The 113621-nt window shown below is 70.9% G+C and carries 113 protein-coding genes (2 of these 113 running past the window's edge); 51 read left to right on the top strand and 62 right to left on the bottom strand.

Going from position 1 to position 113621, the window contains the following annotated elements:
* A protein-coding gene (locus J2X60_RS00815; protein ID WP_309886197.1) for a hypothetical protein crosses the window boundary here: on the top strand, positions 1-135 show its 3' portion. The gene continues 306 nt to the left of window position 1, outside the view; the window shows 135 of its 441 coding nt (coding positions 307-441); its start codon lies off the left edge, out of view; the stop codon is at positions 133-135.
* Entirely contained in the window at positions 128-553 is a 426-nt protein-coding gene (locus tag J2X60_RS00820; protein WP_309886198.1) for a hypothetical protein, read from the top strand. The genes J2X60_RS00815 and J2X60_RS00820 overlap by 8 nt, the downstream gene beginning before the upstream one ends.
* Before the next feature lie 16 nt (positions 554-569).
* Here the strand turns inward: J2X60_RS00820 and J2X60_RS00825 are convergent, their stop codons facing one another.
* Both J2X60_RS00825 and J2X60_RS00830 read right to left on the bottom strand, forming a co-directional pair.
* Positions 570-830, bottom strand: coding sequence for a hypothetical protein (locus tag J2X60_RS00825; protein ID WP_092386063.1), 261 nt, complete (start codon positions 828-830; stop codon positions 570-572).
* Between the two features lie 63 nt (positions 831-893).
* The gene (locus J2X60_RS00830) at positions 894-2060 is read right to left on the bottom strand and encodes a hypothetical protein (protein ID WP_309886200.1); all 1167 of its coding nucleotides are present in this window, start codon (positions 2058-2060) and stop codon (positions 894-896) included.
* Positions 2061-2517: 457 nt separating this feature from the next.
* On the opposite strand from J2X60_RS00830, the gene J2X60_RS00835 reads away from it, so the two are divergent.
* The 3 genes from J2X60_RS00835 to J2X60_RS00845 are packed head-to-tail and all read left to right on the top strand — an operon-like array spanning position 2518 to position 4169.
* On the top strand, positions 2518-3423 hold the full coding sequence (locus tag J2X60_RS00835) for a hypothetical protein (protein ID WP_309886202.1): 906 nt from the start codon (positions 2518-2520) through the stop codon (positions 3421-3423).
* Between the two features lie 7 nt (positions 3424-3430).
* The gene (locus J2X60_RS00840; protein WP_309886204.1) at positions 3431-3967 is read left to right on the top strand and encodes a hypothetical protein; all 537 of its coding nucleotides are present in this window, start codon (positions 3431-3433) and stop codon (positions 3965-3967) included.
* A 10-nt stretch (positions 3968-3977) separates the two neighbouring features.
* Positions 3978-4169 carry a hypothetical protein gene (locus J2X60_RS00845; protein ID WP_309886206.1) on the top strand — a complete coding sequence of 64 codons (192 nt, stop codon included), beginning with the start codon at positions 3978-3980 and terminating at the stop codon, positions 4167-4169.
* Between the two features lie 494 nt (positions 4170-4663).
* Here the strand turns inward: J2X60_RS00845 and J2X60_RS00850 are convergent, their stop codons facing one another.
* The 5 genes from J2X60_RS00850 to J2X60_RS00870 all read right to left on the bottom strand — a co-directional run bounded on the left by J2X60_RS00850 (position 4664) and on the right by J2X60_RS00870 (position 10188).
* Entirely contained in the window at positions 4664-5758 is a 1095-nt protein-coding gene (locus J2X60_RS00850; protein WP_309886208.1) for an alkene reductase, read from the bottom strand.
* Positions 5759-5810: 52 nt separating this feature from the next.
* Entirely contained in the window at positions 5811-6023 is a 213-nt protein-coding gene (locus J2X60_RS00855; RefSeq protein ID WP_175473687.1) for a hypothetical protein, read from the bottom strand.
* 63 nt (positions 6024-6086) lie between these two features.
* Positions 6087-6530 carry a MarR family transcriptional regulator gene (locus J2X60_RS00860; RefSeq protein ID WP_309886210.1) on the bottom strand — a complete coding sequence of 148 codons (444 nt, stop codon included), beginning with the start codon at positions 6528-6530 and terminating at the stop codon, positions 6087-6089.
* A 309-nt stretch (positions 6531-6839) separates the two neighbouring features.
* Positions 6840-9476, bottom strand: a complete 2637-nt coding sequence (locus tag J2X60_RS00865) for an MMPL family transporter (protein WP_309886211.1) — start codon at positions 9474-9476, stop codon at positions 6840-6842.
* Positions 9477-9549: 73 nt separating this feature from the next.
* Positions 9550-10188 (bottom strand): TetR/AcrR family transcriptional regulator, encoded by a 639-nt coding sequence (locus J2X60_RS00870; RefSeq protein ID WP_139219791.1) that lies wholly within the window; start codon positions 10186-10188, stop codon positions 9550-9552.
* Between the two features lie 145 nt (positions 10189-10333).
* Here J2X60_RS00870 and J2X60_RS00875 point away from each other — a divergent pair, with 145 nt between their 5' ends.
* The 3 genes from J2X60_RS00875 (at position 10334) to J2X60_RS00885 (ending at position 13469) form a co-directional block, all read left to right on the top strand.
* Entirely contained in the window at positions 10334-11815 is a 1482-nt protein-coding gene (locus tag J2X60_RS00875) for a mannitol dehydrogenase family protein (protein ID WP_309886213.1), read from the top strand.
* Positions 11816-11909: 94 nt separating this feature from the next.
* On the top strand, positions 11910-12605 hold the full coding sequence (locus tag J2X60_RS00880) for a YafY family protein (RefSeq protein ID WP_309886215.1): 696 nt from the start codon (positions 11910-11912) through the stop codon (positions 12603-12605).
* A 54-nt stretch (positions 12606-12659) separates the two neighbouring features.
* Positions 12660-13469, top strand: coding sequence for a hypothetical protein (locus J2X60_RS00885; RefSeq protein WP_309886217.1), 810 nt, complete (start codon positions 12660-12662; stop codon positions 13467-13469).
* A 27-nt stretch (positions 13470-13496) separates the two neighbouring features.
* Here J2X60_RS00885 and J2X60_RS00890 read toward each other — a convergent pair whose 3' ends face one another.
* A complete protein-coding gene (locus tag J2X60_RS00890; RefSeq protein WP_309886219.1) occupies positions 13497-13997 on the bottom strand; it encodes a GNAT family N-acetyltransferase in 501 nt (166 codons plus the stop codon).
* A gap of 225 nt (positions 13998-14222) precedes the next feature.
* Here J2X60_RS00890 and J2X60_RS00895 point away from each other — a divergent pair, with 225 nt between their 5' ends.
* A complete protein-coding gene (locus tag J2X60_RS00895) occupies positions 14223-14591 on the top strand; it encodes a hypothetical protein (RefSeq protein ID WP_309886220.1) in 369 nt (122 codons plus the stop codon).
* Positions 14592-14706: 115 nt separating this feature from the next.
* The gene (locus J2X60_RS00900) at positions 14707-15609 is read left to right on the top strand and encodes an arginase family protein (RefSeq protein ID WP_309886221.1); all 903 of its coding nucleotides are present in this window, start codon (positions 14707-14709) and stop codon (positions 15607-15609) included.
* A gap of 199 nt (positions 15610-15808) precedes the next feature.
* On the opposite strand, the gene J2X60_RS00905 is transcribed toward J2X60_RS00900, so the two are convergent.
* Together J2X60_RS00905 and J2X60_RS00910 are read right to left on the bottom strand one after the other, a co-directional pair.
* Positions 15809-16378, bottom strand: coding sequence for a GNAT family protein (locus J2X60_RS00905; RefSeq protein WP_309886222.1), 570 nt, complete (start codon positions 16376-16378; stop codon positions 15809-15811).
* 49 nt (positions 16379-16427) lie between these two features.
* On the bottom strand, positions 16428-16997 hold the full coding sequence (locus tag J2X60_RS00910) for a HEAT repeat domain-containing protein (protein ID WP_309886223.1): 570 nt from the start codon (positions 16995-16997) through the stop codon (positions 16428-16430).
* 102 nt (positions 16998-17099) lie between these two features.
* Here J2X60_RS00910 and J2X60_RS00915 point away from each other — a divergent pair, with 102 nt between their 5' ends.
* Together J2X60_RS00915 and J2X60_RS00920 are read left to right on the top strand one after the other, a co-directional pair.
* Positions 17100-17519, top strand: a complete 420-nt coding sequence (locus J2X60_RS00915) for a helix-turn-helix domain-containing protein (RefSeq protein ID WP_309780470.1) — start codon at positions 17100-17102, stop codon at positions 17517-17519.
* Positions 17512-18381, top strand: a complete 870-nt coding sequence (locus tag J2X60_RS00920; protein WP_309886224.1) for an alpha/beta fold hydrolase — start codon at positions 17512-17514, stop codon at positions 18379-18381. The genes J2X60_RS00915 and J2X60_RS00920 overlap by 8 nt, the downstream gene beginning before the upstream one ends.
* Before the next feature lie 7 nt (positions 18382-18388).
* Here J2X60_RS00920 and J2X60_RS00925 read toward each other — a convergent pair whose 3' ends face one another.
* Positions 18389-19024 (bottom strand): TetR family transcriptional regulator, encoded by a 636-nt coding sequence (locus J2X60_RS00925; RefSeq protein WP_309780239.1) that lies wholly within the window; start codon positions 19022-19024, stop codon positions 18389-18391.
* Between the two features lie 98 nt (positions 19025-19122).
* On the opposite strand from J2X60_RS00925, the gene J2X60_RS00930 reads away from it, so the two are divergent.
* The 3 genes from J2X60_RS00930 (at position 19123) to J2X60_RS00940 (ending at position 22134) form a co-directional block, all read left to right on the top strand.
* Positions 19123-19938, top strand: coding sequence for an SDR family oxidoreductase (locus J2X60_RS00930; protein WP_309780238.1), 816 nt, complete (start codon positions 19123-19125; stop codon positions 19936-19938).
* 118 nt (positions 19939-20056) lie between these two features.
* The gene (locus J2X60_RS00935; protein WP_309780237.1) at positions 20057-20821 is read left to right on the top strand and encodes an SDR family oxidoreductase; all 765 of its coding nucleotides are present in this window, start codon (positions 20057-20059) and stop codon (positions 20819-20821) included.
* A 152-nt stretch (positions 20822-20973) separates the two neighbouring features.
* Complete coding sequence (locus tag J2X60_RS00940; protein ID WP_309886225.1) at positions 20974-22134, top strand: aldo/keto reductase; 1161 nt, start codon at positions 20974-20976, stop codon at positions 22132-22134.
* On the opposite strand, the gene J2X60_RS00945 is transcribed toward J2X60_RS00940, so the two are convergent.
* Positions 22118-22561: a barstar family protein gene (locus J2X60_RS00945; protein WP_309886226.1), complete on the bottom strand. Its 444-nt coding sequence runs from the start codon at positions 22559-22561 to the stop codon at positions 22118-22120. The genes J2X60_RS00940 and J2X60_RS00945 overlap by 17 nt on opposite strands.
* Positions 22562-23013: 452 nt before the next feature.
* Here J2X60_RS00945 and J2X60_RS00950 point away from each other — a divergent pair, with 452 nt between their 5' ends.
* Positions 23014-23385: a VOC family protein gene (locus J2X60_RS00950; RefSeq protein WP_309886227.1), complete on the top strand. Its 372-nt coding sequence runs from the start codon at positions 23014-23016 to the stop codon at positions 23383-23385.
* 42 nt (positions 23386-23427) lie between these two features.
* Here J2X60_RS00950 and J2X60_RS00955 read toward each other — a convergent pair whose 3' ends face one another.
* Both J2X60_RS00955 and J2X60_RS00960 read right to left on the bottom strand, forming a co-directional pair.
* Positions 23428-23979: a GNAT family protein gene (locus J2X60_RS00955; protein ID WP_309886228.1), complete on the bottom strand. Its 552-nt coding sequence runs from the start codon at positions 23977-23979 to the stop codon at positions 23428-23430.
* 54 nt (positions 23980-24033) lie between these two features.
* A complete protein-coding gene (locus tag J2X60_RS00960) occupies positions 24034-25026 on the bottom strand; it encodes an alpha/beta hydrolase (RefSeq protein ID WP_309886229.1) in 993 nt (330 codons plus the stop codon).
* A 113-nt stretch (positions 25027-25139) separates the two neighbouring features.
* Here J2X60_RS00960 and J2X60_RS00965 point away from each other — a divergent pair, with 113 nt between their 5' ends.
* The 7 genes from J2X60_RS00965 (at position 25140) to J2X60_RS00995 (ending at position 32485) form a co-directional block, all read left to right on the top strand.
* Positions 25140-26051, top strand: coding sequence for an ABC transporter ATP-binding protein (locus tag J2X60_RS00965; protein ID WP_309886230.1), 912 nt, complete (start codon positions 25140-25142; stop codon positions 26049-26051).
* Positions 26048-26911 (top strand): ABC transporter permease subunit, encoded by an 864-nt coding sequence (locus J2X60_RS00970; protein WP_309886231.1) that lies wholly within the window; start codon positions 26048-26050, stop codon positions 26909-26911. The genes J2X60_RS00965 and J2X60_RS00970 overlap by 4 nt, the downstream gene beginning before the upstream one ends.
* A gap of 2 nt (positions 26912-26913) precedes the next feature.
* Complete coding sequence (locus J2X60_RS00975; protein WP_309886474.1) at positions 26914-28173, top strand: histidine kinase; 1260 nt, start codon at positions 26914-26916, stop codon at positions 28171-28173.
* Entirely contained in the window at positions 28174-28821 is a 648-nt protein-coding gene (locus J2X60_RS00980) for a response regulator transcription factor (RefSeq protein WP_309886232.1), read from the top strand.
* Positions 28822-28957: 136 nt separating this feature from the next.
* Positions 28958-31009, top strand: a complete 2052-nt coding sequence (locus J2X60_RS00985) for a transglycosylase domain-containing protein (RefSeq protein WP_309886233.1) — start codon at positions 28958-28960, stop codon at positions 31007-31009.
* A gap of 49 nt (positions 31010-31058) precedes the next feature.
* A complete protein-coding gene (locus J2X60_RS00990; protein WP_309886234.1) occupies positions 31059-32060 on the top strand; it encodes a zinc-binding dehydrogenase in 1002 nt (333 codons plus the stop codon).
* Complete coding sequence (locus J2X60_RS00995) at positions 32057-32485, top strand: MarR family transcriptional regulator (RefSeq protein WP_309886235.1); 429 nt, start codon at positions 32057-32059, stop codon at positions 32483-32485. Before J2X60_RS00990 ends, J2X60_RS00995 begins: the two co-directional genes overlap by 4 nt.
* Positions 32486-32543: 58 nt before the next feature.
* On the opposite strand, the gene J2X60_RS01000 is transcribed toward J2X60_RS00995, so the two are convergent.
* The 4 genes from J2X60_RS01000 to J2X60_RS01015 form a co-directional block, all read right to left on the bottom strand.
* Positions 32544-33566, bottom strand: coding sequence for an ABC transporter substrate-binding protein (locus J2X60_RS01000; protein ID WP_309886236.1), 1023 nt, complete (start codon positions 33564-33566; stop codon positions 32544-32546).
* 11 nt (positions 33567-33577) lie between these two features.
* The gene (locus tag J2X60_RS01005; RefSeq protein ID WP_309780223.1) at positions 33578-34444 is read right to left on the bottom strand and encodes an ABC transporter ATP-binding protein; all 867 of its coding nucleotides are present in this window, start codon (positions 34442-34444) and stop codon (positions 33578-33580) included.
* A complete protein-coding gene (locus tag J2X60_RS01010; protein ID WP_309886237.1) occupies positions 34441-35475 on the bottom strand; it encodes an iron ABC transporter permease in 1035 nt (344 codons plus the stop codon). The genes J2X60_RS01005 and J2X60_RS01010 overlap by 4 nt, the downstream gene beginning before the upstream one ends.
* Before the next feature lie 92 nt (positions 35476-35567).
* Entirely contained in the window at positions 35568-36647 is a 1080-nt protein-coding gene (locus J2X60_RS01015; protein WP_229086028.1) for an iron ABC transporter permease, read from the bottom strand.
* Between the two features lie 28 nt (positions 36648-36675).
* Here J2X60_RS01015 and J2X60_RS01020 point away from each other — a divergent pair, with 28 nt between their 5' ends.
* Positions 36676-37515, top strand: coding sequence for a siderophore-interacting protein (locus tag J2X60_RS01020; protein ID WP_309886238.1), 840 nt, complete (start codon positions 36676-36678; stop codon positions 37513-37515).
* A gap of 172 nt (positions 37516-37687) precedes the next feature.
* Here the strand turns inward: J2X60_RS01020 and J2X60_RS01025 are convergent, their stop codons facing one another.
* From J2X60_RS01025 to J2X60_RS01035, 3 genes are read right to left on the bottom strand one after another with little or no spacing between them, the layout of a single operon-like run.
* Complete coding sequence (locus J2X60_RS01025; RefSeq protein WP_083295235.1) at positions 37688-38602, bottom strand: carbohydrate ABC transporter permease; 915 nt, start codon at positions 38600-38602, stop codon at positions 37688-37690.
* A 1-nt stretch (position 38603) separates the two neighbouring features.
* Positions 38604-39575, bottom strand: coding sequence for a carbohydrate ABC transporter permease (locus J2X60_RS01030; RefSeq protein WP_070418180.1), 972 nt, complete (start codon positions 39573-39575; stop codon positions 38604-38606).
* A 23-nt stretch (positions 39576-39598) separates the two neighbouring features.
* A complete protein-coding gene (locus J2X60_RS01035) occupies positions 39599-40966 on the bottom strand; it encodes an extracellular solute-binding protein (protein WP_309780219.1) in 1368 nt (455 codons plus the stop codon).
* A 226-nt stretch (positions 40967-41192) separates the two neighbouring features.
* Here J2X60_RS01035 and J2X60_RS01040 point away from each other — a divergent pair, with 226 nt between their 5' ends.
* Positions 41193-42695, top strand: a complete 1503-nt coding sequence (locus J2X60_RS01040; RefSeq protein ID WP_309886239.1) for an alpha-N-arabinofuranosidase — start codon at positions 41193-41195, stop codon at positions 42693-42695.
* Positions 42696-43051: 356 nt separating this feature from the next.
* Here J2X60_RS01040 and J2X60_RS01045 read toward each other — a convergent pair whose 3' ends face one another.
* A complete protein-coding gene (locus J2X60_RS01045) occupies positions 43052-43342 on the bottom strand; it encodes a hypothetical protein (RefSeq protein ID WP_309780217.1) in 291 nt (96 codons plus the stop codon).
* A 163-nt stretch (positions 43343-43505) separates the two neighbouring features.
* Positions 43506-44543, bottom strand: a complete 1038-nt coding sequence (locus tag J2X60_RS01050; RefSeq protein ID WP_071295569.1) for a LacI family DNA-binding transcriptional regulator — start codon at positions 44541-44543, stop codon at positions 43506-43508.
* 135 nt (positions 44544-44678) lie between these two features.
* Here J2X60_RS01050 and J2X60_RS01055 point away from each other — a divergent pair, with 135 nt between their 5' ends.
* From J2X60_RS01055 to J2X60_RS01075, 5 genes are all read left to right on the top strand, one after another.
* On the top strand, positions 44679-45614 hold the full coding sequence (locus J2X60_RS01055) for a carbohydrate ABC transporter permease (RefSeq protein ID WP_070418185.1): 936 nt from the start codon (positions 44679-44681) through the stop codon (positions 45612-45614).
* Positions 45611-46600: a carbohydrate ABC transporter permease gene (locus J2X60_RS01060; protein ID WP_261646502.1), complete on the top strand. Its 990-nt coding sequence runs from the start codon at positions 45611-45613 to the stop codon at positions 46598-46600. Before J2X60_RS01055 ends, J2X60_RS01060 begins: the two co-directional genes overlap by 4 nt.
* A 98-nt stretch (positions 46601-46698) precedes the next feature.
* The gene (locus tag J2X60_RS01065) at positions 46699-48033 is read left to right on the top strand and encodes a sugar ABC transporter substrate-binding protein (RefSeq protein ID WP_309886241.1); all 1335 of its coding nucleotides are present in this window, start codon (positions 46699-46701) and stop codon (positions 48031-48033) included.
* A gap of 71 nt (positions 48034-48104) precedes the next feature.
* Positions 48105-49958, top strand: coding sequence for a beta-galactosidase (locus J2X60_RS01070; protein WP_309886242.1), 1854 nt, complete (start codon positions 48105-48107; stop codon positions 49956-49958).
* Between the two features lie 44 nt (positions 49959-50002).
* Positions 50003-50155, top strand: a complete 153-nt coding sequence (locus tag J2X60_RS01075; RefSeq protein WP_309886243.1) for a hypothetical protein — start codon at positions 50003-50005, stop codon at positions 50153-50155.
* Positions 50156-50167: 12 nt separating this feature from the next.
* Here the strand turns inward: J2X60_RS01075 and J2X60_RS01080 are convergent, their stop codons facing one another.
* Both J2X60_RS01080 and J2X60_RS01085 read right to left on the bottom strand, forming a co-directional pair.
* Positions 50168-50620 (bottom strand): hypothetical protein, encoded by a 453-nt coding sequence (locus J2X60_RS01080; RefSeq protein WP_309886244.1) that lies wholly within the window; start codon positions 50618-50620, stop codon positions 50168-50170.
* Positions 50617-50952 (bottom strand): biopolymer transporter Tol, encoded by a 336-nt coding sequence (locus J2X60_RS01085; RefSeq protein WP_309886245.1) that lies wholly within the window; start codon positions 50950-50952, stop codon positions 50617-50619. The genes J2X60_RS01080 and J2X60_RS01085 overlap by 4 nt, the downstream gene beginning before the upstream one ends.
* A 39-nt stretch (positions 50953-50991) precedes the next feature.
* Here J2X60_RS01085 and J2X60_RS01090 point away from each other — a divergent pair, with 39 nt between their 5' ends.
* On the top strand, positions 50992-52065 hold the full coding sequence (locus J2X60_RS01090) for a spore photoproduct lyase family protein (RefSeq protein ID WP_309886246.1): 1074 nt from the start codon (positions 50992-50994) through the stop codon (positions 52063-52065).
* A gap of 51 nt (positions 52066-52116) precedes the next feature.
* On the opposite strand, the gene J2X60_RS01095 is transcribed toward J2X60_RS01090, so the two are convergent.
* The 3 genes from J2X60_RS01095 to J2X60_RS01105 form a co-directional block, all read right to left on the bottom strand.
* Positions 52117-52293, bottom strand: a complete 177-nt coding sequence (locus tag J2X60_RS01095; RefSeq protein WP_229086017.1) for a CsbD family protein — start codon at positions 52291-52293, stop codon at positions 52117-52119.
* Positions 52294-52424: 131 nt separating this feature from the next.
* The gene (locus J2X60_RS01100; RefSeq protein WP_309886247.1) at positions 52425-53525 is read right to left on the bottom strand and encodes an SDR family oxidoreductase; all 1101 of its coding nucleotides are present in this window, start codon (positions 53523-53525) and stop codon (positions 52425-52427) included.
* Positions 53526-53562: 37 nt separating this feature from the next.
* A complete protein-coding gene (locus J2X60_RS01105) occupies positions 53563-53961 on the bottom strand; it encodes a DUF3253 domain-containing protein (protein ID WP_309886248.1) in 399 nt (132 codons plus the stop codon).
* A gap of 81 nt (positions 53962-54042) precedes the next feature.
* On the opposite strand from J2X60_RS01105, the gene J2X60_RS01110 reads away from it, so the two are divergent.
* Positions 54043-55383, top strand: a complete 1341-nt coding sequence (locus J2X60_RS01110) for an alpha-amylase family glycosyl hydrolase (RefSeq protein ID WP_309886249.1) — start codon at positions 54043-54045, stop codon at positions 55381-55383.
* A gap of 91 nt (positions 55384-55474) precedes the next feature.
* Here J2X60_RS01110 and mmsB read toward each other — a convergent pair whose 3' ends face one another.
* The 3 genes from mmsB to chvE form a co-directional block, all read right to left on the bottom strand.
* Positions 55475-56656, bottom strand: a complete 1182-nt coding sequence (gene mmsB / locus J2X60_RS01115; RefSeq protein ID WP_071295576.1) for a multiple monosaccharide ABC transporter permease — start codon at positions 56654-56656, stop codon at positions 55475-55477.
* Positions 56643-58196, bottom strand: a complete 1554-nt coding sequence (mmsA, locus tag J2X60_RS01120) for a multiple monosaccharide ABC transporter ATP-binding protein (protein WP_070418195.1) — start codon at positions 58194-58196, stop codon at positions 56643-56645. Before mmsA ends, mmsB begins: the two co-directional genes overlap by 14 nt.
* A 106-nt stretch (positions 58197-58302) precedes the next feature.
* A complete protein-coding gene (gene chvE / locus J2X60_RS01125; RefSeq protein ID WP_261646494.1) occupies positions 58303-59433 on the bottom strand; it encodes a multiple monosaccharide ABC transporter substrate-binding protein in 1131 nt (376 codons plus the stop codon).
* A gap of 179 nt (positions 59434-59612) precedes the next feature.
* Between chvE and J2X60_RS01130 the strand changes: the two genes are divergently transcribed.
* Complete coding sequence (locus tag J2X60_RS01130) at positions 59613-60662, top strand: substrate-binding domain-containing protein (protein ID WP_070418196.1); 1050 nt, start codon at positions 59613-59615, stop codon at positions 60660-60662.
* Positions 60663-60871: 209 nt separating this feature from the next.
* On the opposite strand, the gene J2X60_RS01135 is transcribed toward J2X60_RS01130, so the two are convergent.
* The 4 genes from J2X60_RS01135 to J2X60_RS01150 are packed head-to-tail and all read right to left on the bottom strand — an operon-like array spanning position 60872 to position 66127.
* Positions 60872-61825 (bottom strand): carbohydrate ABC transporter permease, encoded by a 954-nt coding sequence (locus J2X60_RS01135; RefSeq protein ID WP_071295577.1) that lies wholly within the window; start codon positions 61823-61825, stop codon positions 60872-60874.
* A 3-nt stretch (positions 61826-61828) separates the two neighbouring features.
* A complete protein-coding gene (locus J2X60_RS01140; RefSeq protein WP_309886250.1) occupies positions 61829-62779 on the bottom strand; it encodes a sugar ABC transporter permease in 951 nt (316 codons plus the stop codon).
* Between the two features lie 59 nt (positions 62780-62838).
* Positions 62839-64146 carry a sugar ABC transporter substrate-binding protein gene (locus J2X60_RS01145; RefSeq protein WP_309886251.1) on the bottom strand — a complete coding sequence of 436 codons (1308 nt, stop codon included), beginning with the start codon at positions 64144-64146 and terminating at the stop codon, positions 62839-62841.
* Positions 64147-64150: 4 nt separating this feature from the next.
* The gene (locus tag J2X60_RS01150; RefSeq protein ID WP_309886252.1) at positions 64151-66127 is read right to left on the bottom strand and encodes a beta-L-arabinofuranosidase domain-containing protein; all 1977 of its coding nucleotides are present in this window, start codon (positions 66125-66127) and stop codon (positions 64151-64153) included.
* Positions 66128-66292: 165 nt separating this feature from the next.
* Between J2X60_RS01150 and J2X60_RS01155 the strand changes: the two genes are divergently transcribed.
* The 6 genes from J2X60_RS01155 (at position 66293) to J2X60_RS01180 (ending at position 73855) form a co-directional block, all read left to right on the top strand.
* Positions 66293-67348 (top strand): LacI family DNA-binding transcriptional regulator, encoded by a 1056-nt coding sequence (locus tag J2X60_RS01155; RefSeq protein ID WP_309886253.1) that lies wholly within the window; start codon positions 66293-66295, stop codon positions 67346-67348.
* A 342-nt stretch (positions 67349-67690) separates the two neighbouring features.
* Positions 67691-69436 (top strand): FGGY-family carbohydrate kinase, encoded by a 1746-nt coding sequence (locus tag J2X60_RS01160; RefSeq protein ID WP_309886254.1) that lies wholly within the window; start codon positions 67691-67693, stop codon positions 69434-69436.
* The gene (locus J2X60_RS01165) at positions 69433-70131 is read left to right on the top strand and encodes an L-ribulose-5-phosphate 4-epimerase (RefSeq protein WP_309780199.1); all 699 of its coding nucleotides are present in this window, start codon (positions 69433-69435) and stop codon (positions 70129-70131) included. The genes J2X60_RS01160 and J2X60_RS01165 overlap by 4 nt, the downstream gene beginning before the upstream one ends.
* Positions 70128-71669 (top strand): L-arabinose isomerase, encoded by a 1542-nt coding sequence (gene araA / locus J2X60_RS01170; RefSeq protein WP_309886255.1) that lies wholly within the window; start codon positions 70128-70130, stop codon positions 71667-71669. Before J2X60_RS01165 ends, araA begins: the two co-directional genes overlap by 4 nt.
* A gap of 10 nt (positions 71670-71679) precedes the next feature.
* Positions 71680-72939: a D-arabinono-1,4-lactone oxidase gene (locus J2X60_RS01175; protein ID WP_309886256.1), complete on the top strand. Its 1260-nt coding sequence runs from the start codon at positions 71680-71682 to the stop codon at positions 72937-72939.
* A gap of 97 nt (positions 72940-73036) precedes the next feature.
* Entirely contained in the window at positions 73037-73855 is an 819-nt protein-coding gene (locus J2X60_RS01180; protein ID WP_309886257.1) for a hypothetical protein, read from the top strand.
* A gap of 14 nt (positions 73856-73869) precedes the next feature.
* Here the strand turns inward: J2X60_RS01180 and J2X60_RS01185 are convergent, their stop codons facing one another.
* Positions 73870-74823, bottom strand: a complete 954-nt coding sequence (locus tag J2X60_RS01185) for a DUF5937 family protein (protein ID WP_309886258.1) — start codon at positions 74821-74823, stop codon at positions 73870-73872.
* A gap of 56 nt (positions 74824-74879) precedes the next feature.
* Between J2X60_RS01185 and J2X60_RS01190 the strand changes: the two genes are divergently transcribed.
* Entirely contained in the window at positions 74880-76220 is a 1341-nt protein-coding gene (locus tag J2X60_RS01190) for an MFS transporter (RefSeq protein WP_309886259.1), read from the top strand.
* Here the strand turns inward: J2X60_RS01190 and J2X60_RS01195 are convergent.
* The 3 genes from J2X60_RS01195 to J2X60_RS01205 all read right to left on the bottom strand — a co-directional run bounded on the left by J2X60_RS01195 (position 76185) and on the right by J2X60_RS01205 (position 81135).
* Positions 76185-77687, bottom strand: a complete 1503-nt coding sequence (locus tag J2X60_RS01195) for a glyceraldehyde-3-phosphate dehydrogenase (protein WP_309886260.1) — start codon at positions 77685-77687, stop codon at positions 76185-76187. The two genes, J2X60_RS01190 and J2X60_RS01195, sit on opposite strands and share 36 nt — an antisense overlap.
* Positions 77684-79594, bottom strand: coding sequence for a phosphoenolpyruvate carboxykinase (GTP) (locus J2X60_RS01200; RefSeq protein ID WP_309780193.1), 1911 nt, complete (start codon positions 79592-79594; stop codon positions 77684-77686). Before J2X60_RS01200 ends, J2X60_RS01195 begins: the two co-directional genes overlap by 4 nt.
* 98 nt (positions 79595-79692) lie before the next feature.
* A complete protein-coding gene (locus J2X60_RS01205) occupies positions 79693-81135 on the bottom strand; it encodes a cation:dicarboxylate symporter family transporter (protein WP_309886261.1) in 1443 nt (480 codons plus the stop codon).
* 188 nt (positions 81136-81323) lie between these two features.
* Here J2X60_RS01205 and J2X60_RS01210 point away from each other — a divergent pair, with 188 nt between their 5' ends.
* The 6 genes from J2X60_RS01210 (at position 81324) to J2X60_RS01235 (ending at position 89221) form a co-directional block, all read left to right on the top strand.
* Positions 81324-82982 carry an ATP-binding protein gene (locus J2X60_RS01210; RefSeq protein WP_309886262.1) on the top strand — a complete coding sequence of 553 codons (1659 nt, stop codon included), beginning with the start codon at positions 81324-81326 and terminating at the stop codon, positions 82980-82982.
* The gene (locus tag J2X60_RS01215) at positions 82979-83659 is read left to right on the top strand and encodes a response regulator (protein WP_309780189.1); all 681 of its coding nucleotides are present in this window, start codon (positions 82979-82981) and stop codon (positions 83657-83659) included. Before J2X60_RS01210 ends, J2X60_RS01215 begins: the two co-directional genes overlap by 4 nt.
* Positions 83660-83872: 213 nt before the next feature.
* Positions 83873-85540 (top strand): ABC transporter substrate-binding protein, encoded by a 1668-nt coding sequence (locus J2X60_RS01220; RefSeq protein WP_309886263.1) that lies wholly within the window; start codon positions 83873-83875, stop codon positions 85538-85540.
* Positions 85537-87291 carry an ABC transporter ATP-binding protein gene (locus J2X60_RS01225; protein WP_309886264.1) on the top strand — a complete coding sequence of 585 codons (1755 nt, stop codon included), beginning with the start codon at positions 85537-85539 and terminating at the stop codon, positions 87289-87291. Before J2X60_RS01220 ends, J2X60_RS01225 begins: the two co-directional genes overlap by 4 nt.
* Entirely contained in the window at positions 87288-88226 is a 939-nt protein-coding gene (locus tag J2X60_RS01230) for an ABC transporter permease (RefSeq protein WP_309886265.1), read from the top strand. Before J2X60_RS01225 ends, J2X60_RS01230 begins: the two co-directional genes overlap by 4 nt.
* Positions 88223-89221: an ABC transporter permease gene (locus J2X60_RS01235; RefSeq protein ID WP_071295586.1), complete on the top strand. Its 999-nt coding sequence runs from the start codon at positions 88223-88225 to the stop codon at positions 89219-89221. The genes J2X60_RS01230 and J2X60_RS01235 overlap by 4 nt, the downstream gene beginning before the upstream one ends.
* On the opposite strand, the gene J2X60_RS01240 is transcribed toward J2X60_RS01235, so the two are convergent.
* The 10 genes from J2X60_RS01240 to J2X60_RS01285 form a co-directional block, all read right to left on the bottom strand.
* Positions 89218-89754 carry a hypothetical protein gene (locus J2X60_RS01240; protein WP_309780183.1) on the bottom strand — a complete coding sequence of 179 codons (537 nt, stop codon included), beginning with the start codon at positions 89752-89754 and terminating at the stop codon, positions 89218-89220. The genes J2X60_RS01235 and J2X60_RS01240 overlap by 4 nt on opposite strands.
* The gene (locus tag J2X60_RS01245; RefSeq protein WP_309886266.1) at positions 89751-91079 is read right to left on the bottom strand and encodes a DUF58 domain-containing protein; all 1329 of its coding nucleotides are present in this window, start codon (positions 91077-91079) and stop codon (positions 89751-89753) included. The genes J2X60_RS01240 and J2X60_RS01245 overlap by 4 nt, the downstream gene beginning before the upstream one ends.
* Positions 91076-92107 (bottom strand): MoxR family ATPase, encoded by a 1032-nt coding sequence (locus J2X60_RS01250; protein ID WP_309780180.1) that lies wholly within the window; start codon positions 92105-92107, stop codon positions 91076-91078. Before J2X60_RS01250 ends, J2X60_RS01245 begins: the two co-directional genes overlap by 4 nt.
* Positions 92104-92640: a hypothetical protein gene (locus J2X60_RS01255; RefSeq protein ID WP_309780179.1), complete on the bottom strand. Its 537-nt coding sequence runs from the start codon at positions 92638-92640 to the stop codon at positions 92104-92106. Before J2X60_RS01255 ends, J2X60_RS01250 begins: the two co-directional genes overlap by 4 nt.
* Positions 92637-93425: a DUF4129 domain-containing protein gene (locus tag J2X60_RS01260; protein ID WP_309886267.1), complete on the bottom strand. Its 789-nt coding sequence runs from the start codon at positions 93423-93425 to the stop codon at positions 92637-92639. Before J2X60_RS01260 ends, J2X60_RS01255 begins: the two co-directional genes overlap by 4 nt.
* Before the next feature lie 29 nt (positions 93426-93454).
* On the bottom strand, positions 93455-93703 hold the full coding sequence (locus J2X60_RS01265; protein WP_309886268.1) for a hypothetical protein: 249 nt from the start codon (positions 93701-93703) through the stop codon (positions 93455-93457).
* A gap of 99 nt (positions 93704-93802) precedes the next feature.
* The gene (locus tag J2X60_RS01270) at positions 93803-94762 is read right to left on the bottom strand and encodes a prenyltransferase/squalene oxidase repeat-containing protein (protein WP_309886269.1); all 960 of its coding nucleotides are present in this window, start codon (positions 94760-94762) and stop codon (positions 93803-93805) included.
* Between the two features lie 201 nt (positions 94763-94963).
* Positions 94964-95419, bottom strand: coding sequence for a DUF2087 domain-containing protein (locus J2X60_RS01275; protein ID WP_309886270.1), 456 nt, complete (start codon positions 95417-95419; stop codon positions 94964-94966).
* On the bottom strand, positions 95419-96738 hold the full coding sequence (locus tag J2X60_RS01280) for a GNAT family N-acetyltransferase (protein WP_309780174.1): 1320 nt from the start codon (positions 96736-96738) through the stop codon (positions 95419-95421). Before J2X60_RS01280 ends, J2X60_RS01275 begins: the two co-directional genes overlap by 1 nt.
* 119 nt (positions 96739-96857) lie before the next feature.
* Positions 96858-97352: a MarR family winged helix-turn-helix transcriptional regulator gene (locus tag J2X60_RS01285; RefSeq protein WP_071302739.1), complete on the bottom strand. Its 495-nt coding sequence runs from the start codon at positions 97350-97352 to the stop codon at positions 96858-96860.
* A gap of 90 nt (positions 97353-97442) precedes the next feature.
* On the opposite strand from J2X60_RS01285, the gene J2X60_RS01290 reads away from it, so the two are divergent.
* Complete coding sequence (locus tag J2X60_RS01290; protein ID WP_309886271.1) at positions 97443-98408, top strand: NADP-dependent oxidoreductase; 966 nt, start codon at positions 97443-97445, stop codon at positions 98406-98408.
* 21 nt (positions 98409-98429) lie between these two features.
* Here the strand turns inward: J2X60_RS01290 and J2X60_RS01295 are convergent, their stop codons facing one another.
* Together J2X60_RS01295 and J2X60_RS01300 are read right to left on the bottom strand one after the other, a co-directional pair.
* Positions 98430-99230, bottom strand: coding sequence for a hypothetical protein (locus J2X60_RS01295; RefSeq protein WP_309886272.1), 801 nt, complete (start codon positions 99228-99230; stop codon positions 98430-98432).
* A 144-nt stretch (positions 99231-99374) separates the two neighbouring features.
* The gene (locus J2X60_RS01300) at positions 99375-99953 is read right to left on the bottom strand and encodes a cryptochrome/photolyase family protein (protein ID WP_309886273.1); all 579 of its coding nucleotides are present in this window, start codon (positions 99951-99953) and stop codon (positions 99375-99377) included.
* A 164-nt stretch (positions 99954-100117) separates the two neighbouring features.
* Between J2X60_RS01300 and J2X60_RS01305 the strand changes: the two genes are divergently transcribed.
* Entirely contained in the window at positions 100118-100987 is an 870-nt protein-coding gene (locus J2X60_RS01305; protein ID WP_309886274.1) for an SDR family oxidoreductase, read from the top strand.
* A gap of 8 nt (positions 100988-100995) precedes the next feature.
* On the opposite strand, the gene J2X60_RS01310 is transcribed toward J2X60_RS01305, so the two are convergent.
* From J2X60_RS01310 to J2X60_RS01330, 5 genes are all read right to left on the bottom strand, one after another.
* Complete coding sequence (locus tag J2X60_RS01310; protein ID WP_309886275.1) at positions 100996-101523, bottom strand: hypothetical protein; 528 nt, start codon at positions 101521-101523, stop codon at positions 100996-100998.
* Between the two features lies 1 nt (position 101524).
* Positions 101525-102169, bottom strand: coding sequence for a signal peptidase I (locus J2X60_RS01315; RefSeq protein ID WP_092386607.1), 645 nt, complete (start codon positions 102167-102169; stop codon positions 101525-101527).
* Complete coding sequence (locus J2X60_RS01320; protein WP_071295597.1) at positions 102166-103059, bottom strand: hypothetical protein; 894 nt, start codon at positions 103057-103059, stop codon at positions 102166-102168. Before J2X60_RS01320 ends, J2X60_RS01315 begins: the two co-directional genes overlap by 4 nt.
* Positions 103056-103652 carry a TasA family protein gene (locus J2X60_RS01325; RefSeq protein ID WP_309780166.1) on the bottom strand — a complete coding sequence of 199 codons (597 nt, stop codon included), beginning with the start codon at positions 103650-103652 and terminating at the stop codon, positions 103056-103058. Before J2X60_RS01325 ends, J2X60_RS01320 begins: the two co-directional genes overlap by 4 nt.
* 135 nt (positions 103653-103787) lie before the next feature.
* Positions 103788-104342: an alternate-type signal peptide domain-containing protein gene (locus tag J2X60_RS01330; protein WP_309886276.1), complete on the bottom strand. Its 555-nt coding sequence runs from the start codon at positions 104340-104342 to the stop codon at positions 103788-103790.
* Between the two features lie 345 nt (positions 104343-104687).
* On the opposite strand from J2X60_RS01330, the gene pnuC reads away from it, so the two are divergent.
* Both pnuC and J2X60_RS01340 read left to right on the top strand, forming a co-directional pair.
* Positions 104688-105353 carry a nicotinamide riboside transporter PnuC gene (gene pnuC, locus J2X60_RS01335; protein ID WP_309780165.1) on the top strand — a complete coding sequence of 222 codons (666 nt, stop codon included), beginning with the start codon at positions 104688-104690 and terminating at the stop codon, positions 105351-105353.
* A gap of 56 nt (positions 105354-105409) precedes the next feature.
* Entirely contained in the window at positions 105410-106042 is a 633-nt protein-coding gene (locus J2X60_RS01340) for a TetR/AcrR family transcriptional regulator (RefSeq protein WP_070418224.1), read from the top strand.
* 13 nt (positions 106043-106055) lie between these two features.
* On the opposite strand, the gene J2X60_RS01345 is transcribed toward J2X60_RS01340, so the two are convergent.
* The 6 genes from J2X60_RS01345 to J2X60_RS01370 all read right to left on the bottom strand — a co-directional run bounded on the left by J2X60_RS01345 (position 106056) and on the right by J2X60_RS01370 (position 113216).
* Positions 106056-107276, bottom strand: a complete 1221-nt coding sequence (locus J2X60_RS01345) for an ABC transporter permease (protein WP_309886277.1) — start codon at positions 107274-107276, stop codon at positions 106056-106058.
* Positions 107273-108220, bottom strand: coding sequence for an ABC transporter ATP-binding protein (locus J2X60_RS01350; protein WP_070418226.1), 948 nt, complete (start codon positions 108218-108220; stop codon positions 107273-107275). Before J2X60_RS01350 ends, J2X60_RS01345 begins: the two co-directional genes overlap by 4 nt.
* Positions 108221-108327: 107 nt before the next feature.
* Positions 108328-109998, bottom strand: coding sequence for a glycoside hydrolase family 13 protein (locus J2X60_RS01355; RefSeq protein WP_309886278.1), 1671 nt, complete (start codon positions 109996-109998; stop codon positions 108328-108330).
* Between the two features lie 35 nt (positions 109999-110033).
* A complete protein-coding gene (locus J2X60_RS01360) occupies positions 110034-110939 on the bottom strand; it encodes a carbohydrate ABC transporter permease (protein WP_309886279.1) in 906 nt (301 codons plus the stop codon).
* Positions 110939-111907: a carbohydrate ABC transporter permease gene (locus tag J2X60_RS01365; protein ID WP_396127769.1), complete on the bottom strand. Its 969-nt coding sequence runs from the start codon at positions 111905-111907 to the stop codon at positions 110939-110941. The genes J2X60_RS01360 and J2X60_RS01365 overlap by 1 nt, the downstream gene beginning before the upstream one ends.
* Positions 111908-111917: 10 nt before the next feature.
* Positions 111918-113216, bottom strand: coding sequence for an extracellular solute-binding protein (locus J2X60_RS01370; protein ID WP_309886280.1), 1299 nt, complete (start codon positions 113214-113216; stop codon positions 111918-111920).
* 133 nt (positions 113217-113349) lie between these two features.
* Between J2X60_RS01370 and J2X60_RS01375 the strand changes: the two genes are divergently transcribed.
* A protein-coding gene (locus tag J2X60_RS01375; protein ID WP_309886281.1) for an ROK family protein crosses the window boundary here: on the top strand, positions 113350-113621 show its beginning. 895 nt of this gene lie beyond the right edge of the window; the window shows 272 of its 1167 coding nt (coding positions 1-272); it begins with the start codon at positions 113350-113352; the stop codon falls past the right edge of the window.

Below are 113621 nucleotides of genomic sequence, written 5' to 3' on the forward strand. Positions count from 1 at the left end.
GGCGAGGTCAGCGGCATCGGGCCGGTCCACAGAGCCGATGACGTGGCTGCACTCTTCGCCGTGGCATCGGACCAGGCAATGCGGTACGCCGTTACAATCCGGGACATGAAGGGCAGGGACGAGCGCGATGTCTGAGCTGGACGCATTCCGTGCGGAGATCAACAGGTCGCTCGCAGTCGGCGACTTCGCGGCCGTCGAACTCGAGGTCGTGGACGTCGAGGGCCGCACGCCGGTCGTCGTTGCCCTGGCGGACGAGCGTCTCCCGGTTCTGTTGCGGCGGATCGAGGCGGTGGGCGGCTACGCGAACGTCTTCGTGAAGACCGTCAGCGGCGTTCGTCGCGTCGCCGTGATGGACGTCGACGGCGCGCTCGACGTCCGGTCCGCCGATGACATGCGGTCGGCAGCTGAACAGCCGAGCTCGGACAGCACGGTCGGGGCGTTCGTCGACTACCTCGCACACCGGGTCGGCGGTGTCGTCCTGCCAGCTCGCCTCGCGACCGCGTCGCGCAGCGCTCTGCCCGCACGTCAGGTGGAGATCGTGGCCGCCCGCTGACCGCGGGGCTGGCGCGTCAGCGCAGGCGCGCCGCCTGCTGCCGGTCCTTCTCGTGCTCCCGCACCACCGCGCTCACTGCGAGCCACAGGAGCAGCGACACGAACCACCAGAAGCTCACCACGGCAGCAGCGCCGGCGAGCGACGCCGCGAGCGGCACGAGCTCGACCGAGTCCGGTCCCTTGCCGAAGATGACGATCGCCGAGACCCAGAGCCCGATCGCCGCCAGCAGGGAGATGATCCACACGACCAAGAGACCGTCGCGCCACCCGTTGTTCACGTGACCACCGTACCGGAGCGTTCGCACAGGAACGCCGCGGACGCCGGCCGCCGAGCAGTCCGGTCAGGACAGGTTGATCGCCACGATCAGCGCGACGAACCCGAGCGACACCGTCCCGACGATGAGCACCGTCCCGGCACCCCAGGTCGTCCGGAGCCGCCGTCCGGGCTTCGCGACCTCCCGCACCCGCACGACCGGGCCGTCATCGGCGGAGACAGCCACCTCGGAGCGCTCGTCCCGCCACCGCGCCCAGCGCTCGACCCGGTCGTCGAGGGCGTCGACCGCCGCCGCGAGGGCCTCCCACCGCTCGGGCCGGTCCGTGATCAGGTCACGGGCGCTGATCAGGTACATCCAGTCGTCCACGATCTCGACGTCGAGCCCCCGCAGGTGGTCGACGAGCCGCGCCATCACGTCCGGCGTGAACAGGTACAGCGCGTCGCGTTCGTACCCGGCGGGGCAGTACAGACGGAAGTACCGGTCGAAGTCGCCCTCCAGCGACAGCACCTGCGAGCCACGAACGACCGACGAGGTGTGCAGCGGGCGTCGAGGGCCCTCCTCGGACCGCAGCAGGATGTTCGGCAACGCCACGGGCAGACGCATCGCGCAGTACCCGCCGAACGCCGGCGAGGTGTTCGTCATGGTCGACCGGACGAGCTCGTGGTTCGCGAACTCCAGGCCTCGGGGCCCGGGGGTCCGGAGCACTCGGTAGCAGTTCAGCGCGCCGCGTCGACGGAGCGGGGCGTCACGACGGGTCCCGGTTGGCCCCGGGCTGTACGTCATCCCGTTGGCCGCCGCGAACCGGGCGAGGCGGTGGTGCACCCGCTTCTGCGGGCGTCGGCGCCGCACCCGGATCCACGCCCAGGTGCAGAGGACCCCGGCCAGGCCGAGGAAGGCGCCGATCACGCTCTGCACGAGGACGGCGGTCGCCACGTCCTCGCCGCCCTCCGCGACGGTGGCGGTGATGACGAGGGTGAACGCGAGCAGGCCGATCGGCAGGCAGAGTGCTCCGGCGCCGAGGACGATCCGTCGGACGAGTCCGACCAGGTCGCGCGCCTCGGGGTGTTCGGCGACGAGGGCCTTCCAGGTCCGTCTCGCGTCGCGGCGGCGGACCGGCTCGGTGAGGGCGGTGGTGTCGATCGGTGTGCGCAGTGCCTGCACGGTTCCCCCCCGGTTCGTGACCTCACGGTTTCGCTCCTCGAACGCGAGATTCTCGCGGTCATCATCCGTCATCACCACAGCATGCGCCGCCCCACCGACAGGGCGGCCACCACGTACCCGTGACCACGCCAAGCGCTGCGCGGGTACCGAGCCAGTGAGCAACGCGTCTCGCTGGCGACAACTAGGCCGAGGGTTCGGGATAGTCCCCTCATTGAGCGTCGCACCTCCGCAAGATGCCGGAGAGGTGCCGGGTTGCCTCCGTCAGCGGGCTCCCACTCTTCCTCGTGCCCGCCGACACGCACCGCTCCCGCACCAGCCGCCGGCCCTGCCCTGTCACGGCGGGGCAACACCGGCCGCACAGCGAACCACCGCACGCGGCGCGAGCACGAGGAACACACTCCCGCGTCGAACTTGCTCGGCTCGACGACGACGCGGGAGGAGTCACCAGACCCAAAGATGGGGTTTGGCTCCGCCGCTGAGGAGTCATCAGCTGTGCCATGCTGTGATCTCATTCACTTGGGGTGGGGCAATGGTAGGCAAGCCGAGATCGGTCCATTTTTTCAGCGCTGTCGAGATCGACGAGCACGACAACGTGTTGCCTTTCGGCAACAACTGGTGGATGGACCTGCTCGACTTCCTCGAAGTACAGGATGCTGCGGACCGTCGGCTGACGTACAGGGGGCGGAAATACGTCGGACGCGTGGAGCAGAGCATCTCGCCGGTCGCCAAGTATCTCTACCTCGGAAAGCTCCGTCCCGGAGCGGACTGGCCCGACGTTGTCGATCGAGAGGGTGGGACTGTCCCGCTGGCGTCGACAGGCATCCTTGAGCTGATTGAGCCGCTGTACTTGCTTCCCGTGGAGGGGACCCCGTACATGGCCGTCCTCAGGACATCGGCCGGACCCACGTGGCCCGCTCTCACCGACTGGCTTGGTATGGCTGGCCGCTTCTACGCTCGTGGGCACAGCATCGAGCTTCAACCGTACGCAAGGCGTGATCAGGTCGAGCGTCTCCGTTCCGCAGTCGGGGCGACCAAGATCCATCTGAAGTTCGATCCCGGCGCGGCAGAGCTTCTGCCTGGCCAATCCCAACTTGCTCGAGCTGTGCGGGAAGCGTCCGCCGCGGGCGCAGGCGCGGTCTCGGTCGAAATGAGTGTGAGCTTCGGTCGCGCTCGGCCTGACGAGGCTGGTGCCGATGAACTCGTGGAAGGCTTGCGGGAGATCATCGGCTCCGATGGGTACACGCGTGCGGAAGCAACCTTGCTCCAACCGAGCGTCGACGGAGTGGAGAAGGACTATGTCGACTTCGCTCTGGACCGTGTCGTCTACACGGAGTACGTCGGAGAATCAGAGGACGAGACCCCCACGCCAGAGGCGGTGCTGCACGCACTGTCGGATGCCATCGATAGCTTCAGGACGCAACTGCGAAGCGAGTGAGGACGTGATGAGCGCCAGAGTGAATCCGGTGGACCACCCCGCGCTTGTCGATGTCCTCGTCTTGGCGGCGGTTGCTGTCCACGCGTTTATCACGTGGAAGGGTTGGCTCCTTGATCTCTGGGCACCGCTCGTCGCAGCAGACCCCAGCGCGCAGGCAGGCCTCTATCTCGGATTCTTCGGAGCTGCTGCGCTCGTGAGTAGCTTCGCCGGCGTTGTCGTCATCTTCGGTGTGACTCCTCAGACATATCGGTTCCAGAAGTTTCGCGTCGACGGTGGTAAGAGCCTTGCCCGCAATTGGTCGTGGACGTCTGCAGCCGGTTTCCTGGGCGCTGGGCTTGCACTGGCTGCTGGTATCGCCGCGCTCAGTGGAGGCCAATGGTTGGCCCCATGGCTTCTGGAAGTTGCCATCGGCCTCGTAGCCCACAGTGCCGTTCGTCTGGTGATCCTTCTTCACGCTCTGGTGGGAATCGTCCGTCGTGACGATCTCGCCGCGGTCAACAAAGCTGCGGAGAGGCCACCGTCAGAAGCCCCCTGGCGTAGGTGAAGGAGTTCAGATGAGACAGGACGAACACCTCAAGCGCGTGGCGGAGACCGGCGATCGGTACGAAGCTCGCATCCGCAACCAGGTCGACACCATCAACCGCATCCTCGCCGGTGGCACGTACGACACCGAGATGGAAGCGCTACACAACCAGCTCGCCGAGGTCACAGCCGAACGCGACAGACTGCTTCGTCACGAGGGCTGAGGCCAACGCGATGAGCATGCGAGTGTGCTCGGTCGCTGGCTGCCCCACCATCTTCGACGGAGCGCTCGGCACGCGCTGTCCCGCACACCAGCGCAGGGCTGACCGCAGCCGAGGCACAGCAGCACAGCGCGGCTACAACAGCCGCGGCCATCGCATGTTCCGGTCCGCGGTCCTCGACCGTGATCCGATCTGCGTTGCATGCGAGGCCGCTCAGTCGACCGTCGCTGACCCGAGGTCACGCAAGGAGCTTGAGGCCCTGTCCCTCGACCCCGACGACCCACACTTCGGGCGCGGCCTCTGCAAGCCCTGCCATGACCGCGAGACGGCCACGCATCAGCCCGGCGGCTGGCACTCCTCCTGACCGGTGGCATACCGATATATTCCGCGTCTACGAGCCGGGGGAGGGGCCATACAACCCTACCGGGTGGGCAGACGGACGGGAGGCGCGGTGCCAGCTGGCACCGCGCCTCCCGTCCGCGACCCGGTCGCGTCGACTACGCGACCTGCGCGCGCACCTCGGCCAGCGTCGGGTAGTCGGTGTAGCCCTCGGCGCCGTTGCCGTAGAACAGCTCCGGGCGCGGCTCGTTCAACTCGGTGTCCTGCTCCCAGCGGTACGCGAGGTCCGGGTTCGCGATCGCCGCGCGACCGACGCCCACGGCGTCCGCGTGGCCCTGCGTGACGAGGGCGATGGCCTCGTCACGGGTGGTCAGCGCGCTGAAGCCGGAGTTGGCGATGAACGGGGCGCCCGCGGTCCGGCGAATGTGCTGCACGAGGTCGCCGGTCGGCTCGGCGTGCAGGATGTCGACGAAGGCGAGTCCGAGCGGCGCGAGGCCCTCGGCGACGGCGGTGTAGACCGCGTGGACGTCCGCCGGGTCGCTCTCGAGGACACCCTGGATGCCGTGCTCGGGGGAGAGGCGGATGCCGGTGCGGTCGGCGCCGATGGCCTCGGCGACGGCGGTGGTGACCTCGATCGCGAAGCGGGCGCGGTTCTCTGGCGAACCGCCGTACTCGTCGGTGCGCGTGTTCGACGCTGCCGACATGAACTCGTGCACGAGGTAGCCGTTCGCCCCGTGCACCTCGACGCCGTCGAGTCCGGCGGCGATCGCGTTGCGGGCGGCGCGGACGAAGCCCTGGACGGCCTCGCGCACCTCGTCGGTGGTCAGGGCGTGGGGGACGGGCATGTCCGCCTTCGAGCCGTCGGGGAGGTGGGTCTGCCCGGGGGCGGCGATCGCGGACGGGGCGACGATGCGCGGCGTGCCGGAGATGGTGGTGTGGGACACCCGGCCACCGTGCATGAGCTGCATCACGATGCGACCGCCCTCGGCGTGCACGGCGTCGGCGACGCGGCGCCACCCGGCGATCTGCTCGTCGGTCTCGATGCCGGGCTGCCCGGGGTAGGAGCGGCCCTCCTGCACGGGCCAGGTGCCCTCGGTGACGATGAGCCCGAGGCCGGCGCGCTGGGCGTAGTGCTCGACGAGCAGGTCGTTCGGGATGCCGTGCTCACCGGCGCGCGTGCGGGTGAGGGGTGCCATCACGATGCGGTTCGACAGGGGGAGTGCGCCGAAGTCGGCGGGTTCGAAGAGCTTCACGTCTGGGGGGAACGAGGTGTTGCCGGATGCAATTCCCCGTTCCGGCGGATCGTCAGGCTCGGGGGCACACCAACGTCGAGGAGCGCACCTGCCCCTCGGGGCGGATCACCTGGTGCTGGGAGAGGGGCTGGCCGCAGATCGGGCAGCCGCGGTCGATCGTGCGGTCGTCGATGCCCTCGGGGTGGCCGGCGCCGATCTGCGACGGGCCCATCTTGGCGATGAGCGTGCTGTTCCACCGTTCGTACCACTGTCCGAAGCGACCCACGGTCCGTCCTTTCGTTCGTACACGAACCATTGTGCCACGAACGGCTTCGCAGCACACGGCCGATCACACGGCGTCGACGCGTTCGAGCAGTTCGGTGAGCTCGTCCTTCAGCGCTTCGAGGCGTTCCAGCGGCCAGCCGAGGCGGTCGGCGACGGCGATCGGGACCGCCCGGGCCTGTTCGCGCAGGGAGCGCCCGGCGACGGTGAGGGAGACCTCGAGCTGGCGTTCGTCCGTGGCGCTCCGGGTGCGGCGGACGTAGCCGGAAGCCTCGAGGCGCTTGAGCAGCGGGCTGAGGGTGGCAGAGTCGAGCCGGAGTTCGCGGGCGATCTCGCGGACGGAGCGCGGGTCCTGCTCCCAGAGGGCCAGCATGACGAGGTACTGCGGGTGCGTCAGGCCCATGGGTTCGAGCAGGTCGCGGTAGAGCCCGATGACGCTCCGGCTCGTCGCCGCGAGCGCGAAGCAGAGCTGTCGGTCGAGGGCGAGCGGGTCGACGTCGGTCTCGGTCATCCGCCCACCCTACCGTTCGTGTACGAAGGGTCGCGGGACGGTTTCGAGCGGAGTGGTCGCGGGCGCGCGCAATCTGCGACATCGTCGTTGTCGTACGACATCGGTCTCGTCGCTGTCGAGCGTGTGCAACGGTTGCAGGCGCGGGGCTGCGACACCATCGCTGTCGTACGACGTCGGCGATGTCGTTCCGAGTCGGCAGCGGGACCTGGGCAGCGGGACCTGGGCAGCGGGCAAGCCGGCCGCGACGCACGGGAGGCGCGGGCCGACCCGTGTGGGTCGACCCGCGCCTCCTGGGTGGTCGCGTCGTGCCTACGCGCGGTGCGCCGGCGGGTGCCCCGACTCGTGCGCGTTCGCGTCCGGCTCCACGGGGAGCGCGTGCGACCCGGTGTGGGTGCTCTCGTGCCCACCGGCCGGGTGCGACCGCTCGAGCTTGGCGCCCTCGACGTCGACGTCCGGCACGATGCGGTCGAGCCACTTCGGGAACCACCACGCGCTCTCGCCGAGCAGGTGCATCGCGGCCGGGATGAGCAGCATCCGGACGACGAACGCGTCGACCAGCACACCGAACGCCAGGCCGAAGCCGATCGGCTTGATGGTGGAGGAGTCCGAGAAGATGAAGCCGGCGAACACCGAGATCATGATGATCGCGGCCGCCGTGACCACTGCGCGACCGGCGTGCAGGCCTCGCTGGACCGCGACCTTCGCCGAGGCTCCGTGGGCGTACGCCTCGCGCATGCCCGACACCAGGAAGAGCTGGTAGTCCATCGCGAGCCCGAACAGGATGCCGATCTCGATGATGGGCAGGAAGCTCAGGATCGGTGCGGGGTCGTGCACCCCGAACACGCTGCCGAGCCAGCCCCACTGGTAGATCGCGGTCAGGCCGCCGAACGACGCCAGGACGGACAGGATGAAGCCGGCCGTCGCGGTGATCGGCACGAGGAACGACCGGAACACGATGATGAGGATGATCAGCGACAGGCCGACGACCACCACGAGGTAGAGCGGCAGCACGTTCGAGAGCTTCTCGGACACGTCGATGTTGGCGGACGCGTTGCCGGCGACCCCGAGCGTGACCTTCCCGTCGTCGGTGGAGACGGTCTGCTCGCGGAGGTCCTTCACGAGCGTCTCGGTCGAGACGCTGTCCGGGCCACCGGCGGGCTTCACCTGGAACGCGATGATGTCGCGGTCCTTCGAGGCGCCGATCGGAAGAACGGCCTTGACGTCGTCGTTCTTCGCGATCGCTTCACCGATGGTGACCTCGGTCGCGGTGACGTCGTCCTCGCTGACCGAGTCCGGCAGGGTGGCGACCACGAGGAGCGGCCCGTTCTGGCCGGCACCGAACTCGTCGTCGAGGGCCTTGTACGCCTTGTACTGGCTGGACTCCACGGACTCGGACGCACCCGTCGGCAGGCCGAGGCGCATCTGCGTGGCGGGGAGGGCGATGGTGCCGAGCACCGCGACGCCGGCGACGAGCGTGATGACCGCGCGCCAGGTCGACATCGGCTTGTTCGGGACGCGCGTCGAGTCGGTGTTGCCGATCTTCGCGCGCTCCTTCTTCCGGAGGATCCGCATGCCGATGAGCGACAGCAGCGCCGGGGTGAAGGACGTCGCGATGAGGATCGCGAAGAACACGGCGACGGCACCGACCGTGCCCATCAGGCCGAGGAACGGGATACCCGTGATGTTCAGGGCGAGCAGCGCGACGATGACGGTCGCGCCGGCGAAGACCACGGCGTTGCCGGAGGTGCCGTTCGCGAGCCCGATGGACTCGTGCACGCCCATGCCCTGCTTCAGCTGGGTCCGGTGTCGGTTGAGGATGAAGAGCGAGTAGTCGATGCCGACCGCCAGGCCCAGCATCACCCCCAGCACCGGCGTGACCGAGATGAACTCGACGAGGCTCGAGAACGACAGGGCCGCGAGGGACGCCACGCCGACGCCGAGCACGGCGGAGACGAGCGGGACGGCGGCGCCGATGATCGTGCGGAGCATGAGGAACAGCACGATCGCGGCGATGATCACGCCGCCGATCTCACCGGGGCCGAGGATCGACGGGACGCCCTGGGCGATGTCGTTCGAGACGTACACGTCGACGCCGCTGATGTCGGCCGCCTCGGCGTCGTCCGCGATCTGGGTCTTCGTGTCGGCCGGGACCTCGTAGGTCGACTTCGTGAACTGCACGGTGCCGATGACGGCGCTGCCGTTCGACGACACGAAGCGGATGTCCTTCGACAGGTCGAGGAGCTTCGAGCCCTGCTCGAGCTCCTGTTCGCTGTCGTCGAGCTTCTTCGTGTTGTCGTCGATCTTCTGCTGTGCGGCCTCGAGCTGCTGCTCGCCCGAGGTGATCTGCTGCTGCTGCGCGTCGATCTGTGCCTGTGCCTGGGCGAGCTGGGTCTGGGCGGCCGCCGCCGCGGCGCCTCCCGCTGCCTCGGCCTGGGCCTTCTGCGCGTTCAGCTGGGCCTGCGCGCTGGCGATCTGCTCCTTGCCGGATGCCAACTGCGACTTCTGCGCGTCGAGCTCCTTCTGACCGCTCTCGATCTGCGCACGGCCGTCGGTGATCTGCTCGCGGCCGTCGACGATCTTCTGCCGCTGGTCGTCGAGCTGCTGCTGGGTGTCGAACCCGCTCGTGGCGCCCTTGACGCCGTCGAGCTTCTCGACCTTCTGCAGGAAGTCGGCGACGTCGGACTTCTGGGTGTCGCTGAAGGCCTTGCCGTTCGTCGTCTCGAAGACGATCGTGCCGGTGCCGCCGTTCGCGGACGGGAACTTGTCGGCGAGCTCGTCCTGCACCTGGCTCGTCTTGGTGTTCGGGATCGTGATCGACGACGAGATGGTGCCGGCGAAGAGCGAGTACGTGACACCCGCGATGCCCATGATCACCACCCACGCGATGATCACGAGCCAGTGGCGTCGTGCGGAGAACCGTCCGAGACGGTAGAGGAGACCGGCCATGCGGTTGCCCCGATCCTTTCGTTGTCAGCTGCTGTGGAGCGGGGTGCGCCGGTGGACCCCTGGGAGGGAAGTGTCAGTCGTCGGCCATGTAGCCGCTGCGGACGCTGTGCACGAGTCGTGCGAGCAGGGCGTCCCAGTCGTCGAGCGCGTCCTGGTCGAGGCGGGGTCCGGTCGTCGTGAGCCAGTGCTCGGCGATCACGACGATCCCGCTCATCAGGGACTCGACGAGGAGTGCGGCGTCGAGGGCGTCGGCGGCCGGGTGGCGTCGGGCGACCTCGTCGCGGAGGCGTTCGGTGACCCGTGCGAAGGCGGTCTGGGTGAGCACCGCGGCCTTCGGGTCGTCCTTGCCGGGGTCGCCGAGGATCCGGTACATCCCGGCGATCGCGGGCGCCAGGTCGGCACCGCGGGCGGCGGACTCGAGCTCGTCGAACATCGACGAGCGGCTGCCGTCGCCGACCGGGGTCTTCGCCATGTCGGCGAGGAAGCGGTCGATGATGACCGAGAGCTCCTGCTCGCAGACGGCCAGCAGGACCTCGTCGAGCGACCCGAAGTGGTTGAACACGGTCCGGCGGGCGATGTCGGCCCGTGAGGCGAGGTCCTCGACGCTGAACCCGCGGCCCCCGCGCTCCTCGACGAGGTCGCGGGCGGCCTGCAGGATCGCCGCACGGTGCTTCGCCTTGAGGGCAGCACGGCGGTCGATCGACAGGGTCACGGCCACGACACTAGGTGCATCGATGCACTCGGTGCAACGACGTGGAGAGCATCTTCAGGTACGTACCCCGGCGGGAACCGTGGTTCTGAACAGATGTGCACGTGGTTGACTGGGCGAGCACGTCCGCCGTACGAAGGAGTACCCGATGCCCGTCCGTCTGTCCCCGCAGCACCTCGACGAGATCGCCGCGAGCGGTGTCGCCGTCCCGACCTACGACCGCGACGGGATCACCGCCGGCATCGTGCACTTCGGCGTCGGCGGCTTCCACCGGGCGCACCAGGCGATGGTGATCGACCGGCTGCTCCAGCGGGGCGAGGCCCGCGAGTACGGCATCTGCGGCGTCGGGGTGCTCGAGCAGGACCGTCGGATGGCCACGGCGATGGCCGAGCAGGGCGGGCTGTACACGCTCGTCCTCAAGCACCCCGACGGCACCCGCGAGTCCCGCGTGATCGGCAGCATCGTCGACTACCTGCTCGCCGTCGACGACCCCGACGCCGTCGTCGAGAAGATGGCGCACCCGGATACCCGGATCGTCAGCCTGACCATCACCGAGGGCGGCTACAACTTCGACCACGTCACCGGCGAGTTCGTCGCCGACGAGCCGGGCGTCGCGGCCGACCTGCGCGGCGACGGCCCGCCGCACACCGTGTTCGGACTCGTCGTCGAGGCCCTGCGGCGCCGGCGGGACCGCGGGCTGGAGCCCTTCACCGTGATGTCCTGCGACAACATCCAGGGGAACGGGCACGTCGCCCGCGAGATGTTCACCGCCTACGCCCGGCTGCAGGACCCGGCGTTCGCGGACTGGATGGACGAGCACGTCTCGTTCCCGAACTCGATGGTCGACCGGATCACCCCGGTCACCGCCGACGAGGACCGCGCCTGGGTCCGGGACGAGCTCGGCATCGAGGACGCCTGGCCGGTCGTCGCCGAACCGTTCTTCCAGTGGGTGCTCGAGGACGACCACCCCGCGGGCCGCCCGCCGTACGAGCAGGCCGACGTCCAGATCGTCGACGACGTCGAGCCGTACGAGCTCATGAAGTTGCGGCTGTTGAACGCCTCGCACCAGGGCCTGTGCTACTTCGGGTACCTGTCCGGGTACCGCTACGCGCACGAGGCCACGCAGGACCCGGCGATCGCGACCTTCCTGCGCCGGTACATGGACGAGGAGGGCACGCCGACCCTGCACCCGGTGCCCGGCATCGACCTCGAGGACTACAAGTCCACCCTCATCGAGCGCTTCCAGAACCCCGAGGTCCGCGACACCCTCGCCCGGCTCTGCGCCGAGTCGAGCGACCGCATCCCGAAGTGGCTGCTGCCGGTGGTGCGCGAGAACCTCGCCGCCGACCGACCCGTCACCCTGTCCGCGGGCATCGTGGCCTCGTGGGCGCGCTACGACGAGGGCACCGACGAGTCCGGCGAGCCGATCCAGATCGTCGACCGGCTGGCCGAGCCGTTGCACCGCATCGCGCTCACGCAGCGGGACGACCGGCTCGCCTTCATCCGGAACCGCCAGGTCTTCGGGGACCTCGTGGACGACGACCGGTTCGTCACGGCCTACCGCGACGCCCTCGACGGGCTGATCGCGGATGGTGCCCACGCGACGGTGACGCGCCTGTCGCGTTCCTGAGACGCGACCGGAGACGGGCCAGGAGGCGCGGTGCCAGTCCGCACCGCGCCTCCTGGCCCGTCCCGTGGTGCGTCCAGGGCGCTAGGGTCGCGTCGTGAACCGGACCGATCGCCTGTACGCGCTCGTCGAGGAGCTGCGCGCGGCGGCACCCGGCCGGCGGAGCGCTCGTCGCCTGGCCGAGCACTTCCGGGTGAGTGTCCGCACCGTCGAACGGGACCTGCGCGCGCTGCAGGAGGCCGGCCTCCCGATCTGGTCCGAGCCCGGACGCACCGGCGGTTACACCATCGACGCTCGCGCGACGCTCCCGCCCCTCGGGCTCACGGTGGACGAGGCGCTCGCCGTGGCGATCGGCCTCGGGACCCTCGGCGCGAGCCCCTTCCGCGACGCCGCCAGGAGCGCGGCGCGCAAGGTCACCGCGGTGCTCGCCGAGGACGACGCCCGACGGACGGCCCGACTCGCGGCACGGGTGCTCCTGCTCGAGGCGGGGGACCGGGCCCCGGCACCCGTCGCTCTCGCGGGGGCGCTCACCGGCGGACGCGTGGTGCGGATGCGGTACCGGGACGCGACCGCCACCGAGACCGACCGCACGGTCGAGCCGCTCGGGTACGTCGGCAAGGGGGAGGACTGGTACCTCGTCGCCTGGTGCCGGCTGCGCGACGGGGTCCGGGCGTTCCGCGGCGACCGGGTGCTGGCCGTCGAGGAGACGGACGAGGTCGCGCCGCCGCGGGTCGTCCGGACCGATGAGCTCGACATCCCGCACGGGGTGCTCCGACCCGTCCTCGGGGACTGACGGACCGATCCGCGGAAACGGTGAGCGGGCCGACTCCGGTGCCATGCTGACGGGGTGATCTTGCTGACCGAAGCCGGATGCGGTGCGTGGATCGTCGAGCGCGCCGGCCGCTGGGCGACCGTCGGAGGTGTCGCTGGCACGGGCTTCGAGGCGTACGCGAGGCTGCTGCACCCGGTGGATGCAGACCGGACCGATCCGGACACGGTGGATGAGTGGGGTGATCCCGTCGATGTTGAGCACGCGCGTTGGCGGTGGGCTGAGGTCGCGCGTCGCAATGGCCGGGTGATGCATCCCCTGGTGCAGTGGTGGCGCATCACTGACGAAGAGCAGACCAGGAGCTGGGCGGACGGGTGGAGTGTCGGCCAGTCCGATGACGGGTGGTTCGACCCGGAGGATCTCGCGGTCCTGACGACGCACCTGCGCGCCGCGACGTCGACCCCGGATGACCTGGTCGTCGGATCGTGGGAAGGCACAGGCAACCCGCCATGGGCAGAGGGGGGTCGAAACGCTCTCGCGCGCGACCGCATGCAGTTGCACTGGCCGGGCCGTGACATGTGGTTGTTCGGTTCGAGCCTGGGCGAGCTTGCGGAGCCGACGTGGGCGCACCGCACCGTGCCTGGCTGGGAATGCAGTCGCTCCAACCAGGAGGGGCCGTACACGTCGATGATCTGGCCAGAGGATCGCGCCTGGGTCGTCGCGTCGGAGGAAGACTGGGACTCGACCATCGTCGCTGGCTCCCGCGCACTCGTCGACAGCATCCTCGCGGACGACCGCTTCGAGGCCTTCGAGGTGCACCACGATGACGACCTGAGCTGGGACGGCGATCTCCTCAATCCCCGCCGGCACCCGACACCAGGGTCCTGAGGCGGCCAGGCGCCCGGAGAGGATCGGTCATCTGACAGCGAATCGGGCCCAGGAGTCGGCAGGAAGATGGGGCTGGCCCGGGACGGCGCGGTGCTCGAATGTGCACGTCGGGTCGAGTTCGGTCGCGACCGTGCGCCAGAACCTCGCTGCTACTTCGTTGCGGTCCTGGTAGGCCACGGCCCATCTCCCCGGGTGCGCCGCGGTCAGTTCCCTCACGGCGACGCGTCCGATGCCAGCGCGCCGTGCTCCGTGCGCGATGAAGAAGCTACTGATGATGTGTTCCTCTTCGTCGAGGCCGCGGAGGACCGCGAGTCCGACCGGGTGCGGTCCGAGTTGGATTACGTGTGCCGACCAGCCCGGCTCCGCAAGGCCGGCGTCCAATCGTTCTTGGCGGAAGCGGCCGCGCTCGTCGGGGAGCGTGCCGGTGAACGCTGACATCTCGTGTCGGAACATGGTCCAGAGCTGTTCGAGCTGAGGGCGGTGTCGTTCGTCGGCGGTGGTGATGGTCAGGGGCGATGGGGTGCTCATACAAGAAAACCTCCGCCGTGGTCGGCGGAGGTTTCGTTGCTGAGAGTCTATCGCCCCGTCCGGCTCCCGATCGGCCATCGGACGGTGTGGTCCGTCTTCGATTCTGCCCTCGTCAGCGTGGGTGCCGCGTGTAAACATTCTGTTGTGGGGAACGACGGCACGGGGCGGGACGGACGCTGGGCAGTCCCGCTGCGCCGTGTCCTCCCTTGGTGGTACCTAGCCGGCGTGGTGGCGACGATGGGAATCCTGATCCTGCTCAACCCTGAGGGCAGCCAGGCCGCGATCGCCGTGTGGGGGCCAACGATCGGTGTCGCCATTCGGGATCGAGAGCAAGCCGCACGAGTACGTCTGGATCAGGGTCTCCCGGTAGACCGAGCATCGTTGCTGTCTCCGCCGTGGCTCGAACCGGTCTCCGCTGCATTGCTCGCCGGATTCGCGGTCGGTCTTGGTCTCCTGCTCGACGCACTGCTCGGACATCGGACGTTCGTCACGGTGTGGGTCGGTCTCAGCTTCCTGATCAGCAGTTCCCTCGGGTTCCTGCTGCTGTTCATCGTTCTTCGCGCGCTGCGTCGACGGGGACGGGCATCCGCCTGATGCCCCGATCCGTCTCCCTCAACGATCGCCAATCGGACGCCTCTTGCCGCGGTGTGCCGTCGTATCCACTTAGCTTCGGGAGGAGGCGCGGAGCCGTTCTGTCAGACTCGGTTGCGTGATCGCGCTTGTCTCGGCCCCGACCAACCTCGGCCTGCGGCCACCCGAGCCCGGTGCGGTCCCCGGCGCGGCGAAAGCACCTGAGGCGCTCCGAGAAGCCGGGCTCTTCCGCTGGTTCACCGAGCGGCTAGCCATCGACGCCGGCGTCGTCCTCCCTGGCCGGTACGTCGACGACGACGCGACCCGCAGTCCGGGTGTCGTGCGGAACGAGGGCGCGATGGTCGATCACGCGCGGCGGCTCGCGGACCGTGTCGAAGCGGTCCTGGCCACCGGAGCGGCGCCGTTGGTCATCGGTGGAGACTGCAGCGTGCTCCTCGGGGCCGGCCTGGCGATGAAGCGACGTGGCGGTGTCGGGCTGGTGCACGTGGACGGACACACCGACTTCCGGCACCCGGGCAACAGCGACGGGTGCGCGAGCGTCGCGGGGGAGGACCTGGCCGCCGCTGTCGGGCTCCACTGGCCAGCCGTGTCCGACATCGACGGCGCCGGCCCGTACTTCGAGCCCGCACGGACTGCACACGTCGGCTGCCGTGACGACGACGCCGAACTCGCGGAGGTCCGCACCGTGGTCGGTGCGGTGGTCCCGACCTCGGAGTGGCGCGGTCGCGGCACCGCTGCCGTCGTCGATGCCCTGCGGACGACAGCCGGTGCTGCCGGCTACTGGTTGCAGGTCGACGTCGACGTGCTCGACCCGTCGGTGATGCCCGCGGTCGACAGTCCGGACCCTGGTGGTTGCACGCCGGAGGAGCTGATCGAGCTGCTCCGTGGCCTTGCACCGCGCGCCGTCGGCGCCTCGGTCACGGTCTACGACCCGGACCTCGATCCCAATGGCACGTACGCCCGCCTCTTGACGGAGATTCTCACGGTCAGCCTTGGTGACCTCGGAAGCGAGCTGCGGTAGCAACGTCCGGTAGCAGATCGGCAGCCGGACGCTCGGCACGAAGCGAGTCCCGCGGATGAACATGCTGGCACGGGGCCGGGGTGCTCCTCTTGGCGTTCGGTTGGCCTGGAGCTGCGGCTGCTGTCGTGGTTCTACCCGGGGCCGTTCGGTCAAGGACGTTGACGGCGTTCTTGGGCGGAGGATCTGCGCCTGCGGTTGTTTACCTTGTCGAAGGCAGTGCTCGCCGGCCGTGCTCCTCGTGCAGCATCGCCCAGGTGTCGATGCTCGTCCATTCACCCTTGAACCAAGCCGCATCCACAGCGCGGCCCTCGTGCCGCAGGCCGAGCCGCCTGAAGAGTTGCGCCGCGGCGATGTTGCGCGCATCCGTCATCGCGATGATCCGGTGAGCCTCCTGCAAGCGGAACAGATCGTCGATGAGCTGACGGAGTGACTCCTGGCCCGCTCCGATACCTTGCCACTCGGGTGCCAGTGTCACGCCGAGTTCGTACGTTTCTGGCTGATCCGCGATGGCGTGCACGGCGGCGTCGCCGACGAGTGATGTGGTATCTCGGTGGTGGACTGCGATCTGGAGCCAGTCGCCCGAGCCTGGGAGCAGCTTCGTCGGCTGGTCGGCGATGAGCGCGTCGGTGTCGGCGTCGGACCAGCTCGGTGTCCACGACTGGAACCGTGCCACGTTGGGGTCGCGGCGGTAGGCCGTGAAGGCCGTTCGGTCAGCCCGGCTGAGCACGCTGAGGGTGAATCGTTCCGTGAGGATGGGGAACTCGAGCACGGCAGGAACGCTACCGGGACCTTCGGCGCGGCCGTCCGGTAACGCCACCTCAGCCCTTCGCGTTCCGGGTGTTCCCCTTCGCGACCTCGCGGCGCGCTGCCTCCACCGCGAGCTGGCTGCCGGCAGCCGGATCCGTGAGGAGCCTGAGGGTCGCGGCGGCATGTGGCTCCTCCGCGCGTGACTCGAGCAGGGGCGTGATGACGTCTGCTCCGAGCGCGACGAGCGCCTGGCTCAGACTGAGCTGGACGGCGCGGTCTCCACGCCCGAGCTGACTGATAAGCAGCTCACCCAACGCTGGGGCTCCGCCGACCGGCACGGTGGCGACGGCGGCACGCCACGCGGCGCGCGCGACCTCGTCATCGGGGTCGGTGATGGATGCGACCACCACCTGGTGGGTGGACGTGTCGGCGATCTTCGAGAGCGTGTGCAACGCCTGACTCCGCGCCTGCGGGGTGCCGTGTTCGACCTCATCGAGGAGGCGCGGCAGCACGGCGCGTGCGGGGAGGCGTGTGAGCGCCCACGTGAGCATGTCGCGGACGAAGAAGTCGGGCTCGACCGCGCACCGGACGATGAGGGCGTCGAGGTCGACCGGGTCTGCTGCCGTGCCGATAGCGAGCACGGCTTGCAGTCGAACGGAGGGCGATGCGGCGTCGAGGCCGCGCTGTCGTAGGTCAGTATGTGCGTTCATGGTTGTTTGTGTCAGTATAGGGCCGTGAGCGAGATGCTGAGTGTCGAAGATGTGGCGGAACGTCTGAAGCTCCGCCCGCGGACCATCCGTGACTACATCCGGACGGGGCGGTTGCAGGCGACGCGGATCGGTAAGCAGTACCGGATCCGGGTCGAGGACCTCCAACTGATCGGCAGGCAGGGGTCGTCCGCCGCTGCACCGTCGACGAGTCAGCCGGGCGGTGAAGCCGCGGTCTCGGCGACGGTGGTGGTTCGCATCGAGGCCGCAGACAGCCGGCAGGAGGAACGGGTGTTCACGTTGTTGAACGTCGTGGGCGGGACCTCGGGGGTCGCGTTGCAGGTCGCACGCATACCGAAGGATGGTGCGCTCCAGGTCGTGGCGACAGGAGAGCTCGCCGGTGCGCTGGACGTCCTGACGTTCATCAGCAATGCGATGGAGGCAACCCGTGACTGAGGATCGCCGGTTCCGCAGCGCTGACGGTGCCGCCGAACTCACGCGGATGTACGACGCCCTCGTCGACGAGCACTTGCCCCACGTCGGCCGGCAAACGATCGCGACCACGATTGGGCCTGTTGCCGTGCTCAGTGCCGGTCCGAGTGACGGCCACCCCGTCGTTCTGCTGCACGGTTCCGGAGCAACAGCACTCTCCTGGGCGCCCACGATCCGACGCCTGTCCGACGAGTACCGCGTCCACGCCGTCAACCTCCCCGGGGAGCCTGGCCCGAGCACAGCAACCCGTGTTCCGTTCCGGGCAGCAGAACAGGCGGACTGGTCCGCCCAGGTCGTCCGCGCGGTGGCCGATCGTCCCGCTGCCGTCGTGGGAGTCTCGATCGGCGGATGGATCGCGACCGCGCTCGCAGCACGCAACCCTGAGCTGGTGGCTCATCTCGTGCTCCAATCCGCGAGCGGGCTCGGACCCCGTCGGGTGCTTCCGCTCGTCCTCGCCGGCGCCCTGACGGTGCTCGGCGAACGGGGGCGTCGATCTGCGCTTTCGTACCTCACCGGTCCCCACGCCGCTCCGTCGGAGCGCACGCCGATGAACCGAGACCTCGATGCCTTCTCGCTCCGGACGTTCGAGCACTTCAGGCCCCGCACCGACCCGCTCCCTGAGCACGACAGCGCTGACCTGCAGCAGATCCGCGCACGGGTCAGCGCTGCCTACGGGGAACTCGACAGGATGCTCGATGCTCGAGCTGCTGCCGACCGGATCCGAAACCTCTTCCCGGCGGCCGTCGTCGAGCTCCGAACCGGTGCCGGCCACCTGATCGGTGACCAGGCCGCGTTGACACACGAGCAACTCGCGGCATCCGGTTAGCGATGGCTCAGCGGACGGATTCCAGGGACCCAGGGCGTGCGGGTGCCGCGTCGAGGGCGCCCATCGCCCGGTCGAGGTACACCTCGTATGGTTCGGTCTGGTCTGACTCGAGCCACGCGAGCCTGGCGGCCTGCATGCATGCGAATGCGGCGCCGACGATCGCCGCGGGACGCGGGTCGTCCGGTGCGTCGGCGAGCCCGAGGCGCGTCGCCACGCGTCCGGTGAGCAGAGTCTGGAGGCGCTGCATCTTCTCAAGGTAACGGGCGGTGAGCTGCGGAGTGGTCTGCACGATGCGTTCCATCGCGTCGTTCCGGGCCCGCTGGTGGTCGTCGCGGACGTAGTCGAGGGTGATGTCGAACACCCGCCGGAGGGACGTCCACACGGACTCGTCTGTGGGCCGGGCATCGAGGGCGTCCGCCATCCGGTCGCCGAACAGGTCGTACTTGCCGATCACCAGGTCGTCCTTCGACGGGAAGTACCGGAAGAAGGTCCGCTTCGACATACCGGCGGCAGCCGCGATCTGATCCACCGTCGTCGCCTCATAGCCGTGCTCGAGGAACAGGTCCTGCGCAACCGACGTCAGCTCCGTCTGCGCCAGGCGACGTGTGCGCTCCCGGATCGGTGTCGGGGTGTCCTCGTTCATCTCCTCAGCATACCCCCAGGACGCACACTTGACACTCGGTGTCACGGACGGCGTAGGGTCTACCCAGCGTCAGACGGGCGCATGAGTGAAGGAGCGTCATGAGCAAGGTTTGGTTCGTCACCGGTTCGTCCAAGGGCTTCGGCCGGGAGTTCGTCCTCGCCGCCCTGCAGCGCGGGGACAAGGTCGCCGCGACCGCGCGGAACACCGACACCCTGCAGGATCTCGTCGACCAGTACGGCGACCAGGTCCTCCCCATCCAGCTCGACGTCACGAACCGTGACCAGGCGTTCGCCGCGGTCCAGCAGGCGCACGAGACGTTCGGGCAGCTCGACGTGGTGATCAACAACGCCGGCTACGGCCTGTTCGGTACCGTCGAGGAGATCACCGAGCAGCAGCTCCGCGACCAGCTCGAGACGAACCTGTTCGGTGTCTTCCACGTCACCCAGGCGGTCCTGCCGATCCTCCGCGAGCAGGGCTCGGGCCACATCATCCAGATCTCCACCATCGGCGGCGTCGCCGCGTTCCCGTCCCTCGGCGGCTACCACGCGTCGAAGTGGGCGCTCGAGGGCCTGACCGAGTCCCTGTCGCAGGAGGTCGCCGGGTTCGGCATCAAGGTGACTCTGGTCGAGCCCGGCGGGTTCGACACCGACTGGGTCGGCGCGTCCGCTGTCGTCGCTGACGCGCAGCCGCAGTACCAGCCCATCCACGACGCGATGGCATCGATGTCGGGCGCTGAGCAGCCCAAGCCCGTCGGGTTCGGCTCCGCGATCCTCAAGGTCATCGACGCCGAGCAGGCGCCGCTGCGGGTGTTCTTCGGCGAGCAGCCCACCCAACTCGCACCGCACGTGTACCAGCAGCGCCTGGCCGAGTGGGCCGAGTGGGCGCCCGTCTCCCGCGAAGCCGAAGGCAAGTAACACCCCTGATCCCCGGCAGGGGTGGGTTCCCCCCTTCTCCACCCCTGCCGGTTTCTCACACCCATCCGCGCCTGACGACGGTCGCCGCCCCGCGCACATACGAAAGGCACCACCGCACATGTCCGATCTCAATGGCAAAGTCGCCATCATCACCGGCGGCAGCAAGGGGCTGGGCCTCGGCCTGGCCAAGGCCTACGTCAAGGAGGGCATCGCCGTCGTCCTCACCGGCCGCACCCAGTCCACCCTCGACGACGCCAAGGTCGAACTCGAGCAGCTCGTTCCCGACGCGCGGGTCCTCACCATCGCCGGCGACAACAAGGACCACGACGTCCCCGCCTCCGTGGTCCAGACCACCGTCGACACCTTCGGCCGGCTCGACGTCCTGATCAACAACGCGCAGGAGTTCCGCACCGTCATCCCGTTCGAGGACACCACCTGGGACGACATGATCGTCACCTACGAGTCCGGCGTCTTCGCCACCTGGCGGTACATGGTCGCAGCCCTTCCGCACCTCAAGGAGACCAAGGGCACAATCCTCAACATGAGCTCCGGCGCCGGCGCGCAATCACTGCCCAACCACGCCGCGTACGCATCGAACAAGGAAGCCATCCGCTCCCTGACCCGCGTCGCCGCCCGCGAGTGGGGCCAGTACGGCATCACCGTCAACGTGATGAGCCCGTTCGTCGCCTCCGCCGAGTCCGAGCGGTGGGAACAGGAACACCCCGACGAGCTCGAAGCGGTCCTGAAGACCATCCCGCTCGGCCGGATCGGTGACGCCGAACTGCACGCCGGGAGCCTGGCCGTGTACCTCGCCTCCGGCGCCGGCCACTACATGACCGGCTCCACCTTCGACGTCGAGGGCGGCGCGTTCGTCCGCCCCTGACCCCGACTCGCACCACCACCTCGGTGCGCCGAGTGCGGGGCCGGTCGAACCCCCTCCGGCCCCGCACCCACCCAGCATCAGCACCAGCACCAGCACCAGCACCAGCACCACAATCGCGGCCGCAGCCGCAGCCGCACGGAAGGAACCACCTCGTGGAACAGCGCACCCTCGGCACCACCGGCATGAAGACCAGCGTCCTCGGCTTCGGCGCGATGAACCTCGGAGCCTGGGGCAACGTCGACCAGGCCGACGCCAACCAGCTCGTCGGCGAAGCCCTCGACGCTGGCATCACCCTCTTCGACACCGCCGACATCTACAGCGGCGGCGAGTCCGAGACCCTCCTCGGCAAGGCCCTCGGCAACCGCCGCGACGAGATCGTCCTCGCCACCAAGGCCCGCAACACGATGGACCAGCACCCGCTCGCGGGTGGAGCATCCCGCCGCTACCTCACCAAGGCCCTCGACGCCAGCCTCCGCCGACTCGGCACCGACTACATCGACCTGTACCAGATTCACCGCCCGGACTGGGACACCAGCCTCGAGGAGACCCTCGGCGCACTCACCGACTTCCAGCGCGCTGGCAAGATCCGCAACTTCGGCTCCTCCACCTTCCCCGCCCACACCATCGTCGAGGGCCAGTGGATCGCCAAGGAACGCGGCCTGTCCCGGTTCATGACCGAGCAGATCTCCTACTCGATCTTCCAGCGCGCCGTCGAGGCCGACGTCCTCCCCCTCGCGCAGCAGTTCGGCATGGGCATCCTCATCTGGAGCCCCCTCGCCAACGGCTGGCTCGCCGGCAAGATCAAGCGCGACCAGCCCGTCACCGCACACCGCGCGAACCTCGCCGGCGGCGAGTTCGACCTCTCCACCCCCGAAGCCCAGCGCAAGCTCGACATCGTCGACGGTCTGACTTCGATCGCCGCCGACCTCGGCATCTCCCTGCCCGAACTCGCCCTCGCGTTCGTGAAGACCCACCCCGCTGTCAGCACCGTCCTCATCGGACCGCGCACCCCCGAGCACCTGCGGCAGAACCTCCGCGCCGCCGACATCACCCTCGATGACGCGACCCTCGATCGCATCGACGCCCTCACCCAGCCCGGCACCGACGTCGCCCCCAGGACCGGTACGAAGTCCCCGTCCCCGCCGTCGCCGACACCCGCCTCCGCCGCCGCTGAGCAAGACCCGCACCAGGTAGGCAGTCACAACCCTGCATCCAGTCGCCGCCTTCCGCCCCGACCTCCACACGGGAGGTCGGGGCGAAGCCGTTGCAACGACCGGCTGAACCCAAGGATCCTCTTCAGGACAAGATCGTGAGGAGCCGGTTCCCGAAGAGTGCTGCGTAGCGTCCCTGCCCCCTCAGAATGTGCTGCACATCGTCGGCTATCCGTGGGAGTCGCTGAGTGAAACGCTCGAAGCCGGAGAGGATCAGGACGAGGCCTGTCTCGGTCGCATTCCACCCGTAGTCCGCCTCGGCTACGTCTGACATGCAGTCGTTGAGCGCGTCCAGGTTCTTTCCGAAGTGGCTGGGGAACTGAAGGGCCGTCGCGAAGGCGATGTGCATCTGCTTGTCTTCTTGCCAAGCCCCGGCGTCCAGCTCGATGACCCGGTAGCCCTCGCGCCGAAGCCACGTCTCGGCATTGCGCAACGCAGCATCGTCTCGCAGCCTGCGGACGAATCCGTCGCGGGCAATCTCAAAGTCCAGCCTGTTGCCGAGGATGTCGTCGGTGGAGAACGCGGGCACGTTCGAACCGTAGTACGCGAGGAGGTCAGAGTACGGCCTCGACCGATCTCGCAAGAGCCGTCGCTGCCCATCAGCGTCTCCGACGGGGGTCCTGATGGTCGTCCGACAGCCGGTCGACTGCCGGACTCGGCGGCATCGAGAGCAGGGAATGGCTTGCCGCAAGCGAGGTCGGTGCGTCGCTGGGGCGTCTTCTCGCACTGGCCTCCGGGAGCTCCTGTCTCACATAGGTGGTCCGCGGTTCTTCGCCATGAACGTGCGTCATGCGGACGCGTCGCTCGCCACGAGGTCCTGGGATGCACGAAGGACCGTCCCCCCCCCCCCGAACCGCGACGAGCTGTACGCGCGGGAGACGAGTTGCGTGCGCTTCGACAGAAACACCGACAGGACGGTGTCGCGGACGGCGAGGATGCTCGACCCCGGGTGGCCACGGTGGTCACCCGGGAAGGCACACCGTGGAGTTCGCATCGACCCGCATCATCACCGACGACCTGGACGGGATGGTGGCGTTCTACGAGCGCGTCACCGGCACCACCGCACGACGTCCGGCTCCGGTCTTCGCGGAGATCGTGACCGGCGGCCTCGTGCTCGCGCTCGGGACGCCGGCGACGGTCGCGGTGCTCGGCGCCGACGCGCCCCGGGCGGGTGCGGCGGGCAGCGCGATCGTCGAGTTCCTCGTGGCGGACGTCGACACGACGTTCGACCGCCTGCAGGTGGGTCCCGCCGACGTGGTGCTGCCGCCGACGACGATGCCGTGGGGCAACCGGTCCGCGATCCTCCGGGACCCGGACGGCACGCTGGTGAACCTGTTCAGCCGTCCCGCGTGACCGTTCCGGTTCGTCGATCCCGGGGATCGCGAACCGGGACGGTCAGCGCTCGTCGTCGTCCCACGGTACCGGCGTGGTCGTGCCCGTCTCCCAGTCGCGGCGGAGCACGCCGTAGCCGACCGAGGCGACGGGGCGTCCGCCCTCGACGGGCCAGCCCTCGCGGTAGTGCGCCTCCTTCACCCAGCCGGCGCGGACGAACACGCGCCGCATCGCGACGTTGTCCTCGCGCGTCTGCCCCTCGAAGCGCGTGACCTCGGGCAGGGTACGGAACACGTGGTCGGTCGTCGCGCGGAGTGCCGGGACGCCGAGGCCCTGCCCGCGGAACCGACCGGCGATCCGGAGGTCGAAGAGCGGGACGGGGTCGGCGAGGTCCTCGAGCCGGACGATCCCGACGCGGCCGAGCTCGTCGTGCTCCAACCAGGAGGTGTCGTGCTCGTCGTCGCGGTACGCACCGGCGTCGACTGCGGCCTCGGCGTCAGCGCGGGGGATGGTGCGCCGGACGTGGAACGGGAACTCCTCGCCGGTGAGGAACGCGATCAGGTCGGTGCGGTCGGCGCCGGTCGGGTCGAGCCGGACGAGCGAGACGGAGGACATGGCGATCAGGGTAGCGGCGTCGTGCTCAGCGGCGTCGTGTTCAGCGGCGTCGTGTCAGCGGGGGAGCGCGGCGGCCCAGCGGCCGACGGCGTCGTACGCGTGCTCGCGGACCTCGGGGGCGGAGAGCACGACGTCGTGCACGGCGCCGTGCAGGCGTCGGACCGTGACCTCGCTGCCCAGGGACAGGGCACGGTGCGCGACGACGTCCACGTTGAGCGCGACGTCCGCCCGCGCCATCCCGTCGTCCCACCGGGGTTGCAGCATGCTCTTGTCGCTGAGGAGGACGAGCACGGGTACCTCGAGGTCGAGTCCGGCCTCGACCGTGGCCTGGCCGTCGAACACCGCGGCGAGCCAGTTCGGGTGCAGGGGGAAGCCCCGGTCGGGTCGCCACTGCTGGTCGTACGTCCACGAGCCCTCGCCCGCGGCGGACACCGTGCGGGTGTAGAAGCCGGGGTCGACGGCGGGCATCGGCGCGAGCGGGTTCCGACGGGCGCCGAGCTTGATGACCGGCGCCACGATCGCACGGCCGACCGCGCTCGCCTGGAACTCGAGCCACGGGCTGTTCAGGATGAGACCGTCGACCCGGTCGGCGTGCCGGGCCGCCCACAGCGACAGGGTCAGACCGCCGGTCGAGTGGCCCATCGGCACGAGCCGACGACCGGTCTCGCCGTGGTGCTCCGCGGCGATGGCGTCGAGCGCGGCGCCGATGTCCTCGTCGTAGGTGGCGAGGTCGTCGACGTTCCCCGGGGTCTGCCGCGGTCGCAGGCTCCGCCCGTACTTGCGCAGGTCGAGGGCGTGGAACCGGGCGCCGAGCCGCTCGACGCGCTCCGCGAGCTCGACCTGGAAGAAGTAGTCCGACCAGCCGTGCACGTACAGCACGTCGACGCCGTGCAGCGGACCGCGTGCGTGCAGCAGGAGGTCCGCAGCGGATCGGCGTCGTCGGACGAGCGTCGCCACCACCGGTCCCTCGTGGTCCTCGCCGAGCGGGAGCTCGAGGCGCTCGAACGGCGCCCCGAGGACGTCCTCGCGCCACCCGTGGTCCGCCATCCGTCGAGCGTATCCGGAGCCCCTCCGCGTGGTACCGGGGTACCACGCAGTACGCCCGGAGATCGGTTCCGGTGCCGATGTGCGGGCGGGTGCGGTCTCCGTACGGTTGCCGCATGATCGAGATCCAGAACCTGACGAAGCGCTACGGCGAGAAGGTCGCCGTCGACGACGTGTCGTTCACCGTCCGCCCCGGTGTGGTCACCGGCTTCCTCGGCCCGAACGGCGCCGGCAAGTCCACGACCATGCGGGCCGTGATGGGCCTCGACAGCCCGACCTCGGGCAGCGCCGTCGTCGACGGGCGCCCGTACCGCGAGCTCCGCGACCCGCTCCGCCGCGTCGGGGCGCTGCTCGAGGCGAAGGCCGTGCACAAGGGCCGCAGCGCCTACGACCACCTGCGCGCCCTCGCCGCGACGCACCGGATCCCGAAGGCCCGGGTCGAGGAGGTCATCGGCATGACCGGTCTCGAGCGGGTCGCGAAGCAGCGCGTCGGTGGGTTTTCCCTCGGGATGGGGCAGCGGCTCGGCATCGCCGCGGCGCTCCTCGGCGACCCGCAGACGCTCATCCTCGACGAGCCGGTCAACGGCCTCGACCCCGAGGGCGTCGTGTGGGTGCGGCAGCTCGCCCGGAGCCTCGCCGCCGAGGGCCGTGCGGTCTTCATCTCGAGCCACCTGATGAGCGAGATGGCGCTGACCGCGGACCGCATCGTCGTGATGGGCCGCGGCCGGGTCCTCGCCGACACGGACCTCGCCGACCTCGTCGCGTCCTCGACCGAGCGCTCCGTCTCCGTCCGGACGCCGGAGGCCGACCGGCTCATGACCGCCATCGCCGGTCCGGACGTCACGGTGACGTACGAGGACGACGGCGCACTGCACGTGCGCGGACTCGGCGCGGAACAGATCGGCGAGGCGGCCGCAGCGTCCGGCATCGTCCTGCACCGGCTGGCCTCCACCGAGGCGAGCCTCGAGCAGGCGTACCTCGAACTCACGCACGACGAGGTCGAGTACCGGTCGGAGGTCGCACGATGAGCGCCACGATGACGACCGACCGGCCCCGCACGCTGCACCATCACGACGCCGCACGCATCCGGTTCTCGGGCGTGCTGCACTCCGAGTGGATCAAGCTGCGGTCCCTCCGCTCCACGATCTGGAGCCTGCTCGTCCTCGTCCTCGTGCCGATCGGCATCGGCGTCCTGCTCGCCTCGCTGGCGGACGACGGGGGCCGGACCGTCACCGGGGACGCCGCCCGGAACGCGCTCGTGCAGTACAGCACCAGCGGTGCGACGATCGCCGTCCTGGTCGTGGCCGTCATCGGCGCGCTCGTCGTGACCGGCGAGTACGGCACCGGCATGATCCGGTCGACGTTCTCGGCGGTGCCCCGGCGGTGGGAGGCGCTCGCCGCGAAGGGCATCGTGCTCGCCGCGACCGTGTTCGTCACGAGCGCCGTCAGTGTGTGGGCGACGGCGTTCACGACGCTGCCGATCGCCGACGCGAACGGGGTCGAGGCCTCGCTCGACGCCAGCGTCGCGATGCCGCTGCTCGGTGCATCGGTGTACCTGACCCTCATCGCGCTGCTCGCCTTCGCCGTGGGCATCGTGCTGCGCTCCACCGCGGGGGCGATCGCCACCGTGCTCGGGCTCATGCTGGTGGCCCCGGTGGTGGTCCAACTCGTGCAGGGGTTCACGAACGCGACGTGGCTCGGCACGCTGAACAACCTGCTCCCGCAGAACGCCGGGCAGCCGCTCATGCAGTTCGGCACCGAGGACACCTCGGGCTGGCACGACGGCGTCCTAGCCTTGGGAGGGTGGAGCGGATTCGCGGTGCTGGCGGCCTGGGTGGTCGCGGCGTCGGCGACGGCACTCGTCCTGGCGCAGAAGCGGGACGCGTGACGATGACCGAACCCGTCCCCGGCGCCGTGCACGACGGCGCCGGGGACCTCACGCTGCCCGTCGCACCCGGACGGATCCGGCGCTGGTGGGCCGCACACCCGCGCGCGGCGGACGTCCTGCTCATCCTGTTCTGGGGCGGCCCCGAGGTCGCCTTCGCGATCGGCGGCGTCTGGCGCGCGGACTCCTCGGTCACGAACACGGTCGTGGTGCTGGTCCTCGTCGGCATCGCGGTCGCCGGCATCCCGTTCCGTCGGACCCGGCCGCAGGTCACGGTCGTGGCCGGGCTCGTGTCCGTCGTCGCGATGGCGTGGACCGAGGCGGGGTACTCGCCGATGCTGTTCGCCGCCTTCGCCGCGTGCGTGTGGTGGTCGCGGGCAGCGGGGTGGTGGAGCATCGCCGTCGCGTCCGTGCTCGGTGCGGCGGCCACCGCGGTCCGCGTGTGGGTCGTGGCCCCGGGATCGGGTGGACTCGGCGAGGTCTTCGCACCCGCGCTGCCGGCCTTCCTGGTCATCGCGGTGCTGATCGGCACGACGACCGGGGATCGCCGTCGCTACACCGAGGCGCTCATCGACCGGGCACGCCAGCTCGCGCGCGAGCGCGATCAGCAGGCCCGTCTCGCCGCGGCAGCCGAACGCGCGCGGATCGCCCGCGAGATGCACGACATCGTGTCGCACTCGGTCACGGTCATGGTCCGACTGGCCGAGGGCGCCGCGGCGGGGCTGCCGGACGACGACCCGTCCGCGACGGCGATGCGCGGCGTCGCGGACGTCGGCCGGAGCGCGATGACCGACATGCGGCGCATGCTCGGTGTGCTGTCCGAGCCGGGTGCCGGCAGCGGCGGCGCCGACGCTGCGGACTCCCTCGCCCCGCAGCCGACCGTCCGTGACCTCCCGCAACTCGTCGACGGCTTCCGCGCGCTCGGCACCCCCGTCACGCTCGAGGTCGCCGGTGGTCCGCCGGACGACGACGCCCTGCAGCTGGCGGTCTACCGCATCGTCCAGGAGGCCCTCACGAACGTCGTGCGGTACGCCCCCCGTGCCCGCGCGGTGACCGCCACCGTGACCACTTCGTCCGACGAGGTCGTCGTCACCGTGACGGACGACGCTCGACGGACCGCCCCCGCACCGCAGATCGGTGCCGGGCGTGGGCTCGTGGGCATCCGCGAGCGCGTGCACGCCCTCGGCGGCAGCGTCCACGCCGGTCCGCGCCCCGCGGACGGCTGGGAGGTCCGGGCGACGATCCCGGTCCGGAAGGAGGCCTGAGTGATCCGCGTCGCGATCGTCGATGACCAGCAGCTCATCCGCACGGGGTTCCGGCTCCTGCTCGACGCCCAGCCCGACATCGAGGTGGTCGGGGAGGCCGAGGACGGTGCCGCCGGTGTCCAGCTGGCACGCGCCCACCACCCGGACGTCGTGCTCATGGACGTCCGCATGCCCCGCGTCGACGGGGTCACCGCGACCGCCGCGATCGTCGAGCAGCTCCCCGACACCCGCGTACTCGTGCTCACGACGTTCGACCTCGACGAGTACGCGTTCGGCGGGTTGCGAGCGGGAGCGAGCGGATTCCTCCTCAAGGACATCAGCTCCGCGCAGCTGCTCGACGCGATCCGTGCCGTGGCCTCGGGTGAGGCGGTCGTCTCGCCCCGCGTCACGCAGCGGATGCTCGACCTGTTCGGCACCCGGCTGCCGAATCCGGGGGACGGCGGCCCGGACCCCGCGGCTGCGCTCACACCGCGGGAACGGGACGTGCTGCTCGCGATGGCACGGGGACTGTCGAACCAGGAGATCGCGTCGTCGCTGCACACGAGCGAGTCGACGGTGAAGACCCACGTCGGCCGGGTCCTCGCGAAGCTCGGCCTGCGGGACCGCGTGCACGCGGTCATCTTCGCCTACGAGCACGGCCTCCTGTAACGATCCGTACCGCCTCGGGACCTTCCCAGCAGCCGTGACGGACTTCCCCGGGGAAGTCCCGGCTGTCGTCCGACCTCGGCTGGGACGCTCCGGGAACCGCAGCAGCGGTGATCCACACGAGGGGGAGGCCCAGGGGATGACGTTCAGACGTGCAGGAGGAGCCGCGCTCGGCTTCGTCGGCGGGAGTGTGCTCGCCGGGTTGCTGGTCGGGGTCGGCGTGACGCCGGTGCTGGCGGTGGCCGGGGTGGGGACGACCTCGGCGATCGGGGTCTTCGACTCGATGCCGGAGTACATCGAGATCGGTGAGCTCCCGCAGCGCAACGAGGTCTGGGCGTACCGGGGTGGGAAGCCGGTGCACCTGGCGAACGTCTGGGCGCAGAACCGGCAGGAGCTCGGCCTCGACCAGATCAGCGACACCCTCGAGCACGCGGCCGTCGACGGCGAGGACAAGCGCTTCTACGAGACCGGCGGTGTCGACGCGACGAGCATGGTCCGGTCCCTCGTGAGCGTGGTCGCCGCGGGCGGCAAGGGTGGCTCCGGTGGGTCGACCATCACGATGCAGCTGGTGCGGAACATCAAGATCCAGCAGGCGAGCGAGCTCCCGACGGCCGAGGAGCGCGACGCCGCCTACAAGGAGGCGACGAAGCGTTCCGCGCAGCGCAAGCTCGCCGAGATGAAGCTGGCGATCGGCCTCGCGAAGGAGTACTCGAAGCAGGAGATCCTGTCGGCGTACCTCAACATCGCGTACTTCGGTGACCAGACGTACGGGGTGCAGGCTGCCGCGCAGCGCTACTACGGCAAGGACGCCACCGACCTGTCCCCGGCCGAGGCCGCGTCGCTCATCGCGATCGTGCAGTGGCCGGAGCGGCGGGACCTGTCGCGCCCGAGCCACTACGCCGACAACGTCGCCCGCCGCGACGTCATCCTCCGGTCGATGCACGACCAGGGGCACCTGAGCCGTGCCGAGCTCACCGAGGCACTGGCGTCGACGCCGACCGAGTACGTCCGATTGACGCCCCCGCAGCAGGGGTGCGAGGCCGTCGTGCGCGGCGCGGAGTTCTTCTGCCAGTACGCGGTCGAGGCCGCGCGGGAACTACCGCAGCTCGGCCCGACGCAGGACCGCCGCGACGACGCCTGGCGGAAGGGCGGCTACCGCGTGCAGACGACCCTCGACCTCGACCTGAACGGGCAGCAGAAGGCGCTGCTCGACCGCTACGACCCGGCCACTGAGTCCCGGTTCGCCCTCGGCGCCACGCTGGACACGGTCGAGGCCGGGACCGGTCGGGTCCTGACGATGGCGCAGAACAAGGACTACGACCGCTCGTCGAACGCGCCCGCGAGCGCGACCTCGCTGAACTACGCCACCGACGAGGCGAACGGCGACTCGACCGGGTTCCAGGTCGGCTCGACCTACAAGATGTTCACGCTCCTGCAGTGGCTGGCCGCCGGCAGGAGCCCGGACGCGGTCGTCGACGGTACCCGGCACGGACGGAGCACGTGGACGCAGTGCGGGCAGCCGATCGACCGGTACTGGAACCCGAAGAACGACTCACCGGGGCAGACCGGCCCCTTCACCGTCCGCGCAGCGACGGCGCAGTCGGTGAACGCCGCCTACGCATCGATGGCCGAGCAGCTCGACCTGTGCGACATCCGCGACACCGCGGCGGCGCTCGGCGTGCACCCGGCGACCGGGGGAGCCCTGCCGGCGAACCCCGCAGCCGTGCTCGGCACGACGAGCATCGCGCCGCTCACCATGGCGGCCGCGTACGCCGGCGTCGCGAACGGCGGCGTGTACTGCGCGCCGGTCGTCATCGACGAGGTGACCTCGCGGGACGGCGAGCAGCTCGGCGGCCAGCAGCGCTCGTGCCGGCAGGCGGTCCCGACCGCCGTCGCGACCACCGCGTTCGAGGTGATGCAGGGCGCGTTCCGCGGCGGCACCGCGAGCGGCGGGCAGACCCCGGACGGTGCGACCCTGTTCGGCAAGACCGGCACCACGGACGACGCCGACCAGATCTGGCTCATCGGCGGGACGACCCGCGCGGTGACGGCCTACTGGCAGGGGAACACCGACGGCGGGAAGGCGAACCTGCGCCACTTCGACAACGTCGAGGGGACGTACGCGAGCACCCGTGCCGCCGTGTGGCGGCAGGCGCAGACGGCGGTCAACGCGGCGGTACCCGTGGGGTGACCGGAAGGAATCACTAGAAGTATCTTCCGTGGAATGCTAATCTCGACGAATGGAAGACACGATGCGCGCGATCGTCCTCGACGCCCCCGGCTCGCCCGAGGCACTGCGGATGCGGACCCTGCCGATCCCCGACCCCGAGCCGGGCTGGGTCCTCGTCCGGGTCGAGGCGTTCGGCCTGAACCGGTCGGAGCAGCACTTCCGGCAGGGGCTCGGATCGTTCGGCTCCTTCCCGCGGGTGCCCGGCATCGAAGCCGTCGGTCGGGTCGTCCGGGCACCCGGTGGCGAGTTCGCCGAAGGGCAGCAGGTCGCCGCGCTCATGGGCGGCATGGGGCGCACGATCGACGGCGGCTACGCGGAGTACACCTGCGTCCCGGTGTCGAGCGTCGTCCCGTTCCGCAGCGACCTCGACCCCTCGGTGCTCGGTGCGCTGCCCGAGATGGTGCAGACCGCGTACGGGTCCCTCACCACGGGCGTCGACCTGCGTGACGGCGGGTCGCTCCTCGTCCGGGGTGGCACGTCGTCCGTCGGGCTCGCGGTCGCGGTGCTCGCGAAGGAGCGCGGTGCGACGGTCTTCTCGACGACGCGGTCGGCGGCCAACGCGGACGTCCTGCACGCCGCCGGCGTCGACCACGTGCTCATCGACGACGGCAGCGTGGCCGACCAGGTCCGCGCGGTGCTGCCTGGCGGTGTGGACGGCGCGGTCGAACTCGTCGGCACCGGTGCGCTCCGGGACACGCTGCGGGCCGTCGCCGTGCACGGCACCGTGTGCTTCACGGGCATGCTCTCGGACGAGTGGACCGTTCCGGACTTCTACCCGAACGACTTCATCCCGAACGGCGTCCGGCTCACGGCGTACTCGGGCGACGCGGCAGACCTGCCGGCGGCCGTCCTGCAGCGCGTGGTGGACGCCGTCGCCGCGGGGACCCTGTCGTTCCCGATCGGGCGCGTCCACGACTTCACCGAGGACGGCGTCGTCCAGGCGCACCGCGACATGGAGACCGGAGCCGTCCGCGGCAAGCTGGTCGTCCGCGTCGACGGGGCACAGCGATGACCCCGGCGGACCGCCTCGGCTTCTTCGACACCCTGGTGCGGAGCCAGATCGAGCTGTGGAACGCCGTCGACCATTCCGTCACCGCGGCGAGCGGCATGTCGCTCGGGCTCGCGACGGCACTGCGAGTGGTCGACGAGCTGGCCGGGGCGGCGCGGGTGCAGGACGTCGCCGACACGGTGGTCATCACCGTCGGCGCGGCGAGCAAGATCGTCGACCGGCTGGAGCGCGACGGGTTCGTCCGTCGTGTCCCCAACCCGGACGACCGGCGCTCGTCGCTGATCGAGGTCACCCCGCGGGGAGCGGGAGCACTCGCGCTGGCGCTGGACGCGCAGCACGAGGTGCTCGCGCGCGCGACGGCGGGCGTGGACGACGAGCGTCTGGTGGCGGCGGGCGCGGTGCTCGGTCGCATCCGGGCCGACGCGTGACGGACGGGAGGCGCGGTGCCAGCTGGCACCGCGCCTCCCGTCATCCACCTGGTGGCGACTAGGACAGCTTCTTGCTGTCCTCGAGCCAGCCCGCGAGCTTCGTCATGTAGCCGGCCTGCGACGCGTAGTCGAGCGCCGGGAAGGTCCAGCTGTGGACCTGGCCGGCGTCGAGCGCCGCGTTGTCGGCGAACGTCGGCTGCTTCTCGAGGTCGGCGACCTGGTAGCCCTGCTGTGACAGCAGGATCACGTCACCGGTGATCTGCCCGGCGTTCTCCCACGAGTAGACGCCCCAGTAGAAGCCCTTGGGCTTCGGGTTCACGAAGTCGACGCCGAAGGACGTGTACATCTGCAGCGTCGGCTCGTCGCTCGGCCGGGTGACGTAGGCGCCGTCGCCGTCGGCGTACATCGAGACGACCGAGAGGTCGGACTCCTTCGCGGCCTTCTCGAGGTCGTCCGCTGCGGTCTCGAAGCGGTCCTCGGCCGCGTCGACCGTGGACTCCTTCGCACCGAGCGACTCGGCGAGGTCGGCGATCGTCGTGATGACGTCCTCGCCCTTGCCGCCCCACTTGACCTGGACGACCGGAGCGATCGCCTGGACCTGCTTCTGCTGTTCCTTGTCCTTGAAGCCGTAGCCCGGCTGGGTGGTGTCGAGCGTGCCCTTCTCGTCCGTCGGGTAGACCGAGGTGACGACGAGGTCGGGCTTCAGCGCGGCGAGCTGCTCGAGGTCGATGTCGCCGTAGGCCTCGCCGAGCTGCGTGATGCCGTCGGTGTCGAGGTCGTCGAAGCGGGCGTCCTTCGCCATGGTGAGCTGCCCGAAGGTGCCGACCGGCTTGAGCCCGTACTCGATGAACGAGATCGCGATGTCGTTGAGCACGACGACGCGCTTCGGGGTGTGGTCGACCTTGACGGTCGTGCCGGTGGCGTCCTTGTACGACCAGGCGCCGTCGGCCGCGGCGCTGCTGCCGCTGCCGGCGCTGTCGTCGGAGCTGTTCGTGCTGGAGCAGCCGGCGAGGAGGAGGGCCGAGACGGCCACGGAGGTCACGAGGGCGGCGCGGAAGGAGCCGCGGCGAAAGGTCTTCACGTTAGGAGAGGCTAACCTAAGTTGAGCGCGCCCGCCAGTTCGTCGTGGCGGACCACGTCGTGCTCGTCGGCCTCGGGGACGATCATCGGGGCCCCGGTCACCGGGTCGGCGACGACGCGGGCGTGCAGCCCGAACGCGCGTTCCAGCAGCTCCGGTGTGAGGACGTCCGCCGGGGTGCCGTCCGCTGCGACACCGCCCTCGTGCAGGACCACGAGCCGGTCCGAGTACCGGGCCGCCAGCGTCAGGTCGTGCAGGACCATGACCACGGTCGATCCCTGTTCGCGGTTGAGGCGCCGGACGAGCCGGAGGACCTCGAGCTGGTGCGCCAGGTCGAGGTAGGTCGTCGGTTCGTCGAGCAGGAGCGTCTCGGCCTGCTGCGCGACCACGAGCGCGATCCACGCGCGCTGCCGCTGCCCGCCCGACAGGCTCGCGACGTCCCGGTGGGCGACCTCGGTCAGACCGGTCGCCGCGATGGCCTGTTCGGCGACGTCGGCGTCGTCGGCGGTCCACGGCTTCGCCCACGACTGGTGCGGGTTCCGGCCGCGCATCACCAGGTCGAGGACGCTCGTGCCGGCCGGGGCCACGGGGGACTGCGGCAGGATCGCGAGCTTCTTCGCGACCGCTCGGTTCGACTCCCGGCGGATCGGGGTCCCGTCGAGGTGGACCTCGCCGGCCTGCGGCTTGAGCACCCGCCCGAAGGCCTTGAGGAGCGTGGACTTCCCGCAGCCGTTCGCGCCGAGGAACGTCGTGACGGTGCCCCGCTCGATCCGCAGGTCGAGGTCGGAGAGGACGGGGTGCCGGTCGTAGCCGACCGCGAGCCCGCGGGCCTCGAGCACGGGGACGGTGGTGCCGGGCGTGGTGTCCGGGGTGCGGGTCATCGGGACATCTCCTTGCGGTGACGGATGAGGAGCCAGATCAGGTAGGGGGCGCCGATCACCGTCGTGATGATGCCGACCGGCACCTGCCACCGGAACGCCGACCGGGCGAGCAGGTCCGCGGCGAGGACGAGGGCGGCACCGAGCGCTCCGGCGAGCAGCAGGGGTGGACGGTTCGTGCCGGCGAGCCGGAGCCCGACCTGCGGGACCACGAACGCGACGAAGCCGACCGGGCCGGCCGCGGCGACGGCGGCGGCGGTCAGGACGACCGCGAGCGCGATCACGACGAGTCGGTGTCGCTGCACGGCCAGGCCGACCCCGGTCGCGACCTCGTCGCCGAGCTGCCCGATGCCGAGGGCGGCGCTCGTGGCCAGGGCCAGGGGGACGGCGATCGCGGCGACCACGAGCAGCGGCCAGACGCTCGACCACGAGGTGCTCGACAGGCTGCCGACGAGCCACTGCGAGGCCGCCGCTGCCGCCGTGATCTTCGCGCGGACGAGCAGGTAGCTCGTGACGGCGTCGAGCGTGGCGCTCACCCCGATGCCGACGAGGATCAGCCGGTAGCTCTGCACGCCGCCGCGCCACCCGAACCCGTACACCGCCGCGGCCGCGAGGAGCGCACCGATCGTCGCGGCCACCGGGATGCCACCGCCGAGGACGATCGCCGAGACCGAGTACGACCCGCCGCCGAGCACGATCGCGGCCACCGCTCCGACGCTCGCGCCAGAGGTCACCCCGATGATGTCGGGCGTCCCGAGGGGGTTCCGCGTGAAGGTCTGGGTGAGGGCGCCGGCGACGCCGAGGGTCAGGCCGACGAGTGCGCCGGTGAGGACGCGGGGGAGGCGCAGGGTGGAGACGATGAAGGCGTCCGGTCCCGTCTCGAGCCCGAACAGCGAGCGGAGGACCGTGACCGGGGCGATCCAGGTCGAGCCGATCGCGACACCGAGGACGATCAGGACGCCGACGGCACCGAGCGCTGCGACCGTGTACCAGAAGACGCGGGGGCGCCAGGCGAGCCCGACGGGACCCACCACGACGCCGCGACGGCCGGCAGCGGCGTGCGCACGGGGGTGTGCTCCCGTGCGCGCCTGCGCCTCCGTGCGCGTTCGCGCCTGCTCCGCCGCGCTCACAGCGACACCAGCGATCGGCGACGTGCGACCGCGACGAACACGGGCCCGCCGATGACGGCCAGGACGATGCCGACCTCCACCTCGGCGAAGCCGCCGATCAGACGACCGACCACGTCCGCGAGCACGACGAGCGCCGCACCCACGAGCGCGGACACCGGCAGGGTCCAGCGGTGCCCCGTGCCGACGAGCGCCCGGGCGACGTGCGGCACCGTGAGGCCGACGAACCCGATCGGCCCCGCGGCGGCGGTCGCCCCGGCGGCGAGCAGCGTGATGCCGCCGAGTCCGACGAGCCGCGCGACGAGCACGTTCTCGCCGAGGCCCTTCGCCAGGTCCGTCCCGAGCCCGAGTGCGTCGAGCGCCCGCACGTTCAGCACGGCGAGCACGAGTCCGACGACGAGGAACGGCCAGACCGCTCCGAGGACGTCGAGCTGCCGTGCCGCGAGCGACCCGACGACCCACAGGCGGTACGCGTCGAGCGAGTCCTGGTCGGTGAGCACGACGAACGACGTCAGGGCACCGAGCAGCGCCGAGACCGCGGCACCGGCGAGGGCGAGGGGCACCGGGCTCGCGGTCCCGCTGCCCGCGATCGTCACCGAGAACACGACCACGCTCGCCACGAGGGCCCCGACGAGCGCGAACCACACCGTGGCGCCCGTGCTCGTGATGCCGAACACGTAGACGCCGATCACGACCGCGAGGCCGGCACCGGACGAGACGCCGAACAGGCCGGGGTCGGCGAGGGGGTTCCGGGTGTGCCCCTGCATGAGCAGGCCCGCGATCCCGAGCGCCGCTCCGACCGCGGCACCGATGAGGGTGCGGGGGATGCGGGAGCCCCAGACGATCGCCTCGTCCGTGCTGCTGCCGGTGCGCATGAGCCCGTCGAGGACGCGGTCGGCGCCGATCCGGTTGCTGCCGAGGAGCAGGCTCGCGACCGCCACCAGGGCGAGCACCACGACGAGGGCGACGATCACCAGGGCCCGGCGTCGGACGGCGGTTCGGTGCACGCCGAGCGCGTCGGTCGGACGCGTGGCGGGGGCCTCCCGGACGGGAGCCAGGGTGGGGATGGGGGCTGGCACGGAGATCATCTTAGGTTAGCCTTGCCTCATGGCGAAGATCCCGCGGCTCCTGCCCGAGAACCCCCGGCTCTTCCGCGCGCGGGTCGTCCGCACCGAACGGGTCGCCCCGTCGATGCACCGCGTCACGGTCACCGGCGACGACCTGCACGAGTTCCGGTACCTCGGGTTCGACCACTGGTTCCGCCTGTTCGTGCAGCGCCCGGACCAGGACGCCTTCCGGATGCCCGACCTCGACGGCACCAAGTGGTGGCCGACCTACCTCGCCATCCCCGAGGACGTCCGCCCGCACTGCGCGAACTACACCGTCGCGGCCTTCCGCCGGCTCGCCGACGGCACACCTGAACTCGACGTCGACTTCGTCGTGCACACCGACGCGGACGGCACCCCCGAGGGTCGTGCAGCCATCTGGGCCTGCGACGCCCGCCCCGGTGACGAACTCGCGATGCTCGACCAGGGCTGCATCTTCGACTGCCCGCCCGACACGAGCGAGGTGCTGGTCGCCGCCGAGGAGACCGGGCTCCCCGGGGTCGTCGGCATCGCCGCCTCGCTCCCGCGCGACGCGGTCGGCCGCATCATCCAGGAGGTCCCGTCCAGAGGCGACGTCCGCCCCCTCGACGCTCCCACGGGTGTCACCGTCACGTGGATCGTCCGCGACGAGGTCGCCCCGCACGCGGTCCCGGGTCGGGCGGCGCTCGCCGAGCTCCAGCGGCACGTCCCGGCCGACGACCGCGGCTACGCCTTCGTCGTGGGCGAGTCGACGCTCGCGACGGAGGGACGTCGACACCTGCACCGTGCCGGCCTGCCGAAGTCCCGGATCACGTTCTCCGGCTTCTGGAAGCACCAGGCCCGCGAGTCCGTCTCCGCCTGACCCGCACCGGGCCCGTTCCGATCAGGCGTGCCGGATGCACCTGATCGATTCGGGTGTACTGCTACGAAAATACGGACCAGGTACGCCCGTTCCGGCCAGGTACGTTCCCACATGCGAGACGGGAGGGACGGTGCCAGCTGGCACCGTCCCTCCCGTCCGTCCTGTGGTCGCGTCAGCCCTTGAGGCCGGAACCCGTCACGCCCTCGACGATCTGCCGCTGGAAGATCAGGTACAGGATGATCAGCGGCAGCGCCGCCAGGATCGCCCCGGCCTGGATGTCCGCGTAGCGCTGACCGAAGCTGCCCTGGACCGTGGCGAGCCCGACCGGGATCGTCATGAGGTCCGGGTTCGACAGCACGAACAGCGGCAGCAGCAGGTTGTTCCAGACCCCGACGAACGTCAGGATCGCCACCGCCGCGATGACCGGACGCGAGAGCGGCAGGATCACCGACCAGTAGATCTTCCACATGCCGGCACCGTCGATGCGCGCCGCTTCCTCGAGCTCCCGGGGGATGCCGTCGAAGAACTGCTTGAAGATGAACACCGCGATCACGGCGGGCACCTGCGGGAAGATGACCGACCAGTAGGTGTTCAGCAGGCCGACCGAGTTGAGCTCCTGGAAGATCGGGATGATCAGGACCTGCGTCGGGATCATGATGCCCAGGATGATCAGCAGGAACGCGACGTTCCGCCCGCGGAAGGCGAGCCGGGACAGCGCGAACGCCGCCATCGACGCGAACAGCACCGTCAGGGCGGTCGTCACGAGGCTCGTGATGCCGCTCGCCAGGTACCAGTTCCAGATGTCGCCGGCCTGGAACAGTGCCGCGTAGGAGTGCAGCGTCGGGTTCCAGTTCGACAGGATCGAGTTGGCGCCGAGGGCCGCGACGCCGTTGTCGGACAGGGACGTCTTCAGGGCGAACAGGCTCGGGATGAGCCAGATCACGGCGAAGACGCCGAGGACGATGCCGGCGACGAGGTTGAAGCCCTTGCCGGAGACGCCGATCTTGGCGGCGTTCGCCGGTGCCGCCGCGGAGACCCCGGTGCGGAGCTTCGGGCGGTCGGTCGTGATGCTCTCGGTGGTGGTCACGTCAGGCACCCATCTCTCGCTTGGCGGCAGCGCGCTCGACGATCTGCCGGATGATCGCGATCGCGACGATCACGATGAACAGGAGCACCGATGCGGCCGATGCTGCGCCGAGTCGGTTGTCGGTGAAGCCGACGCCGGTGATGAGCTGCAGCGAGACCTGGGTCGAGATGCCCGGTCCGCCGTTCGTCATCAGGTACACCTGGTCGAAGATCTTCAGGCTGGCGATGATCTGCAGCAGGATGACCAGCGTCGTGGTGCGGCCAAGCAGCGGGAGCGTGATCGACTTGATCTGCTGCCAGTTCGACGCGCCGTCGACGGCCGCCGCCTCGTACAGTTCGCGCGGGATCTCCTGCAGGCCGGCCAGGTAGAGCACGAAGTTGAAGCCGAGGGTCCACCAGACCGTGGCGATCGCGACACCGATCATCGCGGTGTTCGGGCTCGCCAGGACACCGGCGCCGGGGGTCAGCCCGAGGGCCGACTGGATCGACGCGAACAGACCGGTCGCGGGGGTGAAGATGAACACCCAGATCAGCGAGATCGTCGCCGACGGCAGGATGAACGGCAGGAAGAACGCCAGTCGGAAGAACCACTGACCGCGGTTCATCCGGTTCGTCAGCACGGCGAAGAGGAACGCCAGGATGACGAGCGGCGGCGTCGTGTAGAGCGTGAACTGCAGGGTGTGCCAGAGCGACGACCAGAAGTCGTCACGGCCGAGCATCTCGGCGTAGTTCGCGAACCCGGCGAAGCTGCCGAGCCCGGTGCGGACCGTCGAGGTGTTGAAGAAGCTCGACACGATCATCCACACCGTGGGGCCGAGCAGGAAGGCCAGGTAGAACAGGCCGAAGGGGGCGAGGAAGAGCCACCCCGTGCGGCCCTGGCCGCGCGTGAGGCTGGTCCGGAAGGAGCCGGCCCGGCGTGCACGCGGCGCCGTGGTGGCGTCGGTGGGCCGGTCGAGGACAGGTGCTGTGGTCACGTCATCGTGCCTTTCGCGCGGGCTTACAGCGGGCTCGGGGTATTGAGGTAGGTGGACAGCTGGGACTTGATCGCGGACATGGCCTGCGCGGGGGAGCTGCTGCCCTGCTGGATGAGGGCGAGCTGGGCGCCGACCGTGTTCTCGAAGGTCGACCCCGATCCGCCGTACCAGGCCGGGTCGTCGAACACCGCGGTCTCGGCGGCCGAGGCGTAGTTCGCCTGCGGCTCGAGCTTCTTGTACGCGGTGCTGTCGTAGGTCGGCAGGTAGGCGGGCACGTGGCCGCCCTGTGCCCACGTGAGGCTCTGCTCGAGCATCTGCTTGATGAAGAGCATGTGCGCCTTGCGCTGCTCCGGGGTGCGGTCCTTCCTCGGCAGGATGAAGGTGTGCGAGTCGGCCTGCGCTGCGGGCTTGTCGAAGAGCTGCGGGATCGGCGCCATGCCGAACTTGAGACCCTTGATGGACTGCGCCGTGCTGATCTCCCACTCGCCCTGCATGAAGAAGCCCGCCTTGCCGGTGAACATCAGCGTCTGCGCGGTGGCGTAGTCGAGGCCCTTGTTGAGCCAGCCGTTCTTGACCCACTTCTGGGTCATGTCGGTGACCTTCGTGTACGCGTCCTCGTTGACGGTGAGCTTCGCGCCGCCGTCGCTGATGAACGGCGTCGCACCGTCGATCTGGTTGTACATCGTCCAGAAGAACCGCCACGGGGTGGCGATCTCGCTGACGTTGGCGACGTTGAGGGCCGTGCCGCCGGTGACCTTCGCGACCGCGGCGAGCGCGCTCTCGAAGGCATCGATCCCGGTCAGGTCCTTGAGCTTGCCGTCGCTGTCGATGAGGCCGGCCTTCTGACAGACATCAACGTTGTAGAAGAGGACGAACGGGTGCGTGTCGAGCGGCACGCAGATGTTCTTGCCGTCGGTCTTCTGCGCCGTCCAGGCCTTCTGGTTGAAGTCGCTGGCGCTCAGTCCGACGCTCGCCAGGTCGTCGCTCGTGATCGGGTCGAGCAGGTCGCCGTCCCAGAGCGGCTTCGCGCGGGTGAGGTGGGCGATCGCGACGTCCGGCGGCTTGTTCCCGACGGTGGCCAGTGTGACCTTGGAGTAGTACGGGTTGCCCCACGCGAACGTGGTCGCCTGCAGCGAGGACGAGCCGCCGTGCTGCTTGGCGTAGCCGGCCTCCATCTCCTGCATGCGGAGGCCGTCACCGCCGCCGAACAGGTTCCAGAAGACGAGCGTCTCCGGGTTGAGCGGTGCACCGGCGATGCCGGCGGCGAGGGGGCTGGAGCAGGCGGCGAGCGGCAGGACCGTCGCGGCGGCTGCGCCCGCGGCGAGGAGGCTCCGCCGTGTGAAGGCGCCGCCTCGTGGGTGCGGGGTGGGTACGGGGATTCGGTTCGGCATGGCATCACTCCATCGGGACGGGCCGAGTCGGAGCAGGGTCGGTGCTCCGTGAGCGCTCACATTAGCGCGCGTCCCGGCGTGCCGCCACTCTTTCGGCGCGGGTGACGACCGATCCGTGATGTTCGTGGCCGCCCCCTTTCGTGTCGCGCCGAAAGCCGCTAGCGTTTCGGGAACGTGAGCGCTCACTTTCGCCGAGCGCAGGCAGCCCCACGATCGAAGGAGATCCATGCCCCGCACACACCTCGTCCTCGACGCCGCGTTCACCGTGGGGCCGGTGCGACGTCGCCTGTTCGGCGGGTTCGTCGAACACCTCGGACGCCACGTCTACGACGGCATCCACGAGCCGGCGCACGAGACCGCCGACGAGCACGGCTTCCGCAAGGACGTCATCGACCTCGTCAAGGACCTCAACGTGTCCGCGATCCGCTACCCCGGCGGCAACTTCGTCTCCGGCTACAAGTGGGAGGACGGTGTCGGCCCGGTCGAGCAGCGTCCCCGCCGGCTCGACCTCGCCTGGCACTCGACCGAGACGAACGAGGTCGGCCTGCACGAGTTCCAGCACTGGCTCGACCAGGTCGGCTCGGAGCTCATGCTCGCCGTCAACCTCGGCACGCGCGGCACGCAGGAGGCCATCGAGCTCCTCGAGTACGCGAACATCGACGCCGGCACCGCGCTCAGCGAGTACCGCAAGTCGAATGGTCGCCAGGAGCCCTTCGCCATCAAGATGTGGTGCCTGGGGAACGAGATGGACGGCCCGTGGCAGCTCGGTCACAAGAACGCCGAGGACTACGGCAAGCTCGCCGCCATGACCGCCAAGGCCATGCGGCAGATCCAGCCCGACCTCGAGCTCGTGGCCTGCGGTTCCTCCGGGGCGTCGATGCCGACGTTCGGTGAGTGGGAGCGCACCGTCCTCGAGCACACCTACGACGACGTCGACTACATCTCCGCCCACGCCTACTACGAGGAGGGCGACGACCTCGCCTCCTTCCTCGCCTCCGGCGTGAACATGGACCACTTCATCAAGACCGTCACGACCGCCGCCGACCACGTGCAGGCGCAGAAGAAGTCCGACAAGCGGATCGACATCTCCTTCGACGAGTGGAACGTCTGGTCCATCTCGAAGTGGAACGAGCAGCAGAAGACCTTCGAGCTGCAGGACTGGCCGGTCGCCCCGCGCCTGCTCGAGGACGTCTACACGGTCGCCGACGCCGTCGTCGTCGGTGGCCTGCTCATCTCGCTGCTGCGGCACGCCGACCGCGTCGCCTCGGCCTCGCTCGCGCAGCTCGTCAACGTCATCGGCCCGATCATGACCGAGCCCGGTGGCCCGGCCTGGCGCCAGACGACGTTCTTCCCGTTCTCGCTGACGTCGAAGCTCGCCAACGGCACGTCGCTGCAGGTCAAGGCCTCGGGTGACACGGTCGACGGCGGCAAGTACGGCGAGGTCCCGGTCGTCGACTCGGCCGCCACGGTCTCGGACGACGGCGCCGCGGTGTTCCTCGTGAACCGGCACCCGTCGGAGTCGACCACGGTCACGATCGACCTCGCCGGCCTGTCCGTCGACGGTGACGTCCGTGCCGAGGGCGTCTGGGACGACGACCTGCACGCCGTGAACGACCTGGCGAACACCGAGCGCGTCGGGCTCCGCACGAACGAGTCCGTCCGCCGCGAGGGTGACACCATCACGATCGAGCTCCCGCCGGTCTCCTGGACCGCCGTGTCGATCGGCTGAGACGCCTCGGCGCACGCTGCGGCGGGCGTCGAGTGAGCACAGAGGGCGTCGGACCGCTTCGCGGTACCGGCGCCTTCTGCCGTGCGGCGCGGCCGCGGGGCGAGCGCGGCGCGGTCGCGACTTCACGGGGTGGGTGACAGTTCACGGGGCTGTTGGCGCGTGAGGTGTCGGTGGTCGGGCGGTGCGGCGCGGTCCGTGCTACGGAAGCGACACCGTGCCGCGTGCGGCGCGCGTCCGTGTCGCCAGGGCGACAGATGTGCGCCGCAGGTTCGCTGTGCCGTGTCGCTTTCGCGACGGCGGACGGGAGGCGCGGTGCGGGCTGGCGCCGCGCCTCCCGTCCGGCGGTCGTGAGCGCGTCAGGCGTGCGGCGGAGTGCAGCGCACGGCGCGCGCCCGCCACGAGATCTCCTCGACGAAGGCGGCCGTGTCGGGGCCGAGCGGATCGTCGGCGGCGTCCTCGATGAGGAGCCCGAGCGCCGGGGCGAGCAGGAACGAGGTCGTCGTGGTGCTCCCGAACGCATCGACGGTGGGGACGGCGACGGTGTCCGCGAGTCCGGCGTGCGCGAGGGCTGCGGCGTAGTCCAGCACGGCGTCCGCGGCCTCGTCCGAGGTCAGGACGGCGGTCAGGCCGTACACGATGTTCTTCATGATCCGAACGCGCCGAGGTGGGGAGATGAGGACCGCAGCGGTGGCTCGTCCTCCGGACACACGGAAGTGGCGCACACCCGGGGCCGGGACAGCAGACCGGCTCCGTGTGCACGGTACGCCCCGCGCGCTGACCGTGTGACGGACGCCGTGGCCGCGGGGTCGGTCAGGCCGGCGGCGGCGCCGTGCTCGCCCGGACCACCAGGCGGACCGGCACGAGGTCGGCCTCGGCGCGGACCGGCTGCCCGTCGATCTGGGCGAGGAGGTTCCGGACCGCCCGGCGCCCGACCTCGTCGAAGGACTGGTGCACGGTGGTCAGCGGCGGCCAGAACGAGTCGGACTCGGGGGAGTCGTCGAAGCCCACCACGCTGAGGGTCTCCGGCACGGGCCGCCCGAGCTCGTGGGCGGCGCGGAGCACCCCGAGGGCCGTCTGGTCGTTCGCGGCGAACACGGCGGTGATCTCGGGGCGTCGAGCGATCTCCTGCCCGGCGCGGTACCCGGACTCGGCGCCCCAGCCGCCGCGGAACACCGGCGGGACGGTGCGCCCCGCGGCCTCGAGCGTGGCCTGCCAGGCGGCGAGACGCCGGGCGGCCGAGTACGACGACTCGGGGCCGGCGACGTGCCAGACGGTCTCGTGCCCGAGGTCGAGCAGGTGCTGCGTGGCCCGGCGGGCGCCGTCGGCCTGGTCGGTGTCGATCGCCGGGTGCTGCGTGGTGCCGGTCGAGTCGACGACGACCATCGGGACGCCGTCGGGCAGCACGACCTCGGCCGTGTCGATGATGTGCGACTCGATGATGATGACGACACCGTCGACGGCCTGTTCGTGCAGGCGGGAGAAGGCCGAGCGGACGCCTTCCTCGGTGCGCGAGGCCATCGGCAGCAACGTGATCGTGAAGTCGGCGACACCAGCCGCGTCGGCGATCGCCTCGAGCGTGCGCATGTTGCCGTACGACGCGAGGGTGAACATGATCACGCCGATCGTCCGGAAGCGCCCGGAGCGGAGGGCCCGTGCAGCGCGGTTCGGGCGGTAGCCGAGGTCGTCCATGACGCGCTGGACCCGGTCGCGGGTGTCCGGCGAGACGTTGTCGAAGCCGCGGGCGACGCGGGACACGGTCTGCATCGAGACCCCGGCGGCCTCGGCCACGGCGGCCATCGAAGGGGACCGGCGCGTGGCGGACAGGTCGGTCGTCACGGGGTCTCCCATCGGTGCGAGGTGGACGTCGAGCGCGACGGCCTGCACCGGACGCTAGCGCATGTTGACGTTGCCATGCTATCGTCGCGCCGTTCGATGTTGACGTCAACATCGACGGACCCGAACACAGCACGACAAGGGAGTCACATGAGCACGCTGGAAGCGCGCGCAGCCGGAGCCACCGCCCCGGCCGTGCCACCGCGGCGCCGCGCCAGACCGCGCGGCCGGTACACGGGATGGCTCTTCGTCGGCCCGTTCGTCGTCGTCCTCGTCGCGATGCTCATCGTCCCGATCGGCTACGCGCTCTGGCTCAGCCTCTTCCGCGACCAGCTCATCGGCGGCAACCAGTTCGTCTGGTTCGCCAACTACGTGCAGCTCTTCCAGGACGCCAAGTTCTGGTCGGGCCTCGGCCGGGTCGCGGTGTTCCTCGTCGTGCAGGTCCCGATCATGCTCGGCCTCGCGCTCGTCGCCGCCCTCGCGCTCGACAGCGCGCGGCTCTGGGGAACGAGCTTCTTCCGCATCGCGGTGTTCCTGCCCTACGCGGTCCCCGGTGTCGTCGCCGCGCTGATCTGGGGCTTCATCTACGGCAACCAGTTCGGCCTCACCGGTACCGCGAACCACGCGCTCGGGATCGACCTGCTGCAGCCGTTCAGCCCGGACTGGGTCCTCACGTCGATCGGCAACGTGGTCACGTGGGAGTTCCTCGGCTACAACATGCTGATCTTCTACGCCGCGCTCCGCACCGTGCCCGGCGAGCTGTACGAGGCGGCCGAGCTCGACGGCGCCGGCCCGATGCGCACGGTCTTCTCGATCAAGCTCCCGGCCCTGCGCGGCCCGATGGTGATCGCCACGATCTTCTCGATCATCGGCAGCTTCCAGCTCTTCAACGAGCCGAACCTGCTCAAGACGCTCGCCCCGAACGTCATCGGCAGTGCCTTCACGCCGAACATGTACGCCTACTCGCTGTCCTTCAGCGGCCAGCAGTTCAACTACTCCGCCACCGTCGCGATCGTCATGGGCGTGATCACCGCGGTGATCGCCTACGTCGTCCAGGTCCGCGGCACCCGCGAGGAGAACCGATGAGCACCCTGCAGCACCCGGCGACCGGCGCGTCCGGCCCGGCCACCGTCACCGAGGCGACCACGACGCTGCGCGACCCGCAGGCCCGGTCGACCCGCGCCTCCAGGCGTGCCGAGCGGAAGGCCGAGCAGCACGTCGACGGACGCAAGCCGAAGCGTTCCGGCCTCCTCACGGCCGTGATGATCGTCTTCGTCGTCTACTCGTTCGCGCCGCTGTTCTACCTGCTCGTGAACAGCACGAAGACGCAGGCCTCGCTCCTGTCGACCTTCGGCCTGTGGTTCGGCGGGAAGTTCAACCTCTGGCAGAACATCGTCGACACGCTGACGTACAACGACGGCATCTTCGTGCAGTGGCTCGGCAACACGCTGCTCTACGTGGTCGTCGGCGCCGGTGGCGCGACCCTCCTCGCCACGATCGCCGGCTACGGCATGGCGAAGTTCCAGTTCCCCGGCCGTCGCGCGGTCTTCGCCGTCGTCCTCGGAGCGATCGCCGTCCCCGGCACCGCCCTCGCCGTCCCGACCTTCCTGCTCTTCTCGCAGTTCGGCCTGACGAACACCCCGTGGGCGATCATCCTGCCGTCGCTCATCAGCCCCTTCGGCATGTACCTGATCTGGACCTACGCGGTGGACGCGATCCCCGCCGAGCTCCTCGAGGCCGCCCGCATGGACGGCGCCGGCGAGTTCCGGATCTTCTTCACGATCGCGCTCCGCCTGCTCGCACCCGGTGTCGTCACGGTCCTGCTCTTCGCGGTCGTGGCCACCTGGAACAACTACTTCCTGCCGCTCATCATGCTGAGCGACCCGAAGTGGTACCCGCTGACGGTCGGCCTCAACCAGTGGAACGCGCAGGCCACCGGGTCCGGTGCCGAGCCGATCTACAACCTCGTCGTCACGGGATCGCTCCTCACGATCATCCCGATCGTGGTCGCGTTCCTCTTCCTCCAGCGCTTCTGGCAGTCCGGCCTCGCGGCCGGTTCCGTCAAGGCCTGATCCGTCGGACCGGAGGCACGCAGCGGCCCCGCCACGCGCCTCCGGCCCGACACACAGCAGCTCCACCCCCTCTCCACGAAGAAGTGAAAGGCACCTCCATGAACAAGCGTCTCCGGCGCGGCCTCAGCGCCGTCGCCATCGGCGTCACCGCAGCCGTCGCCCTCGCCGCCTGCGCCTCCGGCGGCTCCTCGTCCGGCGGGTCGTCCGACGACATCTCGAAGGCCCTCAAGGACGGCGGCACGCTGACCTACTGGTCGTGGACCCCGTCCGCGAAGGACCAGGTCGCCGCGTTCGAGAAGGCCTACCCCAAGGTGAAGGTCAAGCTCGTCAACGCCGGCACCGGCGCCGACCAGTACACGAAGCTCCAGAACACGATCAAGGCCGGCTCGGGCGCCCCCGACGTCGCCCAGGTCGAGTACTACGCGCTCCCGCAGTTCGCGCTCTCCGACTCGCTGCTCGACCTGTCCTCGTACGGGTTCGGCGACCTGAAGGACAAGTTCGCGACGAGCACGTGGAACTCGGTCGACATGGACGGCAAGATCTACGGTCTGCCCCAGGACTCCGGCCCCATGGCGCTGTTCTACAACAAGAAGGTCTTCGACGAGCACGACATCGCCGTGCCGAAGACGTGGGACGAGTACGTCGCCGCGGCCAAGAAGCTGCACGAGGCCGACCCGGACGCGTACATCGCGGCCGACTCCGGCGACGCGGGCTTCACCACGAGCATGATCGCCCAGGCCGGCGGCACGCCCTTCACCACGACGGGCGACAAGGTCACGATCAACCTCGAGGACGCCGGCACGAAGAAGTGGACCAAGACCTGGGACCAGCTCGTCGAGCAGGGTCTGCTGTCGAAGACCGTCGGCTGGAGCGACGACTGGTACAAGCAGCTCGGCAACGGTCAGATCGCCACGCTCATCACCGGTGCGTGGATGCCCGGCAACCTCGAGGCGAGCGTCGCCGACGCCAGCGGTGACTGGCGCGTCGCGCCGATGCCGACCTACGACGGCGGCACCGCGCAGACCGCGAACAACGGCGGCAGCGCCGAGGCGGTCATGAAGCAGTCGAAGAACCCGGCGCTCGCGGCGGGCTTCCTCAAGTGGCTGAACTCCTCGAAGGAGTCGACCGGGATCTTCATGAAGTCCGGTGGGTTCCCGTCGACCACCGCCGACCTCGAGTCCTCGGCGTTCCTCGACGAGAAGCCGGAGTACTTCGGCGGCCAGCAGATCAACAAGGTGCTCGTCGACGCGTCGAAGTCGTCTGACAACGACTTCACCTACCTGCCCTACCAGGTGTACGCGAACAGCGTGTACGCGGACACCGTCGGCCAGTCGTACGAGAACGGCACCTCGCTCGAGAGCGGTCTCGCCGCCTGGCAGAAGGCCCTCGCGAAGTACGGCAAGGACCAGGGCTTCACGGTCTCGTCCAAGTAGTCACCACACCAGTTCGACCCGGGGCCGTGCGGAACCTTCCGCACGGCCCCGTCTCCTGAAAGAGTTCCCCCATGCGCTTCGCCATCGGCGACACCGACTTCCTGCTCGACGGCGAGCCGCACCGGATCCTGTCCGGCGCGATCCACTACTTCCGTGTCCACCCCGACCTGTGGGCGGACCGGATCCGCAAGGCGAAGCTGATGGGGCTCAACACCATCGAGACGTACGTCGCCTGGAACGCGCACGCGCCGTCGCCTGCTTCGTTCAGTTTCGAGGACGGTCTCGACCTCGGCCGCTTCCTGGACCTCGTCGCCGCCGAGGGCATGCACGCCATCGTCCGTCCCGGCCCCTACATCTGTGCCGAGTGGACGAACGGCGGCCTGCCGTACTGGCTCTTCGCCGACGGCACCGTCGGGGTCCGCCGCGACGAGCCGGGGTTCCTCACCGCCGTGCAGGGGTACTTGGAGCATCTCGCGCCGGTGCTGGTCCCGCGGCAGATCGACAACGGCGGCCCGATCGTCCTCGTGCAGGTCGAGAACGAGTACGGCGCCTACGGCTCCGACCCCGTCTACCTGTCGAAGCTCGAGCAGATGCACCGGGCGATCGGCCTCACCGTGCCGTTCACGAGCGTCGACCAGCCGATGGGCACGATGCTCGAGGACGGTTCGCTGCCCTCGCTGCACAAGACCGGGTCGTTCGGCTCGCGTTCCGTCGAACGGCTCGCACGGCTCCGACAGGCCCAGCCGACCGGCCCCCTGATGTGTTCCGAGTTCTGGGACGGCTGGTTCGACAGCTGGGGCGAGCACCACCACACCACGCCGGCCGCCGCTTCGGCGTCGGACCTCGACGACCTGCTCGCCGCCGGTGGCTCCGTGAACATCTACATGTTCCACGGGGGCACGAACTTCGGCTTCACGAACGGCGCGAACGACAAGGGTGTGTACCGCGCGATCGCGACGTCGTACGACTACGACGCACCGCTCGACGAGGCCGGGCGTCCGACGGAGAAGTTCCACGCGTTCCGCTCGGTCATCGAGCGCTACGCGCCGGTGCCGCCGCTGCCCGCTGCGATGCAGCCCGGTGGGTCGGGTCGGCTCGGGTCCGTCGGTCCCGTCGGTCCCGTCGGTCCCGTCGGGTCGGCTCCGGGCCAGGAGGCGCGGCTCGCCCCCGCCTCGGACGTCGCCGTCCGCCTCGACCGCGTCACACCCCTGCGCGCCCTGCTGCCGTCCCTCGCGTCGTGGTCCGCGCACGACACCCCGCCGACGTTCGACGCCCTCGGTGCTGCGAGCGGGTTCGTGCTGTACCGGACCGAGGTGGACCTGCCGTCCGGCGGCGTGCTCACCGTCGGCGAGGAGGTGCGTGACCGCGCCGTCGTCTCCGTGGACGGGATCGTCGTCGGGGTCCTCGAACGGGAGTACCACGACCGCGCCATCGCCCTGCCCCCGGTCACCGGGACGCTCGAGCTCCTCGTCGAGGACCAGGGCCGCGTCGACTACGGCCCACGCATCGGCGAGCCGAAGGGCCTGATCGGCGGGATCGCCCTCGACGGGGTCCCGCTCGCCCGGTGGACGGCGTCGCCCCTGGCCCTCGACCCGTTGCCCGAGGCCGCGCTGACGATCCTCGCCGACGCCCTGCCGACCGACGGCGACGTGCTGGCGGGACCGGTGTTCGCCACGGGGTCGTTCGACCTCGCCGAGGCAGGGGACCGCTACCTCGCCCTCGACGGGTTCCGGAAGGGTGTCGCCTGGGTGAACGGGTTCTGCCTCGGCCGGTACTGGTCCCGCGGACCGCAGCGCACCCTGGCCGTCCCCGGACCGGTGCTCCGCGCCGGGAGGAACGACGTCGTCGTCCTCGAACTGCACGCCGCGGCGTCCCGGTCGGTGTGCCTGCGGGTCGAGCCGGACCTCGGGCACACGGAGGGCTGACCGGGTTAGGATTCGCTGGAGTCCGAGCAGCCGAGGGGGATGCGATGGTGCGGGTGTTGCAGTGGGTGGGGCGCGTGGTCGTCTCCGTGCTCCACGTCCTGGCGGGGGTGCTCACCTCGTTCGGTTCCGGCGGGATCGTCGGTGCGGGAGCGCCGCCGAGTCCGACCCCGAACAAGCCCGACGACTACCGGCCCTGACCGTTCCGGGAGTCAGAGTGCTCGAGCCTCGGCCCACGCCCGCACCTCGAGCAGGGCCGGACGACGCCAGCGCCACAGCGGCGCGAACTTCGTGCCGTCGTCCTCCCACGCCTGCGTGAGCATCCAGATCTGCCGCCGGTGTTCCGTGCCGCCGTCATCGCGCCACTCGACGAACGCGTCGTCGAGCACCGTGGTGATGCCGTCGCGCGGCGCCGACCAGCTGACGAGGAAGCCGTGGTACCGCAGCGTGTCTCCGCACAGTTGGACGCCGAGCCGCGGGAGCCGGACCAACACCCAGGTAGCGATCGCAGCGAACACGACACCCAGGACGAAGACGAAGACCCGGGCTGACGCGCCCCGTGAGAAGGCGACCGAAGCAACCGCGGCACCCGTCCCGATGCCGACGGGACCGAAGACGATCATGTTGAGCACGCGGTCGAGTCGCGGCGGCCGGATGGTCTTCACGGCAGCGGCCGGCTCGAGGCGTCGGGCGAATCGGTGTCGACGGCGTCGAGGTCGTGGAGCGCTCGCCGGGCGTCGGCGATCCGGTCGGCCTCGGGGCGGGTCCACCACTCGGGTCCGCGTTCGCCGAGCCCGTGCTTCGCCAGGCCGTTGCGGTGCCGTGCTGCGGCGAGGGCGTCCGAGTCGCCGGAGTGCTTGGCCTGCTTGACGGCGTTGCGGCCCCGACCGAGGTGCGACCGGAGTGCTGCGGCGACGTCCTCGGGGAGCGCCGGGTCGGTCCGTCGCCACCGCCGACCGTCGACCACGAAGAAGTGGTCGTCGGGTGTCGCGGTCATGCCGCCAGTCTGTCAGGGGTGGGCGGTAGAACGGCGGTGATGCCCGAACCCCGCACCCGCGCCCTGCTCGACGTCCGCCGGATCTACGCCGAGCCGGCAGCCCTCGGGCTCCAGCGCGGGCAGGAAGTCGTCGGGCAGTGGCCCGACGCCGAGATCGTCCCCGTCGAGTCGCACTGGAACATCCCCGAGGTGCACGGCGACGAACGGAACGTCCAGCGGTGGGTGCGCATCAAGACCGAGGCGCTCGTCCTCGGCGTGAAGAAGTCGCTCGTGACCCGGCCGAACGGGCGCTCGGCGGACTTCATCGCCCCGTCGACGGCGAACGGCTGTGCCATGGCGTGCGCCTACTGCTACGTCCCGCGGCGCAAGGGCTACAGCAACCCCGTGACGGTCTTCGCGAACATCGACCAGATCACGAAGCACGTCGCCCGCAACATCGCGAAGCAGGGGCCGAAGACCGAACCGAACCAGTGCGACCCGGACGCGTGGGTCTACGACATCGGCGAGAACAGCGACTGCTCGGTGGACGCGATGCTCAGCGACAACGTGCGGGACCTCTGCGACCTGTTCCGGATGTCACCGACGGCCAAGGCCTCCTTCGCGACGAAGTACGTCAACCGCGACCTGCTCGACTGGGACCCGATGGGGCGCACGCGCATCCGGTTCTCGCTCATGCCGCACGAGACCGCGAAGGTCACCGACATCCGCACCAGCCCGATCGCCGAGCGGATCGCCGCGGTGAACGACTTCGTCGACGCCGGGTACGAAGTCCACCTCAACTTCTCGCCCGTCATCCTGACCCCGACGTGGGAGTCCGATTGGGCCGACCTCTTGCGTCAGGTGGACGACGTCCTGTCCCCGGCGGCGAAGGCGCAGCTCGCGGCCGAGGTCATCTTCCTCACCCACAACGAGCCCCTGCACGAGGTCAACCTCGGCTGGCACCCGAAGGCCGAGGACCTGCTGTGGCGCCCGGACCTGCAGGAGCAGAAGGTGTCGCAGAACGGTGCGGTCAACGTCCGCTACCGCTCCGGGATGAAGGGGCAGCTGGTCGAGCGGTTCCGGGAACTCGTCGCGGAGCACCTGCCGAGCTGCCGCATCCGCTACGCCTTCTGAGACGACGAACGCCCGCGCCGTCGGGCGCGGGCGTTGCGTGGTGCGACGGGCTCAGTGACCGTCGAGGTTGTCCTTCGCCTTCTCGGTCTCGAGACGGCCCTCGCCCATGACCTGGTCCTTCTGGCCCTGGTGCTTGAGCTCGTCGTCGTCGGTGTGCTTGCCGACCGCTTCCTCGACCTTGCCGACGACCTTCTGGGTGACGTCCTTCGCCTTGTCTCCGAGCGACATGGTGTCTTCCTTCCTCCGGGGACCGCCGAGGGTCCTCGGGGCCTGTGCCACGAACACAACCAGGGGCAGCAGCGCGGCTCGCGGCCGGGCCGCAGGTTCGTGTCCCCCGATTACTTCCACCGGGGTACGGATCAGGGGATCAGTCGGTCGGCGCGGTAGCGGTCGAACAGCTCGGCGAAGGCGCGTTCGGTGCGACGGAAGGCGGTGAAACCGGCGTCGCGGCTCTTGCCCATGTCGGTGACGACCTCCATCGCGCGACCGAGGTCGGCGTCGGTGTGCCACCACGAGGCGAGCCGGGCGATGTCGGGTTCGACGAGGCCGTGGCGCTCCGCGATGTCGGCCCACGCAGCCTCGTGCGGCGCCATCTGCTCCTCGAGCGGACGCGGCGCATCCTCGTACCCCACGACCCGCGCCGGGTCGACACCGAGGTGGGCGGCGAGCCGGGGCCACATCCAGCGCCAGCGGAACACGTCGCCGTTCACGATGTTGAACGCCTCGTCGGCACCCTCGGGCGTGGTCGACGCCCAGACCATGTGCTCGGCCAGGATGCCGGCGTCCGTCATGTCGGTGAGGCCGTTCCACTGCGCCTCGCTGCCCGGGAACACGAAGTCCAGACCGAGCTCCTTCGCCAGGGTCGCCTGCACCGCGATGGTCAGCCCCATGTTCATCGCGTTGCCGACCGCGTGGCCGATCACCGTGTGCGAGCGGTGCACCGACCAGGTGAAGCCCTGGCGGTCGGCGGCGGCGAAGAGCTCGTCCTCCTGGGCGTAGTAGAAGTTCGGGGTGTCGAGGCGCGGTTCCTCCTCGTGGAACGGGGTGTCGGGCATCTCGCCGGCGGCGTACGCCTCGAACGGGCCGAGGTAGTGCTTCAGCCCCGTGACGAGGGCGACGTGCTCGAGCGGCGCGTGGGCGAGGGCTGCGAGCAGGTCGCGCACCATGCCGCCGTTCACGCGGATGTTCTCGGCCTCGGTGTCCTGCCGCTGCCACGCGGTGAAGAAGGCGTGGGACGGGCGCTCGTCGGCGAGGGCGGTGCCCAGCGACTCCGGGTCGCGCAGGTCCGCGGCCACGGTGCGGACACCGTCGCGGGCGAGGGGCCGGCGGGAGAGGGCGGTGACCTCCCACCCGAGGTCGAGCAGGTGCGCGACGAGCGCCGATCCGGTGATGCCGCTGGCACCCACCACGAGGGCTCGGGGACGGTCGGGGGACTGTGCGGCGGTGTCGATCGAGGTCATCACCTCCGTGCAACGCAGCTGCGCGACAGGTGTTCCCTCAGCGCGGTCGGCGGATACGGATCGGGCCCTTGGCGGTGGACGGGTCGACGACGCTGCCGTGCTGGGTGATCTCGACCTCGCCTCTGGACATCATCCGCCGCGCCGCACGCCGGGCGGGTTCCATCAGGTCACGCCAGCCGTCGGGGTCGAGGGCCCGGGCGGCGTCCGACGGGCAGATGCTCGACCTTCGAGCGCGTGCCGCGAGCAATTCGTCGATCCGTTGCTCGAGTGCTCGGTCCGTCGCGTCCACGCCGTGCTTCCGGCACGCGGCCGAGCAGTACTTCGCATCCGGGGCGGCGGAACCGGGCATCCGGCGGCCGCACGAGGCGCAGGTGCGCTCGGCGTGCGCTGCCTCGGATGCCGATGCATCCGCTGCCGTCCTGATCGCCCGTCCCATTCCTCCATCATGGTCCTCGGCGCCCTGTCCGTCCTCAGCACCGGCACGCGTGACCCAGCCGGCGCTGGCACGATCGGGTCGGTGAACACCGACACCGCACCCGAGCGTCCCGCCGAGCCCGCCTGGGTCGAGCACGTCATGTGGTGGCACGTCTACCCACTCGGGTTCGTCGGTGCCGACGTCCGGCCGGACACCCCCGTGGACGAACGCCCCGTCCACCACCGGCTCGGCCGCATCGAGCCCTGGCTCGACCACGTCGTGGACCTCGGGCTGAACGGGCTGCTGCTGGGCCCCGTCTTCACGAGCTCGACGCACGGCTACGACACGGTCGACCACTTCCGGATCGACCCGCGGCTCGGTGACGACGACGACTTCGACCGGCTCGTCACGGCCGCGCACGACCGGGGGATCCGGGTCCTGCTCGACGGGGTGTTCAACCACGTCGGACGGGAGCACCCGGCCTTCCGCGCCGTCGAGGAGCAGGGCCCGGACGCGCCGGCGGCGGATCTGTTCGCGATCGACTGGGCAGGCTGGTCGCCCGGCGACGACGTGCCGGTCGGACTCTTCGAGGGGCACGACATCCTGGTCGCGCTCGACCACGGCAGCCGGGCCACCGAGGACCTCGTCGTCGAGGTGATGACGCGCTGGCTCGCACGGGGCGTCGACGGCTGGCGACTCGACGCGGCCTACGCGGTACCGACGGCGTTCTGGGCACGGGTGCTGCCGCGCGTCCGGGAGCGCTTCCCGGACGCCTGGTTCACGGGCGAGGTCATCCACGGCGACACGGCTGCGTTCGTCCGCGCCTCGACGGTCGACTCCACCACGCAGTACGAGCTCTGGCAGGGCATCTGGCACGGCATCGCCGACCGGAACTGCTTCGAGCTCGCCCACGCCGTCGAACGGCACGACGAACTGCTGGCCGCACAGGCACCGAGCACGTTCGTCGGCAACCACGACGTGACGCGCATCGCGAGTGCGGTGGGGGAGCGGTTCGCCGGGCACGCCGCCGCCGTCCTCTTCACCGTCGCCGGGACCCCGAGCGTCTGGGCCGGTGACGAGTACGGCTGGACCGGGGTGAAGGAGGAGCGCGTCGGCGGGGACGATGCCGTCCGCCCGGAGTTCCCGGCCGCTCCGCCCGAGTCCGTGGCGCTCACGCACGCGTACGAGGCGCTCATCGCCCTCCGTCGCCGCGAGCCCTGGCTGCACCGCGCCCACACCGACGTCGTCCACCTGACGAACACCGCGATCGTGCTGCGGACCGCGACCGCGGAGCGGGCGGTGGTGACCGCCCTGAACCTGTCGCCCGATCCCGTCGACCTGCCCACGGCGGGTGCGACGCGCGTCGAGGCGGGCGGAGCCGACGTCGGGGACGGGACCCTGCGCCTCCAGGCCGCCGCATGGGCCGTCCTGACGGCCCACTGAACCGAGACTCGGCCCGGCGGACAGTTCCGCGGCACGGATGCCGCGAACGCGACCGCCAGGCCGAGTCTCGGGGGCGACGCGCGCGCCCGCGCTACTTGCGCGCGGACGCCGCCCGGCGCTTGTTGAACACGTCGAACGCGACGGCGGCGAGCAGCACCAGGCCCTTGATGAGCGACTGGTACTCGGTCCCGATGCCGAGGATCGACATGCCGTTGTTCAGGATGCCGATGATGAGACCACCGACGATCGCTCCCGGCACGGTCCCGATGCCACCGGTGACGGCCGCGCCGCCGATGAACACCGCGGCGATGGCGTCGAGCTCGAAGCCGTTGCCGGCACCCGGAGCCGCGAGGTTGAGCTGCCCGGTGAAGACCACGCCGGCCAGCGCCGAGATGACGCCCATGTTGACGAAGAGCAGGAACGTGACCCGCTTCGTCTTCACACCGGACAGCTGGGCGGCGAGGGCGTTCCCGCCGATCGCGTAGATGTGGCGGCCGAACACCGCGCTCCGCATGACGACCGAGTAGATCACCACGAGGGCGCCGAGCACGACCAGCACGATCGGGGTGCCGTTGTAGCTGGCGAGCAGGAGCGCCACGTAGATGACGAGCGCGACCGTGAAGGCGAGCTTCGTGATGAACCAGGCGAACGGTTCGCTCTCGAGCTGGTACTTGCGGCGCGTGGCACGGCCGCGGAAGGCCGTGACCACGAGGACGATCGCGGCCGCGAAGCCGAGGATCATCGTGAGCGGCTCGTACCCGGTGGTGCCGAACGACGGCAGGAAGCCGGAGCCGAGGGAGCGGAAGCCCTCCGGGAACGGCGAGATCTGCTGGTTGTGCAGGACGATCTGCGCGGCGCCCCGGAACGCGAGCATGCCCGCGAGCGTGACGATGAACGCGGGGATCCCGAAGTAGGCGATCCAGAACCCCTGCCAGGCGCCGACGAGGGCGCCGACCACCAGGCAGAGCACGACCGCGATCGGCCAGGGCAGGCCCCACTGCGTGATCATGACACCGGCCATGGCACCGGTGAAGGCCACGACCGAGCCGACCGAGAGGTCGATGTGCCCGGCGATGATGACCATCACCATGCCGATGGCGAGGATGAGGATGTAGCTGTTCTGGACGATCAGGTTCGAGACGTTGATCGGGGCGAGGGTGATGCCGTTCGTCGTCACCTGGAAGAAGATGACGATGACGATCAGCGCGATGAACAGGCCGATCTGTCGGAGCTGCCCGGTGAGGTAGCCGGCGGCGGACTTAAGCGCGTTCATTGACAGGGGTCTCCCGTTCCTGGGTCATGTACTGCATGAGGGCCTCGGGCGTGGCCTCGGACCGGGGCACGTCGGCGGTGATCGTGCCCTCGGAGAGCGTGTAGATGCGGTCGCAGATGCCGAGGAGCTCGGGGAGCTCGGAGGAGATCACGATGATCCCCTTCCCCTGGTCTGCGAGCTGGTTGATGATCGTGTAGATCTCGTACTTCGCGCCGACGTCGATGCCGCGCGTGGGCTCGTCGAGGATGAGCACGTCGGGGTCGGCGTACATCCACTTCGACAGGACGACCTTCTGCTGGTTGCCGCCGGAGAGCTTCCCGGTGACGACGTCGACGTTCGGTGCCTTGATGTTGAGGCTGCGGAGGAACTGCCCGGCGACGGTGGTCTCCTCGGACGCGTTGACGAAGCCCCAGTTCGCGAGCTTCCCGAGCGCCGACCCGGAGATGTTCCGCTTGATGTCGTCGATGAGGTTGAGCCCGTAGCGCTTCCGGTCCTCGGTCACGTAGGCGATGCCGTTGTCGATCGCCTGCGACACCGTGTGGGTCTTGATCGGGACGCCGCGCTTGTACACGGTGCCGCTGATCCCGGTGCCGTAGGACTGGCCGAACACGCTCATCGCGAGCTCGGTCCGTCCGGCACCCATGAGCCCGGCGATGCCGACGACCTCGCCCGCGCGGACGGAGAGGTTCGCCTGGTGGATGATCTCGCGCGAGGCGTCGAGCTGGTGGTGGACGGTCCAGTCCTCGATGCGGAGGAGTTCCTCGCCGATCTGCGGGTCCTCGCGCTCGGGGTACCGGTTCGACAGGTCGCGACCGACCATGCCGCGGATGATCCGGTCCTCGGAGACGTCGTCGGCGTGCATGTCGAGCGTCTCGATGGTCTTGCCGTCGCGGATGATCGTGACCTTGTCCGCGATCGCCTTGATCTCGTTGAGCTTGTGGCTGATGATGATCGCCGTCATCCCCTCGGCCTGCAGCGACCGGATGAGGTCGAGCAGGTGCGCCGAGTCGTCGTCGTTCAGCGCCGCCGTCGGCTCGTCGAGGATGAGGAGCTTCACCCGCTTCGACAGGGCCTTCGCGATCTCGACGAGCTGCTGCTTGCCGACACCGATGTCGACGATCTTCGTGACCGGGTTGTCCTTGAGGCCGACGCGCTGCAGGAGCTCGGCGGCCGCGAGGTTCGTCTTGTTCCAGTCGATGAACCCGGCCTTCGACTGTTCGTTGCCGAGGAAGATGTTCTCGGCGATCGACAGGAACGGGCTGAGCGCGAGCTCCTGGTGGATGATCACGACCCCGGCCGCTTCCGAGCCGTTGATGTCGCCGAACTCGACGGGGGATCCGTCGATGAGGATCTCGCCGTCGAAGGAGCCGTGCGGGTAGACCCCGGACAGCACCTTCATCAGGGTGGACTTGCCGGCGCCGTTCTCGCCGCAGATCGCGTGGACCTGGCCGCGCTCGACCTCGATCGAGACCCCCTGCAGCGCCTTGACCCCGGGGAACGTCTTGGTGATGTCACGCATCTCGAGGATGGTGTCCGCCATGTGGGACCGCCTTTTCGTCGTCCGCGCGTGGGCGCGCGGGTGGTGACGGACTGGAGGCGCGGGGCGGGCTCGACCTGCGCCTCCAGTCCGACAGATGGGTTGCGTCCTACTTGAGGTCGGCCTCGGTGTAGTAGCCCGAGTCGACGAGGACTTCCTTGTAGTTGTCCTTCGTCACGACGGTCGGCTGGAACAGGTAGGTCGGGACGACCTTGACCTTGTTGTCGTAGCTCTTCGTGTCGTTGACCTCGGGCTTCTTGCCGGTGAGCAGGTCCTCGGCCATGGTGACCGACTGCTTGGCGAGCTTGCGCGTGTCCTTGTAGATGGTGGAGTACTGCTGACCGGCGATGATCGACTTCACGCTGGCCTGCTCGGCGTCCTGTCCCGTGATGGTCGGGAGCGGGCGGTCGCTCGAGCCGTACCCGGCGCCCTGCAGCGCCGAGATGATGCCGATCGACATGCCGTCGTAGGGCGAGAGCACGCCGTTCAGCGTGGTGCCGCCGGAGTAGGACTTCGCGATGAGGTTCTGCATGCGGGCCTTGGCGGTCGCCGGGTCCCACTGCTGCGTCGCGGCCTGCGAGAGCTGGTCCTGGCCGGACTGGATCTTCAGGGTGCCGTCCTCGAGGTACGGCTTGAGGGTCTTCATCGCACCGTCGAAGAAGAAGCCCGCGTTGTTGTCGTCGAGCGAGCCGGCGAAGACCTCGATGTTGAAGGGGCCCTTCTCGCCGGTCTTCTTGCCGTCCGCGTCGAGCACGCCGAGGCCGGTGAGCAGGCTCGTCGCCTGGTCGACGCCGACCTTCTCGTTGTCGAACGACACGTAGTAGTCGACGTTCTTGTTGCCCGTGAGCAGGCGGTCGTAGGAGATCACCTTGATGCCGGCCTTGGCGGCGGCGTCGAGCTGGTCGGAGAGCGCGCCGCCGTCGATCGACGCGATGATGAGGACCTTCGCGCCCTTCGTGATCATGTTGCTGACCTGCTGCGCCTGCTGCTGGACCTTGTTGTCGCCGTACTCGAGGTCGACCTTGTAGCCGGCCTTCTCGAGGTCGCTCTTGACGGCGTTGCCGTCCTTGATCCAGCGTTCCGAGACCTTGGTCGGCATCGCGACGCCCACCAGGGCGCCCTTGTTGTCCCCGCTGCCGCTCCCACCGTCGGTGGACGCGCGTCCGCCGGCGGAGCAGCCGGCGAGTGCGATGGCGATGCCGAGGGCGGCGACGCCAGCGACGATCTTGCGCTTCATCATCGAAGTACCTCTGTTCCTGCGCGTCCACCTCGACGCGCTCGGTGCCGGGGCTGCTGTGCCCCGAGGGATTTGCTCGTGTGAGCGCTCACATACTGGGGGTTCCGTGACGGGGTGTCAACTCACCGTGACCGTTTCGCGATCTTGTCGCGTCGGCCGGACTGCGCGGTACGGTTGGCGACGTGACGACCACGACCGCGCTCGGGGACGCCGGCGGCAAACGTCGCAAGGCACCCACGATCTTCGACGTCGCCGAGCGCGCGGGCGTCTCCCACCAGACCGTCTCGCGGGTGATCAACGGCGACCCGACGGTCCGCGAGCAGTTCCGCGCCCAGGTGTCCGACGCGGTCACCGAGCTCGGGTACCGGCCCCGTGCCGCGGCCCGGGCGCTCGCCGGGGGGCGCAGTCGGGCGCTCGGCATCATCACGGCCGGGGACGCGCTGTACGGACCGTCGAGCACCGCCATCGGGTTCGAGCGGGCAGCCCGGTCCGCCGGCTACCACGTCCTGCTCTCGACGCTGCCCGACGACCCGCGCCCCGTCGACCTGTCGAACGCCCTCGTGACGCTGCTCGCCCAGGACGTCGCCGCCATCGTGCTCGTCGCCGCCGACAACCGGGTGCTCGACGCCCTCGCCTCGCTGACCGTCCCGGTCTCGGTGCCCGTCGTCGTCGCGAACGCCGTGCAGCGGGACGCGGCCAGGGCCCCGGTGGCGCCGAGCGTCGCGGCGGTCGCGATCGACCAGGCGGCGGGGACCTCGCTCGTGATGGAGCACCTGTTCGCCCGCGGGCACCGCCGGATCGTGCACATCGCCGGCCCCGCGGTCTCGCAGGAGTCCGAGGTCCGCCGGGTGACCTACGAGCGGATCATGCGCGACGCGGGGCTCGAGCCCGTGGTGCTCGACGGCGACTGGACCCCGGCGAGCGGGTTCGCGGCTGCCCGGACCATCGACGTGCACACCGTCGACGCGGTCTTCGCCGGGAACGACCAGATGGCGCTCGGGGTCCTGCACGCCTTCGCGGACGAGGGACTGCGGGTGCCGGACGACATCGCCGTGGTGGGCTTCGACGACGTGCCCGAGGCGGCGCACTTCACGCCGCCGCTCACCACCGTGCGGCAGGACTTCCGGGCGATGGGGGAGCGGGTGCTCGACACGGTGCGGGCCCTCGTCGAGGGGGAGCCGCGGGACGAGACGCTGCTCGTGCCCGAGCTCGTGGTGCGCCGGAGCGCGTAGGGCGCGGCGGCGCGCGGCGCGGGCGCGGCTTCGCGGGTTCGTGGGTTCGCCGAGCGGGCACGACTCGCCGCGGGTTCGTCGTCGAGCGGGCAGAACAGGCCGGGTGTGCGGGCCGAATGTGACGTTCTTCGCCCGCTCGGGGCCGCCCCCGCGCGCGGCGCGCCGCCCCCGCACGGTGCGAGGACGGCGCCGCCCGGCTGACCCGACCGTCAGCCCTTCAGCGCGCCGGACGACAGCCCGGCGACGTAGAACCGCTGCAGCCCGACGTACAGCGCGATGCACGGGATCATCGCCACGACCGACCCGGCCACGAGGTTCCCGTACGACACCTGCCCGTACGCCCCGGTCTGCAGGTTGAGCAGGGCGACGGGCAGCGTGTAGAGCGAGTCCTTCGTGAGGAAGGTGAGCGCCCCGAGGAACTCCGTCCACGACGCCAGGAACGCGTAGAGCGCGGCCGTCGCGGCACCGGGCAGCAGCAGCGGCCGCAGCACCGACACGACGACCCGGAAGCGCGAGGCGCCGTCGACGAACGCCGAGTCCTCGAGCTCCGTCGGGATCGACTCGAACGCGTTCCGCATCACGAACACCCCGAACGGCAGGTTCACCGTCGTGTAGAAGAGCACGAGCCCGAGCAGCGAGTTCGTGAGCTTCATCGCGTTCATCTCGAGGTACAGCGGCGTGAGGATCGCCTGGAACGGCACCATCATCGTCAGCAGCACCAGCCCGAAGACGACGCCGGAACCGCGGAACCGGAACCGGGCGAACCCGTACCCGGCCATCGTCGCGATCACGGCGGTCAGGACGGCCGTGGCGATCGACACGACGAGCGAGTTCACCACGCCGGTGAGCAGGTGCGACGAGGGGCTGAACACCGCGGCGAAGTTCTGCCACCCGAGCTGGAAGAACGTCGCCGGGTCGGCCGCCTGCGTGATGACGGCCTCGGACTGGAAGGCCCGCAGGATCGACCAGATGAGCGGGACGCCGAACACGAGCGTCGCACCGACCCCGGCGATGACGTACAGCGTGCGCTTCACCGCGGTGTCGCGCGGGTGGCGCACGCTGCCCTGGTGGCGGCGACGGCGGCCTCCGTCGCCGGAGGTGGTGAGCGTGCGTGTGGACAGGTCCGGGGCCGCGAGGCCCGCACGGGAAGCGGTGGTGCTCATGGCTCAGTCCTTCTCTCGCAGTGCCCAGAACTGGAACACGGTGACGGCGGCGATGACGACGACGAGGGCGATCGACTCGGCGGTCGCCGCACCGAGCTGCAGGTTCACGAAGCCGCGGTTGTAGATCGCGTTGACGATCGTCGTGGTCTCCGTGCCCGGCCCGCCCTGGGTCAGGATGTAGAACTGGTTGAACGCGAGCAGTGACCCGATGACCGAGATGATCGCGCTGAGGGCGAGCGTGGAGCGGATCATCGGCATCGTGATGAGGCGTTCGGTCTGCCACCACGAGGCCCCTTCGAGCTGGGCGGACTCGTACACCTCGTCGGGGATGCCCTGCATGGCGGACATCACGAGCACCATCGTCAGCCCGGACACCGCCCAGACGACGAGCACGCAGATGAGCAGCGTCGCGAGCGGGCCGTTCACGAGCCACGCCGTGCTGCCGTCGGTGATCCCGAGCCAGCGCAGCACCATGTTCACCGCGCCGGAGTTCGGTTGTGCCTCGAGCACGAGCATGAACGACAGCGTGGTCAGCCCGACGACGTACGGCAGGAAGAACACCGTGCGCAGGAACGTCGACCCGCGCCGTCGGGCCCGGATGAGCACGGCGAGGAAGTACCCGAGCGCCAGGATCGGCACCGTCACGATCGCCGTGTAGAGCAGCGTGTACCCGATGGCGTGCACGAACGTCGGGTCCTGGAACAGCGTCAGGTAGTTCTGCAGCCCGATGAACCGGTACGGGCCGATCAGGGGCCAGTTCGTGAACGAGATGTAGAGCGCGAACACCAGCGGCGCGAGGACGAACACCGCGACGAACACGATCGCCGGGGTGACGAGCACGGCGCCGGTGCGCGGCGGGTGCGTGAGCGAGTTCCGGGACGGACCCGGGCGGCTGACGCCACGGCCGACGGTCGGACGGCCGACGCCGGTCCGTCGGTTGGAGACGGTGGTCATGTCTGCACCTCTCTGTGCAACGAGCGAACGAGCGAACGAGCGAACGAGCGAACGGTCGCTCAGGCCTGGACCTGGTCGAGGATGCGGGTGTAGTCCGACTGTGCCGTCTTCATGGCCGCAGCGGCCCCCGAGCCGAACACCGCCTCGCGGAACATCGCGAAGTACGGCGACGAGGGCTGGTTGACGAGCAGGTTGTACGCGAGCGTCTGCGGCGCGTACCCCTTCTCGATCGCGTCGAGCGGACCGAAGGCGAGCGGGTACTTCTTCCGGTACGCGGGCGTCGCGGCGTCGGAACGGGTCGGGAAGTACCCGCCGTCCGGCAGCGCCTGCTGTTGCTGCAGACCGTTCGCGTACTGCATGAACGCCCAGCCCCCGGACGGGTTCGCCGCCCCGTTCGGGATGCACATGTTGTCGCCGCCGTCGAAGAACGACCGCTTGCCGTCCCACGACGGGATGAGCACCGTCCGCATCTTCGCCCGCATCGCCTTCGTCGCGGCGGGCACGGTCGCTCCGTACGAGGTCGGGAAGATGCCGACCTTGCCCGCACGGAAGTCGGCGCCCCACGTGGTGCCGGCGTCCGCGTAGGTCGCCTTCGACAGCACGCCGTCCTTCCACAGCTGCCGGTAGAACTCGAGCATGCGTTCGAGCGCCTCGTTGCCGGTGATGTTCGCCGTCTGCTTGCCGACCTCGCCGGACATCATGTCGACGCCGGTGGCCCAGACGTGCGGCTGCGTGACGAACCCGATGATGCCCGCGGCGTTGCCCGAGATCGACCACCCGTACACGTCGTCGCCGGTCTTCCGGATCGCCTTCGCGGCGGCGAGCAGCGAGTCGAGGTCCTTCGTCGCGTCCTCGACGTCGAGGCCGGCCCGGTCGAACAGCTCGGTGTTGACGAACAACTGCGAGTTGTCCGCCAGGTACGGCAGCCCGTAGTACCGGTCGCGGTACTCGAGCAGCCGGAGGTGGCCGGGCGAGATCGCGTCGAAGTAGTCGAGCCCCTTCACGACGTCGGTGAGGTCGGCGAACGCTTCGCGGAAGATGAACAGCTGCGAGTTGATGTCGTCGATGTCCACGACGTCCGGCGGCTCACCACCACGGATCGCGGTCGCGAGCTTCGTCACGTACTGTCCGTCCGGCACGGGCGTCAGCTCGACCTGCAGCTTCGGGTTCGCCTTGTTGAACCCGGCGACGGCCGCCGTCAGTCCGGCCTGCGTCGCGGACCGGCACCAGACGTGCACGGTGCCGGTCGCGTTCCGGCCGAAGCTCGCGACGCGCGCGTCGACCTTCGGCAGGGTGCCGGAGCACCCCGCCAGGGCGAGGGCCGCCCCGCCGGCGAGACCGCCGGCGAGGAACGCTCTGCGGTCCATCGTGTCACCGCGCCAGCGGGAGCCAGACGCGCATCGGCGCGGCTCCGCGGTTCGCCCAGGCGTAGTACGGGACCGCGGTGGCGGTGACGTCCTGGAGGCGCGTGGCGGCCGCCGTGGACCCGGCCGCGTCGTCGACGCTGGTCTCCGCACCTGCGTGATCCGTTCCTCCTGGACCGTCCAGTCGGCGGTACGGCCACGCTGCCTGCGCGTGCTCGGCCGGGGCGTGTCCGGCGACGCGCAGCGTGACGACGCCGTCGAGGAGCCCGTCCTGGCGATCCTCGGTGATCGGCCCGTCGGCGTCGACCGTCAGGTCGTCGACCGTGAAGCCCTGCTGGTCCGCCTGCTCGACCGCGTACACGAGCGGTCCGCGCTCGATGGCGACCTGCCCGCGTGCGGCGTCGATCCGGGCGTCGGCGACGTACCGGTGCGGCGTCGTGTCGAAGACGAGCTCGACGGTGTCGCCGGCCGTCCACTCGCGGTCGATGACGTGCATCGTGCCCGCGGCAGGGCTGGCCGTGCCGTCCGGCCCCTGCACCGTCGTGGTGTCCGACCACGACGGGATCCGGAGGCCGAGGGCGAGCGGACCGTCCTCGGTGACGGTGACGACCACGCGGCCGTCGTGCGGGTACCCGGTCTCGACGTCGACCGGGCCGAGCGTCGCCGTGGCGTACTGGTGCAGTTGGAGGCCGCCGTCGGTCGCCGTCGCGAGGTAGCCGTCGAGGCTCGCGAACGTCCGCATGATGTTCGGCGGGCAGCAGGCGCAGTCGAACCAGCCGCGGCGGCCGTGCGCGGGGGAGCGGTTCTCGTCCCGGTGCGCGTGGTCACGCTGCTGCAGCGGGTTGACGTAGAAGTACTCGGTGCCGGCGAGGCTCACGCCCGCGAGGAACGCGTTGTACAGCAGGCGCTCGATCGCGTCGGCGTACACGGGCTTCCCGGTGGCGAGGAGCAGGCGCCAGGCCCACTGGATCCCGCCGATGGCCGCACAGGTCTCGGCGTACCCGCGGTCGGTCGGGAGCTCGTACGGGTCGCCGAACGCCTCCCAGTCCCAGCGCGCACCGAGGCCGCCGGTGATGAACGCCTTCGTGGCCATCATGTCCGCGAACTGCGTCTCGCTCGCGGTCAGGAGCTCGGTGTCGCCGGTCTCGATCGCGACGTCCACGGCGCCGGCCGCGAGGTACACGGCGCGGACCGCGTGGCCCTCGACGGTCGTCGCCTGCCGGCTCGGGACCCGGTCGGAGAAGTACGTCGGCTCGCCGCCGGCGCGCTCGATGATGCCGGTGCCCCTGGCGTCGACGAACCAGTGCGCGAGGTCGAGGTAGTCGCGGTTGCCGGTCTCACGGTAGAGCTCGACGAGCCCCATCTCGACCACCGGGTGGCCGTCGATGTCGCGGACCTTGCCGGGGCCGTCGCCGAACGTGCGGACGAGGTGGTCCGCGCTCTTGATCGCGACGTCGAGCAGCCCGGTGTCGCCCGTCGCCCGGTGCTGTGCGACGGCTGCCTGGTACAGGTGTCCGGCGCAGTACATCTCGTGGCTCCACTTGAGGTCCGTGTACCGCTCGCCCTTCCCGCGGATCTGCTGCACCGAGTCGAGGTAGCCGTCGTCGGCCTGCGCCTGGGCGTACAGGGCGGTGACCTCGCGCTGGAGTTCCAGCAGGTCGTCGGCGGGGGCCCGCCCGTACTCCCACGCCACGGCCTCGAGCCACTTCGTGACGTCGGAGTCCATGAAGATCGGGCCGGTCGCGTCGCCCTCCTCGAGGCCGGCGGCGATGCGGAGGTTCCGGAAGTTCCCGGCCGTCTCGAGCAGGGCGTACCCGCCGCGGACCGCGTCGCGGCCGTTCCGCTCCTGTCGGAGGGCCCAGAAGCCGCCGGTGATCCGGGCGTCGCCCGTGGGCAGCGGACGGAGCGTCAGGTGCGCGTCCGCGGTCGGGAGGACCGGGGTCGCGGTGTGCGCGCGGCTGTCGGTCGCGAGCGTGGTGGTCATGTCGCCTCCTTGCGATGTGACTCAGGCCGGGTCCGGTCCCGTGATGGTTCCGGAAAACGGTTTCTGCGGAGGACGTTACGACACGATCTAGAGGCGCGCAAGAGCGTCTTCTCACATCCTGCGTATAGTCATGGTCAGTTTCCCGCATCCGGAAAGGGGTTTGCCGTGACACTGGAGCGCGCTGGGCGGACCGTGCGGATCACCGACGTGGCGGCGCTCGCCGGCGTGTCGATCGGCACCGCCTCGAAGGCACTGAACGGCACCGGGCAGCTCCGGGAGTCGACGCGCGCCCGGGTGAAGGACGCCGCCGAGAAGCTCGGGTTCGTCGGCGATGCCCGGGCCCGCGCGCTCTCCTCGGGGCGGACCTACACGGTGGGCATGATCACGACGGACTCGTTCGGGCGGTTCTCGATCCCGGTGCTGCTCGGCGCTGAGGACGCCCTCTCCGCCGGGCAGATGGCCGTGCTGCTGTGCGACACCCGCGACGACCACGTCCGCGAGGCCCACTACCTCCGCTCGCTCGCCGCCCGCGGGGTCGACGGCATCATCGTGACTGGCCGTTCCGCCGACGCCCGGCCGCCGATCGACGTGTCGATCCCGGTCGTGTACGCGTTCACGCCCTCGACCGACCCGGACGACGTGTCGGTCACGCTCGACGACGCCGCCGGATCGGCGGCCGTCGCCGCGCACGTGCTGTCGACCGGGCGACGGCGGGTGGCGATCGTCACGGGGCCCGAGCGGCACCGGTCGGCGGTCCGGCGTGTGTACGGGGCCACCGAGGTGCTCGGCGCGAGCCTCGTGGCCGAACCGCTGTACGGCGAGTGGTCGGAGCGGTGGGGGCGGCAGGCGGTGGACGTGCTGGCGCGGGGCGTGGGGCTCGCGTCGGCGGGGACCGGGACCGGGGTCGAGGCGGCGTCTGGGTCGGGTGCCCTCGGCGTGGACGCGATCGTCTGCGGGAGCGACCAGATCGCGCGGGGCGTGTGTGATCGACTGCGCGAGCTCGGGCTGTCCGTGCCGGACGACGTCGCGGTCGCCGGGTTCGACGACTGGGACGTGATGGCGCTCGCGAGCCGGCCGCCGCTGACCACGGTGGACCTGCGCCTCGAGGAGCTCGGGCGCGTGGCTGGTCGGGCGCTGCTCGACCTCATCGACGGGGGCGCTGCGGCGTCCGCGACCGTGACCCCGGCCCTGGTCGTCCGCGAGAGCACCGTCGGCGCGTAGGGCCCCGCGCGGCGCGCCAGTCGGCGGGCGGGCGGGCGGGCCGAGGTTGCACGACTCGCCGTGGTCCGCTCGGTCAGGTCGCGCGTCCTGCCGTTCGGGGCGGCGGCGGGCGGCAGTTCGTGCGACCTCGCCGAACGCAGGCCGGCGCCCGGGTCCGCGTGCTGAGGTCGTACGACTCGCCGTGGTCGAGCTGTCCAGGTCGCACGAAGTGCCGGGCGGGGCGGCGGCAAGCGGCGGTTCGTGCGACCTGGGCGCGCGCGGGCGTGGCGGCGTTGCGGGAGTGAGCGCTCACGTGCCAGGATGTGAGCGCTCACGGAGGACGACGAGGTTCTGGAGGAACGCATGGGCGACGACCGCAGGCAGCAGGTCGTGGACGGCCGCACCACGCTCGGGATCGAGCTCGGCTCCACCCGCATCAAGGCGTGCCTCGTGGACGAGGACCTCGTCCCCATCGCCGCGGGTGCCCACGAATGGGAGAACGAGTTCGTCGACGGGCGCTGGACGTACTCCCTCGAGGCCGTCGAGACCGGACTCCGCGCCGCGTACGCCGCCCTCGTGGCCGACGTCGAGGCCCAGTACGGCGTCACCCCGACGACCTTCCGCGCCGCCGGCGTGAGCGCGATGATGCACGGTTACCTCGCGTTCGACGCCGCGGGCGAGCTGCTCGTGCCGTTCCGCACCTGGCGCAACACCTCGACCGGCCCCGCCGCCGAACGGCTCAGCGACGCCCTCGGGTTCAACATCCCGCTGCGCTGGTCCATCGCGCACCTGTACCAGGCCGTCCTCGACGACGAGCCGCACGTCGCCGGCCTCGCGAGCGTCACGACCCTCGCCGGGTACGTGCACCGACGGCTCACGGGGCGGGACGTCCTCGGCGTCGGCGATGCGAGCGGTGTCTTCCCGATCGACAGCACCCCGGCGGACAGCGGTCCGGGCGACCCCGGCACGCGCGACTACGACGGCGCGATGCTCCGGACGGCCGAGGACCTGATCGGGGTCGGGGACCTCCGGGCGCTCCTGCCCGAGGTGCTCGTCGCCGGGGACGACGCGGGAGCCCTCACCCCCGAGGGCGCCGCGTGGCTCGACCCGTCCGGCACCCTGCTCCCCGGCGTTCCCCTCTGCCCGCCCGAGGGCGACGCCGGCACGGGCATGGTCGCGACGAACGCCGTCGCACCGCGCACGGGCAACGTCAGCGTCGGCACGAGCATCTTCGCGATGGTCGTGCTGGAGCACCCGCTCGCGACCCCGCACGAGGAGCTCGACGTCGTCACCACGCCCTCCGGGGACGCCGTGGCGATGGTGCACTGCAACAACGGTGCGAGCGAGATCGCGAGCTGGGCGCGCGTGTTCGGCCGGTTCGCCGAGGCCGCGAGCGAGCGCACCGGCAGCACGGCACCGGACATGGACACCGTCTACGCGACGTTGCTGGCCGAAGCCGAGCACGCGGACCCCGACGCCGGCGGCCTGCTCTCCTTCAACTACCTCGCGGGGGAGCCCGTCACGCACGTCGAGGACGGCCGACCCCTGCTGCTCCGGACCCCGGACGCACGCTTCACGCTCGGCAACCTCGTGCGCTCCGAGGTGCACGGCGCCTTCGCCACCCTCGCGATCGGCATGGACGTCCTGCACGGCGAGGAGGTCCAGGTCGACCGGATGACGGCCCACGGCGGGCTCTTCCGGACGCCCGGCGCGCCGCAACGCCTGCTCGCAGCCGCCCTCCGCGTGCCCGTCGCGCTCGAGGAGACCGCGGGTGAGGGCGGTGCGTGGGGGATCGCGGTGCTCGCCGCCTACCTCGAGCACACCGACCAGCACCTGGCGGACTTCCTCGCCGACACGGTGTTCGCCGGCGACGCCGTGCACGTGGCCGAGCCCGAGCCGGCCGACGTCGACGGGTTCCAGACGTACCTCGAGCGCTACCGGCGGGCCCTGCCCGTCCAGGACGTCGCCGCCGCCGCGACCCGCCCCGGAGCGACTCCCGCAAGCACCGACACCAGCGCCAGCGCCGCCGCCAGCGCGACCACCCCCGGAGCCGAGCCGACGTCGGCAGGCGAGCCGCGCCTCCAGGCCGAGAAGGAGCCGACCCGATGACCACCGACACCCAGCAGGCCGTCGCCGCCACCCGCGAACGCGTCGCCCGGCTGCACGGCGAACTCGTCCGCTACGGCCTCGTGATCTGGACCGGCGGCAACGTCTCCGAGCGGGTGCCGGGCACGGACCTCTTCGTCATCAAGCCGAGCGGCGTGTCCAGCGACGACCTGACCCCCGCGAACCAGGTCGTCTGCACGCTCGACGGGGTGCCGGCCGACGGCTGGGAGAACAGCCACGGGCCGAGCTCCGACACCGCCGCGCACGCCTACGTCTACCGGAACATGCCGGAGGTCGGCGGCGTCGTGCACACCCACTCGACGTACGCGACGGCGTGGGCGGCACGGGCGGAGCCCATCCCGTGCGTCATCACCGCGATGGCGGACGAGTTCGGCGGACCGATCCCGGTCGGGCCGTTCGCGATCATCGGCGACGACTCGATCGGACACGGCATCGTCGAGACCCTCGCCGGCCACCGCTCCCGTGCCGTGCTCATGCAGAACCACGGCGTCTTCACGATCGGTCGCGACGCGAAGGACGCCGTGAAGGCCGCCGTGATGTGCGAGGACGTCGCCCGGACCGTGCACATCGCGAAGCAGGGCGGGGACGTCGTCCCGATCGCCGAAGCAGACATCGACCGACTCTTCGATCGCTACCAGAACGTCTACGGACAGACCCCCGAAGGAGCACTCCAGTGACCCACGACACAGCGACGCACGTCGTCGACCCCGCCGAGACGTTGGCGGGGTACGAGGTCTGGTTCCTCACCGGGTCCCAGGGGCTGTACGGCGAGGAGACCCTGCGCCAGGTGGAGTCGCAGAGCAAGCACGTGCACGAGACGCTGGCGCCGCACGTGCCGGTGAAGCTCGTCTGGAAGCCCGTGCTGAAGGACGCCGACGGCATCCGGCGCGCCCTCATCGAGGCCAGCGCGGACGACAGGGTCATCGGTGTGACGACGTGGATGCACACGTTCAGCCCCGCGAAGATGTGGATCGGTGGCCTGCAGGCGCTCACGAAGCCGCTGCTGCACCTGCACACCCAGGCGAACGTCACGCTGCCGTGGGCGGACATCGACTTCGACTTCATGAACCTCAACCAGGCGGCGCACGGTGACCGGGAGTTCGGGTACGCCCTGGCGCGCCTCGGCGTCCGGCACGCCACGGCCGTCGGGCACGTCTCGGACCCCCGCGTCCAGCAGCGGGTCGCGAACTGGACCCGCGCCGCCGCCGGTGCCGCGGCCGTGCGGGAGCTCAAGCTCACCCGGTTCGGCGACAACATGCGGTACGTCGCGGTCACCGAGGGCGACAAGACCGAGGCGGAGATCGAGCTCGGCGTGCAGGTGAACACCTGGGCCGTCAACGAGCTGGCCGAGGCGGTCGCCTCGGCGGAAGCCGACACGGCAGCGGTCGATGCGCTCGTCGCGACCTACCAGCAGGACTACGACGTCGACCCGTCGCTCCGTGACGGCGGTGACCGCCACCAGTCCCTCCGCGACGGCGCCGCGATCGAGATCGGGCTCCGCACCCTGCTCGCGCAGAACGGGTCCGCCGCCTTCACCACCAACTTCGAGGACCTCGGCACGCTCAAGCAGCTGCCCGGCCTCGCCGTGCAGCGACTGATGGCCGACGGGTACGGCTTCGGTGCCGAGGGCGACTGGAAGACCGCCGTCCTCGTCCGTGCGATGAACGTCGCCGGCGCCGGCCTCCCCGGTGGCGCGTCGCTCATGGAGGACTACACGTACGACCTCACGCCGGGTGCCGAGAAGATCCTCGGCGCGCACATGCTCGAGGTCTCGCCGACCCTCACCACCACGAAGCCGACGCTCGAGATCCACCCGCTCGGCATCGGCGGCAAGGACGACCCGGTGCGCCTGGTCTTCACCGCCGACGCCGGCGAGGCCGTCGTGGTCGCGCTCTCCGACACCCGCGACGGCTTCCGCCTCACGGCGAACGTCGTGGACGTCGTCCCGCCGACCGCGGCGTTGCCGAAGCTGCCCGTCGGTCGCGCCGTCTGGGAGCCGCGCCCGTCGTTCCCCGTCGCCGCCGAGGCCTGGCTCACCGCCGGCGCCGCCCACCACACCGTCATGACGTCGGCCGTCGGCCTGCAGGTGGTCGAGGACTTCGCGACCATGGTCGGCACGGAGTTCCTCGTCATCGACGAGCACACCACCGAGCGCGGGTTCCGCGACGAGCTGCGCCTCCAGCAGACGTGGCACCGTCTCGACCGGGGGTTCTAGGCTCGTGACCGTGAGCGCGACGACGCGGACGAACTGGGCGGGCAACGTCACCTACCGGGCGTCCGGCCTGGCGCGCCCGACGTCGGTCGACGAGCTGCAGCAGCTCGTCGCGTCGACGCCGCGCCTGACGGCGCTCGGGTCACGGCACTCGTTCAACACGATCGCCGACACCGACGCGCTCCAGGTGTCGCTGGCGGACCTGCCGCCGGTGCTCGACATCGACGAGGACCGCCGGGTCGTGCGCGTCGCCGCCGGCATGATCCACAGCCAGGTGGCCGCGGGCCTGGAGGCGCGGGGCTGGGCACTCGCGAACCTCGCCTCCCTGCCGCACATCTCCACCGCCGGAGCGGTCGCCACCGGCACGCACGGCTCCGGCGTGCGCAACCCGTCGCTCGCGCAGGCCGTGGTCGGCCTCGAGGTCGTCCGCGCTTCCGGAGACCTGGCGTTCGTCGATGCGTCGACGCCGGACGGTGCCCTCGACGCACACCGGGTGGCGCTCGGCGCGCTCGGCGTCGTCACCGCGGTCGAGCTCGCGATCGAGCCCACCTTCCAGGTCGCCACGACCGTGCACCTCGACCTGCCGTGGGACGCCGTCGCCGCGCACTTCGACGAGGTCGTGTCGGACGCGTACTCGGTGTCGCTGTTCACCTCGTTCGACGACCGCGGGGCCCGGCAGGTCTGGGTCAAGCACCGCGTGGGCGAACCGGCACCGGCCGTCGACCTCGTCGCGCTCGGCGCCCGTCCCGCCGACGGTCCGGTGCACCCGGGAGAGAACGACCCCGCCGGCGTCACCGAGCAGGGCGGCGTTCCGGGGCCGTGGTCCGAGCGGCTCCCGCACTTCCGGTCCTCGTTCACGCCGTCGACCGGGGCGGAGATCCAGGCGGAGTACCTGCTGCCGTCCGGTTCCGCGGTCGACGCTCTGCAGGCACTCCGACCCCTGGAGTCGCTGTTCGCGCCGATCCTCATCGCGGCCGAGGTCCGGACGATCGCCGCCGACACCGCGTGGCTCGCGCCGTCCTCGGAGCGGCAGTCGGTCGGCATCCACTTCACGTTCCGGCGGGACGTGAGCGCGGTGGCAGCCGCGGTGGAGCGGATCGAGGACGTCCTCGCGCCGTTCGACGCCCGCCCGCACTGGGGGAAGGTGTCGGCGGCGAGTGCCGAGCGGCTGCACGAGGTGTACCCGCGGCTGTCCGACTTCGCCGCGCTCGCCCGTGACCTCGACCCGACCGGGCGGTTCCGGAACGCGTTCCTCGCGCGCATCCTGACCTGACCGGGGGTCAGCGCTCCCAGGGGCTTCGGATGACATCTCCGGCCGATCCACCGGGGCGTTCCTGAGCGCTCACATGTGCGATCACAAAGGTTGGGGCATGGCGAACCTCAACCGCATCATCGGCATGGCCGGCAAGGTCATCGACAAGCAGCTCCAGAAGCGCGGGCAGGCGGGACCCGCGGCCGGCGCCGGGCAGCAGCAGGGCGGGACGGACTGGCGCGACATCGTCCGGAGCGCGGCCGACAAGCTGACCGGGGACGACCGGAACCAGCAGGCCCAGCACGGGCAGCAGCAGCCGTACGGGCAGCAGCAGCACGGCCAGCGGCAGCACGGGTCGGCCGACTCCGATCAGGTCGCGATCGCCAAGTACGACTACCTGCTGCGGACCGCGCCGCCGGAGCAGCTCGAGCAGGTCCACCACGACGCCTTCGCCCGGCTCACCCCCGCGCAGCGCCAGCAGATCCGCAACCGTCTGAACTCCGAGCTGCCGCCGCACGAGCACCTCCGCGACGACTCCGCCGGTGGGATGGCCCGCGCGATGACCCGCGGTGAGGTCGCTCGGCCCGGACTCGTCCGACGCGTCCTGGGCGGCGGCGGATCGGCGGGGCGCGGCCGCGGTGGAGCGTTCGCCGGCGGGGCAGCGGTCGGCGCCGGTGCGATGGCGCTCGGCGGTCTGGGCGCAGCGGTCGCCGGTGGCGCGGTGCTCAGCGCGGCCGCGGGGCCGGTGCTGGCCGAGGCAGCGAACCTCGGCGTCGACTTCGAGGGCATCGCCGCCGGGATCGGCGACCTCGGACTCGGGGACCTCGGCGGTGGTGTCGAGGGACTCGCGGGCGAGGGCGAGCAGCTCCTCGGTGGGCTCGGTGAGCAGGCGTCGAACCTCGGCAACGACTTCCTCGGCGGGCTGTTCGACCGCTGACCCGGTGCCGCCGGTCAGGTCCGGGTCAGGGCATCTCCCACGGCACTCCGGTAGTAGAGCACGGCCCGCCCGTACCGCGACCGGTTCAGCAGGCCGCCCCGCTCCATCACGCGCAGGTGCTGGTTGACCGCCGAGGTCGACACCCCGAACCGCAGCGCGAGGTCGGTCGACGACGCCGGTTCCCCGAGCGCGTCGAGCAGCGCCGCGCGGGTCGCCCCCAGGAGGTCCCGGACCGAACCCGCGTCCGGGTGGTCCGACGTCGACCACATCGCACCCTGTCCGCGGGCGGGGTACATCACGGTCGGCGGCAGCTCGTCGTCGATCGGGAGCGAGGCGCGGACGACGAACATCGACGGCACGAGGGTCAGTCCCTCACCGTCGATCGGTCGATCGCGGGCGACCGAGCTCGTCAGCCGCACGTCGAGGTGCGTGCCGTCGTACGTGACCGCTTCCGACAAGCCGGCGAGGACCGCGCCGATCCCCTCGTGCGACGCGATCCGCGCCCGGTGGCTGACGTCCGCCTGCAGCACCGCACGCATCCGTGCCCAGTGCGGTGCGAAGCAGAGCTCCCACGCGGTCGAGAGCGCGTGCTGGAGCCGCTCGACGACGCTCTCGTACCGGCCGGTGAACACCCGCGGGACCGTACCGTGCACGCGTTCCAGGTCGGCGAGCATCCGCGCGCGGGGGAGCCGACCGAGCGCCCGGAGCTCCTCGTCGATCGACGTCAGCGGCGATGCGGGTCGCGGGTTGACGAAGTCGGCCACCCACCGGCGCTCGTCCACGAGTCCGAGCAGGACCTCGTCGTCGAGCAGGGGACGGACGGCAGCGATCCGGTCGAGCCAGGGCTGCTGCAGCGGGTACCGCTCGGGCGCCCGGAACGCCCGGAGCCCGAGACCGAGCTCGGAGAGGGGCGAGATGCCGAAGCGGATCGCCGAGACGTCGCTCGGCTCGAGTCGGTACCGGATCATGAAGCTCCACGCTACATCCGTTGTCCCGGCCGCCGCATCGGTGCGAGAACTGGGACATGCACGGCACCACCGCACCACGCGTCCCGCTCAGCACGCTCGTCCGGGACGACCGGGCCCTCCGACGGCTGCTCGTCGTCACGTTCGTGGACACGCTCGGGCGCGGTGCGTTCTTCACGCTGACGACGCTGTACCTCACCACCATCGTCGGGATCGCCCCGGTCGTCGTCGGGCTCGGACTGACGATCGCGGGAGCCGTCGGCGTCGCGAGCTCCCTGGTGTTCGGGCACCTCGCGGACCGGTTCAGCTCGCGCCGGATGCTCGCCTGGCTGCACGTCGTGCAGGGACTCGCGCTCGTCGGGTACGTGCTCGTCCACGACCTCCCGACGCTCGTCCTGACGGCATCGGTCGTGACGCTGGCACAGCAGGGCGGCGGCTCGGTCCGCTCGGCCGCGGTCGGTCGGGCGTTCCCGGGGGAGGAGCGGGTCCGGGTCCGCGCCACGATGCGGACCGTCACGAACGTCGGCATCGGACTCGGCACCGCGGTCGCGGCGATCCCGCTGGCCGTCGGCACGGGCGAGGCGTACCGGGTGACGATGGTCGCCGCGGGCGTCCTCTTCCTGGCGTCGGCCGTCCTCGTGCTCGGCCTGCCCGCCGCGCGGGTCGACGCCGCGCCCGCCGAGCGCACCGACACGGGCACCGTCGTCGTGCGGAACCCCGAGGGCCGCAGCCCCTACCGTGACGTGCAGTTCCTGACGATCACCGTCCTCACCGGGGTCTTCGGTATCCAGTTCGGGTTGTTCGAGGTCGCGGTGCCGCTGTGGGTCGTGCAGCACACCGTGGCACCGGACGTCCTCGTGTCCCCCCTGCTCCTCGTGAACACGCTCGCGGTCGTGCTCCTGCAGGTCCGGATGAGTCGCGGGACGGACACGGTCGGAGGCGCTGCGCGGGTGATGCGGTACGCGGGGTGGCTGATGGCGCTCGCGTGCGGGCTGTGGGCAGCGGCCGGGTGGGTGCGCGGCGATGACTGGGTGCCGATCGTGTTCGCCGCCGGGATCCTCGTCGTCGCGGCGATCGCGCACTCGCTCGCCGAGATCACCTCGAGCGCCGCGGGTTGGGCGCTGAGCTTCGAGCTGGCGCCGGCCGACCGGGTCGGGGCGTACCAGGGCGTGTACGGCACCGGGTTCGCGATCGGCGCGATGGTCGCCCCGACGGTGGTCACCGTCACCGCCATCGACCTCGGCACCCCGGGGTGGGCGGTCCTCGCGGTCGTGTTCCTCAGCGCGGCGCTCGGTACCGCACACGTGGCCCGTCGCGCCGCGGTGACCGACGCCGGTGCACCCGGCCGCACCGCGCCTCCTGGATCAGCGCAGGCTGCGCAGGGCGAGCCGCTCGGCTGACGCGGGGAGGGACACCGCTCGACCGCCGGTCATCTCCTGCAGGACCCGGAACACCTGCCGGCTGTACCCGGACTCGTTGTCGTACCAGACGTAGAGCACGACGTGCTCGGACCCGTCCGCGATGGTCGCGAGGCCGTCGACCACCCCTGCCCGACGGCTGCCGAGGATGTCCGTCGAGACGATCTCCGGCGACTCGACGTAGTCGATCTGCCGTCGCAGCGGTGACGTCAGCGAGGCCTGGCGGAGCAGCTCGTTGACCTCGTCGCGGGTGGTCGGTCGGTCCAGTGTGAGGTGCAGGATCGCCAGCGAGACGTTCGGTGTCGGCACCCGGACGGCGTTGCCGGTCAACCGCCCGCGCAGCTCCGGCAGTGCCTTCTCGGCTGCCCGCGCCGCGCCGGTCGCGGTGATGACGAGGTTGAGCGGCGCCGCTCTGCCACGCCGCTCAGCCGGGTGGTAGTTGTCCACGAGGTTCTGGTCGTTCGTCGCGGAGTGGACGGTCTCGACGTGCCCGTGCCGGACGCCGTACCGATCGGACACGGCTCGGAGGACGGGGACGATCGCGTTGGTCGTGCAGGACGCCGCGCTGACGATCGGTGCGTCCGCGACCGCGTCGTGGTTGATGCCGTGCACGACGTTCGGCAGGTCCCCGCTCCCCGGCGCAGTGAGCAGCACGCGGGACGCCCCCGGGGCGCGCAGGTGCTGGGCGAGACCGTCAGCGTCCCGCCATCGACCCGTGGTGTCGACGATGATCGCGTCGTCGATGCCGTACGCGCGGTAGTCGACCTCGGACGGGGAGTCCGCGGAGAGGAACTGGATCGACGTGCCGTTCGCGAGCAGGGTGTCGTGCTCTGGGGCGACCGTGATGCTGCCGGCGAAGGGGCCGTGGATCGAGTCTCGGCGCAGCAGGCTGGCACGTTTGCGCAGGTCGTCGGGTCCGCGGCGCTTGACCACGACGGCGCGGAGCGTGAGCGGGGCGTGCTCGCCCGCGCGCTCCAGGAGGATGCGGGCCATCATCCGGCCGATCCGACCGAAGCCGTAGAGGACGACGTCGCGGGGTGCGGGGTGCGGCACCGTGTCGCTGCCTCGCGCCGCGGTGCCGCGAGCGAGGAAGAGTTCGTCCTGGAGGAAGTCACGGAGCGCGGTCCCGATGCGGTCGGCCCGGAAACGGACGGCGAGCTCGGCGAGGTCCACCGAGGCCGAACCGAGGCCGAGGGTGTCGAGCTCGACCAGGATCGCGAGGGTCTCGTGGACGCCGACCTCGGTCTCGTCGATGCGGCGGGTCGCTCGGTGCGCCTTGAGGACCGCGACCGGGGACTGCCCGACGAGTGGGTTGCCGTGGACGCTCGTCACGACGTCGTCGCGGCGGTGGAGGCGGCCGATCAGCGGGACCATCGCCTCGGCGGCGGCGAGCTGGTCCGTCCAGGCGCGTTGGAGGGCGAGGCGTTCGGCCGCGGACGTCGGGGTCACCGGAGGGCTCCGCTGGCGACGACCGCGGGGGCGGGCTCGACCGTGGGGGCGGGCTCGACCGCAGCGTCGAGCTCCGCTCGCAGCGCAGCGCGTCGGGTCGCCAAGAGGGTGTCGAACACCGCCGGCGCCCGACCGTCGAACGTCCGCAGGAACTCCTCGGTGAGGTCGCACTCCGCGAGCCACGACTCCGGGTCGACGGCGAAGAGCCCGTCCAGCTGCGACGGCTCGAGGCCGAGGCCCGCGACGTCGAGGTCACCGACGGCCGGCAGCCACCCGATCGCGGACTCCCGGCGGTCGACGCGGTCCTCGATGCGCCGGACGATCCACTCGAGCACGCGGGTGTTCTCGCCGAACCCGGGCCAGAGGAACGCGCCGTGGTCGTCGGTTCGGAACCAGTTCACCTGGAAGACCGCCGGGGCGTCTGCACCGAGCTGCGCGCCGATGTCGAGCCAGTGCGTCCAATGGTCCGCCATGTTGTAGCCGCAGAACGGCAGCATCGCGAACGGGTCGCGGCGCAGCGTGCCGATCGTGCCCTCGGCGGCGGCCGTCTGCTCCGACGAGATCGTCGCCCCCATGAAGACTCCGTCCGTCCACGTCGGGGCCTGCGCGACGAGCGGCACGTTCGAGGAGCGTCGCCCGCCGAAGAGGACCGCGTCGATGGGGACGCTCTGGTCGGCGTCGTCGGCGAGCGAGGGGCACTGGTCGAGCGCCACGGTGAACCGGCCGTTCGGGTGCGCGGCCGGCGTGCCGAGGTCCGGCGTCCAGTCCGCTCCCGTCCAGTCGACCAGGTGGGCGGGCGGGTCAGGCGTGAGTCCCTCCCACCACACGTCGCCGTCGTCCGTGAGCGCGACGTTCGTGAAGATCGTGTTCGAGCGGATCGTGTCGACGGCGACCGGGTTGGTCCTCCTGCCGGTGCCCGGGGCCACCCCGAACAGGCCCGTCTCGGGGTTGATCGCGTGCAACCGGCCGTCGGCACCGGGCCGGAGCCAGGCGATGTCGTCGCCGATCGTCTCGACCTTCCACCCGGGCAGCGTCGGCTGGAGCATCGCCAGGTTCGTCTTGCCGCAGGCCGACGGGAACGCCGCCGCGAGGTGGAACGCGCGGCCCTCGGGCGAGGTGACCCGGATCAGCAGCATGTGCTCGGCGAGCCAGCCGTCGTCGCGGCCCATCACCGACGCGATCCGGAGCGCGAAGCACTTCTTGGCGAGCAAGGCGTTCCCGCCGTAGCCGGAGCCGTACGACCACACCTCGCGGGTCTCGGGGAACTGCACGATGTACTTCGTCTCGTTGCACGGCCAGGCGACGTCGTCGTGGAGCACGCCGTCGTCGTCCCGTAGCGGGTGCCCGACGCTGTGGACCGTCGCGACCCACGGCGTGCCGGCGTCGATCGTGCGGAGCACCCGGTCACCGAGCCGGGTCATGACCGCCATGCTCAGCACGACGTAGGCGGAGTCGGTGAGCTCGACGCCGACCTGCGAGATCGGACCGTCCACCGGCCCCATCGAGAACGGCACGACGTACATCGTCCGACCGCGCATGCTCCCGGCGAACACCCCGTCGAGCTCGGCACGCATCGCGTCCGGGTCGCGCCAGAGGTTCGTCGGACCGGCGTCCTCGGCATCGGCGGAGCAGGTGAACGTCCGTCCCTCGACCCGCGCGACGTCGTCGGGGTCGGACCGGGCGAGGAAGCTACCGGGGCGCCGTTCGGGATCGAGCGGGATGAGCTTGCCCTCGGCGACGAGCATCGCGGTCAGGCGGTCCCGTTCACCGGGCGAGCCGTCGCACCACTCGATGCGGTCCGGCTCCGTGAGCGCCGCGACGCGGGCGACCCAGGACTCGAGCGCGACGCGGGGGGATCCGGGGACGACGTTGGGGGAGCCCGGCGTCCGGGTGGGGTTGGTGATCATCGGCGATCTCCTCGTGGGGATGGGAAGGGAAGTGGGGGCGGGGTGTGGTCGACCTGGACCCCGCCGTGCGCAAGTTCGTCGGCGTCCAGGTCGGTCCGTCATCGGCGTTCGGCGCGGGCCGCTCGGTCCTCGTCGGCTCCGACGATCGTGCGGACGGCCTCGGTGGAGATCCGTTCGTCCCCGGTGCCCGCGGTCGTGACGGGGGCGGCGCCGTGGTCGTCCGCCGACATCGTGCGCTCGTCGAACGGCGCGGCCCCGGAGAGGACCCGCTCGACCTGGTCCTTGTCGACCTCACGGGTCCAGGTGCCGACGAGCAGGGTCGCCACGGCGTTGCCGGTGAAGTTCGTCAGGGCACGTGCCTCGGACATGAACCGGTCGATGCCGACGATCAGGCCGACGCCGTTGACGAGGTCCGGACGGTGCGCCTGCAGTCCACCGGCGAGCGTGGCCAGGCCGGCGCCGGTGACTCCCGCGGCGCCCTTCGACGCGATGATCATGAAGACCAGGAGCGAGATCTGCTCCGGGATGTCGAGCGGGGTGCCGAGTGCGTTCGCGATGAACAACGAGGACATCGTCAGGTAGATGGCGGTGCCGTCGAGGTTGAACGAGTACCCGGTCGGGACCGTCACGCCGACGACGGGCTTGGAGACGCCGAGGTGCTCCATCTTCGCGATCAGGCGGGGCAGGCTGACCTCGCTGGACGACGTCGACACGATGAGCAGGTACTCCCGGCCGAGGTACTTCATGACGCGGAAGATGTTGATGCCGGTGACGATCCGCAGCAGGGTGCCGAGCACCCCGACGATGAACACCGCGCACGTGATGTAGAAGGCGACCATGAGCGTGCCGAGGGCGACGAGCGCCGAGACGCCGGTCGCGCCGACCACCGCGGCGATCGCGCCGAAGGCACCGACCGGGGCGACCCACATGATCATCGCGAGCACCCGGAACACGAGCGCCTGGATGTGCCGGATGCCGGTGAGGACGGGGGTGCCCTTCGACCCCATCGCCTGCAGGGCGAAGCCGACGAGCAGGGCGACGAACAGGGTCTGCAGGATGCTGCCGCTGGTGAGCGAGGACACGAGTGTCGCCGGGATGATGCTGAGCAGGAACCCGCTCGTGGAGGAGGCGTCCTCCGTGGCCGACGTCGACGCAGGCGGCTCGTAGGTGGCGTTCGACAGGTCCAGGTGGTCGCCGGGGTGGATGAGGTTGCCGACGACCAGGCCGATCGCGAGCGCGAACGTGGACATCGCGATGAAGTAGCCGAGCGCCAGGCCCCCGACCTTGCCGACCGTCGCCGCCTTCGCGATCGAGCCGACGCCGAGGACGATCGTGCAGAAGATGACCGGCGCGATCATCATCCGGATCAGGGCGATGAACCCGTCGCCGATCGGCTTCAGCCCGACGGCGAAGTCGGGCGCGGTGAGCCCGACGACGACGCCGGCGAGGACGGCCACGACGACGGCGATGTAGAGCCAGTGGGAGCGGTCGATGCCGCGGCGCCGCGACGTGCGGGGCTGGGACGTGCGCAGTGAGGCCATGAGACTTCCTTGTCGTCAGGACCGGGGCACCATCGCTCCGGTCGGCTCGTGCTGGGGAGCACGGCCCCACACTCGTGCACGTCGGGACGATCGGGGGATTTGCGTTCATAGCGTTCACGGCGCCGCAGCGGGATCCCGTCCCGTGCGTCAGAATGGTGCTCCCGCAACGACGCGAGGAGGGTCGAGCAGTGGCACCGAGACGATGGAGCATCGCACGGCGGCTCTTCGCGCTGCAGCTGCTGTTCGTCGTCGTCGGCGTCGCGGTCGGCGGGCTCTGGAGCTGGCGGTCCGCCCGGGCCGACCTCGAGTCCAGCGCGGCGGAGAAGTCCACCGCGGTCGCGGTGTCCGTGGCCCGCAACCCGTTCGTCGTCGACCAGGTGACCGGTCCGGATCCGTCGCGCGAGCTCGAACCGTACGCGCTCGACCTGATGCGCCGGACGCACACCGACTTCATCACGATCATGGCTCCGGACCGCACCCGGTTCACGCACCCCGACCCGTCGGAGATCGGCCGACCGTTCCTCGGCACGACCGCTCCTGCCCTCGCGGGCGGGACCTTCACCGAGACCTCGTCCGGCACGCTCGGCCCGTCCGTCCGAGCGGTGACGCCGATCACCGACGACGACGGGCGGGTCGTCGGGCTCGTCGCCGCGGGCGTGACGGTCGCGAACATCACGGACGCGCTCGTCCCACGACTCGTGGGCGTCATCGGGCTGGCCGCCGTGGTCGTGGCGGTGTCGGCGCTCTTCACGTGGCTGCTCAGCCGCTACCTCGACCGGGTCACGGCGGGACGCGGACCCGAGGAGCTCGCCCGCGTGTTCGCGTCGTACTCCGGGGTGCTGCACTCCGTGCACGAGGGTCTCGTCGTGGTGGACCGTTCCGGGAGGATCGTGCTGCACAACGACCGTGCCGCCGAACTCCTGCACCTGCCGGCACCCAACGACCACCAGGAGCCGATCCCCGTCGACGCGCTCGACGTGCGGGACGGGCTGCGCGCGCTGCTGCGGTCGGGTGACCGTGCCGTCGACGAGGTCCACGAGACCGCCGACCGGGTCCTGATCGTCAACCAGGAGCTGGCGTTCGCGCGGACGTCGACGAAGCCGCTCGGCACGGTCACGACGATCCGGGACCAGACCGAGCTGCTGCACCTGTCCGGGGAGCTCGCGGCGACCCGGACCCTCACCGACGCGCTCCGGTCGCAGACGCACGAGTTCGCGAACCGCATGCATGCCGTGGTCGCGCTGATGGAGCTCGGCCGGGTGGACGAGGCGATCCGGTTCGCGTCGGACGAGATCGAGCGGTCAGCGGACCCGACCGCGGCGGCTGTCGTGGACGCCCACACTGCGGACTCCGACCCGTCGGGTTCCCCGCGCGAGGTCGTCGTCGCCCTGCTGCGTGGCAAGCAGGCACAGGCACGCGAGCGCGGCGTCGACATCGTCGTCGACACCGGGCGCCTCGCCGACCGGGTGCCGGTGGACCAACGGGACGTCGTCACCGTGCTCGGGAACCTCGTCGACAACGCCATCGACGCGGTCTCCGAGACGTGCGGCCCCGGCGGTGCCGACGAGCAGGACACCGTCCGGCGACCGCTCGTCCGGGTGACCGTCGAGACCACCGACGGCACGACCCGCGTGGTCGTCGCGGACAACGGGTCCGGGATCCTGGACGTCGAGTCCGCGTACCGGCGCGGGTGGTCGACGAAGGCGGCCGGCCCGGAGGGACGTGGCTTCGGGCTGGACCTGGTGCGGTCGACGGTCGCTCGCCTCGGCGGTTCGGTCGCCGTCGACACCGGCTCCGGCGGCAGTACCTTCACGATCGAGCTCGCGCCGCGGGGAGCCCGGGTGTGACCGATCCGATCCGCGTCCTCGTCGTCGAGGACGAGCCCCTCACCGCCGAGGCGCACGCCGCGTACGTCGGTCGGCTGGACGGGTTCGTCGTCGTGGCGACGGCAGCCGACGGACGCGAGGCGCTCGCCGCCGTGGCAGCACACGCACCGGACCTCGTGCTGCTCGACTTCAACCTGCCCGACGCCCACGGTCTGCAGCTGGTCCGTGCCCTCCGCGCAGCCGGGTCGGCGGTGGACGTGATCGCGGTCACGGCAGCGCACGACGCCCGAGGCGTCCGGAACGCCATCGCGCTCGGGGTCGTGCAGTACCTCGTCAAGCCCTTCAGCTACCGGACCTTCGCCGAACGGCTCACCACGTACCGTGCGTTCCGCCTCGGGTTCGACGACCGCCGCACCCTGACCCAGGCCGACATCGACGAGCGCCTCGGCTCACTGCGACCGGCGGGACAGCCGGAGCTCGCGAAGGGCATTGCCCGCGAGACGCTGCAGGCCGTCCGCGAGGTGCTGGTGCAGGCCGGCGGCGGGGTCTCCGCCACCGAGGTCGCGTCGACCACGGGCACGTCGAGGGTCACGGCGCGTCGGTACCTGGAGCACCTCGTCGATGCGGGTCAGGCGGACAAGGACGTCCGGCACAGCGGTCCGGGGCGGCCGGAGTACGAGTACCGCTGGACCCGGTGACGCCCCGAGACGTCAGGGCGGACGCATCGGGAATGCCGTGGTGCCCGGCCGGAGTTGGACCGTTACGCCGTGCGACGTCCAGCGCACGCGAGATTCGGACGGGTACTCCTCCGGATGTCAGGATGGACGACGCCCGGTGACCCGACCCGGGACACCCCAGGCGACCACTCCGCGGCCGTCGAGCACAACCTTCCCCACGAGGAGCACCCCGTCATGAGACGCCCCACGCGCCTGACCATCACCGCTGCGGTCGCCGCAGCTGCAGCCCTGGTCCTCACCGGCTGCTCGGGCGGGGGCGCCTCGGACGACGCCTCGGGCGGAACGTCCAAGGGCGGCACGCTCAGCATCCTGACGACGGCCACCGCGGTGCACCTCGACCCGGCGACCAGCCAGAACCTCAACATCACGACGCTCGGCCTCGTGCTGCGTCGCCTCACCGCGTGGGACGTCGAGCCCGGCAAGACGGCCAAGGTCGTCCCGGACCTCGCGACGACCACCGGCGACTCGAGCGACGGCGGCAAGACCTGGACGTACCACCTCAAGAAGGGGCTGAAGTTCCAGGACGGTACCGAGATCACCACGAAGGACATCAAGTGGGGCATCGAGCGCTCGTTCGCGCCGACGCTCACCGGTGGCCTGAGCTACCACAAGTCGCTCCTCGTCGGCGGTGACAGCTACAAGGGTCCGTTCGACGGCAAGACCCTCGACAGCATCGAGACCCCGGACGACTCGACGATCGTCTTCAAGCTCAACGCGGCGTACGGCGACTGGCCGTGGATCGTGTCGATGCCCGCGTTCGCCCCGGTCCCCGAGGGCGACGGCACCAACACCGGTGCGTACGACGCCAAGCCGGTCGCCTCCGGCCCCTACGAGGTGCAGTCGAACACGCAGGGCTCGCAGATCACCCTCGTCCGGAACGAGGAGTGGAGCGCGAAGACCGACGACGTCCGCACCGCCGGCCCGTCGAAGGTCGTGTTCAAGGAGAGCCAGGACCCGTCGACCGTCACCCAGACGCTCATCGCCGACAACGGTGACGCGAAGGACTCGTTCGGCGCGACGTACCTCGGTGCTGCGGAGCTGAACCAGGTCCGCTCGAACCCGGCCGCCCAGGACCGCCTCGCCACCTCGAAGGCCGGCCCGATCAACTACCTCGCGATCAACACGCAGAAGGGCTCGCTCAAGGAGCTCAAGGTCCGGCAGGCGCTGCAGTACGCCGTCGACAAGAAGTCGTACCGGATCGCCGCCGGTGGTGCCCTCGCCGGCTCCTACGCGACGACGCTCATCACGCCCGGCATCGCGGGGCGTCAGCAGTACGACCTGTACGAGCCCGGTGCCACCGGTGACGTGGCCAAGGCGAAGAAGCTCCTGCAGGAAGCGGGTGTCTCGGACCTCAAGCTGACCCTGGTCACGCAGAACGACTCGGCGAACCTGGCCGAGGCGCAGGCGATCCAGGCCGGCCTCAAGCGCGCGGGCATCACCGTGACGCTCAAGCCGCTCGACATCGACTCGTTCTACACGGCGACGACGGACGGCGACGACTTCGACCTCACGATGTTCAGCTGGCAGCCGGACTTCCCGAGCGCGAACGCCAACATCCAGCCGCTGTACGACTCGTCGCAGATCGGTGGGGGCGGCTACAACGTCTCGAAGTACAGCAACCCCGAGGTCGACGCCCTGATCAAGCAGGCGACGGGCACCATCGACCAGCAGGATGCGCAGAAGCTCTGGGCCGAGGCGGACAAGAAGATCATGGCCGACGCCCCGATCGTCCCGCTCACCTACGCGAAGCAGTCCTTCCTCGCCGGTTCGAACGTGCAGAACTTCCAGATCGCGGACTTCCCGGCGTACCCGAACTACCTCAAGGTCTCGCTCGCCAAGTGAGTGCACCGCTGCTCGAGGTCGAGGGGCTCCGCGTCGCGTTCGGCGACGCGGAGCCCGTCGTCCGTGACGTCTCCTTCACCCTGACGCCCGGCCGCGTGCTCGCCCTCGTCGGCGAGTCCGGGTCGGGCAAGTCCGTCAGCGCGATGAGCGTGCTCGGCCTGCTCCCGCCGGAGGCCCGCGTCACCGGCAGCATCCGCTTCCGCGGCACCGAGCTCGTCGGGGCGTCGGACGACGAGCTCCGAGCGGTCCGCGGTGCCGGCGTCGGCGTCGTGTTCCAGGAGCCGATGAACTCCTTCACCCCCGTGCTCTCGATCGGCACCCAGATCGCCGAGGCGATCACGGCCCACCCGACGGACCTCGACCGACGCGGTGTGTCCGCGCGGACCGACGAACTCCTCCGCGCGGCCGGGCTCCCGGACCCGCAGCGGATCCGGAAGGCCTACCCGCACGAGCTCTCCGGCGGCCAGCTCCAGCGCGCCATGATCGCGATGGCCCTCGCCGGTGACCCGGTCGCCCTCATCGCCGACGAGCCGACCACCGCGCTCGACGTCACGGTGCAGGCGGGCATCCTCGACCTGCTCCGCACGCTCGGTCGCGAGCGCGACCTCGCCGTGCTGCTCATCACGCACGACATGGGCGTGGTGGCGGACGTCGCCGACGAGGTGCTCGTGATGCGGCGCGGCGACCCGGTAGAGCACGGGACCGTGGCCGAGGTGTTCGCGCACCCGGACGCCGAGTACACGCGGGCACTCCTCGCGGCGGTACCGGCCCTGGAGGCGCGACCCACCTCCGCACCGCACGCTGCGGACACCCCTGTGGCCGAGACTCGGCCCAGCGGACGAGATGCGGACACGGACGCCGCGGAACTGTCCGCGGGGGTGAGTCTCGGGTCCCGCGACGCGAGCCGCGTGCGGGAGCCGAGCCGCGCCTCCCGGCCCCTCGTCGCGCAGCTGCGCGACGTCGCCGTGCGCTACGCGCGCCGCGGTGACCCGACCGTGTCCGGCATCGACCTGGCGCTCCGCGCGGGCGAGACGCTCGGACTCGTGGGGGAGTCGGGGTCCGGCAAGTCCACCATCGGACGTGCGCTCGCCGGTCTCGTGCCGGTCGTCGCGGGGTCCGTCGAGGTGGACGGCAGCGACCTCCGCACCGCTCGTGGTGCACGCCTGCGCGAGCTCCGCAGCCGGGTGGGCATCGTCTTCCAGGACCCCGCGTCCTCGCTCAACCCGCGACAGACCATCGGGTGGAGCATCGCCGAGCCGCTCCTCGTGCACGGCACGGCCTCGACAGCGGACCGTGCCGAACGGGTCCGCGAGCTGCTCGTGGCGGTCCAGCTCGACCCGTCGTGGGCCGAGCGCTTCCCGCACCAGCTCTCCGGCGGGCAGCGGCAGCGCGTGGCGGTCGCCCGGGCCCTCGCGCTCCGGCCCGCGCTCGTGATCGCCGACGAACCGACCTCGGCGCTGGACGTCACCGTGCAGGCCGCCGTGCTCGACCTCCTCGCCGCGTTGCAGCAGGACTTCGGCTTCGGCATGCTCCTCATCAGCCACGACCTCGCCGTGGTGCGGCAGCTCGCCGACGAGGTGGTCGTGCTGCACGACGGCCGCGTGGTCGAGCGCGGCACGACCGACGCCGTGCTGGACGATCCGCAGCAGGACTACACGCGCATGCTCCTCGCGGCAGCGCCCGTCGCCGACCCGGCGCGACAGGCCGCCCGCCGCGAGGCCTGGCGCGCGTGGGAAGGGGTGGCCTCGTGACCGCCAACGTCGTCGACCGTCCGGTCGCGGCAGCCGCGAACCGGAGCACCGGCTTCCGCGCCGTCGTCCGCCGCGTGCGTCAGGACCGCTGGGCGGTCGCGTCCGCGGTCGTCATCGTGGTGTTCGTCGTCGTCGCGCTCGCGGCGCCGCTCATCGCCGCCGTCACCGGCCAGGACCCGTACGGGTACCACATCGACGCGCTCAACTCGTTCGGCGCCCCGCGCGGGGCCGGCGGCGGGATCAGCGCCGAGCACTGGTTCGGGGTCGAGCCCCTGACCGGGCGCGACCTGTTCGCGATCGTCACCTACGGTGCCCGCACCTCGCTCGGCATCGGGATCGCCGCGACGATCGTCTCGATCGTCATCGGCGTGCTCGTCGGCGTGACGACCGGGTTCTTCGGCGGCTGGTACGACCGCGTCCTCTCCCGCGTCGTCGACGTCATCTTCGGCTTCCCGTCGCTCGTCTTCATGATCGCCCTGACCGCGATCGTCCCGACGTCGTTCCCGAAGCCCGTGCTCGTCGTCCTCGTCATCGGGTTCTTCGGGTGGCCCTCGGTCGCCCGTGTCGTGCGCGGGCAGACGCTGTCGCTCGTCACCCGGAACTACGTCGTCGCCTCCACCGCGATGGGTGCCGGGCGCTGGCACGTCATCCGGACGCAGCTGCTGCCGAACCTCGCCGCGACGATCACCGTCTACGCGACGATCTCGATCCCGTCGATGATCGGCGCCGAGGCCGCGCTGTCGTTCCTCGCCGTCGGCGTCACCCCGCCGACACCGTCGTGGGGTCGCAGCATCGGCGACGCGATCGGCTGGGTGCAGACCGACCCGATGTACCTCGTGTTCCCGGGCCTGGCGCTGTTCCTCATCACCCTGGCGTTCAACGTGCTCGGCGACGCCCTGCGCGACGCCCTCGACCCGCGGAGGAGCAACCGGTGACCACCTTCCGCTTCATCGCGATCCGCGTGCTCGGCGCAGCGGTCGTCCTGCTCGTCGTGGCCGCGATCACCTACGCCCTGTTCATGCTGCTGCCGACGAACCCGGCGCGCGCGATCTGCGACAAGCCCTGCACGCCCGACCGGCTGCGCGAGGTGCAGGCGTTCCTCGGGACGGACAAGCCGTGGATCGCCCAGTTCGGGGCGTACCTCGCGGGCATCTTCACCGGGCGGACGTTCGGGTCCGGCGCCTCCGTCATCCACTGCGCGGCGCCCTGCTTCGGCTACTCGTTCCAGCTCCACGACAGCGTCACGAACCTCATCCTCACGCGCCTGCCCGTCACCGCGTCGATCGCGGTCGGCGCAGCCGTGCTCTGGCTCGTCGCCGGGGTGGCCGGTGGCGCGCTGTCGGCGCTGCGCCGAGGCACGTACGTCGACCGGACGGTCATGACGATCGCCGTCGCCGGGGTGTCCGCGCCGTCCTACCTCGTCGGGCTGCTGGCGATCCTGCTGTTCGGGTTCGTGCTCGGCGTCCTGCCCACCAGCGGCTACGTCGCGTTCGGGGACGATCCAGTCGGGTGGTTCACGCACCTCGTCCTGCCGTGGTGCGTGCTCGCCTTCATCAGTGCGGCGATCTACGCCCGACTGACCCGGGGCGAGATGCTCGAGTCGATGTCGCAGGACTTCGTCCGGACCGCCCGCGCGAAGGGCCTCCGCGAACGCCAGGTCGTCGTGCGCCACGGGCTGCGGACGGCGATCCTCCCGGTCGTGACGCTGTTCGGGCTCGACCTCGGGTCGCTGCTCGGCGGTGCCGTCATCACCGAGAAGGTGTTCTCGATGCAGGGGCTCGGTGCGCTGCTCATCGACGCGGTGCACACGCTCGACCTCCAGGTCGTCGTGGGGTTCACGCTGTTCTCGGCGCTGCTCATCGTCACGGCGAACGTGATCGTCGACGTCGTGTACGCGTTCGTCGACCCGCGGGTGCGCCGCCGGGCCTAGCGCTCCGCGTCGTCTCCGGCGCGCAGCAGCGTCGGCACGAACAGGCCGATCGCGAGCGCCAGGAGCGCGGCCGTCCCGGCGATCGCCAGCCACACGCCGCCGACCGGGCCGGAGCCACCGAGGAGGGCGACGACCACGAACGCGACCGCCTGGCTTCCGACCTGCACGGCGACGAACCGCAGTGCCGACGGCAGGAGTGCGCGGAGCTGCACCCTGGCGGTGCGCGGCGTCCATGCCCAGAGCAGGCTCGTGGCGAGGACGAGGTGCGTCGTCAGGAGGAGGACCGGGAGGTCCGTCCCGCCGATCCCGGCCAGGGCGAGCTGTCCCACGAGCAGCGCCGCGAACGGGCCGCGGGGCAGGACCGCTGCGGCCGCCGCGAGGACGACCGCGACGACGAGCCAGCCGCTCGCCCCGATCACGACGACCGACCCGACGACACCCGCGACCAGGCCGAGCGCACCGATCGTCCACGCCGGGACCGCCGGACCGATCGACGGTGCTCCGCTGCGCTCTGCGCGCGACCCGGCGGTCATCCGGTCCGCCGAGCGCGGCTGAGCAGACGGAGTTGCACGTCAGGGGCGTCCTCGTCACCGGTGCGCCAGTGGATCAGCTCGACGCCGGTTGCCGTCATCTCCGAGAGCCGGTCGGATCGTTCGAGGGCGATGAGCCGGGACGCAGCGCGTTCGTGACGGGTCGCTCGCCGGACGTCGGGCGACGGGAGCACGTCGACGGCCACGACCCGGTGGCCGGTCGCGGCCCAGGTCACCGCCATCGTCGACGCCTGGTCGTCGAGGAACGTCGACAGGACCACCACGAGGGACGCCGCCGGTACGAGCGGCATGCGTGCCGTGGTCGTCGCGTCTTGGCGCGGCGTCGCCGCGGCGATCGTCGTGCGGAGCCGCTCGAGGTGCCGGGTCCCGCCGCCGGGTTCGACCGACCGCGCGGTGCCGGCGAGGTCTCGGAAGCCGACCCGGTCTCCGGCGCTGATGTACGCGGTGGCGAGGGAGACGGCGGCTTCGCGTGCGAGGTCGAGCGACGTCGCCTGCTGTCTGCCGTGCCGGGCGCCGCTCCACTCCGTGACGTCGGCGCCGAGGTCGTCCCGGCTGTCGAGGACGAGCACGACGAGGGCGTCCGCCGTGGCGAAGGTCCGGCGCACGTAGAGCTCTCCCGGGCGCTCGGCTCGCCGTGCGGTGCGCCGCCAGTCGATGCGCCTGAGCCGGTCGCCCGGGGCGAAGAGCGCGACGTCGCGGAACTCGCCGCCGTCACCGGGGCGGGCGGAGTCGTGCGGACCGGTGATGCCCGTCACCCGGCTCGGCATCGGCAGGTGCTGCACGCGCAGGTGCGGTGGCGGGACGACGGCGGACCGCACCGGGCCCGCCGCCGGCACGGAGACGGCGGTGCCGCCCCGACCGAGGAGCGACAGGTGCGTCCGCAGGATCTCCTGGGGGCCGGAGTGCGTGACCGGGACGGTACCGGTGAGCCGCCTCGCGCGGCGAGGGTCGACCACGACGACGTGCCGTCGGTCGCCGGCGACGCGGAACTCGACGGCGACGGCCTCCGCGGCGGACGGCAGGTCGACCTCCGTCCGGTACGCCACGCCCTCGCCGGAGTCGGACGGCACGAGCGTGGTCGTGGTGCGGACGGGCGTCGTGTCGAGTCGGGGGCGGACGCCGAAGGCGGCGGTCACGAGTGCCGGCAGTGCCACGACCGCGAGCTCGGGACGACCGGTGAGGAGAGCGAGCCCTGCGAGCAGCACGCCGACGGCGAGCCCCGAGACCAGCGCCGGGTTCCGGACCCAGAGCGGCGCGGTCCCTGACCCGGAGGCGGGTCGGACCGACGGCTCGTCGGGAACGCTCACCGTGCCTCCAGGCCGGACACTGGCCGCCCGCCGGACGCTCCCGACCCGACCACCGGCGGCCCCGGCACCTGCGCGACGATGCCCCGCACGATCACCGCGGGGTCCACGCCGTTCGCCCACGCCTGCGGCGTCAGCGAGATCCGGTGCGCGAGCACCGCGACGGCCGCGGTCTTGACGTCCTCCGGGGTGACGAAGTCGCGCCCGTCCATGACGGCTCGCGCACGGCCGACGAGCATGAGCGCCTGTGCGCCGCGCGGCGACGACCCGACCTGCACGTCGCGGTGGGTGCGCGTCGCGGCCGCGAGGTCGACGCAGTACAGCGCGATGTCCTCGTCGACGTGCACCCCCTCGACCGTCGCCTGCATGCGCAGCACGTCGGTCGCGTCGACCACGGCGGAGACCGTCGCGACCTCCTGCCGCCGGCCGATCCGGTTGAGGAGCACCTGCTGTTCCCCCTCGCGCGTCGGGTACCCGACCGAGAGGCGCACCATGAAGCGGTCGAGCTGGGCCTCCGGGAGGGCGTACGTGCCCTCGTACTCGATCGGGTTCGACGTCGCGATGACGTGGAACGGCCGGGGGAGCGGGAAGCCCTCGCCCTCGACCGTGACCTGTCCCTCGGCCATCGCCTCGAGGAGCGCCGACTGGGTCTTCGGCGACGTCCGGTTGATCTCGTCGGCGAGGAACATCCCGGTGAAGACGGGGCCCGGGCGGAAGACGAAGTCCGCGGTCGCCGGGGCGTAGACGAACGATCCGGTGATGTCGGCGGGCAGGAGGTCCGGGGTGCACTGCAGACGGCGGAAGTCGAGACCACACGCGGCCGCGAGGCTCCGCGCCGCGAGCGTCTTGCCGAGGCCGGGGACGTCCTCGAACAGGACGTGGCCGCCCGCGAGGATGCTCGCGAACGCCAGCTCGAGCGGCTCCCGCATCCCGACGACGACCGCGCTGACCGTGTCGAGGACGTCGCGGGCGCGCGCGGCGACGTCGGCGATGGGCAGGGACGGTGCGCTCGGTGTCTGGGGGTCGGTCACGGGTGCCTCTCGATCGTGGTGTGGTCGGTGGTGCGCTGCTCGGTGGCACGCCCGGTGCCGTGTTGCTCGGGCGCGGGTCCCAGCGTCTCGAGCGCGGTGAGGACGTTCCCGAACGCGACGAGGTCGATCTCGGACCGCCGCTCGCCCACGAGGACGGCGACCACTCCCGACGGCAGGACGGCATCGATCGCCGTCCGGTCGCGCGGGTCGTCGAGGTCGAGTCGGTGGCGCGTCCACAGGCGGTGTCGGGCCACCGCACGCGCTCGGGCGAGCGTCCGTTCCGGCACGCCGCCCCGGGCACGCAGCGCCCACGCCGTCTCGGACAGGTCGCGTCGGGCACCGGGTTCGGACCGGACGGGAGGCACGGGCCAGGTCAACGGGACGTCCTCACGGACCGCGCTCCACGTCAGACCCACCGCGGCGACGACGCCGCCCACGGCGAGCGACTGCACGACGCCGACGCCGAAGAACCACGTCATCGCCGCAGCCACGACGGCGAGCACGAGCACCCCAGCGGTGCGGCGGCGTGTCACGGGCGGCCCGTCGCCGTGTCGGCGTCCGCCGGGGTCGTGGCCGACGTGTCCGCCCGGGTGTCGGCCGGTGCCTCGGCCCACTGGCCGTCGAGCGTTCGCAGCGCGGCACGGACGTCGGCGACGTCGGCATCGGTCGCCGGGGTCCCGCCGAAACGCACCGCGAGGTAGCAGCGACGAAGGGTGCCGAGGGCGGTCTCGTCGACGTCGAGCCGTCGCAGGATCCGCGTCGTGAACTCGGTCGGCGTCTCCGCGGCCTCCCGACGGAACCCGGCGTCCTCTGCCGACTCCTGCAGGCCGAGCCACGCCGCGGTGACGGCGTCGGACGGGTCGCGGGGTCCGGACAGCACCTCGAGGGCACGACCGATCCCGCGACGCAGGTGCTGGCGTCCGACCTCGGTCGAGGGATCGGCGGGCACCTCGACCGCGAGGCCGGCCACCTCGATCGCACCCGGGCGCGTGCGACGGCGTCGCTTCCTCACGAGGTGCAGGACCACGAGCACGAGGAGGGCGGTGCCGATCACCCCCAGGACGACGAGGACCCACGATGTGTCGACGTGCTGGGCTGCCGGAGCTCCGAGCGTCCGCGGCTCGTCGGTGGTGGGCGGTGAGACGGTCGGCTCGACGACCGGTGCGCGGGCCGGGGCGACCGCGGGGGACCAGCGGGCGCCGGTCAGGACGGGGCGCGCTCCGAGTCCGGCGGCGATGACGACCAGCGCGCCGAGGGTGAAGGCAGCGACGGGGACGAACGGGAAGCCGCCGCGGTGCGGACCGTCGTCGTTCGCCATGCCGTCACGCTACCCCGGGTCGAGCGGGCTCAGCCGTCGACCGGCTCGGCGGACCGTGCAGCCCGGACGACCTGCCAGACCGCGAGGGCGACGACGGCGGCCCCAGCTGCCCCGGCGATCCACGATCCGGCGACCCCGAGCACGGGTTCGGTCTCGCAGGAGCTCGTGCCCTGGCCGGGCGCGGCATCGGAGCAGCTGGTCACCTGGACCATGACCAACCACAGCACCGTCACGACCACGATGACGGCGACCGTGCTCCACCCCACCACTCGCTCCACGATCCGCTCCGTCCCCGACGTCATCAGTGACGACCAGGCTCGCACGGTCCGGGCCACCCGTCGGTCTCGATCGCGCAACAGGACGCGGCCGTCGAGGGCTCAGTCGCCGTCCCACCACCGCAGCACGCGCGTGCCCACGAGCGTGAGCCAGCGGGACGGCTCACCGGCCGGCACGTCCACCTCGAACCACTGCCGGCCCGGCGGGCGGACGCCCTGGAGCCACCGTCCGTCAGCACCACAGGCAGCGCGGACCACCTCGATCGCCTCGGCGGCGCGGGGGTCCGGTTCCGCCTCGTCACGGAGCGCCGCGGCCCGGAAGTGGTCGGTCGCGCGGAGCACGCTGTACTTCCAGCGGAACGGGTACGCGAACTCCGCGGCCCAGGGGCCGACGAGTGCTCCGTCGGACCTCCGGCGGAGCAGTCGTCGGTCGAGGAGGTAGTCGGCGCCTCGGTGTCGGGCGTCCCGGAGCTCGGCCGCGCGGGGATGCCGTCCGTCGGTCAGGACCTCGTGCTGCAGGAGCCCCTCGAGCACGTTGAGGGTCGAGTGGAACGACGAGACCGTGGAGCCCTCGACCCACTCGCAGTTCCACCCGCCGTCGGGCTGCTGGTGTTCGAGCACCCAGTCGGCGATGCCGTCGACGTCGGCGCCGAGCCACGCGCCGTTCGCGAGGGTGAAGGCGTTGATGCAGCAGTCGACCTCGCCGCCCCAGTACGGCAGGTCGTCGAACTCCCATCGGCTGTTCGCGTCGAGCCGTGCGGCGGTGTCGCCGAGGACCGCGGCGTCCAACCCCCACTCGCGCAGGGCGTTGAGGGACCAGGTCGTCGCGGTGTACGGCTGCCCGGGTCCCTCGGGCTCGGGTTCGGCGGGGAAGTACGCGCCGCCTGCCCACTGTCCGTCGGGGTCCTGGTGGGCGAGGAGTGCGGCGCCGAGGCCCTCGGTCGCGACCCGTGCACGCGTGGCCTGCCAGGTCGGTGCCGGCGCGCCGACGATGTCCCGTTCCACCTGCCACCGCAGGGCCGGGTCCGAGTCGAGGAGCCAGTCGACCACCGTGTCGTCCATGGCGCGCCAGACTACGCCGACCACGGCGCGCGGGCACCTGCGCGCGGGCGGGTCCGCACAACGGGAGTCGATCGGAGCCGTGCGTTCCCGTGGTTCGCGCGCACTTCGGTTGTGCGCCACCGCGCCGAACCGCGTCGAACCGCGCCCGACGCGACTCGCGCGGCAGCGCAGCGCCCTGCCGCGCCGCGGCGCCCCCGCGCGTCAGCCGACGTAGCGGTACGACGCCCCGTCGTCCGTCCGCACGAGCACGCCGAGGTCCACCGCGTCCCGCCGCACGATCGCGACGTCCTCGGCGAACATGGCGATCGCGGCGTTGAGCACCGGCTCGGGGACCGGCCTGCCCGTGCCGAGCCGCTCGAACACGAGCTCGACGATGCGCACGGACAGCGGGTGGCGCTGGTCGTCCGGCACCGGCATCCGCGCGATCCGGTCGAACTCGAGCAGCGCCGCCGGCCCCTGCAGCCGCTGCAGGTCCTGCGCCGTCCGCCCGAGGAGCGCCGTGTCGGGTCCGTCGTCGCCGACCCAGTCGAAGGCCGCGACGGCAGCAGTCGTCCGCTCGTCGAGGGCTGCGCCGCCGACGATCGCGGACCGGAGCGACGGGCTCGCCAGCACCGCGACGGCCTGGCGAGCCCGTGCGACCGACTCGCGGAGGGGCATCAGAAGTACGTGATGCCGTGCGGCGTCCGCGGCGGGGTCAGCATCGCCCGCAGGAGTGCCGGCGCCGCCGGGTCCGCCGCGCGGAGGAGCCCGGCCGCCGCGAGCGTCGTCGGCGACACCGACCCGATGAGCAACGCACCGAGGTCCGCGACGTCGAGCTGGAGGTCGGACCCGGCCGCGTCGGCGTCGTCGGCGGTCTTCGTCACGGTGCCCCGCGCCTCCTGGACGTCCAGCCGGTACGTGCCGGAGGCGAACCCGAGCGCATCCGTCACGGCGAGCGTCAGCGAACCGTCGACGGCGTACGGACGCGATGCGAGCACCCGCTCGACGTCGAGGACGCGCAGCCAGACGTGGTCCTCCTCGTGGTCGACGTCGTACGCGCGGTTGTCGCCGAGCGCGGCGACGATCGGGTCGTCGAGCCGCGACCGGTTGTACCTGACGACGTCGTTGAGGTCGATCGAGAGCAGGAACTCCCAGAGCGACAGGTAGGCGTCGTCGGTCGCGTAGACCAGGTCGACGACCTCGAGCGTGGTGTCGCCGTCGCGGCTCTCCTTGACGCGCCAGGTCACGTAGCCGTCGAGCTCGTCGGAGTCGTCCGGGCGGTGCACGGCTGCGCGGACGTCCTTCGCCTGCTCACCGTCGCCGTTGCGCAGCCCGAACACGATGGGCCAGGTGCCGGTGTTGCGCACCATGGAGCCCGGCGTCCGCGCGTTGAACCGGTCGAAGACGGCACGGCCGGGACCGCCGGCGAGCCACTCGGGCGTGACGACGCTGACGACACCGGTGGTCGGTGCGAGGAGTGGGAGCGCACGCTCGCGGCGGACCCGGACAGCCCGCTCGCGGATCGCGCTGCCGAAGCCGAAGCGGCGGTAGATGGTGCCCTCCGACGCGGTCAGCGAGGCCATGGCGTAGCCCTCGGCGACACCGCGCGCGAGGGCGTGCGTCATCATCGCGCGGAGGATCCCGCGGCGACGCTCGGTCGGTCGGACGGTCACGGCGGAGATCGCCTGGGTGTCGATCGACGAACCGTCGCCCCAGCTCAGCTCCTTGCCGAACCAGGCGAAGGTACCGGCCGGCCAGGTCTCGTCGACGGAGCCCGGGGCAGGTCGGCGGACGTACGCGCCGAGCCAGGTCTCGTCGTCCTCGATGAAGTGCGCGACCATGCGCGCCGCCGCCTCGTCGCCGGGGTGCGGTTCGTGGAACCCGAGTCCGACGGCCTGCATCCAGGCCTCGGTCTCGGCGTTCGGTGCCCCCTGCTCGTCCGTCCCGGGCGCGAAGGCGCGCAGCTCGTAGCGGTCGTCGAATGCCTCGTTGCTCACGTTCCCGACCCTATCGGGGTCCGGTGACGGAACGACAGGCGCGACGAGCGGGCCAGGAGGCGCGGGTCGTCCCCGCCACGCGCCGCACGCGGGCTCGGGTCACGCCGTCGCGCGTCGGCTCACCTCGCGGCGCGGCGGGACGCCGATCGGGGCGGGTTCTTCCGGAGGTGCTCGCTGATCCGGCCGAGGATCCGGTCGAGCTCCGCGGCGTCCTCGTCCGTGATCGGTGCGAACAGCAGCCCGTGCACCGTGCCGATGTGCCCGGGGAACACCGCGGCGAGGACGGCTCGCCCGTCGTCGGTCAGCGACACCACGGTGCTGCGCTCGTCGTCCGGAGAGGGGCCGCGCGTGACGAGTCCGCGCTGCTCGAGCAACTGCGCCTGGTAGGTCAGCCCGCTGCGGCTGTAGACCACCCCGTCGGCGAGGTCCGTCATCCGCAGGTGCCCGTCGGGGGAGTCCCCGAGTCGTGCCAGGAGCTGGAACTGCACGTACGACAGCCCGCCCACGTCCTTGAGCTGCTGCTCGACCGAGGGGCGCAGGAGCGCACTGACCTCGGTGAACGACAGGTAGGCGCGCAGCTGCGTCGGCGTCAGGGACGAGGGGGTTTCGGACATGATCCGATCCTACCTGTTGCTTCGAGTTCGAAGCAGTGTTACGGTTCCATCAATCGCTTCGAATTCGAAGCAAATGACGGAGGAGTCATCATGAAGGCAGTGCAGTTCCACGAGGTCGGCGGTCCCGAGGTCCTCACCTACGGCGACGTCGACCAGCCCACCCCCGGCCCGGGCGAGGTCCTCGTCCGGGTCACGGCATCGGCGTACAACGCGGCGGACAACGGCATGCGCGCCGGCTTCCTGCTCATCCCGGTCGTCCTGCCCCACGTCCCCGGGTACGACGTCTCCGGAACGGTCGCGTCCCTCGGGGACGACGTCACGGACCTGGCGGTCGGCGACGCCGTGATCGGCTTCCTGCCGATGGAACGCGACGGGGGAGCGGCCGAGTACGTCGTCGCTCCGGCGGACGCGCTCGTCGCCGCCCCGACGAGCATCCCGCTGGCCGACGCGGCTGCGCTGCCGTCAGTGGCGCTCACGGCGTGGCAGGCGCTCTTCGACGACGGTCGGCTCGAGGCCGGGCAGCGCGTGCTCGTCGTCGGCGCGGGCGGTGTGGTCGGGAAGTACGCGATCCAGCTCGCGAAGCGCGCCGGTGTCGAGGTCATCGCCACGGCCAGCCCGCGCAGCGCCGACGCCGTCCGTGCCGCCGGTGCCGACCAGGTCGTCGACCACACCACGACCGACGTGCTGCAGGCGGTCGACGGGCAGGTCGACGTCCTGCTCAACCTCGCCCCGATCGAGCCGGAGCAGTTCGCCTCGTTCGTGGCCGCGGTCCGCGACGGGGGTGCGGTCGTGAGCACGACGGCGTTCATGGCGACCCCGGGGGACGAGTCCCGCGGGGTCCGTGCTGCGACGGTGTTCGTGCTCCGGAACCGCGAACGGCTGGCCGAGCTCGTCCGGCTCGTCGACGCCGGGGAGCTCACGGTCGAGGTGACGCGGCGCATCCCGCTGACCGAGCTGCAGGCGCTGCACACCGAGGGCGCCGCCGGACGGATCGCCGGCAAGGTCGTCGTCCTCGTCCTCGTCTGGGCGACGAGCGACCCGGTGGGGGGATCGTGACCCACCACCGGGCCGGGCGGGTCAGGGGGAGCCGCGCCGCGCCTCCTGGGCCACCACCTCGTCGAGGTCCGCCAGCTGCCGCATCTGCTGGAGCGGACGGGCCATCCGGTTGTTGTCCCGCAGGGCGGGCTCCGTCCGCGCGAGGAAGGCCCAGTAGCCGGCGGTGAACGGGCAGGCGTCCTCGCCGAGCCGCTTCGTCGGGTCGTAGCGGCACCCGCCGCAGTGGTCCGACATCCGGTCGATGTACCGACCACCGGACGCGTACGGCTTCGTCGCGACCATCCCGCCGTCGGCGTGCTGGGACATCCCGATGATGTTCGCGGGCATCACCCAGTCGGTCCCGTCGACGAACACGTCCGTGAACCACTCGGTGAGGTGCACGGGGTCGTACCCGCGCTGCAGCGCCCAGTTGCCCAGCACCATGAGCCGCTGGATGTGGTGCAGCCAGCCGTGGTCGTGCAGGCCCTCGATCGCGGTGCCGAGGCAGGCGGCCTCGACCCGGGACGCGTCGAGCTCCCGCCACCACCGGGGGATCCGCTCGTGCGCTCCGAGGGCGTTCTCCGAGGCCCCGTAGTCGTCGCCGAACCACCAGTAGAGGTGCCAGACGTAGTCGCGCCACCCGGCGATCTGCCGGACGAACCCCTCGACGCTCGCGAGCGGGGCGTCGTCGTCGCGGTGGGCCACGAGTGCCGCCTCGATCGCATCGCGCGGGTCGAGGACACCGAGGTTCATCGGGACGCTGAGCAGCGAGTGCGCCATGGTCCAGTCGTTCGTGAGCGTGGCGTCCTCGAACGGGCCGAAGTCGTTCAGCCGGGTGCGCACGAAGTCGTCGAGGGCGCTCTGGGCCTCGTCGGGCGTGACCGCGAAGCGCCGACGGTCGTCCGCACCGACGAAGCGGGCGATGCCGTCCCGCTCCCAGCGGTCGAGGTCGCGCCGGACCTCCTCGTCGACCTCGTCCTCCTCGGGTCACCACGGTTCCGGGAGTCCGAGCGTGGTCGCACCCTTCGGCGGCGACTCCCGGTTCTGCTCGTCGAGGCTGAACCTCCCGCCGACGGGCGCGTCCGAGCGCATCAGCCAGCCCTCGCGACGACGGACCCGCTCGTAGAACGTCTCCATCCGGAAGCGACCGGTGCCCTGCGCGGCCCACTCGGCGAACTCGTCCTCGTCGGTCACGAAGCCGCGGCTCGGCAGCACCTCGGTGCCCCTGCCCCAGTGCCGCACCTGTGCGCGGAGCGTCCGCGACGGCGGGTCGACGACCTCGAGGTCGTCCCGGCCGACCAGCGCCTGGCGGAGCGTGTCGACCTGCACGTGCTCGATGCGGTCGCCCTCGCCCCGGTCGCGGAGGTCGCGGACCAGGTGCCGGAGCGCACTCAGCCACAGGTGCGCCTTCGCACGGTGCACGGGACGCGCGGTGAAGAACTCGCGGGCCTCGACCACGAGGAGCGGGCCGCCGTCGTCGAAGTCCGGGCCGTACTGTCCCGGCAGGATGAGACGCCGGCGCCGCTCGGAGCGTCGGTCGGCCGGGGCGGTGCGCGCGTCCGTCATGCGGCGGACGGTACGCGAGCACGCGGGTGCGGGCCCGGGACGTCCCCCGACTCCACGGCGGTTCCGCGGGCGCGCCGCCCTGTGTAGGGTGGCGGACATGCAGTGCCGCTGAACCCGCTTCCGACTCCCTCCAGTGCCCCGTCGGGGCCGTCGAAAGGTTCAGCATGCCCGCATCCACCCTGCCCCTCGCCGGCAAGACCGCCCTCGTCACCGGTGTCTCACGACGCCGTGGCATCGGGTTCGCCGTCGCGTCGAAGCTCGCCGACCTCGGCGCGAGCATCGTCGTGCACCACCACCGCCCGCACGACCTCGACCTGCCGTGGGGCGGCGACGACCTCGACGCCGTCCGCGACGGACTGCGCGCACACCTCACCGAGGGCGCCCGGTTCGCAGACGTCCCCGGCGACCTGTCCGATCCCTCCGTGATCCCGGAGCTGATCGACACCGCGACGGCACTCACCGGCCGCCTCGACGTCCTCGTGTGCAACCACGCCAAGAGCGGGGACGACGGCAGCATCCTCGACATGACCCCGGAGCGGCTCACCGCCTTCTGGGAGGTCAACACCCGCGCGACGATGCTGCTGACCGCCGAGTTCGCCCGGCGCCGCGCACCGCGGACGGACGAGCCACGACGGCCGGGGGACCGGATCGTGGGGACCGGCCCGTACGCCGAGGCGCAGGGGCACGTGTTCTGGATGACCTCGGGGCAGATCCACGGGGCGATGATCGGCGAGGTCGCGTACGCCGCGAGCAAGGCCGCGCTCGCCGGGGTGACCGCCACGGTCGCGAAGGAGCTGCTCGAGCTCGGCATCGTGCTCAACACCGTCAACCCCGGGCCGGTGAACACGGGTTACATGGACCCGGAGACCACGGACCGGTCGCTCGACGGCCTCGACGAGTACCTGGCGAGCACGCCGTTCGGTCGCGTCGGGACGCCGCAGGACCCGGCCGAGCTCATCGGGTGGCTCGCGTCGTCCTCCGGCAGTTGGGTCGTCGGGCAGGTCCTCACCTCGGACGGCGGCTTCAGTCTGTGACGTGGTGGTCAGTCGGTCGTGCCGCGTGGGGGATCGACCAGCAGCCCGACGCGGTCCGCCAGGTACGCCTCGAGCGGGACGGCGGCGCCCGCGGTGGGGGACCAGCGGACGAACGGGCCGCCGTCGTCGACGAAGAGCACGCCGTCCGAGCCGACGAGCGACCCGTCGACCGGGATCGGCGTCGCGCCGTGGTTCACGGTGTCCCCGGGCTCGAAGTGGCCCTTCTGCGCGGCTGCCCGGTAGGCCCGACGGACCTCGGCGGAGACGGACACGAACTGCGACCGCCCGGGTTCGGTGACGCGCGTGATCCGTCCGGTCGCCCAGACCAGGCCGTCGGTCTCTGGGGAGGACCCGAGCAGCAGCGCGCCGACCCGCCACACCCGGCCGAGCGACCGGATCGTGGGCTCGCGCCGGATGCCGAGCACGGCCTTCGGCTCGACGTACTCGCCGAGCGCCTCGTCCGGGACGTCGGCGTCGCGGAGCCGTCGCGCCGCGTCGTCGAGCAGCGCCCTCGCCCGTTCCACGCCGTCCGTCACGTCACCCGAGCGTAGCCCGGTGGGCGCCGCGACCGCGTGGCCCCCGTCCGTCGGCGTCGCCCGCGGCGCGTCGGCGGCGCACGGCCGACACGGTGCCGATCGTGACCATCACCGCGCCGTACGCCAGCAGGACCCCGGCGATCGCGGGCACGAGCCACGAGCGCGACCCGTTGACGAGCTGGTTCACCAGGCCGATGTCCGGCAGGCTGTACCAGACGACGCCGCGTACCTGGGCAGCCGTCACCGGTGCGGGATCGGCGAGCGCGTTGTTGTCGCCCTTGAGCGTGAACGTCCGAGACCCGTCCGACGACGACGCGACCGAGACCACCCGGTGGCTGATGACCGCCGGCTGCCCGGACGTGATCTGGTAGGTCACGACGTCGCCGATGCGGATGTCCTCGACGGGCGTCGGCCGGACCACGAGGAGCGTGCCGGGCGGCAGCGTCGGGTCCATCGACTGCGTGAGGACGGTGAGCGGCGTGGACCCGGTCGCCTTCGGTACGACGATGAGCACGACGGCGAGCCCGGCGACGATGACGAGCAGCCCCGTGCTCAGCCCGAGCGCGAGGGCGTGGACGACCGCACGCCAGCCGGTGCGCGGCGGGCGCCGGGCGCGCCGGGCAGCGCCGTCGGTGGCCGCGCTCATGCGCCGCACCGGACGGCCGCCCCGTCGTTCTGGGTGAAGAGGGTGATCTGCCCGGTCCCGACCACGGTGCTCGTGGGGTTGCCCGCGCTGTCGAGGATCTTCACGGTGATCAGCACCGGGCCGCTCGTGGCGACGCTCGCGGGGATCTGGCTCGGCGCGATGGTGAAGCGGCCGTAGTAGTCCTGCTGCTTCGGGGCGACCATCGTGGACGCATCGCGCCCGGCGTAGGCGCCGTACCAGGTGTCCTTCGGACGGGACGAGGTGGCCCAGGCGACCTCGACGTAGTTGCCGCTGTGGTCCGTGCACGTGAGGGCGGGCGTGGCCGCCGAGGTGTTCAGGTAGAAGCCCCCGGACACGACGCCCGAGCTCCACGTGCCGGCCGTCACCGTGAGGTTCACGTTCACGTTCGCGGTGCTCGACGCCGGCGCGGACGAGGACGGCGTGCTGCGGGTGCACCAGACGGCGCTCGCCCCGGCGGCGAGCTTCGTGGTCAGGCTCGGCAGCGACGCCCAGGTGCCGGAGACGGAGCCGGTGCCGACCGAGGTCGACGCCGTGCAGGCCGCGGTCCCGGTCACGGGCCAGGCGACGACGCTCACGGCCTGTGCGAGGGCGGTCGAGCTACCGGACACGACGGAGACGGTGGTGGTGGCGGTGCCGGCGAGCGACCCCGCGTTGGTCAGGGTGAGCGGCTTCGTCGTGCTCGTCACGCTCGAGGAGAACGTGGTCGTCATGTCGCTCGTGCCGGTGAGGGACGCCCCGGTCTTCCCGATGGTCACGCTCGAGGCCGTCGTGCCGGTCGCGCTCCAGAGCGCCCACGCGGCGGACGACCCGCCGACGACGAACGCCAGCGCGAGCAGCCCGGCGAGCACGGTGCGGAGTCGGCGGCTCATGCGCTGACCTGCGTCCCCGTCACGGTCAGGGTGAAGTCGGTGACGGCCCCGGCGACGGTCTGCGGTGCGTCGGCGTCGAGGTCCATCTCGACGCACCCGACCGCGCTCGCGCCGGCCGCGAGGGTGAACGAGCCGCTGCCGGTGTCGAAGGCAGCGATCCGTCCGCTCGCGCCGGACAGGCCGGTGCGGCAGTCGGCGGTGCTGCCGACCACCGCGAGGCGCAGGGTCAGTTCACCGAGCACCGCAGCCGGGGTCGCGTTCGTGGCGTAGGCGACGTTCGTCGAGGTGGTGGCGACTCGCATGGTGAGCGGGATCGAGCCGGTGTTGCGGACCGTGAACGTGCCGGTGACGCCGCCACCAGGACCGAGGACGGACGTGTTCATCGCGGAGAGCGGGCCGGTGGCGATGGTGGCGGTCGCGGACCGCACCGTCGAGGCCGAAGTGCTGGCGGTGCCGTTCCAGAGCGCGTAGGTGCCGCCCGTGCCGAGCAGCGCCGTCACGACTGCGACGACCAGGGCGAGGGCAGTGGGCCAGATCCACCGGTGACGACGCGGCGCCGCGTGGCGTCCGCTCGTCCTCGGTGTGCTGGTCATGTCCGTCCCCTGGTCGTCGTGGTGGTGTGCACCGCCGTCCGGCGGTGCGGGTGGGCCAGGAGGCGCGTGGTCGCGATCGGCGGATCAGGGACCCATCGAGACCACGGGCTCAACGGCCCGGGTTGCTTCCGCGGGTCAGGAACCGATCGCGGTCTGGGTCAGCGTGAACGCGAGCGCGCCGACGTTGAGCGTGCCGCCCTGGCCCGTGGTGGCCGACGACGGCAGGGTGATCGTGAAGACGACCCTGACGGTCGAGGTCGCGGCCGAGGGGGAGACCACGAAGGTGTTCGCGTTCGCGGTGGACTGCACGACCGAGGCGCTCGACGAGGTCACCGCGAGGGTCTTCGTCGTCGCGGCGAGCAGGGCGCTGTCACCGGTGATGCTCTGGCTCGCGTAGGTGAGGTTCGCCTTGAGGTCCTGGCCGGTGGCACCGATCGTCAGGGTCTGCGTGAACTGGTACGAGTTGCCCGGCACCATGAGGGCGCTCGCCGGGTTGATCGTCGCGGAGCGGCCGTTCGTGATGTCCGTCCAGACGCCGTCGTTGTTCGCGCTGAGGGTCAGCGATCCCGAGCTCACCGAGGAGGCCGCCGTGCTGGCGCTGGCGTTCCACAGGGCGAAGGTGCCCGCGCCGCCGAGGAGGAGGGCGACACCGGCGGCGCCGGCGATGGCACCGGTCACGATCTTGTGCATGAGGGGTCCGTTCTGCGCGTTCGGGCGCGCTGCGACCATCGGCAGTGCCGACGGGACGATGTCATCGACCCGTGGTTCGTGCGGGTCGCGGCTGACCTGTGCCGGAGAGCTGTCGCCGGGCTCCGCGACGTGACACGTCTCGGGCGGGCTGGACTCGCTCTGTTGTCGACGCTACCGGTCCCCCAAAGTGCGGACAAGTGGGAACATGCGTCTGAATGGACCCAGTACAGGGGTCATTTTCGTCCCCGAGAGTGCCGACACGGTTTGTACCCCGATCGGTCTCGGCCGCGGAAGGAATGCCGAGCACACCCGTACCGTTGCACCGTCCGGAAACGAGGAGGGCCCATGGGCATCGTGCGGTGGCTGTTCGACGCGCAGCTCGTCATCGGCGACCAGACCGTGCTCTGGCGCGAGGTGATCGGCAACGTGTTCGGCCTGCTCAGCGCCCTCGGTGGGATGCGCCGCAAGGTGTGGGCCTGGCCGGTCGGCATCGTCGGCAACGCCCTGCTCTTCACGGTCTTCATGGGAGCGCTCTTCGACACCCCGAACCCCGTGAACCTGCTCGGTCAGGCCGGACGCCAGGTGATGTTCATCATCGTGAGCGTCTACGGCTGGTACCGCTGGACGCACCGTCCCGACGACGCGACGACTGTGATCGAGCCTCGCTGGGCCTCCTGGAGGGCCCGCGGACTGATGGTCCTCGTCATGGTGGGCGGCACCGCCGTCCTGACACCGGTGTTCCGCGCCCTCGGCTCGTACGAGCCGGTGTGGAGCGACGCCTGGATCTTCGTCGGCTCGCTGCTCGCCACCTACGGGATGGCCAAGGGCTGGGTGGAGTTCTGGCTGATCTGGGTCGCGGTCGACCTGGTCGGTGTGCCGCTCCTGTTCTCGGCCGGGTACTACGCCTCCGGGCTCATGTACGTGTTCTACGGCGTCTTCACCCTGACCGGGTTCTTCGTCTGGATGCGCCAGCGCACGAAGCCCTCGGCGGCCCCGGTCACGGTCGGCTGACCGAGGCCCCCGCTCTGGGACGAGACAAACCCTCGGGAACAGTGTGTGATGGTCGGATGGCACACCACCACGACGCGGCCTTCGAGGACGAACAGTCCCTGGCCGAACGGATCGTCCGCGCCGCGATCCGCGCCTACCGACTGCACCCGTTCGACAGCGTCGACGCCGAGGTGGTCGCCGAGGTCGCCGGCATCGAGGTGACCACGGTGGAGCGGCTCTTCCCGACGTGGGACGCGCTGCTGCTCGTGACCTACGACCGGTGGACGCAGCTGCGCGGGACGCGTCGGAGGAACCCGCCGACGTGCACGATCGAGCACGTCCGGATGACCCTCGCCGAGGACGTGGCCGACCCCGGCCTCGTGCGGGTGCTCGCCGGTGCCATCACGATCGCGGCGGCCGACACCGGCTTCGCCGAGCTCTTCCGCAAGCGCTTCGAGGAGTACGCCGAGCAGCTCTCGTCCGGGCTCGAGCGCGACGTCGAGTCCGGGTCCGAGCGCCTGGCGATCCCCGCGTACCAGGCCGCGACGCAGCTGCTCGCGGTGTACGAGGGGCTGCAGATCCAGATGCTCGTGCGCCCGCACATCGACGTCCTCGTGGAGTTCGACCGTGCCGTCCGCACCCTCCGTCAGGGGTGGCGCGAGCGCGAGGTGCGGGCGTGGGACCTCGACGAGGTCGTCCTCACCAGCTAGCCGGTCGGGCCGGTCAGGCCCGCGACCGACGACGCCACGACACGATCTGCCGGAGTGTCACCTTCGAGCCGTACTGCGCGACGGAGTGCCGGAACAGGTACTCGGCGAACCACAGCAGCACGGCCGCGACCACGAACACCTCGACGATGCAGACCACCGACTCGGTGACGGTGAGCGACCCGACCGCGTTCCGGACCATCGCGGTGATCGGCGTGAACGTCGGGAAGTACGTGAAGAACGACGCCACCGGTGAGGTCGGCGTCGTCATCACGAAGAACGCCGCGTAGAGCGGGATGATGAGCGAGAAGATCGCCACCGACTGCAGCGCCGAGGCGTCCTTGATCGAGGGCACGGCGGCCCCGACCGCGACGAACAGCGCCGACGCCAGCAGGACCCCGCCGACGAGGAGCAGCGCACCGACCACCATCCGCCAGGGGTCGATGGTCAGCCCGCCGAGTCGTGACGCCACGAGGGGGAGCGCGGCGAGCAGCCCGATCAGCCCCGGGACGACGAACACCCCGACCTGGACGAACCCGACGAGCAGCATCGCGATGACCTTGCCGCGGATGAGGTCGCCGGCCGTGACGGTCGTGAGGATCATCTCGGAGATGCGGTTCTCCTTCTCCTCGACCACCACCGTGACCATGCGGGTGGCGAGCAGGATGACGAGCCCGAAGAACGCGGCGACGTAGAGGAACGGCGGCACGATCGACAACCAGCCCGGCGCCACCCGGCCGTCCGCGTAGGTCGTCAGGTCGGTGTCCGGCGGGTTCCGGAGGAGTTCGACGGACTCCGGGTCGTCGACGGTCGCGGCGACGCTCTGCTCGAGGACCCGCTCCGCCAGCGACGAGTACCCGCCGTTCCCGAAGAGCCCGCGGTCGGCCGCCTCGACCCGGATCGGCGACGTCGACGGCGACTCGGGGAAGGTGATGAACGCGTCGAGGGTCCCGGAGCGCACCGCGGTCCGGTCGGCGGCTGGGTCGGCCGACGGCGACCCGCCCCACTTCGCGGCGACGCTCTCGGACACCAGACCGGAGTCGTCCACGTACCGGAAGGGCGTCTTCGTCGCGGACGAGCTGGACACCACCGAGTCCGTCCCGGCGGACTGCCCGACCCCGACGAGGAGCGACACCACGACGATGACGACCGGCAGCGCCAGCGTGCCGATCCAGAACGCGGGCTTCTTCACCGCACGCACGAACTCGAACCGGATGACGGTCCCGAGGCGGCTCACGCGGCGGCTCCGGCCCGTGCGGTGTCGGCGGCCGCGTCGGCTCCGGCGTCGTGGCCGTACACCTGGACGAAGATCTCGTCGAGCGGGATGCGCCGCATCTCGAACCCGGTGACGTGCACGCCGGCCGAGACGAGCGACGCGAGGATGTCCGACCCGTCGGCCGCGGCCGCGGGCATCGGCACGAGGTAGGCGACGTGCCCCTCGTGCCGGGCGAGGCGGTACAGCGGCGACGGCGGTACCGGCCCGTCGAGGCCGACCCGGGCGACCGCGCCCCCGAAGGCGTCCTGCACGTCGGGGATGGTGCCGTACGCGGCCGCGGTTCCGTCCTTCAGGAGCAGGATGCGGTCGCAGAGCCGCTCGACCTCGTCCATGTGGTGGGTGACGAGGACGACCGTGGCACCGTCGGCCTTCCGCTCGTCGACGAGGTCGAGCAGCAACCGACGGTTGACCGGGTCGAGGCCCTTCGTCGGCTCGTCGAGGATGAGCAGCCGGGGCCGGTCCATGATCGTGATGCCGAGCTGGACCTTCTGCTGCTGGCCGCCGGAGAGCTTGTCCACCCGGAGCTTCGCCCGGTCCGCCAGGCCGACGCGGGCGAGGTAGTCCATGCTCCACGCCGTCGCCTCGGGCCCGCGCAGGCCGCGGAGCCGCCCGAAGTACGTCATCACGTCGATGACCGACTCCTTGCGGTACAGGCCGCGTTCCTCGGGCAGGTAGCCGATCCCGCCGGTGGCCGGTCGGTAGGGCTGCCCGTCGATCGTGAGGGTGCCGGCGGTCGGGGTGGTGATGCCGAGCAGCGCACGGATGGTCGTGGTCTTGCCCGAGCCGTTGCTGCCGAGAAGTCCGAAGGTCTCGCCGGGGGCGATGTCGAACGACAGCCCGTCGACCACGTTCCGGTCCCCGAACCGCATCACGAAGTCCTGCACGCTGATGGTCGCCCCGCTCATGCCGCGACCCTACCGGCAGCGCCTGACGGCGCTCGGGCGTGACCGCCTGACGGACTGGAGGCGCGGTGCCTGCCTGCACCGCGCCTCCCGTCCGTCACCTGGTTCCGTCAGGAACGCAACCAGGCCGTCCCCACACCCGACAGTGCGCCGTCTGCCACCGGCGCGGAGGCGAGCAGCAGCTCGCCCGCAGGGAGGTCGTACGGCTCGTCGCCGAACACCGTCACGCTCGTCCAGCCGTTCGGCCGGCGGAACGCGAGCACGTCGTCGCGGCCGGTCTCGAGCCACTCGAGGTGTTCCTCGGACTGCAGCTGGCCGCGCAGGCCGAGCGCCTTCCGGTACAGGTTCAGCGTCGAGTCGGGGTCGGCGTCCTCGGTCTCGACCGACACGTCGGCGAACCACGCCGGCTGCGGCAGGTGCGCACCGCCGTCGCCGAACCCGAAGCTCCTGCCGCTCCGGGTCCAGGGGAGCGGCACGCGGCAGCCGTCACGGCCGACGTCGACGCCCGGGTTCCGGAAGAACGCCGGGTCCTGACGGTCGGCGTCGGGGATGTCGCCGACCTCCTGCAGGCCGAGCTCCTCGCCCTGGTACAGGTAGGCCGAGCCGGGCAGCGCGAGCTCGAGCAGCGTCGCCGCGGTGGCACGGCGCAGCCCGAGCGAGCGGTCGAGCGCGTCCTGCGAGCCGCCGGCGAGCAGCCAGGCGCTGCCCTGCTTCTCCTCGGCGCCGTTGCGTGCCGGCAGGGCGTAGCGGGTGGCGTGCCGGACGACGTCGTGGTTCGAGAAGACCCACGTGGTCGACGAGCCGGACTCCTCGGCGAGCCCGAGGTTGAACTCGATGATGCTCCGGAACTGCCCGGCGTCGAAGTCGGCCTCGAGCAGGTCGAAGTTGAACGCCTGCCCGAGCCCCTCGGCGCTGGCGTACCGGGCGCGGCGGTCGGCGGCGACCCACGCCTCGGCGACGGCCGTGCGTGCGGGCGTGTACTCGTCGAAGACCTTCCGCCACTCGGCGTAGATCTCGTGGACGTCGTCGCGGTCCCAGAGGATGTGCGAGCCGTCCTTCGGCGACGCGAGGACCTCGGCCCACGTCGGGAGCGGGCCGGACGGCAGGTCCTTCGCCAGGCCGTGCGCGACGTCGATGCGGAAGCCGTCCACACCGCGGTCGGACCAGAAGCGGAGGGTGTGCAGGAAGTCGTCGCGGACCTCGCGGTTCGCCCAGTTGAGGTCGGGCTGTTCCTTGGCGAAGTTGTGCAGGTACCACTGGCCGTCGCCGACCGCGGTCCAGGCCGCGCCGCCGAAGATCGACACCCAGTCGGCGGGCGCTTCCGCCCCGTCGGGACCGGTGCCGTCCCGGAACACGTACCGGTCGCGGGCAGGGGAGCCCTTCTCCGCTGCGAGCGCCTCGCGGAACCACTCGTGCCGGTCGCTCGTGTGGTTCGGGACGACGTCGACGATCACGCGGATCCCGGCACCGTGCAGCGCCGCGACCATCTCGTCGAAGTCCTCGAGCGTGCCGAGGCGCGGGTCGACGTCACGGTAGTCGTCCACGTCGTAGCCGCCGTCGGCGAGGGCGGACGGGTAGAACGGGCTGAGCCAGACGGCCTCGATCCCGAGGGACGCCAGGTACGGCACCTTCGCGGTGACACCGGGCAGGTCGCCGATGCCGTCGCCGTTCGCGTCGGCGAAGGACCGCGGGTAGATCTGGTAGACGCTGGCCTGGCGCCACCAGGTGCTGGTCCCGTCCTCGGTCGCGGGTGCGGCGGCGGTCTCGACGACGTCGGTCATGGTGGGGGTCCTCTCGGTTGCGGAGTCGGTGGTCGTCACTTGATCGCGCCCTGCGTGACCCCGGCCATCACCCAGCGCTGCGTGAACAGGTAGACGATGATCGCCGGCGCCATCGCCATCAGGTACGAGGCGAACGACACGTTGTAGTTGTTGCTGAACTGCGTCTGGAACATCTGCTGCAGCACCGGCAGGGTCTGCAGCGCCGGGTTCGAGGTGATCAGCGACGGCATCACGAAGTCGTTCCAGGACGCGAGGAACGCGAAGATGCCGACGGTGGCGCTCATCGGTGCCAGCAGCGGGAACACGAGTCGCCAGAACACCTGCCCCGTGCTCGCACCGTCGATGCGGGCACTCTCCTCCAGTTCGGCCGGGATCGACCGCAGGAACGCGGTGAAGAGCAGCACGCTGAAGGACAGCTGGAACATGACGTGCAGGATCGCGACGCCGAACGGGTTGTCGAGGTGCGCCAGGCCGGTGAGCTTAACCTGCGACAGCGCGAGCACCGGGAACGGCAGGAACATCGCGGCGAGCAGGTAGAAGAACGACCAGCGGAAGAGCCGGCGGTCCCAGTTCCGGGCGATCGCGTACGCCGTGAACGAGGCGAGCAGGATCGTGCCGACGACGGTGATCGCGGCGACGAGCACCGAGACGCCGAACGCGCGCGGGAAGTCCGTCAGTTGCCAGGCCTGCACGAAGCCGTCGACGCTGAACGGCGCCGGGAGGGAGAATGCGTTGCCGTCGACCGCCTGGCTCGTCGTCTTGAACGCCATCGTGATCGTCACGTACAGCGGGACGAGGACGGACAGGGTGCAGAGGGCGAGGACGACCGTGACCGGCCAGTTGAAGCGCTCGCCACGACGGCCGGCGTTCCGATCGGCGTCGACGGAGCGGATGGTGCCGGTCGCGGTGGTCCCCGGCTGGAGGGGTGCCTGGATGGTCATCAGAGCGCTGCCTTCCCGCGGGTCGCCCGCAGCTGGATCACGGCGATGACGACCGCGATGACGAAGAAGATCGTGGCGTTCGCCATCTGGTAGGCGTAGTCGCCGCCGTTGAAGCCCTTGAAGATCGACATCGCGACGCTGGTGGTCGAGGTGCCGGGGCCGCCGTCGGTGAGGCCGACGATGATGTCGTACGAGTTCAGGAAGTTCTTGAACCCGATCACGAGGTTGATGAGGATGTAGCCCGCCGTGAGCGGTGCCGTGATCGACACGAGCTGCCGCCAGGCGCTCGCGCCGTCGAGCGCCGACGCCTCGTACACCTCGGCCGGGATCGAGAGCACGCCGGCGATGTAGATGAGCAGTGTCGACGGGATCGCCTGCCACGCGGTCACGACCACGATCGCGATCCACGCCAGGTCCGGGTTCGCGAGGATGCTCTGCTCGAGCGGCGCGAAGCCGAGCGTGGTCGCGAGCGCCGGGAGGCTGTTCGCGAACAGGAACGAGAACACGTAGGCGATGACGATGCCCGAGATCACCATGGGCAGCACGAACAGGGCGCGGAGGGTGATCTTGCCGCGGACCTTCGAGGTCAGGGCGATCGCGAGCAGGAACGCGACCGCGTTCACGACGAGGACCGTGACGAGCGAGAACCCGATCGTGAACAGGTACGCCTGCAGGATCGCCGGGTCGCTGAACACGGCGACGTAGTTCGTCAGGCCGATGAACCGGAAGTCACCGAAGCCGACGGAGTCGGTGAAGCTCAGCACGATGCCCATCACGGCGGGGAGCGTGATCGCCAGGGTGAAGAGCAGGAGGGTGGGGATCAGGAAGACCAGGAAGAGCGGGTCGGTCCGGCTGCGCTTCGTGCGCAGTCCAGCTCCGCCCCGTCGTCCGGACTGGAGGCGCGGTGCGGCTCCGCCCCGTCGGCGGCTGCCCGCCGTCGTGACGGATTCTGTGGTCGTGGTGGCCAAGGTCGTCTCCTTACGCGGCCGTACGGAGCGCGAGACGCGCCCAGTCGCCGTCGAGGGTGCGGAGTTGGGGAGCGGGGGCACCGCCGAAGGCGATGGACTGCAGGTAGTTCGCCACCGGGATCTCGGCGGGGATGAGCTGCGAGGCGCCCAGGGAGAACTTCGCCTGGTCGTAGGAGTCCTGCATGCCGCGCAGCGCGGGGTTCGATGCGGGTGGCGAGTCCTTCCGGACGCCGAAACCGTTGTTGTCGGCGTTGTACTTGTCGTTCACGGCGGGGCTCATCAGGAACGACAGGAACTCGCGCGCCGCCTCCTTCTTGCGGGACGCCTCCGGGATCCACAAGCCGAGGTCGACGTTCACGCGCACCTTGTTGTCGGCGGCGTCGTCGGTCGCCGGGAACGGGAACGTGCCGAGGTCGATGTCCTTGTTCGACTTCGCGATCTCACCGAGCGCCCACGGCCCCTGCAGGTACATCGCGGCCTTCCCCTGCGCGAACGCGAGGTTGCCGTCGCCGTACCCGCGGCTCGCCGCGCCCTTCTGGTGCCACTGCAGGAGGTCCACCATGCGGTCGACGGGGGCGGCGAAGTCCTTCTCGAACGAGACGCTCGAGCTCTTGCCCACCTTCGTACCCTCGCGGTCGAGTGCCGCGAACGTCTGCTGCAGGTCGAGCATCCCGCCCACCGAGTAGTCGAACATGCCCTGGGCGATCGTCCAGTTGTCCTTGTAGGTGCCGTACATCGGCGTGATGCCGGCCTTGGTGAGTCGTTCGCAGACGTCGCGGAACTCGCTCCACGTGGTCGGCACGTCGATGCCCTGGTCGGCGAAGATCTGCTTGTTGTAGATCACCGACGCTGCGGTCACCGAGTACGGCAGCACGCTCGTCCGACCCGGGTAGTCCGCGGTCTGCTTCATGAGCGGCCACAGGTCGGGGTTGATCGTGTCCTTCTCCGGCAGGTCCGACAGGTCGGAGAGGGCGCCGTGCTCGACGAACGAGACCATCGCGTAGTTGTAGTTCAGGCAGCCGAGGTCCGGCGGTCGGTTCCGGACGAAGTTGGCGGACATGTTGGACGTCGAGTCGCGGATGACGCGGATCCTCGACTGGCTGTCGTGGAACTTCGCGATGACCTCGTCGAAGTACCCGATGACCTCGGGCTTCGACACGTAGAAGGTGATCGTCTCGGGGCGGCTGCTCGAGGAACCGAGCGGGGCACAGCCGGCGAGGGCCAGGCCCGCTCCGATGCCGCCCGCCCCGAGCAGGAACCCGCGGCGGCTGAGCGCGGCGGCGTTCCTGGTGGTGGCGTGTGTCTGCACGTCGTCTCCGTCCGTCCGGACCCGGCGTCCCTGCCGTTCCGGTTCGCGGTCCGGCTCCACTGCCGCCCGCAGAATTAAATCTAGCGACAAAATCTAATTCTGCAAGGAACTGTTTCCGCGGTAGTGTGCGGGCATGCCGCCGCCCCGTGGAACGAGCGCAGAGACGCTGCTCGCGTACGCCTTCTCCGTGCGCGCGTTCACCGCGACCGAGGCGATCGACACGACCGGCCTGACCCGTTCCACCGTCCTGGCCGCGTGCGAGGAGCTCGTCCGCCTCGGCTGGGTCCGCGAACTCGACGACGCCCGGGCCGCGGGGGAGTACCGCATCGGCCGACCGGCGCGCCGGTACGAGCTCGACACCGCCGGCGGCGTGGTCGTCGGCATCGACGCCGGGCAGCACCGGGT

Source organism: Curtobacterium sp. 320 (genome assembly GCF_031455235.1).
Taxonomy (GTDB): Bacteria; Actinomycetota; Actinomycetes; order Actinomycetales; family Microbacteriaceae; genus Curtobacterium.

Excerpts from the sequence above, each read along its gene's own strand:
- J2X60_RS01190 (WP_309886259.1), top strand. The coding sequence starts at position 74,880 with ATGCACGGCACCACCGCACCACGCGTCCCGCTCAGCACGCTCGTCCGG.
- chvE (WP_261646494.1), bottom strand. The coding sequence starts at position 59,433 with ATGATGAAGCGCAAGATCGTCGCTGGCGTCGCCGCCCTCGGCATCGCC.
- J2X60_RS01200 (WP_309780193.1), bottom strand. The coding sequence starts at position 79,594 with ATGATCACCAACCCCACCCGGACGCCGGGCTCCCCCAACGTCGTCCCC.
- J2X60_RS00840 (WP_309886204.1), top strand. The coding sequence starts at position 3,431 with ATGAGCGCCAGAGTGAATCCGGTGGACCACCCCGCGCTTGTCGATGTC.
- J2X60_RS00990 (WP_309886234.1), top strand. The coding sequence starts at position 31,059 with ATGGAAGACACGATGCGCGCGATCGTCCTCGACGCCCCCGGCTCGCCC.
- J2X60_RS01285 (WP_071302739.1), bottom strand. The coding sequence starts at position 97,352 with ATGTCCGAAACCCCCTCGTCCCTGACGCCGACGCAGCTGCGCGCCTAC.
- J2X60_RS01100 (WP_309886247.1), bottom strand. The coding sequence starts at position 53,525 with ATGACCTCGATCGACACCGCCGCACAGTCCCCCGACCGTCCCCGAGCC.
- J2X60_RS01005 (WP_309780223.1), bottom strand. The coding sequence starts at position 34,444 with ATGACCCGCACCCCGGACACCACGCCCGGCACCACCGTCCCCGTGCTC.
- J2X60_RS01315 (WP_092386607.1), bottom strand. The coding sequence starts at position 102,169 with ATGAGCGCGGCCACCGACGGCGCTGCCCGGCGCGCCCGGCGCCCGCCG.
- J2X60_RS00860 (WP_309886210.1), bottom strand. The coding sequence starts at position 6,530 with ATGACCGAGACCGACGTCGACCCGCTCGCCCTCGACCGACAGCTCTGC.
- J2X60_RS00820 (WP_309886198.1), top strand. The coding sequence starts at position 128 with ATGTCTGAGCTGGACGCATTCCGTGCGGAGATCAACAGGTCGCTCGCA.
- J2X60_RS01090 (WP_309886246.1), top strand. The coding sequence starts at position 50,992 with ATGCCCGAACCCCGCACCCGCGCCCTGCTCGACGTCCGCCGGATCTAC.
- J2X60_RS01185 (WP_309886258.1), bottom strand. The coding sequence starts at position 74,823 with ATGATCCGGTACCGACTCGAGCCGAGCGACGTCTCGGCGATCCGCTTC.
- J2X60_RS01290 (WP_309886271.1), top strand. The coding sequence starts at position 97,443 with ATGAAGGCAGTGCAGTTCCACGAGGTCGGCGGTCCCGAGGTCCTCACC.
- J2X60_RS01075 (WP_309886243.1), top strand. The coding sequence starts at position 50,003 with ATGGTGCGGGTGTTGCAGTGGGTGGGGCGCGTGGTCGTCTCCGTGCTC.
- mmsA (WP_070418195.1), bottom strand. The coding sequence starts at position 58,196 with ATGGCGGACACCATCCTCGAGATGCGTGACATCACCAAGACGTTCCCC.
- J2X60_RS01050 (WP_071295569.1), bottom strand. The coding sequence starts at position 44,543 with ATGGGAGACCCCGTGACGACCGACCTGTCCGCCACGCGCCGGTCCCCT.
- J2X60_RS00960 (WP_309886229.1), bottom strand. The coding sequence starts at position 25,026 with ATGGCGGACCACGGGTGGCGCGAGGACGTCCTCGGGGCGCCGTTCGAG.
- J2X60_RS01180 (WP_309886257.1), top strand. The coding sequence starts at position 73,037 with ATGGCGAACCTCAACCGCATCATCGGCATGGCCGGCAAGGTCATCGAC.
- J2X60_RS01065 (WP_309886241.1), top strand. The coding sequence starts at position 46,699 with ATGAACAAGCGTCTCCGGCGCGGCCTCAGCGCCGTCGCCATCGGCGTC.
- J2X60_RS00970 (WP_309886231.1), top strand. The coding sequence starts at position 26,048 with ATGAGCGCCACGATGACGACCGACCGGCCCCGCACGCTGCACCATCAC.
- J2X60_RS00935 (WP_309780237.1), top strand. The coding sequence starts at position 20,057 with ATGTCCGATCTCAATGGCAAAGTCGCCATCATCACCGGCGGCAGCAAG.
- J2X60_RS01140 (WP_309886250.1), bottom strand. The coding sequence starts at position 62,779 with ATGACCACCGTCTCCAACCGACGGACCGGCGTCGGCCGTCCGACCGTC.
- J2X60_RS01300 (WP_309886273.1), bottom strand. The coding sequence starts at position 99,953 with ATGACGGACGCGCGCACCGCCCCGGCCGACCGACGCTCCGAGCGGCGC.
- J2X60_RS01070 (WP_309886242.1), top strand. The coding sequence starts at position 48,105 with ATGCGCTTCGCCATCGGCGACACCGACTTCCTGCTCGACGGCGAGCCG.
- J2X60_RS01040 (WP_309886239.1), top strand. The coding sequence starts at position 41,193 with ATGCCCCGCACACACCTCGTCCTCGACGCCGCGTTCACCGTGGGGCCG.
- J2X60_RS01085 (WP_309886245.1), bottom strand. The coding sequence starts at position 50,952 with ATGACCGCGACACCCGACGACCACTTCTTCGTGGTCGACGGTCGGCGG.
- J2X60_RS01220 (WP_309886263.1), top strand. The coding sequence starts at position 83,873 with ATGAGACGCCCCACGCGCCTGACCATCACCGCTGCGGTCGCCGCAGCT.
- J2X60_RS00875 (WP_309886213.1), top strand. The coding sequence starts at position 10,334 with ATGCCCGTCCGTCTGTCCCCGCAGCACCTCGACGAGATCGCCGCGAGC.
- J2X60_RS01135 (WP_071295577.1), bottom strand. The coding sequence starts at position 61,825 with ATGAGCACCACCGCTTCCCGTGCGGGCCTCGCGGCCCCGGACCTGTCC.
- J2X60_RS01355 (WP_309886278.1), bottom strand. The coding sequence starts at position 109,998 with ATGACCGACGTCGTCGAGACCGCCGCCGCACCCGCGACCGAGGACGGG.
- J2X60_RS01340 (WP_070418224.1), top strand. The coding sequence starts at position 105,410 with ATGGCACACCACCACGACGCGGCCTTCGAGGACGAACAGTCCCTGGCC.
- J2X60_RS00830 (WP_309886200.1), bottom strand. The coding sequence starts at position 2,060 with ATGACGGATGATGACCGCGAGAATCTCGCGTTCGAGGAGCGAAACCGT.
- pnuC (WP_309780165.1), top strand. The coding sequence starts at position 104,688 with ATGGGCATCGTGCGGTGGCTGTTCGACGCGCAGCTCGTCATCGGCGAC.
- J2X60_RS00925 (WP_309780239.1), bottom strand. The coding sequence starts at position 19,024 with ATGAACGAGGACACCCCGACACCGATCCGGGAGCGCACACGTCGCCTG.
- J2X60_RS00845 (WP_309886206.1), top strand. The coding sequence starts at position 3,978 with ATGAGACAGGACGAACACCTCAAGCGCGTGGCGGAGACCGGCGATCGG.
- J2X60_RS01270 (WP_309886269.1), bottom strand. The coding sequence starts at position 94,762 with ATGGACGACACGGTGGTCGACTGGCTCCTCGACTCGGACCCGGCCCTG.
- J2X60_RS01150 (WP_309886252.1), bottom strand. The coding sequence starts at position 66,127 with ATGACCACCACGCTCGCGACCGACAGCCGCGCGCACACCGCGACCCCG.
- J2X60_RS01360 (WP_309886279.1), bottom strand. The coding sequence starts at position 110,939 with ATGACCATCCAGGCACCCCTCCAGCCGGGGACCACCGCGACCGGCACC.
- J2X60_RS00985 (WP_309886233.1), top strand. The coding sequence starts at position 28,958 with ATGACGTTCAGACGTGCAGGAGGAGCCGCGCTCGGCTTCGTCGGCGGG.
- J2X60_RS00865 (WP_309886211.1), bottom strand. The coding sequence starts at position 9,476 with ATGGCCGGTCTCCTCTACCGTCTCGGACGGTTCTCCGCACGACGCCAC.
- J2X60_RS00955 (WP_309886228.1), bottom strand. The coding sequence starts at position 23,979 with ATGTCCTCCGTCTCGCTCGTCCGGCTCGACCCGACCGGCGCCGACCGC.
- mmsB (WP_071295576.1), bottom strand. The coding sequence starts at position 56,656 with ATGAACGCGCTTAAGTCCGCCGCCGGCTACCTCACCGGGCAGCTCCGA.
- J2X60_RS01055 (WP_070418185.1), top strand. The coding sequence starts at position 44,679 with ATGAGCACGCTGGAAGCGCGCGCAGCCGGAGCCACCGCCCCGGCCGTG.
- J2X60_RS01205 (WP_309886261.1), bottom strand. The coding sequence starts at position 81,135 with ATGGCCTCACTGCGCACGTCCCAGCCCCGCACGTCGCGGCGCCGCGGC.
- J2X60_RS01045 (WP_309780217.1), bottom strand. The coding sequence starts at position 43,342 with ATGAAGAACATCGTGTACGGCCTGACCGCCGTCCTGACCTCGGACGAG.
- J2X60_RS01035 (WP_309780219.1), bottom strand. The coding sequence starts at position 40,966 with ATGCCGAACCGAATCCCCGTACCCACCCCGCACCCACGAGGCGGCGCC.
- J2X60_RS00995 (WP_309886235.1), top strand. The coding sequence starts at position 32,057 with ATGACCCCGGCGGACCGCCTCGGCTTCTTCGACACCCTGGTGCGGAGC.
- J2X60_RS01275 (WP_309886270.1), bottom strand. The coding sequence starts at position 95,419 with ATGCCCCTCCGCGAGTCGGTCGCACGGGCTCGCCAGGCCGTCGCGGTG.
- J2X60_RS01330 (WP_309886276.1), bottom strand. The coding sequence starts at position 104,342 with ATGCACAAGATCGTGACCGGTGCCATCGCCGGCGCCGCCGGTGTCGCC.
- J2X60_RS00975 (WP_309886474.1), top strand. The coding sequence starts at position 26,914 with ATGACCGAACCCGTCCCCGGCGCCGTGCACGACGGCGCCGGGGACCTC.
- J2X60_RS00915 (WP_309780470.1), top strand. The coding sequence starts at position 17,100 with ATGCTGAGTGTCGAAGATGTGGCGGAACGTCTGAAGCTCCGCCCGCGG.
- J2X60_RS01260 (WP_309886267.1), bottom strand. The coding sequence starts at position 93,425 with ATGGCGAACGACGACGGTCCGCACCGCGGCGGCTTCCCGTTCGTCCCC.
- J2X60_RS01240 (WP_309780183.1), bottom strand. The coding sequence starts at position 89,754 with ATGACCGCCGGGTCGCGCGCAGAGCGCAGCGGAGCACCGTCGATCGGT.
- J2X60_RS01165 (WP_309780199.1), top strand. The coding sequence starts at position 69,433 with ATGACCACCGACACCCAGCAGGCCGTCGCCGCCACCCGCGAACGCGTC.
- J2X60_RS01020 (WP_309886238.1), top strand. The coding sequence starts at position 36,676 with ATGGCGAAGATCCCGCGGCTCCTGCCCGAGAACCCCCGGCTCTTCCGC.
- J2X60_RS01145 (WP_309886251.1), bottom strand. The coding sequence starts at position 64,146 with ATGGACCGCAGAGCGTTCCTCGCCGGCGGTCTCGCCGGCGGGGCGGCC.
- J2X60_RS01305 (WP_309886274.1), top strand. The coding sequence starts at position 100,118 with ATGCCCGCATCCACCCTGCCCCTCGCCGGCAAGACCGCCCTCGTCACC.
- J2X60_RS00835 (WP_309886202.1), top strand. The coding sequence starts at position 2,518 with ATGGTAGGCAAGCCGAGATCGGTCCATTTTTTCAGCGCTGTCGAGATC.
- J2X60_RS01095 (WP_229086017.1), bottom strand. The coding sequence starts at position 52,293 with ATGTCGCTCGGAGACAAGGCGAAGGACGTCACCCAGAAGGTCGTCGGC.
- J2X60_RS01060 (WP_261646502.1), top strand. The coding sequence starts at position 45,611 with ATGAGCACCCTGCAGCACCCGGCGACCGGCGCGTCCGGCCCGGCCACC.
- J2X60_RS00965 (WP_309886230.1), top strand. The coding sequence starts at position 25,140 with ATGATCGAGATCCAGAACCTGACGAAGCGCTACGGCGAGAAGGTCGCC.
- J2X60_RS01350 (WP_070418226.1), bottom strand. The coding sequence starts at position 108,220 with ATGAGCGGGGCGACCATCAGCGTGCAGGACTTCGTGATGCGGTTCGGG.
- J2X60_RS01105 (WP_309886248.1), bottom strand. The coding sequence starts at position 53,961 with ATGGGACGGGCGATCAGGACGGCAGCGGATGCATCGGCATCCGAGGCA.
- J2X60_RS01160 (WP_309886254.1), top strand. The coding sequence starts at position 67,691 with ATGGGCGACGACCGCAGGCAGCAGGTCGTGGACGGCCGCACCACGCTC.
- J2X60_RS01325 (WP_309780166.1), bottom strand. The coding sequence starts at position 103,652 with ATGACCAGCACACCGAGGACGAGCGGACGCCACGCGGCGCCGCGTCGT.
- J2X60_RS01320 (WP_071295597.1), bottom strand. The coding sequence starts at position 103,059 with ATGAGCCGCCGACTCCGCACCGTGCTCGCCGGGCTGCTCGCGCTGGCG.
- J2X60_RS00930 (WP_309780238.1), top strand. The coding sequence starts at position 19,123 with ATGAGCAAGGTTTGGTTCGTCACCGGTTCGTCCAAGGGCTTCGGCCGG.
- J2X60_RS00890 (WP_309886219.1), bottom strand. The coding sequence starts at position 13,997 with ATGAGCACCCCATCGCCCCTGACCATCACCACCGCCGACGAACGACAC.